The sequence below is a fragment of the Sporanaerobium hydrogeniformans genome, from assembly GCF_002735925.1.
GTDB lineage: Bacteria > Bacillota > Clostridia > Lachnospirales > Cellulosilyticaceae > Sporanaerobium > Sporanaerobium hydrogeniformans.
The window spans coordinates 1-115,343 of sequence record NZ_PEDL01000010.1 but is presented as its reverse complement, the minus strand read 5'-3'; the positions used below and the strand labels follow the sequence as shown (position 1 = coordinate 115,343).

At 36.0% G+C, this 115,343-nt stretch carries 92 protein-coding genes, 4 tRNA genes, 2 rRNA genes and 1 pseudogene (1 of these 99 running past the window's edge); 14 read left to right on the top strand and 85 right to left on the bottom strand.

Features of this window, described 5'->3' with window-relative positions; genetic code table 11:
- Nucleotides 1-61, top strand: the end of a protein-coding gene (locus tag CS063_RS10535; RefSeq protein ID WP_099449661.1) for an ATP-binding protein. Its footprint begins 1,226 nt before the window's first position; 61 of the gene's 1,287 nt are visible here — the last part of the coding sequence; its start codon lies off the left edge, out of view; its stop codon occupies nt 59-61.
- A 48-nt stretch (nt 62-109) separates the two neighbouring features.
- Here CS063_RS10535 and CS063_RS10530 read toward each other — a convergent pair whose 3' ends face one another.
- The gene (locus tag CS063_RS10530) at nt 110-1,384 is read right to left on the bottom strand and encodes an aminotransferase class V-fold PLP-dependent enzyme (RefSeq protein WP_308415485.1); all 1,275 of its coding nucleotides are present in this window, start codon (nt 1,382-1,384) and stop codon (nt 110-112) included.
- A gap of 340 nt (nt 1,385-1,724) precedes the next feature.
- Between CS063_RS10530 and CS063_RS10525 the strand changes: the two genes are divergently transcribed.
- Nucleotides 1,725-3,386, top strand: a complete 1,662-nt coding sequence (locus CS063_RS10525; protein WP_099449659.1) for a phosphoenolpyruvate carboxykinase (ATP) — start codon at nt 1,725-1,727, stop codon at nt 3,384-3,386.
- A 73-nt stretch (nt 3,387-3,459) separates the two neighbouring features.
- Here CS063_RS10525 and gltA read toward each other — a convergent pair whose 3' ends face one another.
- From gltA to CS063_RS10510, 3 genes are all read right to left on the bottom strand, one after another.
- On the bottom strand, nt 3,460-4,854 hold the full coding sequence (gene gltA / locus CS063_RS10520; protein ID WP_099449658.1) for an NADPH-dependent glutamate synthase: 1,395 nt from the start codon (nt 4,852-4,854) through the stop codon (nt 3,460-3,462).
- Nucleotides 4,855-5,691 carry a sulfide/dihydroorotate dehydrogenase-like FAD/NAD-binding protein gene (locus CS063_RS10515; RefSeq protein WP_099449657.1) on the bottom strand — a complete coding sequence of 279 codons (837 nt, stop codon included), beginning with the start codon at nt 5,689-5,691 and terminating at the stop codon, nt 4,855-4,857. It lies immediately after the preceding gene.
- A gap of 355 nt (nt 5,692-6,046) precedes the next feature.
- On the bottom strand, nt 6,047-6,667 hold the full coding sequence (locus tag CS063_RS10510; protein WP_099449656.1) for a DUF1836 domain-containing protein: 621 nt from the start codon (nt 6,665-6,667) through the stop codon (nt 6,047-6,049).
- A 164-nt stretch (nt 6,668-6,831) separates the two neighbouring features.
- On the opposite strand from CS063_RS10510, the gene trhA reads away from it, so the two are divergent.
- The gene (gene trhA, locus CS063_RS10505) at nt 6,832-7,479 is read left to right on the top strand and encodes a PAQR family membrane homeostasis protein TrhA (RefSeq protein ID WP_099449655.1); all 648 of its coding nucleotides are present in this window, start codon (nt 6,832-6,834) and stop codon (nt 7,477-7,479) included.
- Between the two features lie 901 nt (nt 7,480-8,380).
- On the opposite strand, the gene cspD is transcribed toward trhA, so the two are convergent.
- Entirely contained in the window at nt 8,381-8,578 is a 198-nt protein-coding gene (gene cspD, locus CS063_RS10500) for a cold-shock protein CspD (RefSeq protein ID WP_099449654.1), read from the bottom strand.
- 425 nt (nt 8,579-9,003) lie between these two features.
- Between cspD and CS063_RS10495 the strand changes: the two genes are divergently transcribed.
- The gene (locus CS063_RS10495; RefSeq protein ID WP_099449653.1) at nt 9,004-9,966 is read left to right on the top strand and encodes a thymidylate synthase; all 963 of its coding nucleotides are present in this window, start codon (nt 9,004-9,006) and stop codon (nt 9,964-9,966) included.
- A 32-nt stretch (nt 9,967-9,998) separates the two neighbouring features.
- Nucleotides 9,999-10,478 (top strand): dihydrofolate reductase, encoded by a 480-nt coding sequence (locus tag CS063_RS10490; protein ID WP_099449652.1) that lies wholly within the window; start codon nt 9,999-10,001, stop codon nt 10,476-10,478.
- 107 nt (nt 10,479-10,585) lie between these two features.
- On the opposite strand, the gene CS063_RS10485 is transcribed toward CS063_RS10490, so the two are convergent.
- From CS063_RS10485 to CS063_RS10415, 13 genes are all read right to left on the bottom strand, one after another.
- On the bottom strand, nt 10,586-12,610 hold the full coding sequence (locus CS063_RS10485; protein WP_099449651.1) for a methyl-accepting chemotaxis protein: 2,025 nt from the start codon (nt 12,608-12,610) through the stop codon (nt 10,586-10,588).
- Nucleotides 12,611-13,105: 495 nt separating this feature from the next.
- Nucleotides 13,106-19,678 carry an S-layer homology domain-containing protein gene (locus tag CS063_RS10475; protein WP_099449649.1) on the bottom strand — a complete coding sequence of 2,191 codons (6,573 nt, stop codon included), beginning with the start codon at nt 19,676-19,678 and terminating at the stop codon, nt 13,106-13,108.
- Nucleotides 19,679-19,691: 13 nt separating this feature from the next.
- Nucleotides 19,692-19,913 (bottom strand): hypothetical protein, encoded by a 222-nt coding sequence (locus CS063_RS10470; protein ID WP_308415484.1) that lies wholly within the window; start codon nt 19,911-19,913, stop codon nt 19,692-19,694.
- Between the two features lie 155 nt (nt 19,914-20,068).
- Complete coding sequence (locus CS063_RS10465) at nt 20,069-21,358, bottom strand: GHKL domain-containing protein (RefSeq protein WP_099449648.1); 1,290 nt, start codon at nt 21,356-21,358, stop codon at nt 20,069-20,071.
- A complete protein-coding gene (locus CS063_RS10460) occupies nt 21,355-22,092 on the bottom strand; it encodes a LytR/AlgR family response regulator transcription factor (protein WP_099449647.1) in 738 nt (245 codons plus the stop codon). The genes CS063_RS10465 and CS063_RS10460 overlap by 4 nt, the downstream gene beginning before the upstream one ends.
- A 375-nt stretch (nt 22,093-22,467) precedes the next feature.
- A complete protein-coding gene (locus CS063_RS10450) occupies nt 22,468-24,153 on the bottom strand; it encodes a DEAD/DEAH box helicase (RefSeq protein ID WP_308415483.1) in 1,686 nt (561 codons plus the stop codon).
- A 114-nt stretch (nt 24,154-24,267) separates the two neighbouring features.
- On the bottom strand, nt 24,268-26,280 hold the full coding sequence (locus CS063_RS10445; RefSeq protein WP_099449645.1) for an LTA synthase family protein: 2,013 nt from the start codon (nt 26,278-26,280) through the stop codon (nt 24,268-24,270).
- 25 nt (nt 26,281-26,305) lie between these two features.
- Nucleotides 26,306-28,324 (bottom strand): LTA synthase family protein, encoded by a 2,019-nt coding sequence (locus tag CS063_RS10440; RefSeq protein WP_099449644.1) that lies wholly within the window; start codon nt 28,322-28,324, stop codon nt 26,306-26,308.
- A gap of 187 nt (nt 28,325-28,511) precedes the next feature.
- Nucleotides 28,512-29,207 carry a response regulator gene (locus tag CS063_RS10435; RefSeq protein ID WP_099449643.1) on the bottom strand — a complete coding sequence of 232 codons (696 nt, stop codon included), beginning with the start codon at nt 29,205-29,207 and terminating at the stop codon, nt 28,512-28,514.
- Nucleotides 29,208-29,210: 3 nt separating this feature from the next.
- A complete protein-coding gene (locus tag CS063_RS10430) occupies nt 29,211-30,635 on the bottom strand; it encodes a sensor histidine kinase (RefSeq protein WP_099449642.1) in 1,425 nt (474 codons plus the stop codon).
- Nucleotides 30,636-30,680: 45 nt separating this feature from the next.
- Nucleotides 30,681-31,337, bottom strand: a complete 657-nt coding sequence (locus tag CS063_RS10425; protein WP_099449641.1) for a potassium channel family protein — start codon at nt 31,335-31,337, stop codon at nt 30,681-30,683.
- A gap of 31 nt (nt 31,338-31,368) precedes the next feature.
- Entirely contained in the window at nt 31,369-32,712 is a 1,344-nt protein-coding gene (locus CS063_RS10420; protein ID WP_099449640.1) for a TrkH family potassium uptake protein, read from the bottom strand.
- Complete coding sequence (locus CS063_RS10415; protein WP_099449639.1) at nt 32,699-33,160, bottom strand: hypothetical protein; 462 nt, start codon at nt 33,158-33,160, stop codon at nt 32,699-32,701. The genes CS063_RS10420 and CS063_RS10415 overlap by 14 nt, the downstream gene beginning before the upstream one ends.
- A gap of 192 nt (nt 33,161-33,352) precedes the next feature.
- Here CS063_RS10415 and CS063_RS10410 point away from each other — a divergent pair, with 192 nt between their 5' ends.
- On the top strand, nt 33,353-34,717 hold the full coding sequence (locus CS063_RS10410) for an MATE family efflux transporter (protein WP_099449638.1): 1,365 nt from the start codon (nt 33,353-33,355) through the stop codon (nt 34,715-34,717).
- Here CS063_RS10410 and CS063_RS10405 read toward each other — a convergent pair.
- Nucleotides 34,714-36,378, bottom strand: a complete 1,665-nt coding sequence (locus CS063_RS10405; RefSeq protein WP_099449637.1) for a glycoside hydrolase family 13 protein — start codon at nt 36,376-36,378, stop codon at nt 34,714-34,716. The genes CS063_RS10410 and CS063_RS10405 overlap by 4 nt on opposite strands.
- Nucleotides 36,379-36,543: 165 nt before the next feature.
- On the opposite strand from CS063_RS10405, the gene CS063_RS10400 reads away from it, so the two are divergent.
- From CS063_RS10400 to CS063_RS18210, 6 genes and pseudogenes are all read left to right on the top strand, one after another.
- Nucleotides 36,544-37,440, top strand: coding sequence for an AraC family transcriptional regulator (locus tag CS063_RS10400; protein WP_099449636.1), 897 nt, complete (start codon nt 36,544-36,546; stop codon nt 37,438-37,440).
- A gap of 115 nt (nt 37,441-37,555) precedes the next feature.
- Nucleotides 37,556-38,161, top strand: a complete 606-nt coding sequence (locus CS063_RS10395; protein WP_099449635.1) for a hypothetical protein — start codon at nt 37,556-37,558, stop codon at nt 38,159-38,161.
- Nucleotides 38,161-39,378 (top strand): NAD(P)/FAD-dependent oxidoreductase, encoded by a 1,218-nt coding sequence (locus tag CS063_RS10390; protein WP_099449634.1) that lies wholly within the window; start codon nt 38,161-38,163, stop codon nt 39,376-39,378. The genes CS063_RS10395 and CS063_RS10390 overlap by 1 nt, the downstream gene beginning before the upstream one ends.
- Nucleotides 39,379-39,422: 44 nt before the next feature.
- Nucleotides 39,423-40,445, top strand: coding sequence for a spore photoproduct lyase (splB, locus tag CS063_RS10385; RefSeq protein ID WP_099449633.1), 1,023 nt, complete (start codon nt 39,423-39,425; stop codon nt 40,443-40,445).
- Between the two features lie 58 nt (nt 40,446-40,503).
- Nucleotides 40,504-41,043: a fasciclin domain-containing protein gene (locus tag CS063_RS10380; protein WP_099449632.1), complete on the top strand. Its 540-nt coding sequence runs from the start codon at nt 40,504-40,506 to the stop codon at nt 41,041-41,043.
- Nucleotides 41,044-41,128: 85 nt separating this feature from the next.
- Nucleotides 41,129-41,320: pseudogene (locus tag CS063_RS18210) on the top strand (hypothetical protein); the annotation flags it as partial.
- A gap of 43 nt (nt 41,321-41,363) precedes the next feature.
- Here CS063_RS18210 and CS063_RS10375 read toward each other — a convergent pair.
- From CS063_RS10375 to CS063_RS10225, 32 genes are all read right to left on the bottom strand, one after another.
- Nucleotides 41,364-42,383, bottom strand: coding sequence for a class I mannose-6-phosphate isomerase (locus CS063_RS10375; RefSeq protein ID WP_099449631.1), 1,020 nt, complete (start codon nt 42,381-42,383; stop codon nt 41,364-41,366).
- Nucleotides 42,373-43,662: a sedoheptulokinase gene (locus tag CS063_RS10370; protein ID WP_099449630.1), complete on the bottom strand. Its 1,290-nt coding sequence runs from the start codon at nt 43,660-43,662 to the stop codon at nt 42,373-42,375. The genes CS063_RS10375 and CS063_RS10370 overlap by 11 nt, the downstream gene beginning before the upstream one ends.
- Before the next feature lie 14 nt (nt 43,663-43,676).
- Nucleotides 43,677-45,995 carry a pyruvate formate lyase family protein gene (locus CS063_RS10365; RefSeq protein ID WP_099449629.1) on the bottom strand — a complete coding sequence of 773 codons (2,319 nt, stop codon included), beginning with the start codon at nt 45,993-45,995 and terminating at the stop codon, nt 43,677-43,679.
- 13 nt (nt 45,996-46,008) lie between these two features.
- Nucleotides 46,009-46,713 (bottom strand): radical SAM protein, encoded by a 705-nt coding sequence (locus tag CS063_RS10360; RefSeq protein WP_099449628.1) that lies wholly within the window; start codon nt 46,711-46,713, stop codon nt 46,009-46,011.
- A 52-nt stretch (nt 46,714-46,765) separates the two neighbouring features.
- On the bottom strand, nt 46,766-47,866 hold the full coding sequence (locus tag CS063_RS10355; protein ID WP_099449627.1) for an ROK family transcriptional regulator: 1,101 nt from the start codon (nt 47,864-47,866) through the stop codon (nt 46,766-46,768).
- A gap of 535 nt (nt 47,867-48,401) precedes the next feature.
- Complete coding sequence (locus CS063_RS17885; protein WP_308415482.1) at nt 48,402-48,533, bottom strand: hypothetical protein; 132 nt, start codon at nt 48,531-48,533, stop codon at nt 48,402-48,404.
- An 80-nt stretch (nt 48,534-48,613) separates the two neighbouring features.
- Nucleotides 48,614-50,170, bottom strand: coding sequence for a ClC family H(+)/Cl(-) exchange transporter (locus tag CS063_RS10350; RefSeq protein WP_099449626.1), 1,557 nt, complete (start codon nt 50,168-50,170; stop codon nt 48,614-48,616).
- Between the two features lie 119 nt (nt 50,171-50,289).
- Nucleotides 50,290-51,003, bottom strand: coding sequence for an ATP-binding cassette domain-containing protein (locus CS063_RS10345; RefSeq protein ID WP_099449625.1), 714 nt, complete (start codon nt 51,001-51,003; stop codon nt 50,290-50,292).
- Complete coding sequence (locus CS063_RS10340; protein WP_099449624.1) at nt 50,996-52,495, bottom strand: hypothetical protein; 1,500 nt, start codon at nt 52,493-52,495, stop codon at nt 50,996-50,998. The genes CS063_RS10345 and CS063_RS10340 overlap by 8 nt, the downstream gene beginning before the upstream one ends.
- Before the next feature lie 15 nt (nt 52,496-52,510).
- Nucleotides 52,511-53,311, bottom strand: coding sequence for a hypothetical protein (locus tag CS063_RS10335; protein ID WP_099449623.1), 801 nt, complete (start codon nt 53,309-53,311; stop codon nt 52,511-52,513).
- A gap of 41 nt (nt 53,312-53,352) precedes the next feature.
- The gene (locus CS063_RS10330; RefSeq protein ID WP_099449622.1) at nt 53,353-53,733 is read right to left on the bottom strand and encodes a GntR family transcriptional regulator; all 381 of its coding nucleotides are present in this window, start codon (nt 53,731-53,733) and stop codon (nt 53,353-53,355) included.
- Between the two features lie 185 nt (nt 53,734-53,918).
- A complete protein-coding gene (locus CS063_RS10325; RefSeq protein ID WP_099449621.1) occupies nt 53,919-54,719 on the bottom strand; it encodes a hypothetical protein in 801 nt (266 codons plus the stop codon).
- On the bottom strand, nt 54,697-55,290 hold the full coding sequence (locus tag CS063_RS10320) for an RNA polymerase sigma factor (protein WP_099449620.1): 594 nt from the start codon (nt 55,288-55,290) through the stop codon (nt 54,697-54,699). Before CS063_RS10320 ends, CS063_RS10325 begins: the two co-directional genes overlap by 23 nt.
- A 131-nt stretch (nt 55,291-55,421) precedes the next feature.
- Nucleotides 55,422-55,493: transfer RNA gene (locus tag CS063_RS10315), tRNA-Gln, on the bottom strand.
- A gap of 91 nt (nt 55,494-55,584) precedes the next feature.
- Nucleotides 55,585-56,643, bottom strand: a complete 1,059-nt coding sequence (locus tag CS063_RS10310; protein WP_099449619.1) for a type IV pilus twitching motility protein PilT — start codon at nt 56,641-56,643, stop codon at nt 55,585-55,587.
- 11 nt (nt 56,644-56,654) lie between these two features.
- Nucleotides 56,655-57,086 carry a hypothetical protein gene (locus CS063_RS10305; RefSeq protein WP_099449618.1) on the bottom strand — a complete coding sequence of 144 codons (432 nt, stop codon included), beginning with the start codon at nt 57,084-57,086 and terminating at the stop codon, nt 56,655-56,657.
- Complete coding sequence (locus CS063_RS10300) at nt 57,083-57,544, bottom strand: hypothetical protein (RefSeq protein WP_099449617.1); 462 nt, start codon at nt 57,542-57,544, stop codon at nt 57,083-57,085. The genes CS063_RS10305 and CS063_RS10300 overlap by 4 nt, the downstream gene beginning before the upstream one ends.
- Nucleotides 57,545-57,557: 13 nt before the next feature.
- Nucleotides 57,558-58,052, bottom strand: coding sequence for a DUF4860 domain-containing protein (locus tag CS063_RS10295; protein WP_099449616.1), 495 nt, complete (start codon nt 58,050-58,052; stop codon nt 57,558-57,560).
- Nucleotides 58,049-58,369: a hypothetical protein gene (locus CS063_RS10290; protein WP_099449615.1), complete on the bottom strand. Its 321-nt coding sequence runs from the start codon at nt 58,367-58,369 to the stop codon at nt 58,049-58,051. Before CS063_RS10290 ends, CS063_RS10295 begins: the two co-directional genes overlap by 4 nt.
- Before the next feature lie 11 nt (nt 58,370-58,380).
- On the bottom strand, nt 58,381-59,397 hold the full coding sequence (locus CS063_RS10285) for a type II secretion system F family protein (RefSeq protein ID WP_180270751.1): 1,017 nt from the start codon (nt 59,395-59,397) through the stop codon (nt 58,381-58,383).
- Between the two features lie 14 nt (nt 59,398-59,411).
- Complete coding sequence (locus CS063_RS10280; protein WP_099449613.1) at nt 59,412-60,095, bottom strand: class D sortase; 684 nt, start codon at nt 60,093-60,095, stop codon at nt 59,412-59,414.
- Between the two features lie 24 nt (nt 60,096-60,119).
- Nucleotides 60,120-60,929 carry a transglutaminase-like domain-containing protein gene (locus tag CS063_RS10275; protein ID WP_099449612.1) on the bottom strand — a complete coding sequence of 270 codons (810 nt, stop codon included), beginning with the start codon at nt 60,927-60,929 and terminating at the stop codon, nt 60,120-60,122.
- A gap of 25 nt (nt 60,930-60,954) precedes the next feature.
- Nucleotides 60,955-62,055 (bottom strand): DUF5305 family protein, encoded by a 1,101-nt coding sequence (locus tag CS063_RS10270; RefSeq protein WP_099449611.1) that lies wholly within the window; start codon nt 62,053-62,055, stop codon nt 60,955-60,957.
- Nucleotides 62,056-62,127: 72 nt separating this feature from the next.
- Entirely contained in the window at nt 62,128-63,027 is a 900-nt protein-coding gene (locus CS063_RS10265; protein WP_099449610.1) for an LPXTG cell wall anchor domain-containing protein, read from the bottom strand.
- Between the two features lie 28 nt (nt 63,028-63,055).
- A complete protein-coding gene (locus CS063_RS10260) occupies nt 63,056-64,264 on the bottom strand; it encodes a signal peptidase I (RefSeq protein ID WP_099449609.1) in 1,209 nt (402 codons plus the stop codon).
- A 12-nt stretch (nt 64,265-64,276) separates the two neighbouring features.
- Nucleotides 64,277-64,960 (bottom strand): hypothetical protein, encoded by a 684-nt coding sequence (locus tag CS063_RS10255; RefSeq protein WP_099449608.1) that lies wholly within the window; start codon nt 64,958-64,960, stop codon nt 64,277-64,279.
- A 36-nt stretch (nt 64,961-64,996) separates the two neighbouring features.
- Nucleotides 64,997-65,635: a SipW-dependent-type signal peptide-containing protein gene (locus tag CS063_RS10250; RefSeq protein WP_099449607.1), complete on the bottom strand. Its 639-nt coding sequence runs from the start codon at nt 65,633-65,635 to the stop codon at nt 64,997-64,999.
- Between the two features lie 184 nt (nt 65,636-65,819).
- Nucleotides 65,820-66,632, bottom strand: a complete 813-nt coding sequence (locus tag CS063_RS10245) for a hypothetical protein (protein WP_099449606.1) — start codon at nt 66,630-66,632, stop codon at nt 65,820-65,822.
- Between the two features lie 108 nt (nt 66,633-66,740).
- A complete protein-coding gene (locus tag CS063_RS10240; protein WP_099449605.1) occupies nt 66,741-67,379 on the bottom strand; it encodes a LuxR C-terminal-related transcriptional regulator in 639 nt (212 codons plus the stop codon).
- A 20-nt stretch (nt 67,380-67,399) separates the two neighbouring features.
- A complete protein-coding gene (locus CS063_RS10235) occupies nt 67,400-68,872 on the bottom strand; it encodes a sensor histidine kinase (protein ID WP_180270750.1) in 1,473 nt (490 codons plus the stop codon).
- Nucleotides 68,873-69,414: 542 nt separating this feature from the next.
- Nucleotides 69,415-69,500 (bottom strand) — tRNA-Ser (locus CS063_RS10230).
- 13 nt (nt 69,501-69,513) lie between these two features.
- A tRNA-Leu gene (locus CS063_RS10225) sits at nt 69,514-69,598 on the bottom strand.
- 149 nt (nt 69,599-69,747) lie between these two features.
- Here CS063_RS10225 and CS063_RS10220 point away from each other — a divergent pair.
- Nucleotides 69,748-70,371 (top strand): hypothetical protein, encoded by a 624-nt coding sequence (locus CS063_RS10220; RefSeq protein WP_099449603.1) that lies wholly within the window; start codon nt 69,748-69,750, stop codon nt 70,369-70,371.
- Nucleotides 70,372-70,409: 38 nt separating this feature from the next.
- Here CS063_RS10220 and CS063_RS10215 read toward each other — a convergent pair whose 3' ends face one another.
- Together CS063_RS10215 and CS063_RS10210 are read right to left on the bottom strand one after the other, a co-directional pair.
- Nucleotides 70,410-70,967 carry a hypothetical protein gene (locus tag CS063_RS10215; protein ID WP_308415481.1) on the bottom strand — a complete coding sequence of 186 codons (558 nt, stop codon included), beginning with the start codon at nt 70,965-70,967 and terminating at the stop codon, nt 70,410-70,412.
- A gap of 214 nt (nt 70,968-71,181) precedes the next feature.
- Nucleotides 71,182-72,450 carry a uroporphyrinogen decarboxylase/cobalamine-independent methonine synthase family protein gene (locus CS063_RS10210; RefSeq protein ID WP_099449602.1) on the bottom strand — a complete coding sequence of 423 codons (1,269 nt, stop codon included), beginning with the start codon at nt 72,448-72,450 and terminating at the stop codon, nt 71,182-71,184.
- A gap of 109 nt (nt 72,451-72,559) precedes the next feature.
- On the opposite strand from CS063_RS10210, the gene CS063_RS10205 reads away from it, so the two are divergent.
- Complete coding sequence (locus CS063_RS10205; protein WP_099449601.1) at nt 72,560-73,399, top strand: AraC family transcriptional regulator; 840 nt, start codon at nt 72,560-72,562, stop codon at nt 73,397-73,399.
- Nucleotides 73,400-73,483: 84 nt separating this feature from the next.
- On the opposite strand, the gene CS063_RS10200 is transcribed toward CS063_RS10205, so the two are convergent.
- The 32 genes from CS063_RS10200 to CS063_RS10050 all read right to left on the bottom strand — a co-directional run.
- Nucleotides 73,484-73,554, bottom strand: a tRNA-Gly gene (locus CS063_RS10200).
- A 4-nt stretch (nt 73,555-73,558) separates the two neighbouring features.
- Nucleotides 73,559-73,676: ribosomal RNA gene (gene rrf / locus CS063_RS10195) — 5S ribosomal RNA — on the bottom strand.
- A 50-nt stretch (nt 73,677-73,726) separates the two neighbouring features.
- Nucleotides 73,727-75,139 carry a methyl-accepting chemotaxis protein gene (locus CS063_RS10190; RefSeq protein ID WP_099449600.1) on the bottom strand — a complete coding sequence of 471 codons (1,413 nt, stop codon included), beginning with the start codon at nt 75,137-75,139 and terminating at the stop codon, nt 73,727-73,729.
- Between the two features lie 230 nt (nt 75,140-75,369).
- A complete protein-coding gene (locus CS063_RS10185) occupies nt 75,370-76,293 on the bottom strand; it encodes a nucleoside hydrolase (RefSeq protein WP_099449599.1) in 924 nt (307 codons plus the stop codon).
- A 63-nt stretch (nt 76,294-76,356) separates the two neighbouring features.
- Entirely contained in the window at nt 76,357-77,628 is a 1,272-nt protein-coding gene (locus tag CS063_RS10180) for an MGH1-like glycoside hydrolase domain-containing protein (RefSeq protein WP_099449598.1), read from the bottom strand.
- Nucleotides 77,629-77,651: 23 nt separating this feature from the next.
- Nucleotides 77,652-80,702, bottom strand: a complete 3,051-nt coding sequence (locus tag CS063_RS10175; protein ID WP_099449597.1) for a glycosyl hydrolase — start codon at nt 80,700-80,702, stop codon at nt 77,652-77,654.
- 29 nt (nt 80,703-80,731) lie between these two features.
- Nucleotides 80,732-82,486 (bottom strand): beta-L-arabinofuranosidase domain-containing protein, encoded by a 1,755-nt coding sequence (locus CS063_RS10170; RefSeq protein WP_099449596.1) that lies wholly within the window; start codon nt 82,484-82,486, stop codon nt 80,732-80,734.
- A 4-nt stretch (nt 82,487-82,490) separates the two neighbouring features.
- The gene (locus CS063_RS10165) at nt 82,491-84,083 is read right to left on the bottom strand and encodes a glycoside hydrolase family 43 protein (protein ID WP_099449595.1); all 1,593 of its coding nucleotides are present in this window, start codon (nt 84,081-84,083) and stop codon (nt 82,491-82,493) included.
- A 17-nt stretch (nt 84,084-84,100) separates the two neighbouring features.
- A complete protein-coding gene (locus tag CS063_RS10160; protein WP_099449594.1) occupies nt 84,101-84,982 on the bottom strand; it encodes a carbohydrate ABC transporter permease in 882 nt (293 codons plus the stop codon).
- A gap of 2 nt (nt 84,983-84,984) precedes the next feature.
- Complete coding sequence (locus CS063_RS10155; RefSeq protein WP_099449593.1) at nt 84,985-85,875, bottom strand: carbohydrate ABC transporter permease; 891 nt, start codon at nt 85,873-85,875, stop codon at nt 84,985-84,987.
- A gap of 123 nt (nt 85,876-85,998) precedes the next feature.
- Nucleotides 85,999-87,354, bottom strand: coding sequence for an ABC transporter substrate-binding protein (locus CS063_RS10150; protein WP_099449592.1), 1,356 nt, complete (start codon nt 87,352-87,354; stop codon nt 85,999-86,001).
- A gap of 143 nt (nt 87,355-87,497) precedes the next feature.
- Nucleotides 87,498-89,036: a response regulator gene (locus tag CS063_RS10145; protein WP_099449591.1), complete on the bottom strand. Its 1,539-nt coding sequence runs from the start codon at nt 89,034-89,036 to the stop codon at nt 87,498-87,500.
- Entirely contained in the window at nt 89,033-90,787 is a 1,755-nt protein-coding gene (locus tag CS063_RS10140) for a cache domain-containing sensor histidine kinase (protein WP_099449590.1), read from the bottom strand. Before CS063_RS10140 ends, CS063_RS10145 begins: the two co-directional genes overlap by 4 nt.
- A 282-nt stretch (nt 90,788-91,069) precedes the next feature.
- On the bottom strand, nt 91,070-91,471 hold the full coding sequence (rbsD, locus tag CS063_RS10135) for a D-ribose pyranase (protein WP_099449589.1): 402 nt from the start codon (nt 91,469-91,471) through the stop codon (nt 91,070-91,072).
- Between the two features lie 14 nt (nt 91,472-91,485).
- Nucleotides 91,486-92,532 carry an ABC transporter permease gene (locus CS063_RS10130; protein ID WP_308415480.1) on the bottom strand — a complete coding sequence of 349 codons (1,047 nt, stop codon included), beginning with the start codon at nt 92,530-92,532 and terminating at the stop codon, nt 91,486-91,488.
- A gap of 21 nt (nt 92,533-92,553) precedes the next feature.
- A complete protein-coding gene (locus CS063_RS10125) occupies nt 92,554-94,089 on the bottom strand; it encodes a sugar ABC transporter ATP-binding protein (protein WP_099449588.1) in 1,536 nt (511 codons plus the stop codon).
- A 19-nt stretch (nt 94,090-94,108) separates the two neighbouring features.
- The gene (locus CS063_RS10120; RefSeq protein ID WP_099449587.1) at nt 94,109-94,750 is read right to left on the bottom strand and encodes a DUF2291 domain-containing protein; all 642 of its coding nucleotides are present in this window, start codon (nt 94,748-94,750) and stop codon (nt 94,109-94,111) included.
- 122 nt (nt 94,751-94,872) lie between these two features.
- A complete protein-coding gene (locus tag CS063_RS10115; protein ID WP_308415486.1) occupies nt 94,873-95,718 on the bottom strand; it encodes a D-ribose ABC transporter substrate-binding protein in 846 nt (281 codons plus the stop codon).
- Between the two features lie 52 nt (nt 95,719-95,770).
- Nucleotides 95,771-95,911, bottom strand: a complete 141-nt coding sequence (locus tag CS063_RS17645; protein WP_180270749.1) for a hypothetical protein — start codon at nt 95,909-95,911, stop codon at nt 95,771-95,773.
- Between the two features lie 154 nt (nt 95,912-96,065).
- The gene (locus CS063_RS10110; protein WP_099449665.1) at nt 96,066-97,559 is read right to left on the bottom strand and encodes an FGGY-family carbohydrate kinase; all 1,494 of its coding nucleotides are present in this window, start codon (nt 97,557-97,559) and stop codon (nt 96,066-96,068) included.
- Complete coding sequence (locus CS063_RS10105; RefSeq protein ID WP_099449586.1) at nt 97,549-98,490, bottom strand: transketolase family protein; 942 nt, start codon at nt 98,488-98,490, stop codon at nt 97,549-97,551. Before CS063_RS10105 ends, CS063_RS10110 begins: the two co-directional genes overlap by 11 nt.
- Nucleotides 98,483-99,307 carry a transketolase gene (locus CS063_RS10100; protein WP_099449585.1) on the bottom strand — a complete coding sequence of 275 codons (825 nt, stop codon included), beginning with the start codon at nt 99,305-99,307 and terminating at the stop codon, nt 98,483-98,485. Before CS063_RS10100 ends, CS063_RS10105 begins: the two co-directional genes overlap by 8 nt.
- Nucleotides 99,308-99,320: 13 nt before the next feature.
- Complete coding sequence (locus tag CS063_RS10095; RefSeq protein ID WP_099449584.1) at nt 99,321-100,748, bottom strand: L-fucose/L-arabinose isomerase family protein; 1,428 nt, start codon at nt 100,746-100,748, stop codon at nt 99,321-99,323.
- Nucleotides 100,749-100,750: 2 nt separating this feature from the next.
- Nucleotides 100,751-101,767, bottom strand: a complete 1,017-nt coding sequence (locus CS063_RS10090) for a LacI family DNA-binding transcriptional regulator (protein WP_099449583.1) — start codon at nt 101,765-101,767, stop codon at nt 100,751-100,753.
- Between the two features lie 399 nt (nt 101,768-102,166).
- Nucleotides 102,167-103,210, bottom strand: coding sequence for an NAD-dependent epimerase/dehydratase family protein (locus tag CS063_RS10085; RefSeq protein ID WP_099449582.1), 1,044 nt, complete (start codon nt 103,208-103,210; stop codon nt 102,167-102,169).
- A gap of 231 nt (nt 103,211-103,441) precedes the next feature.
- Entirely contained in the window at nt 103,442-103,969 is a 528-nt protein-coding gene (locus tag CS063_RS10080; RefSeq protein ID WP_099449581.1) for a 4'-phosphopantetheinyl transferase family protein, read from the bottom strand.
- 1 nt (nt 103,970) lies between these two features.
- On the bottom strand, nt 103,971-104,717 hold the full coding sequence (locus CS063_RS10075) for a polysaccharide deacetylase family protein (protein ID WP_099449580.1): 747 nt from the start codon (nt 104,715-104,717) through the stop codon (nt 103,971-103,973).
- A 27-nt stretch (nt 104,718-104,744) separates the two neighbouring features.
- The gene (locus CS063_RS10070) at nt 104,745-110,219 is read right to left on the bottom strand and encodes a non-ribosomal peptide synthetase/MFS transporter (RefSeq protein WP_099449579.1); all 5,475 of its coding nucleotides are present in this window, start codon (nt 110,217-110,219) and stop codon (nt 104,745-104,747) included.
- A 1-nt stretch (nt 110,220) separates the two neighbouring features.
- Nucleotides 110,221-111,570, bottom strand: a complete 1,350-nt coding sequence (locus tag CS063_RS10065; protein WP_180270748.1) for a glycosyltransferase — start codon at nt 111,568-111,570, stop codon at nt 110,221-110,223.
- Between the two features lie 8 nt (nt 111,571-111,578).
- Nucleotides 111,579-112,886, bottom strand: coding sequence for a glycosyltransferase (locus CS063_RS10060; RefSeq protein WP_099449577.1), 1,308 nt, complete (start codon nt 112,884-112,886; stop codon nt 111,579-111,581).
- Nucleotides 112,879-114,735, bottom strand: coding sequence for a non-ribosomal peptide synthetase (locus CS063_RS10055; protein ID WP_099449576.1), 1,857 nt, complete (start codon nt 114,733-114,735; stop codon nt 112,879-112,881). The genes CS063_RS10060 and CS063_RS10055 overlap by 8 nt, the downstream gene beginning before the upstream one ends.
- Nucleotides 114,736-115,151: 416 nt before the next feature.
- Nucleotides 115,152-115,343 (bottom strand): 23S ribosomal RNA (locus CS063_RS10050); the annotation flags it as partial.

The window sequence follows — 115,343 nt, the reverse complement described above, 5'->3', positions numbered from 1 at the left end:
TGAAACAGAAGGTGGGGTGTTTATCCTACAACTTTTGTTGCCACTAGGCAATTTAATCTAAAGTACGAAAAAATGAAATCACTCCTTTCCTATACCGAAAGGAGTGGTTTCATTTTTTTCCCCCTATAAGTTTTCCGATACTTTCTATAAGTGTGTCAACTTCCTCTTCCGTATTGTATAAACCTAAGCTAGCACGAACCATCCCTGGCATGGTAGCATTAAAATCTTGCATCTTTTGGTAGCGCTCATCATCACTTATATTTAAGAGCCTTGCCACATAAGGCTGAGCACAAAAACAACCTGTTCTTACAGCAATACCACATTTCTTTTCTAAGAATTCTCCCACCTTATCATATGTTATTCCCCTTATATTAAAAGGAACTACTCCAACTCTTTCTCCCCTTTGATCCCCATAAAGGATTACCTCTTTATACTGGCTTAGCCCTGATATAAGCCTTATTGTGAGTGCTTTTTCATGTTTTTCTATAGCTTCAAAACCTATTTTTTGTAATACAGTAGTTGCTGCTACAATGGCCATAGCACCTAAAAAATTAGGTGTACCCGCTTCTTCCTTTTCTGGTGCTCTTTTATAATAGACATCATTATCAAATACAGCTGTTACAATGCCACCTCCTATCATATAAGGAGGTGCAAGATCAAAAATTTCTTTAGGCCCAATTACTACCCCACATCCAAAAGGAGCATACATCTTATGTCCAGAAAACACAATAAAATCAATATGATCTCCTTTACCCGTTCCTTTTACTTGAATAGCCCTATGTGCTACTAGTTGTGCTACATCCACTACAAGTTTAGCTCCGTACCTATGAACAATTTGAGCAATTTCATAAATCGGTGTGATATAACCTGTTACATTAGATGCACCCGTAAGACTCACTAGGCTAATAGTTCCTATACTCCGTCTTAACTTATTCTCTAATTCATCTAAATTAATTTTCCCTTCACTATCTACTTCTATATAAAAGGTTTGAGCTGCTCTTCGCCAAGGCAGATCATTGGCATGATGCTCCATACGTGTAACTAATACTTTAGTGGTTTTGTCTCTACAAAGAATATTGGAAAGTAAATTAATTCCCTCTGTAGTATTCTTAACATAGATCGTAGTATAACCATCCTCCTTGGATATTCCAAAGAAACTTAGAATTTCTTCTCTCGAAATCTCATAGGCCTGTGTACAATAATGTGATTTTTGACCTCCCCTTCCTACTGAACCATACATCAAAATATTGGTATAAATAAATTCATCTACCTTTTTTAGAGGAGGTGTTGTAGCTGCATTATCCAAATTAATAGCTACTCTATAGGAACCATCTTCCAACTGTATCTTTTCTTCAATTCCACTAAATAATTCCCTATAATTCATGATTCTTTTCTCCCTCATATATGTTTAAAAAAATATATTCTTACAAGTTATAGATTATGTACTAATATATTCTATGCCTTTATAAATAAATGTATATTTTATCCATTTTATTTGTAAATTAATTAATTCATTTTAAAAGATTATTAAATTTTAATATTAACTTTTATATTCATTAATTTTATTAAATTGTTTGTTAAAAACCTTGACATTAACAGTTAAAAAATAGATAATTATACTTGGGAGAAATTTTGATATTTCTCTCAATTAGCCACTTTTGTTAGGCTTATTTTGTCACATTGTGGCATGTAATAAATTATTTTAACCTAAGGAGGATTTTCAAATGGCAACAAAAGCAAGATTTCCTAGAACGGAAATAGGTGCTAGCAACCCTATTTTCAACTCAATCCGCACAACAATTGAAACAGGTTTCTATGGCAATAACGTAACTCTTGTAACCTCTTTAAAAGAAGCTTACAAATATGCTGTAAAGGCTCCTGGTACTGTAGTTACAGACATCCCTGTGTACCAACCAGAAATTTTAGGTCTTGATGAAGATGCTAAAATTCTTCTTTTCAATGACGGCGCAGTAAGTGGACGTGCTGCTGCTGCTCGTAAAATCATGGGAGAAGAAGGAATCAATGCTGGAGAATATGCTCTTAAAATTAGCGAAGCTATCTTCCAAGCTCGTAAAAAAGAAATGTGTCATGCGCAAGCTATCGTAGGTCTTGATAAGGACTTTGCTGTAAAAGCTCATCTTTGTATTCCTGCTACATATGCGAACAATATGTATTCTTGGTTACTTAACTTCCAAGCACTTAATGAAGAAGTTTCTAAGATGTACAATGAATCTCGATTATTTGATACAGATGGAGATATCTATATCTTCTCTGACCCAGACTGGTCTCACCCAGATCATCCAATGGGACTTACATTCTTTGATCCAGAGCATAACTGTGCAGCTCTTCTTGGTATGAGATACTTTGGAGAACACAAAAAAGGAACACTTACACTTGCATGGGCTATGGCTAACCGTCACGGATACGCTTCTTGCCACGGTGGACAAAAACGTTACAACCTTCCAAATGGTAAAAGCTTCGTAGCTGGTGTATTTGGTCTTTCTGGTTCTGGTAAATCAACTATCACACATGCACGTCATGGTGGTAAATATGATATTACCGTACTTCACGATGACGCTTTCGTTATTTCAACAGAAGATGGTTCTTCAATTGCTTTAGAGCCAGCTTACTTTGACAAAACACAAGACTACCCACTTACATGTGAAGATAACAAATACCTTGTTACTATGCAAAACTGTGGTGCTACAGTTGATGAAGATGGTAAAGTTGTTCCTGTTACAGAAGATATTCGTAACGGTAACGGCCGTGCTGTTAAATCAATCCTTTGGTCACCAAACCGTGTAAACAAATTCGACGAACCAGTTAATGCAATCTTCTGGATCATGAAAGACCCAACTATTCCACCAGTAGTAAAACTTAGTGGTGCTGAGCTTGCTTCAGTTATGGGGGCTACACTTGCTACAAAACGTTCAAGCGCAGAAAGACTTGCTCCTGGCGTAGATCCAAATGCATTAGTTGTTGAACCATATGCTAACCCATTTAGAACTTACCCACTTGTAAATGACTATGAAAAATTCAAAGCATTAGTTGCTGAAAGAAACGTAGATTGCTACATCATCAATACAGGTGATTTCATGGGTAAAAAAGTAACTCCAAAAGATACACTTGGTATCCTTGAAGCAATTGTTGAAGGTACAGCTACTTTCAAACCATGGGGACCATTCTCAGATATCGAAATTATGGAGTGGGAAGGCTTCGTACCAGACTTCTCTAATAAAGAATATGTTGAACAATTACAAAAACGTATGCAAGATCGCGTAGACTTCGTTGCATCTCGTGAAACAGCAAAAGGTGGATTTGATAAACTTCCAGCTGAAGCTCTTGAAGCATTAAAGAAAGTTGTTGCAGAAGCTCATAACGCTTAATAATTAAAAAATAAAGACTTGATAGGCTATTAAAGTGCCTTATCAAGTCTTTTATTTTTTTAATTCTATATTTTTATCTGCTTTTACCTTGCAAATGCTCATCCATAGCTGCTGCAGCTTTCTTACCAGCACCCATAGCTAGGATAACAGTGGCTGCACCTGTTACAGCATCACCACCTGCATAAACACCTTCTCTTGTTGTAAGACCCGTTTCTTCTTCTGCAATAATACAACCCCATTTATTCGTTTCTAAGCCTTCTGTTGTGCTACGAATAAGTGGATTAGGACTTGTTCCGATTGCCATAATCGCACAGTCAATATCTAATACAAAATTAGAACCTTCTACTACAATAGGTCTTCTCCTACCCGATGCATCTGGCTCACCTAGTGCCATAGATACACATTCAACACCTATCACACCTTCTTGTGGTGTTCCTAATATTTGAACTGGATTTGTAAGGTTTTTAAAGATAATACCTTCTTCCTTAGCATGTTCAATTTCTTCTCTACGTGCTGGCATTTCTGCATCGGAACGTCTGTAAACGATATACACATTTTCAGCTCCCAAACGTTTTGCACATCTCGCTGCATCCATTGCTACATTACCACCACCAAAAACAGCTACATTTTTACATGCTTTAACTGGTGTATCACTCTCTTTTTCATAAGCTTTCATAAGATTTACGCGAGTTAAAAACTCATTAGCAGAGTAAACGCCCTTTAAGTTCTCACCTGGGATATGCATGAAGCTAGGAAGCCCTGCTCCTGAACCAATAAATACACCTTCATAACCTTGTTCAAAAAGTTCATCAATAGAAAGCACTTTACCAATTACCATGTTTGTACAGATTTCTACTCCCATAGCTTTTAATGTATCGATTTCCTTTTGCACAATAGCTTTAGGTAAACGGAATTCTGGGATACCATAAACAAGTACTCCGCCCGCTACATGAAGTGCTTCAAAAACAGTTACTTTGTAACCCTTTTTAGCAAGGTCTCCTGCGCAGGTAAGCCCGGCAGGACCTGCACCAATGATAGCTACCTTACGCCCATTATTTTCAATAGGTTTTACTTGTTCTGTACTATTTGCCATATGATAGTCAGCCACAAAACGCTCAAGACGCCCAATAGCTACTGCCTCACCCTTAATTCCTCTTACACATTTAGCTTCACATTGTGTTTCTTGAGGACAGACACGTCCACAAACTGCTGGAAGAGCACTTGTTTCTTTAATTATTTCATAAGCTTTTTCAAATTCACCTTTTTTCACTTCTTCTATAAAAGCTGGAATTTCTACACAAACAGGACAACCACTTACACAAGGTTTATGCTTACAATTAAGACATCTTTCTGCTTCTTCCATAGCCATTTCTGGTGTGTAACCTAAAGCTACTTCTTCAAAGTTACTATTTCTTATTTCTGGTTCTTGTACAGGCATATCTAGTTTTTTAAGTGACATGTTTGCCATTTATTCCACCCCCATCAAATTGCAGTAATGATTTAAAGCATGTTCCTCAAATTCTTTATATGTAGAAGAGCGTGCAATTGCCTCGTCAAAATCTACTAAATGACCATCAAAGTCTGGCCCATCTACACAGGCAAACTTAGTTTCACCACCAACAGTTAGGCGACAACCACCACACATACCTGTTCCATCAATCATAATAGGGTTCATACTTACTGTTGTTTTGATATTATAACGCTTTGTTACTTCACATACAAACTTCATCATAATAAGTGGTCCAATAGTAATAACTTCATCGTATTCATTACCTAATTTGATTTGGTTTTCAAGAGCTTGAGTTACAAGACCTTTTTCACCATGACTTCCATCATCTGTCATAACAAATAAGTTATCACTTACTGCCTTAAATTCATCTTCTAAAATAACAAGATCCTTGTTTCTAAATCCAATAATAACATCTACCTTAGCACCTAATTGGTGTAATTTTTTTGCAATCGGATATGCAATCGCAGATCCTACACCACCACCTACAACAGCTACTCTTTTAAGGCCTTCCACATGAGAAGCTACTCCAAGTGGTCCTACAAAATCACATATTGCATCATTTTCATTAAGGAGACTGAGTGCTTTAGTTGTTTTTCCAACAACCTGGAAAATAATAGTTACTGTTCCCTTCTCTCTATCAAAATCTGCAATAGTAAGTGGAATTCTTTCTCCTTCACTATCCACTCTCAATATAATGAATTGTCCTGGCTCTGCTTTTTTAGCAATAAGAGGGGCCTCAATATCCATTAACACAACCGTAGGATTAAGAATTCTCTTGGTAACAATCTTATACATTTCTACACCTTCTTCTTTTTATTATTTAAATAATTATTAATTTAATTCTCTTCTAATTAACTTAATAATTTACTCTACTATTTGGATTATATAATTTTTCAAAACAAATAGCTATGAAAATTTTCTCATCTTGTGATAAAACATGTAAAAGCTTGTCTTTTTTATGGACTTAAGAGTAAGTTTATTTTGTTAATTAATTAACTATTTATACATTCATTTTAGCATTGTTAAAAGTGGTTTTCAATAGACCTATTAAATTTTCCAAACTTATCCTTGTATTATATAATCCATTAAAAAAAGTGCTCATTCTACTTCAAAACAGAAGTTTTATTCACACTTTTTTCTTTCATATATTCTATCTGTTATTTTCTTTTTCCTTAATAATATTCTGATCGATAATCTTTTCAGCTAGGCGCTTATAATAATTAGCTTTTTCTGTAAACATTGTGACAAGAAGCATATTTTTTATACCTTCCTCACTATATTCTTCTCTCTCTATTTCTTCCCCTTCTAATTTTTCATCCTTCAGTTGCTTTTCTACCTCTTGTTCTACAGACCGTACTTCTTCTGAAAACTGACGAACTATTTCCTTTTTAAGGGCAAGGTAGACTGTATAAACATTTTCTAATTTAGCCGCATCTACTTTCTCCTCACGAATAAGTATTCCAAAGAGAGTCTTTATATCTGAAATAGTTAAAATCTGCTTTAATCCATACAGAAGAATCATCAAGATAATGTGTTCTCTTGTATATTTCTTCTTAACAGCAGGCATTAAAAGTTTATCCTTTGTATAGTTATTAATCATGGTCTTTGTTAAAAGTTTATCTTCTTGGTATCTTTTTGTATGCTTTAACTTATCTTCAAAAAGAGTAATCACTTGATCCATATACAAGTCCAAGTTTGGAATACTTTTAAGAGAAATACTTTCTTGTAAATTCAGTTCCTCTATAATTATTTGTATATCTTTATCTTCCATGTGCTTCCTCCTATCTCTTAGTCTTATCATACACAGAGTCGTTTTAAAAATCAATGCAAAATATTCCAATAACCTTATTGACTTATATATGTATATTATGATATATTTTACTTATAATAATAAGTAGTATTGATAACTACTTATTGTATTGAGGAGATGATTTAATGAAAAACAATTTCAGAGAACCTATTAATGCTTTTACTCACTTGATTGGTGCAGGACTTTCACTGATAGGGACGGTCTTTATGTTACTTCTAGTTGATACCAATTCACCCTTTATGACAACTAGTATTATTTCTATTTGTATATTTGGATTAAGCCTTGTTTTACTCTATACTACAAGTGGTATTTATCACCTAGTGCAAACTACTGATGCTATTCTTGTAAAACTAAAAAAACTAGATCATTCTATGATTTTTATTTTAATTGCTGGTTCTTATACACCTTTTGCAATGCTTTCCTTAACAGGCGCTTGGAAATGGGGTATTATCATTACCGTATGGAGCTTAGCACTTATAGGTATTACTTTAAAAATACTTTGGATTGATATGCCAAGATGGCTCTCTACTCTATTTTATATTGGTATGGGTTGGATTGCTCTTTTTGCACTTAAACCACTTTATGCCTCTCTTTCTTTAGGTGGCTTTTTATTCTTAGTAGGTGGAGGGATCATGTATACTATAGGTGGGATAATTTATGCTATTAAAAAGCCTAATATATCTCCTAGCTTCGGCTTCCATGAACTTTTCCATATCTTTGTTATGTTGGGTAGTGCTTGTCATTACTGGGCAATCTTTCGCTATGTGCTCTAATTTCCCAAGCTAGAACCTAAAATCCCTCAAGCATCTTAACTTAAATGCTTGAGGGATTTCTTCACTTATTATAATTTTCAGTTTATGGAGTTGTTTTATACATAATAATACTAAAAGGAAAGGATAGGGGTGTTCTTAGGGACCGCAAGTAAGGGAGCTCTTCTCCAGCTTCTCGGTCCTCGGATGGGTAAAATCTAAGTTCAGTCCAATAGGCTAACGGTCCTACCTATCACAAGAAAGGCACTTGTGATAACGTCCCTAAAAGCAGCCTATAGGACTTCTCTAAGATTTTACATCCATCCTGTGGAGGAAGCTTGCGAAGAGCTCCCTTACTTGCTAGCCAATGTTTTTATCCTGTTCCTATTTTTTCTTAATTTCCTACTACAGTGATAATACTATACAGTACGGCATCCCATACACCCCATACTTTGGGACTCTTAATAAAAATTCGTGACTATTGATTTGCTACTCATGTCTTTAAGAAGGAATATGAAAAATTTAAACTTTCGTGATACAGTGCAGAGCAAGAAAGAAGGCTTTTCGCAGGTTTCCTCCACAGACTTTCGCAAAGTCTTGGTGAAGGCCTGTAGGCTGCCTTTAGGGACGTTATCGCAAGCGTTCTTCTTGCGATAGGTAGGACCGTTAGTCTACAGGACTGAACCTAGAGTTTGCCAAGGCGAGGACCCAGAAACCGGAGAAAAGCCTTTTTTCTTGCGGCTGCGCCGACACCCCTTTTTTTGACTTTTGAAACGACAAGAGCACTTCAACAAACTGAAATTTATATTAACTTTAAAAAAGTAACGCTTAATAGACAAACCTAGTTTACTAGAACTACTACAGATGCATAAAAATAAGCCACTCATTGCTGAGTGGCTATTATATACTATTGTATTAATCTTAATTAAGCACGAACTACGTTAGCAGCTTGTGGTCCTCTGTTGCCTTCAACGATATCGAAGTTAACTTCTTGACCTTCTTCTAATGTTTTGAAGCCGTCACCTTGAATAGCTGTGAAGTGTACGAATACGTCATCTCCGCCATCTCTTTCAATGAATCCAAAACCTTTTTCTGCATTAAACCATTTAACTTTACCTGTCATTTTAACGAGGCCTCCTTAAAAAAATCTTTTATTGCTAAAACACTGTTACGCAAAACGTATTCGGTCTTGCATGCTTTTTTGTTACAAGAGGCCTACCTATCGTTTTTGTTTCAATATTTTAACTTACATGATAAGATTATCATAATTAGCCGAAAAAATCAAGGCAATTTAAATATATTTTCTTTAAAATCATTCATTCTTTTTAATATTTATTTATAATTTTCAGACAATTTTGTAAGCATTATATCCTATCTTTTTGGTGAATTTACCAAGATTCTTTCTATTTTTATGGTATATATCCCATCTTTTCAAATTCCTTCCAAGTGGCTTCTTGACCATTAATATGCTAAAATATGTTCTATCTAACAAGCTCTTTTTCCTATAAAAAAGCTTTCTATTTTTTATTTATTTAGGAGGAATAATTCATGAATAATGCCGATAAGGTTTATTTAGAGATGTGTCAAACCATTTTAGATAAAGGTATTTTTAAAGAAGATCGTACAGGTGTAGGAACCTATAGCTTATTTGGTTATCAACTTCGCTTTAATCTTGCCGAAGGCTTTCCCTTGCTTACTACCAAAAGAGTTCCTTTCAAATTAATTGCAAGTGAACTCCTTTGGTTCCTAAAAGGGGATACCAATCTACGTTATTTATTAGCACATAATAATCATATCTGGGACGAATGGGGTTTCCAAAAATGGGTAACCTCCAAAGATTATAAAGGACCCGATATGACTGACTTTGGTATTCGCATTACTCAAGATGAGGCTTTTAATAAAATCTATGAAGAACAAATGAAATTTTATCAAGAACAAGTCTTAACAAATGATACTTTTGCAAAGACTTATGGTGATTTAGGAAATGTCTACGGCAAACAATGGCGTCACTGGGAAGGTAGCAATGGAAAGGTCTACGACCAAATCAAATGGGTCATTAATGAAATCAAGCACAATCCTAATTCTAGGCGGTTATTAGTAAATGCCTGGGATGTAGCTTCTGTTTATGAAGGCCTTATGCAGCTTCCTCCTTGTCATTTCTGTTTTCAATTTTATGTAGTAGACGGAAAACTCAGTTGTCTTTTTAATATGCGCTCTAATGATGTTTTCTTAGGACTTCCTTTTAACATTGCTTCTTATGCTCTTCTTACCCACCTCATTGCCCATGAATGTGGACTTGAAGTAGGTGACTTAGTCTATACAGGAGCAGATGTTCATCTCTACGCTAATCACTTAGAGCAGATTAAAGAGCAATTAAGTCGTACTCCACGAAAGCTTCCTACACTAAAGCTTAATCCTGCCATTCAGTCTGTATTTGATTTTAACCTAGAAGATATGGAAATTATAGGCTATGATCCTCATCCTGTCATTAAAGCACCTGTTGCAGTATAGTTTTATTAAACTAACTAGAAAGGAAAATACAAATGATTTATCTTATAGTTGCTACTAGTAAAAATAATCAAATTGGCATTGCTGGTCAAATGCCTTGGCACATTCCAGAGGATTTAGCTTACTTTAGGCGTATGACAAAAGGACATACTGTACTAATGGGGCGTAAAACCTTTGAAAGTATTGGGCGTCCTCTCCCTCATCGCCAAAATATTGTACTTACTCATGATAAGAATTTTCACGCCGAAGGGGTTACTACTCTCCATAGTATGAAAGAAGCTCTTGCCTTCTGCAAAACACAAGAAATTGTTTTTATCATAGGCGGGGGAGAAATCTATAAAGCTTTCTTACCTTATGCTAGTAGACTTTATATTACTTTGGTAGATAAAGATGTAGAGGGAGATACTACTTTTTGTGATTATAAAGATTCTTTTAGGTGTGTCTCTTCCGTCCCCAGCGAAACACCTGCCTCTGATGGCTCTCCTTTCTATTTTACTATTTGGGAACCTAAGTAACCTTATCTTCAAAACAAAAACATATTATAAAAATACGCTCTAGATAGTAAAAGGTCTATGAAGTTAAGCTTACATTTTTAACTTCATAGACCTTTAATATTTTACTTTTACTTATTCTTTTTATCAAACTGAAACTGATTTACTAAGTATTTTAGACTTTCAGAATGAGCATAAAGCTCTTGACTAATGGTAGAAGTTTCTTCTGCAGCTGCTGAATTATTCTGAACAATGTTAGATATCTGCCCCACTGCTCGACTCATCTCCTGCATAGTTTCCGCCTGTGAATCAGATATACTACTAATAAACTGAGATGTTTCAGCTAGAGTATTAATACCATTAATTATTTTTTCTAAAGTCTCTGAAGTATGTACTGTCACTTGATTTCCCTCTTCTATTTCTTGTAGAGACTTACTAATCAATTCCCGTGTATTGATAGCTGAAGCAGAGCTACTTGCTGCTAACTTACCAATTTCTGCTGCCACAACTGCAAAGCCTCTTCCTGCTTCTCCTGCCCGTGCTGCTTCAATAGAGGCATTTAAAGCTAATAGGTTCGTTTGTGAAGCAATCCGTTCTATTTCTCCAATAATACTTTCTATTTGTTTAGAAGTTGCGTTTATCCTCTTCATCGCTTGTATGAGTGCTTGTATTTCTTCATTGCCTTGCTCTGCCTGATTTTTGTAGCTTTTAGCTTGAATAAATGCCTCTTTAGCCTTTTTGGCGCTATCAGCTACTGTATAAGATACACTTTCAACAGTTGCCGTAAGCTCTTCTATAGAACTGGCTTGCTCAGTGGCTCCTTCTGCTAAAGCTTGTGCACTCTCAGAAAGTTGTAACGAACCTCTATCCACTTGTATAGAACCTTCATCAATCTGCCTTAACATATCACTGAGTCTACTGTTTAAAGCTATGATAGATCTTAGAATCTGTGAAAAATCACCCTGATAACTTTTTTCTGATTTTGTCTTTATATTAAAGTTACCTTGAGCCATCTCTTCTAGTAAGTAACCTACATCCTTAATCATACTACCCAAAGTAGTAATCATTGCTTTTGTAGTCTCTGCCATTACACCTATTTCATCTTGAGTATCTATTTCTGGAAAAGGTGTATGTAAATCTCCTCTACCTAATAAAACAATGCGTTCAGAACACAATTTTAACGGCCTTACCATGTTATCTACAATACGTACTACTATTATAGTAATCAACATAATACTCATTAGTGCAAGAACAATAATGAGTGCCATAACAAGATAAACACTACCTAAAAATTCTAACTTATTTCCTGATACACCTATCGACCAACCATTAACCCCTACTGGTGCATAACCCACAATTTTAGAGGAACCATTATATCTGTAACTACTAAAACCACTCTTTTCTTCAAGCATCTTCTCCTGTACTGTAGCAAACGCTTTCATACTTTTATCTGTTTTGGCAGCTTCAATAATATTTGTTCTTTCTAACACCTTATTACGATCCTCACTAGCTATTGTTGTGCCTATTCGGTCAAGCATGTAAGTGGTACCTGTTTTACCTATTTTAATGTTGCTTGTTAATTCTGATAAAAAGTTAGCATTGGCTTGAGCAATAATAATCCCTTCAAAAATACCTTCTTTAAGAATAGGTGCAGCCAAAACAATAGCCGTTTTTCCATCTGTTGGAGATACGATTAAATCTGAAATAACTGGTTTTCCTGTTTCTTTACAGCGCACAAAATATTCTCTATCACTAATATCTGTTCCTGAAGTTGTCATCCCTTCCTTACTAGCATAACTCGTGGTTGTATAATCATAGCGCTTCGTAAAAGCATCACAGGCTTGTATAGTTTCAAAATCTGTCCTAGAGTCAAGCACAAAAAACTCTCTTGATGCAAACTCCTCTACTGTTTTTAAATTTGCCTCTACTGTAGACTTTACATTGTTAGCAGCTAAAACGGCTGCTTCTGTTATAAAGGTCTTTACTGCCTGCATAGTCTGATTATAAAACAGTGTAAGAGCAATACTAGAAATAAAAAATACTACTAAAATAACGGAAGTAATTAAGATAATTAATATTTTGTTTTTAACCTTTGTTTGCTTACGGATATAAAACTTCTCTAAAATTTGTTGAATATTTTTCTGCCGCACACTCATTACCTTCCTTCTTTATGTAATAGGTTAAATGGGAATACCGAATATACAGAATATTTATTTCAACATTTTACTACAAAATATTCTATGTTAAAATGTAATTTTTTACTTTATATAGTTAAATTTTAACTTACATTATCATGTAAAAAAGGTGTTATAAGTTATTAACCACCGGGTTTTCTCCCTTTGTGAGAGTATACTTGATATAATTTTGTGTAATTTAATTCCTCCAGTATGTGGCTAAGGAACTTAGTAGAATCATCTGGTGAAACCGCAGTTTCAAAATCTATAGGGAGAGGGAGTTGATAAGCTCCTCTAAGTTCAGTATACTGTTTGTGTTGTTTTATGATGTTCTTCATAAACTTAGTATAACAACAGAGGCAGGGGATTATCCCCTGCCTTATTATTTTGTATAAAAGTAGGGCTGCCGTCCAACTAATCTAATTGATTAATTGCGCGGCAGCCCCTTCGAATGTATCTTTACTTTATGTGGTTGTATTATTGGGTAAATATTCCATTAAATCGGGTGAGAATAGCTGCTACCTCCGCACGGGTAGCTCCTGCTTTCGGGTCTAGAATGCTGTTTCCTTTGCCGGAAATTAGTCTGTTGGCAACTGCCCAACTCATAGCTTCTTTGGCATAATCAGAAGTAGCATCCCCATCGATGAAACTGTCAAGACTTGTGGTCTTGCTCACATCGTAACCCTTGAACTGTGCATAGCGATATAAGATAGCTGCCATTTGTTCACGGGTGATGTTATCCTGTGGACCAAATTTTCCGTTGCCGTATCCGCTTACGATACTGTTTTCCTGTGCCCAGTTCACTGCCTCTACATAGTATGCATCATTTGCCACATCCTCAAAGATAGAAGTGGTACTTGCGGCAGGTTCTTTTTCCATTCTCCAAAGTACGGTTGCAATCATTCCACGCGTAGTGGATAGATAAGGGCTAAAGGTAGTTTCGCTGGTGCCACTGAACCAATTGTTGTTCACAGCTGTATACACTGCATCTACAAACCAGTCGTTCTCCTTCACATCTTTAAAGACAACACCAGTCTGGGGATGGATAGGCGTAGTGATTGCCTTGAATATAACCTTTAGACTATGGTCTTTCAGTACATTTTCAAAGGTGTATTGTGATACGGCACCAACGCTCTTGTCGTCTATAAGAACATCACTTATCACATATCCCTTATCGGGGGTAAAGGTGAATGTTTTGTCAGAATGCTCACGAACAGATAAGGTGCTGCCTAAATCACTGTCAGAAGAGATGGTGCCATTGCCTTCCTTGGTGATTTTGATGTTATAGTAATGGTAGGAAGAGCCTCCTGTAGAACCACTACCAGAAGAACTGCCTGTGGAACCACCGCCACTATTTGTTGCAGTATAACCTAGGGCATAGAGTGAAAAGTTTTGAGTGTAAATCGTGAGATATTTACCACTTATTTTATAACCTTCATTGCCTGTAGCTGGATTTCCACGTAATGTTTCTGGTGTGCCTTTGTGTACACGATAAACGGTTAAACTGTCTTTGCCTTGCAATTCTGTTGGTATAGGTATCGTAATCGAAACAACATTTGGTAGTGAAGCAAGTGCTTCTTTATTGGTTATGATGTTACCGCTTGTATCTTTTACAGTTTTTAATATGCTTAAATCAATAAAGTAACCTAAAGATTTTCCAGTAGCAATTGACTGTATCAGAGCTTTGTCAGAAGAAACCTGGCTTGCCTCTTTTTTTATAGCTTGTAGTATGATGAGAGATTCGCCGCCGTTATTAATGGCAGTAATTTCTTTATTTGTAAGATTTGCATCGTAGCTATCATTAATACCACCTATGGCAATAGAAGGTGTGTCACTACCAAGTTCAACATTTGTGTTTCTTTGTCCTTTTAAAAAGTGCATATTCTTAATGGTATAAGTCTGAGATATAGTCACATTGTCAACAAGATAACTAGATTTATTCGCTGAGCTATATTGTATATAAAAGTAATAGGTTCCATAAGGAATATCGGATATTGTGTAGTTTCCGTTTGCATCCGTTGTTGCAGATTTAAATGTACCTACCTTTTCAAAAAGTACTACCCTTGCATTCTCAAGAGGGGCTCCTTCACTATTAGTAATGACACCGTATAAATTACCTGTATTTGCTTGAGGTATAGCAGTAACTGTAATATCAAAATCCTTTGTATAATCACTATTTGGACTGAGACCATTTGTGATGGTTGCCGTCACAGTTACAGTGCCAGCCCCTGTGGTTTTCAGCTTGCCATTTACAATGGTAGCCCCTGTCGTTGTCGCTTTTTTAACACGCCATACAATGATTTGGCTACTTGCATCAGCAGGAGAGACTGTACCTGTTAAGGTTAAATCGGTACCTACTGTGGTTGTGGTTGGCACATCTGTGATATTTGTTACAGGAACGTAAATTGGGACATCTTTCAACATAAGCTGCCCATCGTCTGCTACTGCCACAACGAAACGGCTGTTGTCGGAGATGAAGTTACTTGCATAGTCGCTGTTAGTCAAAGTGGTTCCACTGGTAAACACGCCACTTTGTGCTGTAAATAGGGGATGATTATCTGCGCCTATTGTCGCCTCAAAAATTGATACACCAATAGGTGTTGTATTGGTAAGTGGACTTAAAATTTTAATGGTGGGAGCGACTGGTGAGAGCCTTCTTGAACCGATGTCTCCTTTTGTATAAGTAAGCCCAATATTATTGTTAGCATTTCCTACCTTGTTTCCAGAAATAGTTACATCCCCGGAGAGCATTATATTGGTTGTACTTAAGATACCTCCACCTGCTAAGGACGCCCTATTATCGGTGATGATGCCCCCATACATAGTGAAATCTCCATTGTTCATTACGCCACCAAAGCAGCCTGTATTATTTGTGATACTACCCCCATACATAGTGAACGTTCCTTCATTAGAAACACCAGCAGTTTCTTCTGCAGTGTTCCCAGTAATGGAGCCCCCATACATAGTAAAGGTTCCAGTATTACTTACCGTATCGTTTGTGGTAGTATTTTGGGTAATACTGCCACTATACATTGAAAATACGCCACTGTTAGTAATTATAATTGGTGAATAGGAGTTATTAAGCCCTGTGATTTTACCACCACTATTTGTACCCTCTTTACAGTCGCACAGATTTAGGGTGCCATAAACATGAATCGCGGGAGCAATTTGTGACGCACTATTTAAGCCACTTGCATCCAACTTATAACCATTTAAGCAAAGATTAAGGGTTTTATTCTCCTCTATATAAATTTTTGCTGGCATTGTCACATTGTGGGTAAGGTAGTAGTTGCCCTCTAAGGAGGTACTGCTATCCCAGTCATCAGGGAATGGCTTATACGTTATATCATTACAACTTGTGTGGTCGCCTAAATGGACATCCCTATCGCAGACACAGTGCTTGTGAAGTGCCGTCCAAGCAGAGTCAAACACAGGATAGCTGTCGTTTGTAGAACTTGTTGTACTACCTATTTTCCATGTGTAGTAATCGGTGCTTTCTTGGGTATTTACCCATGCGTTCAGCTTTGTTATCAAGGCATCATCACCGCTTGCCGCTTTCATTTGAGTATCGGTTAAGGTGGTGCCAAGATAAGCATTTGTTCCAATAATTGCTAGGGTATCTAAGTAATAGCAATCCTTGATGGTATCGCCATATTTATTGCCTGCAATGCCGCCAGCATTACTTTCGTTGCCACCGCTGGCACTGACAGTTGCAAGACTGTAGCAATTATTTACAGAACTTGATGCAGAGCCAACAATTCCGCCGGCATTGACGCTTCCATACGTACTCACTCCACTAACTGTGCCGAGAGTGTAGCAGTTGGAGAGGCTACCTCCTGCCAAATATCCTACAATGCCTCCGATATAAACGTTGGCAGGGGTGGTGGTAGAGTTGCCTGTAGCTGAAATAGAGGTATCAACTACGCCTACATTTCGAACATGACCTCCTGAGCAACCTATCATACCAACATAGGTATCTGTATCTGTTACAGTGACATCTATAGTTAAGTTTGTAAGAATATGCCCCTTTCCGTCAAAATTTCCAATAAATTTATTGATAAAATTACCAACAGGGGACCATAGGAAATCCGACACGTTGATGTCGTTTTCTAACGTAATAGCATAGTCAAGATAGCTGTTGCCCTTTGCACTCCACCACGCCGCACCTTTGGAGGTTTTAATAGCAAGGGTTTTGTTGGTGGTATTTAGTATATAATCGGTGTCTGGCGTTGCCGGATTTTGTTCCAAATACTCGGTAACTGTGGGGATCTTTTTAGTAAATACTGCTGAGTAATCGTTTTTTACTGTGCATGTATAGGTTACACCATCATAGGTTGCCTCTGCCACACCTACAGGCAAATAGACATACCATTTTCCATCAATAGCCTTTGATTGATTTAAATCATAGGTGTATTCTGCACCAGCCGCTTTTGTTATCGTAAAGACTTTATCCTTGTTATCCGTGGGCTCTGTAAAGCTTGCAAGGTAGATTATATCACCTGCTGCATTTTTTAGCGTGCCTGAGTTTAATCCACCTGCACCTTTACCAATATTTTCAGCATTTTCACTTCCTACTGCCCTGATATTTCCACCGGTGATAACCACGGTACCGCCATTACTACCTACGGCTCCGCCGATGCCTGCGCCGCCACCATTGGTTGAAGTACTAGCGGTAACCGTACCACCCTTGATGGTTATAGCACCACAATGATCACTGCCTATACCAGAGCCATAAGAGTTAGAACTTGCGTAAAGGGTACCTTTTCCATCAATGATGACAGAAGCGTTCTGGGGCACCCCTAAGCCAGAATTATTGCTGCCCCCAACTAGAGTATTGGTAGTATTCTCTTCTAAGATAAGATTGACCACTGCAGTGTTTTGTAGTTTAAAGGGTGTATTATTTGTTGAAATATTTACCCCAGCAAGGGTAATGTTGACAGGAGCTGCACTTGTCCCTGCATTTACTACGATTTCGTTTGCCGTTGTAGTCTCTGTATTTGTTTGGGTAATTGTGAGCATATCGGCAGAGTCAATATTGTCTGCGGTTTTGACTATGCCCATTTCATCTGTATAGTCAACCTTTATTTTTCCTGCTATAGAGCTTTTTTCCACCGTAATATTGCCCTTTGCAATGTCAAAGGAGCGGATAGATGATGGTGGTATAATCTTGACATATTGGAAAGTAGTGCTGCTTTCCGTTAAAGGTCCCAAATAGTCTTCACTTGGTCCACACAAAACAGCAAATCCATCCGCCACAGTGATGATTCCACCTAAAAAAGTACCGTCATTAATGCCCATACCTGCCATGCCACTGCCACTTTTGGCAATCAATGTAATCCCACCAGAAACATCTACATTACCAGTGATACCATGGCCTGCTGCTTGGTCGTTCCCGCCACTTCCTCCTGTGGTAGTGAGGGTTGCCGTGCCAGTTAGGATAATGTTACCCTTAATGCCCCCACCACCTTTGCTGCCTCCAAAACCGGCATATCCGCCAGTAAGGGAAGAGTCTGCTATGACATTAAGAAGGGTTCCATTAGTAACGGTGAGGGCAGTAGGACCGTCACTATTTTCAGCCCCTTGTGGTGCACTGATAGTAATGCCATCAAGGTTTAGTGTAACATCCTCTGCAGTCACCTCAATACGATTAGAAGTTGTTTCTAAACCGCTTTTCATGGCAACGGTGTACTCTCCACTAGCGCCAAAGGTCAAGATACCGTTGTCGAAAGTTGGGAGCGTATTGCCTGCATCTGTGGTTATAATAAAGTCACCGTAGTCTGGAGGGGCGATTTTTACATATTTGTAGGTGTTTAGCCCTGTGGTGTTATCCCAAATGGCTACATTGTCTTTATTATCCCCAACACGAATAACTTTTGGAGCGGTATAGTCTGTTAAAACAGGTACAGAACTAAATGCCCCTGCCCTTTGTGCAGTACTGCTACTTGCTACTACTGTACCACCGCTGATTGTTATTAAGCCTGCTTTCATGCCGAAGCTTTCGCCCATATTATTTGACCCCACACCAGTATTGGCTATCACTGTACCGCCGCTTATTGTTATGGAGTCAGCTTCCATGCCGTAACTTGAGCTTGCCCAGCTACCTACATCAGCGGTATTACAGATAATAGTACCACTAGTGATGGTTATATTACCGGCTAAAATACTTGTACCTTGCTGATTGTTTCCTCCCCACATTGCTGTGGTAGTCACATTAAGTAAGCCCTCACCACTGATGTTTAGTGCAATATAATTTGCGTAAATGCCCACACTGAAATTACTACCACCGGTATGCTCTATGCTGTTTGTACCACTAAGAACAATATTCAGTGTGTCATACTCTTCAGTATTCTCGAATGGGTCGTAATTTCCCATACTATAAATAACACCATTTAAAGAGGAGCTCGTTATAGTTGCGTCACTTAAGGTTAGCGTTTTGGAGTCAGGGTCATAGGTCACTGTGCCTGTAATTCCTTCGCCTGTAATATTGTCCTTATTGTCACTTGTTACCTGTATTCCAGCTACCCAAACATTGTAGCTAGTGGTGCTTTCAGAGGAATTTAAGAGAGTGAGTTTTTCTCCATCTTCCATTTTTTGTGCACATTCCTCACACACATAACCACACGCTACACCCTCACTGGCAGGGGCATAGCCACAAGTCTCATTATGCTGATGATTGCATGGTGCACCCGTAACAGCAGGGATTTCTGGTATAGCAGGAGTATAGGCACAGTCTGCTACATGGTCAATCACACCATCACCATCTGTGTCTACGCAGCCCTTATCACAAGGAATCTCCTCTGTAGCGGGAATGGTTTCAACTGCTAGAATAAATCCGCAATGTTCATCATGTACGTGATTGCACGGTACTTCCACTGTGGCAGGGACATATCCACAAGCTTCATTATGTACGGTGTGATGTTCACACAGTGTTGCATCTTGTATACTGCTTGTTCCAATAAGGGTATTACCCGCTGTGGCAAAGGCACCCATTGGGATCATGGTAAACACCATGCAGAACACAAGCAGTAGGCTTAAAAGTCTTTTTTTCATTGTTTTTATCCTTTCAATCCAATATTTTTTTTGGCCAATAACATACACCCACTTCAAGACAGCGAGGCTTGTCCAGATGAAAGTCAGCGTAAACACAGTACCAACAGGTGTTTTCCGACGCACCGCCACGTGGGGTAAAGGCAGGACAGCGTTGTCTTGGCCAGACATTGCCTTCAGCATTGGGGGCAGCTAATTCCATGGTGCTGATTCGCTTGTTTTCCTGCTCTTGCATCATCAAATCACCTCCTTATTCCTAGTTTTATATACCCATTAACAATAGTATAAAAAATAAAAAAAAAGACCCATATTACAAAATAGGGTCGTTTTATTACAAATTGTTCTCACTTTTATCGAAAAAGCAGACTTGACAAATGGTCTTATTTGTGATTCTTAGCAGAAAATGCGCACGTTAAAAACGCCGTTATTGGTTTGATAAATCACATCGCCACAGTAATGCTCAGCAAAGATACGGATTGCTTTTGTGCCAATACCATGCCCTGTTTTTGTAGAGGTGGGAATACTATTTTCCTCTAAGAGAATTTCACCTTGGTATGGGTTTTCTATTTCTATGATGAGCTGTTTCTCGCAAATCACCGTCAGGTTGAGATAGCGTTTTTCTCCCTGTGGTAGCATAGTGCAAGCATTTATCGCATTTTCCATCAGATTTGAAAGCACCATGGAAAGCTCCAGCGAATCTACAAAGGGCTCCTTTGGTATCTGGGTGTGGATATTGCAGGAAATTCCCTTGCTCTCGGCAAGAACTACATAGTGACTGATTGCAGCGTTGGTGGCAGGATTTTCACAGTACATTTTTTGAGGGCTAACTGCGGACAGATTTTGTTGTCGGCGTAGCAAAATGCCGATTTCCTCCACATCACCCTTTGACAGTAGTTCAAGTAAGGTGTTGTTAAAGTGGCGACGATCGTGATTGAGTATACTCATTTTCTGCTGGGACTCAGCCATCAGTGCAATACGTTGCTCCATAGAGTGTGCGGCTTGGCGCAGGAGCTGGTGGCTATTTTGCATTCTTTGGTTTTCTTCCCGAGTAGCATACTCCCTTGTGAGGGTTTTGAGAGAATGAATAATGCCAATATAAATGGACAGCCCAAGCAAAACAAGCAGGATAAGCGGCAAAAAGTTATCGTATAGTCTTTCTTCAATATCACCGCCAAAAAAGTAGCCCAGAAAGCAGAGGAGAAGAGAAACCACAGGCAAAAAGTAGATGTGCCAATAATCAAGCACCTTGCGGTAAAGTTTAGATACCCATTTATGAAATACAAAAGCAATAACGCTAAAGAAAATAAACCGCAAAAAGGTAATGGCATAATAGGGGTTAGGGAAGAAGTCACAAAGAATATAGCTTAAAAATACCACGGCGGCATAAATGTTAAGCATGGTCAGATAGCTAAAGCACCACTGCATCATTTTATCCTTAAACAAGGGTTTTAGTACAATCCCGATGACTAGTAGCATCATTAAGTCAATATAAAATACAGCGGTGTAATTTTGTGCAAGATAGAAGTAGTAATTTGCCCCAATGTTAATTATCAGAAGCACTACTGTTACAAGCACATACACCCATTTGCTTTTGTATTTTGGTGTTGCCATGGTGCAAAGGAGCAAAATCAACATAACATCAGTGACAATGGCTCGCAGTAAATCGGGGAAAATATTTGTCATCGCTTTTGTCCCTCCCTTGCAAGCCGAAAGTCAAGGTATCTGTCACGGACAGTGGTATATTGCTTTTTGGAAACGGGCACAGAAATGCCGCCACATAAGCGTATCTCCTCGCGGGTAAGCTGTTCTACATGGCGCAAATTCACTGCAAATGAAATATGTGGCTGTAAAAAATCCGATCTAATTAAAAGAGGCGCTATCTGCTCGGCAAAGCTCTGGGTGGAAGAAAGACTATGTAGCTTTTCTCCACTTGCAAGCTGATAGGTAACGCCTCTTCCTATGTACTCGCAGCAGAGTATAATGCGTACCGAGACCACAAAAATACCTTCCTTAGTTTTCACCGCAAGCGTTTCGTCTTCTGCCTCTACCTTTGACAGGGCTAGGGTTAAAGTGGAAAAAAGCGCCTGCTGACTTACAGGTTTTACTAAAAAGTTGATAGGGTTTGCTGCAAATGCTTGCAGTGCAAACTGAGGTTCTGTAGTAGCGTAGATGATTTGAGCTTCTCTATCAAGGCGGCGAAGCGCTTTACCAAGAGAAATCCCATCCACCATAGGCATTACAATATCTAGTATATACAAATGAAACCGACAGCTTTCGCAGGAAGAGAGTAGCGCATCGGGGTGTGAGAACTCAAAAAGCTCTGCGGATATTTTATTTATAGTCAGATACTCACGAATCAAAGTAGTTAAAATGGACAATTCTTTTTGGTCATCATCGCAAATTGCTATTTGGAGCATAGAGATTCACCTTCTTGTCTATTTATTTTTTTAGGGCCGGTGGGCTTTTGTGTGTTGGCAAGGATACACCATGAACGCCCAAAGCGAAGCAAACCCGGTATTCGTCCCTCTTGGCAATATTGATTCACTCTCCGCTCCAATATGCCCCATTTATAGGAGGCTTCACGCTACTATAATTTTACAAAATACATTATATACCAATATCAGAATGTTCTCAAGTTGTATTTCCCGCTGAGAGTTGCATATTAAAAATGGACATTTGTCCGCTTGTGAACAAATGCCCATTTCTTATTGTATTCAGTTTGCGTTTCTTAGTTTTCCCCTACGACACAGTCACTTTTACTCATAACACCCTTTTATCGCTATATCTATTATCTAACGTCTATCTCTCTTACCACCACGGTCTTTACCTGAATTACCTTGTTTTTTATTTGCTACCTCAAGGTTTACTCTTCTGCCTTTTAATTCTTGATCTACAAGATTAGCCATGGCTTCCCCAAGAGTTACCTTTGGAATCTCAAAGAAAGAGAATTTATCTAACAAGTCAATACGACCAATTTGTTTACCTTTAATAGTTGTATGAGCAGCTATAAACTTTATAAGTTCACTTGCTGTTAAGTGGTCTTTCTTTCCTACATTAATGAAAAGTCTTACCATATTACTATCTTCATAAGAGTCTAAGTTGCTCGTACGATTCCTAGATAGCTCATCAATATTTACATCTTTAGAAGAGCCCATTACGGCATTTTTCATAGATAGTTTAAGGAAAGCTGCTGCTACTTCTACAGAAGTTGGATAGGTGTCCGTCTCTACATCATCTAACTCTTCTAGCATCTGCTCAATGTATTTCATATACTTATTTAATTTACCATCTTGAAGAACTTCCTTCACTTCTCCTAAAATACCGGATAGAATGTTTTCTTCGATATCTTCAATAGTAGGTGGTTTCATAAGTTTAATCTTAGACTTTGTATAACGTTGAATATCTCTTAGCTTATTCATCTCACGTCCTGCTGCAAAGCTAAAGGATGCACCCTCACGTTTGGCACGACCTGTTCTACCAATACGGTGAACATAATATTCTTCGTCACTTGGAAGATCGTAATTAAATACAGCATCTACATCATCTACATCAATTCCACGTGCTGCTACGTCTGTGGCAATAAGGATATCTACGAAGCCATTTCTAAAACGGTTCATTACACTATCTCTTTGAAGCTGCTTCATATCTCCGTGAAGCGCCTCTGCACTATACCCTCTTGCTTGAAGATCTTTACATAAATCATCTACACGCTTTTTAGTATTACAAAATACAACGGAAAGTTTAAAGTTATTCGCATCAATAAGACGTGATAATACTTCTACCTTATTACTTTCTCTCACTTCTAGATAAAATTGCTCCACTGTAGGAACAGTCAGTTCCTTATGCACTACATTAATTTTCACAGTATTGGTTTGATATTTATCAGCAATATCTAAAATGGCTTTTGGAAGAGTCGCGGAAAAAAGTACAAATTGTCTATTTCCTGGTACACTTTCTAAAATAATATCAATATCTTCTCTAAAACCCATGTTAAGCATTTCATCTGCTTCATCTAAAATAAGCATTTTAAGATTTTCTAATCGAAGGGTTTTACGACGCAAATGGTCCATCACACGGCCAGGTGTTCCAATGATAATTTGTGGTTTTTTCTTAAGTCCGGTGATTTGTCTATCAATTTGTTGCCCACCATATATAGGAAGTGAACGTACGCCCTCTTTATACTTACTAAGTGCCTTTAACTCCTCTGTGGTTTGTATAACAAGCTCACGTGTTGGACAAAGGATTAGGACTTGTACACGGTCATCATTACTATCAATTCCTTCAATGGCTGGTATACCAAAGGCACATGTTTTTCCCGTTCCAGTAGGTGCCTGTGCAATAACATCATTCCCTTTTAAAATAACAGGAATAGCTTTTGCTTGAATAGGGGTAGCTTCTTCAAACCCCATATCCTGAACTGCTTTTTTTGTTTCTTCTGATACATCAAGTTGGTTAAATAATAAACTTTCTATAATCATTACCTCTACAATCTATTTGAAATTTATAAGTGAAACGTTCTTCTCCGTTTACATCAACACATTACATCATACTACATATTCTCAGAAATCACAAGGAGCAATCTTTATAAAATTTTACTTTTTGTAAACCTCTGAAGTAGCAATGGCCTTATCATACCTTGCAACTTGCTTTACAACCACTTCTTCCGGTGGCTCTTTTACATAGTGGGCGATAAGCTTCGTATCACTTACAAACTCTGTTTCGACCTTTCTTCCATTCATAAAAATACGACTACTTGTTGTAAAATTTTTACCCGTAATGATGGCATCTGTTCCTTCATACTGAACATTATCAATCTGAACTTGTTCTAATCCTATCTGAATAATAGTAGGTGTCAGTATAGCTTCTTTATCTGTAATATACTTTTTCCCAAAAAGCATATCATATTGAACCTTTTGAAGCTTTTCTTGATAGTCTTCTCTTTTTGAATAGTAGCTTTGGAAGTCACTCATAATACCTCCTTGCATACCTACTAAATTGAATACATGCGTATAAAGCTCATAGGCTTCTATATCATTATTTTGGCTAGGTTCGATTTTGTTTTGATTATCTATAATATAGTAGAAGGTTTGATAACGCTCTTCTGCTGGAATAGTCTTTAAAACATCAAGTGTTGGATAATGGTCAGGATACATAACAACAATGGTATCTTCTTCAAGACTATTTACATACTCTACAAGCTGTGCAAACACTTCATCTGCCCTATGAACACGATCTACATAGATTTGCAACTGATTAAGTGCCTCTTCACTATAGTCACCTGTTACCTTAATAACGGTATCATTCTTTTCAGGATCATAATTGTACTGGTGAGCTCCATGAGTACTTGCCGTAATAGCAAAAATAAAGTCTTTTTCTTCCGTTTTTTCTAAAGTGCGTTTAATATATTCAACGAGAACCTCATCCTTTGGCCAGCCATTTTGCCTTTCAATAGGGTACATCGTTTCCATAGTAATGTAACGATCAAAACCTAAATTTTTATAAACCGTATCTCTGCTATAGAAATTCCCTGCATAGTTGTGTATACCCGTTGTAGCATAACCTTTTTCTTTTAAAACATAAGCAATGGTTTCCACAGGACCTAGAGAAGTAAGACCACTTGTATAAGGGATTTCTCCCGGTGCTAGGTAATTCATATTAACCCCTGAAAGTACCTCAAACTCTGTACGCGCTGTACCGCCCCCTATAGTAGGGACTTGAAGCTTACCACTATAATTTTCTGTCAGATACTTACGGATGTTAGGAATGGGATCACCGGAAAATTTTACATTAGGAATAGTAAGTGGGTCTATTACCCCTTCTATCTGTACAAATATCATATTAGGCATTCTCTTATCTTCTGCTTTAGGAAGCTCCTCAAGATTTTTCTTAATTTCATTCATTGCTTTTTGTGAATAGCCCTCAGGTTTCTTTCTAAAAGTAGCTAAAAAGGAATCCGAAAAAGACCAAACAAAACCATTTCGCTTGTAGGCTTCCATTGTATCCCATGGGTTACGTTCCATACCACCACTTTTCATCAAAACCCCTCTACCTAAAAGCCCTATTCCAAGCACAAGCACCATTGCTAGAATACGTTTCATTCTTGTAATAGGGTACTTCTTAAAACTTACCTTATAGCAGGTAAAAAGTACGATAAGACCTACTACTAATAAAATAACTAATTTAATAACCATTCGCTTCGTAATATATTGATCCGCAATAGACATACCATCCCCAAAGCAATAAAGGTCTGCCCAAATAAAAGGGACACTTCTCACCTTAACCAAAATATAACTCGCACAGCTAGCTACTACCCAAGGAATATTTAAAACAAGGGCTACCATATGCGTTCTTTTAAACAATAAAGCAGGTGAAGTTGTAATAAGTAGCACCATATAGTTAAGAAGTGCTGTTTTAGGATAGGTCTTCATATAGGTAATGGAGCCCTCCATCCCCCTTGTTAAAATTTCTATCCCCCAAAATATAAAAAAAGGAACTGTTATACAAATTAATAAATTAATAAAAAGCTTTATATCCTCTCTCTTTAAAAAACGGGTTCTAGGTCTGCCCTCTGACTGTCCCGTCACCTTACTAAGTTGTTCCTCCATTATTTGCCGCCTCTCTAAAAATAGCTTATTCTGCTTTCTTGAAAGCTTCTGAAGCTACTATCGCCTTATCATTTCTACCAAGCTGCTTGATCACTACAGGTTTATTCTCTTCTTTATCAACCTGTCCAATCAACTTGGTTTCACTTACAAATTCAGTTTCTATAAGCTTATCCCCTAAGAAAATATGACTACTATCTGTAAAGCCTTTTCCTGTGATGACTATCTGATTTCCTTCATAGGTGACATCCTCTATCTCTACTTGTTCAAGCCCTAATTGAATAATAGTAGGTTCATAAAGATTCTTTTTATGTGTACTGTATTTCTTACCAAATAACATATCATATTGAAGTTGCTCTAATTTTACTAAATAATCTTCCTCTTCACGATAAGTCGTATGGAAATTATTCATAATTCCACCAGACATATCAATAAGCTCTAGCATTTCTGTTCCTAACTGATAGGCTTCCATATCATGATGTTGCCTCTTAACAATATTATTCATATTACTCATAATGAAATAAGGTGTTTGATACTTGTCCTCACTACCTACATCTTCAAGTACATCTAAAGCTGGGTAATGATCAGAATAAACAACCAATATGGTCTCTTCTGTTAATGAATCAATATAATCTGCTAAGGCACCTACGAAAGCATCTGTCCCATGTAAACGATCTATATAATTTTGTAATTGATCAATAGCCCTTTTCTCATAAGCATTACTTATAACCTTAATAGGACTCTTCGTTTTCAACGGGTCATATTCGTAATTATAAGGACCATGAGTTTCTACAGCTATAGTAAAGATAAAGTCCTTTTCTGAAGTACTTTCTAATGATTTTTTAATATAATCAACTAATACATCATCTTTAGGATAATCTTTACTTCTATCTACATTATTCATCGTTTCCATTGAAATAAATTTATCAAAACCTAAGTTTTTAAAAGCAGTGTGTCTGCTATAAAAGTTTCCTTCAAAGTTATGAATACCTGTTGTAGCATAACCTTTATCTTTAAAAATATAGGCTAAAGTTTCTATAGGACCTTTATTCACCATGCCACTATTATAGGGAATTTCTCCTGGTGATAAATAGTCCATATTAATACCCGCAAGTACTTCAAATTCAGTTCGTGCCGTTCCTCCTCCTAGAGTTGGAACTTGAATACGCCCACTATAGGTAGAATTTAAATACTTCCTAATATTAGGAATAGGATCCCCCGAATAGGTTACACCCTTTAAAGTAGTAGGGTCAAAAACACCTTCTAATTGTACCATAATAATATTAGGCATATCTTCATCATCTACCGGTGCCTCATTCATGCCTGCCATAATCTCTTCAATAGTTTCCTTTGAATACTGCTCTGGCGCCTTTCTAAAGGTCGATAAAAAAGACCCCATAAAAGAATAGGCAAAACCATTACGCTTATAAGACTGCATCGTGTCCCACTCAATGATTTGCACAACTTTTTGGCCTTTAAGATAGCTTATACCACCTACTCCTACTATTATAAGTAGGAAAAAAATAAAAAGTTTTTTTGACCAATGAATGGTATACCTTTTAAATTTCAATTTATAAAATACAACAAGTAGGACACCGCCCAAAACAATTAAAGCGCCTAATCGAAGGATGATAGGTTTTGTCAGATATTGACTAGCAATAGACATTCCATCACCCATTGAGTAAAGGTCAGACCATATAAAAGGAACGCCTCTTACCTTTGAAAGCACATAACTCGCAAAACTGGCTAATGCCCATGGAAGTGCCCATAAAGCGGCTGCCAAGTGCGCCCTTCTAGCAAATATAGCTGGTGAGAGTAGTGCCATCATCAAAAAGCCATTTAACAGAAAGCTCTTAGGATACTCTTTTGTAAAATACATTGCTTCTTTTAGCCCCCTAGCTATAAATTCTAAGCCAAAGGCTACTATAAAAGGAACTATCAAACAAACCAGTACATTTACCCATAACTCCTTACTGTAATTTGTATGTTTATTTATCCTAAAATGAGATTGAGGTTTTATCTTGATTCCTAAATTACCACTTGCCATTTTTCCCTTCCTTCTTTCAATTCATTTTAAAAAGTCAAAGCTTTTTTGTTTTTTTACAAGCTCCAACAGTTATAGACTATTTCTGATTGATTATACCCCTTATGCCTACTATTTACAATGGTATCTGTTTACATTATCTCCTGTAAATTTTAGCATATATATAATAAATGAATAGATTATGTGGGAATTACTCATCTGCAAAACGATACCCTATTCCTACTTCTGTTAAAATAAAACGTGGTTTTGTTGTATCCTTTTCAATTTTTCTTCTCAAATTTGCCATAAAAACACGGATAGATTTTGAGTCTCCTGTCTCACCATATCCCCATACTTCTTTAAGAATAAAATTATGCGTAAGTACTTTACCCTTATTAGCAACCAGAAGCACCAAGAGCTTATACTCAATAGGCGTAAGATGAATTTCCTTACCATCTACCAAAACCTTACGTTTTTCATAGTCAATAGTAAGGTAGTCACAGCTGAAGACTTGTTCATTGTTCACCAACTGTTCTTTTTTGAGTTTACGCTCGATTACGCGTATACGTGCCATGAGTTCCCCCATATGAAAAGGTTTAGTTACATAATCATCTGCCCCTGCGTCAAGAGCTGCTATTTTTTCTGACTCTTGCCCCCTTGCTGATACTACTAGGATGGGTTTGTCAGAAATAAATCGAATGGACTTGATAATATCAATACCATCTTTGTCTGGAAGTCCTAAATCTAGAAGAATTAAATCTGGATTATGGCTATAAAATAGGGTCATTCCATCCATTCCTTTAGTAGCTGTAAGTATTTTATACCCACTTGTTTTAAGAGAAAGGGATATAAAGTTAAGTATGTATTTATCATCTTCTATCACAAGAATACTCATGCTATGTTCCATTATCTACTCCTCCTCTAAGGGTAATTTAAAGATAAAAAGAGCTCCTCCTTCTTTTGACTTGCCTGCTGTAATACTCCCACCATGTGCTTCAATAATACCCTTGCAAATAGCTAAGCCTAAGCCCATACCTCTTTTACCGTCTACAATTTGTCTTGATGATGTTACAAAGCCTTCGAACAAATTTTCCATAATTGCCTTATCAATTCCTGGCCCATTATCAGCCACCTCAAATACTGCCAATTGATCTTCTTTATAAACCCTCAAATAAAGCTTACACCCCTCGTAAGTATGTTTAATAGCATTATCTAATAGATTAATAAGTACTTGCACAATAAGTTTGCCATCCATCGGCAAAGAAATAACCTCCTCTGGCATCGTAACAATCATTTCCCTTTCTGTTACTAACCCCGATACATGGTGAAGTGCTTCATAAATGACATCATCTACCACTTCATCCCTTTTTTCAATTACTAGCTTTCCCTCTCCAATACGTGTCATATTTAAAATATTTTCTACTAAATTATTCAGCCACAAAGCTTCTTCATTAATGTCTTTTATCAATCCTTTTATAGCACTGGGTTCTAGCTCCTCCATATTTTCTATAATAAGTCCGCTTGCCCCCACAATTCCTGTAAGAGGTGTACGCAAATCATGAGAAATACCTCTTAACAAATTACTTCTCAGATGTTCGCGTTCCATGGCAATACGAATATTTTCTCGTTCATTATAAATCAGCTCACGATCTAGAGAAACCCCCATTTGATTCCCTACCATTTTAATAAGAAGCTCATGTTCTAAGGTAAGTTGCTCTTTTGAATAATAAACTTGCATTCTTCCTAATTCCTTATTTACTCCCTTTATAGGGATTTCTAGTTTATCAATATAGTTATTATGGACTAAGACAAGAGGCTCTCCGCCATACACTTCACCTGTTTTTAATAAAATAACTTGACTTCTATACCCCGTATGCTTATAAATGTAAGAAATTCCATGAAGCAAAATATTTTTTTCTCCCGTAATATTTAAAAAACTTTCAGTTACCTCATATAAAAGCCTAGCTGTATGCTCATTTTGCTTAGCTAGTAAAGTTTGCTTTTGAAAACGTGTAGTAAGCGTTCCCGATATAAGTGCGACACAAAAGAAAAAAAGCATAAGAATGATATCATTTGTATTATAAGTCATGAGTGTATGAAAGGGCTCTGTAAAAAGGTAGTTAAATAAAAGCACACTACAAAGAGAGGCTATTGTTCCATACACATAGCCTCTCGTTACTGTAATCACCATCAATACACCAATAAGAAATACCATAATAATACTTTCTTTTTCAATTCCAAAGCGTCGTAAAAACAAGGCTATAATAGTAGCAGTTAACACAATAATAATCAGTTCTATCGTGTAAAGTAGTTGAATTTTCTTTTCTTTAATCATAACATCACCTGCTTCTATTATACCATGATATGATGTGCCATGATTCTAATTTCTTGATCTATTTATAATTTTTAATACATCTTTTTTACGTCCTGCTACAATTAGATGCTCATTTTCTGCAAAAACGTGGTCCGCCTTAGGTAGTGGCATAACTTCTCCCTCTTTTTTTATAGCTAAGATACTAATGAGATACTGCCTTCTTACTGCTACTCCTGCTACTGTTTTTCCAATCCAATTCTCCAAAGGAGGAATTTCAAAAATAGAATATTCCGGTGTAAGCTCAATATAATCAAATATATAATCAGCACTATGACAAATTGCTGTTTTTTCTGCAACTTCTCTTTCAGGATAAACAACTTCATCTGCTCCATTACGAAGCAAAAACTTGGCATGGATATCCCGATTTGCACGAGCTACCACATACTTGGCCCCTAACTCCTTGAGGGTTGAAGTAATCTCTAAAGAAGCTTGAAAATTTTCACCAATGCATACAAAACAGCGGTCAAAGTTACTTACTCCAAAGGAAGCTAATACTTCTTCTCTTGTACAATCTCCAATTTGAGCACTGGTCACTAATGAAATAATATCCAGCATTCTCTCCTCAACTTTATCAACAATCATCACCTCTTTCCCAAGCTCCACAAATTTTCTTGCCAAATGTCTCCCAAAACGTCCCATTCCTATAACTAATACTGATTGCATCTTTTTCTTCCTTTCACTAGTGGTTTTATTTTTACCCAATTGTAATTTTTTCTACTGGTTGTCTCACAGGCACATAAGTTTTCTTAGACACAAAAGCAAGTGCAAAGGATAAGCTTCCTACTCGCCCGCAAAACATGAGTAAAATAATAATTAGCCTTGAAAGACTCGTTAAATCTCTTGTAATACCCTTTGACATTCCTACTGTACCAATAGCAGAAAAAACTTCAAAAAATACATCTGTTAAAGGTAAAGGTTGTAAAAAGCAAATAGTCATTGCTGCCATTACTGCACCCATTAAATAGATAGTAATAACACCATGGGCCCTTTGAGCAATATCATGTTCTAACCTTCTTCCAAAAATATTAAGATCTTCACTATGTCTTAGCGAAGCAATAAAAGAAAGAAGTAGTACAACAAGGGTGGTACTCTTTATCCCCCCTGCTGTAGACCCTGGACTGCCTCCAATCATCATTAGCACAATAGTTAATAAAGAGGTGCTTTCTGTTATGGCAGCCGTATCTATGGTGTTAAAGCCCGCTGTACGTGGTGTAATAACTTGGAAAAGAGTCACTAAAATGGTCTCTAAAGGTGACATTCCTACCAATGTGTTATTTCTTTCCATAATATAAAATAATATAGCTGCCCCCCCGATAAGTGCCCCCGTCGTTACAAGCACTATTTTCGTATGTAACTGATACTTAGAAATCTTAAAATGGTGTTTATAAATATCTTCCCATACGAGGAAGCCTATTCCCCCTATAACAATGAGACTCATAATAACGCCATTTACTAAAAAATCACTACTATATCTAGTAAGTGAACTGTATGGTTCATAACATCCCATTAAATCAAAACCTGCATTACAAAAAGCAGAAACAGCATGAAAAATACCATAATAAAGCCCTCTCCCAAAACCTTGCTCTGGGATAAAACGCAGGGTAAGTAGTAAGGCACCTAACCCTTCTATCATAAGCGTTCCTATAAGTATATGCTTTGTTAATCTTACGACGCCTCCTAGTTGAATAGTACTTACGGATTCTTTTAGAAAACCTCTTTCCTTTAGTCCTATTTTACGTCTTAGCATCAGTGAAAAAAGAGTCGCTATTGTCATAAACCCTAATCCTCCAATCTGAATAAGAAGTAAAATCACAATTTGTCCAAAGGTTGAAAAGTACTGATAGGTATCATAGACTACCAATCCCGTTACACAAGTCGCTGAAGTTGCCGTAAAAAATGCATTAATAAACGGTGTAATTTCACCTTCCCTAGAAGAAATAGGAAGCATGAGTAATAAAGTCCCACATAAAATAATTCCCAAAAAACTCAGTGTACTTATTTGAGTATAAGATAAGTTATATTTTTTACGCACAGGCATTTTTTATAATCTCCTTTAATATAGAAACTTGCAGTTCAAAAGAAAGTGTTTGTCTTTCTAACACTTTGACACCGTATTGTCTAAATATACTTTGATTGGCTGAGTCATTACATAATGCTAAACTTTTTCTAAACTCCCATCTCTTTTTTGCTAAAGAGCAAATCATTAAGTTTTCCACATCATCTTCTGAAAGTGCTAATAGGTATCCACAATTTTTACACTTCTCCACAGCTGTTATCTCTGTTATAAGTTCATATGTCATTTCTTTTTCCTTTAAATAATTCTCGATTTGATAGACAAGCCTTCCTTCTCCAAATAAAAGTATTTGAACAGGGCTTATTTTCTCCTCTACAAAACCACCTCTCATCATAAACCGGTCTAACTTATCCATAATTAAGTATCCTAATAAAATGATTATCAGAACACTACCGAGAATCAAACCTTTCATTTTATCATCTCCTTCATTTGCTAGTTTAGAAGAAAACTTATAAATGTAGTGTTAAGATAGAGAGCAACCGTGTTAATATTGTATTAAGATTACTGTATTTTATATTATTTTAAATCCATATTAACATTTCTAATATTTCATTGTATAATAACCAAATGTGTATAAATGACTAAAAGAAACTAGGTAACTAAAATGACTAAAAAATCGTATGAAATAGATATGTGTAGTGGACCTCTTTTAAGTAAGATTCTCATATTTTCTATCCCTTTAATGCTATCAGGGATTTTACAGCTTCTCTTTAATGCAGCTGATATCATTGTTGTTGGCCATTATTCAGGAAGTGAAGCCTTGGCTGCTGTAGGTGCTACAAGCACCCTTATTAACCTCTTAGTCAATGTCTTTATGGGGCTTTCTGTTGGTTCTAATGTACTTATTGCCCACTTTTATGGTGCACATCAAGATAAAGAGGTAAGTGAAACGCTTCATACTTCTATTTTACTAAGTATACTCTGTGGATTTATCTTACTTATCATCGGGTTTGTATTAGCAAAACCTCTTCTTTTAATGATGGGAACACCTCATGATGTACTAAGTGCTTCTACTCTTTATATGCAAATTTATTTTATTGGTATGCCTGCTATGCTCGTCTATAATTTTGGTAGTGCTATTTTACGTGCAATTGGAGACACAAAAAGACCCCTGTACTTTTTACTCGCAGCAGGGGTTGTAAATGTATTTCTTAATCTTTATTTTGTTATTGGACTTCATATGGGTGTTGCAGGTGTCGCTTTAGCTACCGTTTTATCTCAATGCATTTCGGCAGGACTTATTCTTTTGTGTCTTATGCATCATCCAGGTAGTTGCCACTTTGAGTTCAGTAAATTACGCCTTCATACTAATAAAGTAGGACGTATCTTGCGCATTGGTTTACCTGCCGGTCTTCAAGGTGCTATTTTTTCTATCTCTAATGTACTTATTCAGTCTTCTGTCAATTCCTTTGGTTCTATCGCTATGGCAGGTAATACAGCTACAGCTAATGTTGAAGGCTTTATCTACACCTCCATGAATGCTTTCCACCAAACTACCCTTAGCTTCACTAGTCAAAATCTTGGAGCAAAAAAAGTAGACCGAATTGGCAAAACTCTTATTTTATGTCTTATTTGTGTAGCCCTAGTAGGTACCACCATGGGACTTGGTTGTCTTACATTTGGCAGACAACTTCTAGGCTTTTACTCAAGTGATCCAAAAGTTATTGAATACGGTCTGCTACGTATGAATATTATCCTTACTACCTATGCTGCCTGTGGCGTAATGGATGTATTAGTAGGAAGCATAAGAGGAATGGGGTATTCCATTATGCCTATGCTTGTTTCTCTATTAGGTGCTTGTGGAATACGTATCCTTTGGATTTTTACTATCTTTCCACTAAATAGAACTTTAACAACTTTATATCTTTCTTATCCCATTTCTTGGACTATCACAGCCCTTATCCATCTTATTTGCTTTATCTGGTGCTATAAAAAGCTCAAAAAAGATTGTTCTACTGTATCAGTTTAAATACATTTATAAAGTCTTGCTTCATAAGGTCTAAGCTCTATGCTTTGAAGTGCCTCATGATATTCTACTGGGTAATTACTAAGAAGCATTTGGTTAGACGCTAATAGCCCATCATTCACTTGAAAAGTCCTTATATCCTCTGAGAAATTACAGATAATCATTGCTTTTTCTGTTTCCGTTGTTCGTGTATAGACAAAAAGGTACTGATCCTCCTTTAATAGAAGCTTATAGTTACCTTCCTCAAATACAGGATAAGTCTTTTTAATCTTAATAAGTTTTTTATAGAAATGAAAAATAGAGTAAGGGTCTTCTCGTTGTGCCTCAACATTTATTTCTCTATAGTTAGGATTTATGCTAAACCAAGGTATACCTGTTGTAAAGCCTGCATTACTACTTCTATTCCATTGCATAGGTGTTCTTGAATTCTCTCTGGTCTCATTCCATACTCTTTCTAAAGCCTCTCTCTGTGTTTTCCCCATTGCCAAAGCTTCTTTATACATACTAATGGTTTGAACATCTTTATACTCTTCAACGTGAGATAAATGAATATTTGTCATGCCAATCTCCTGGCCTTGGTAAATAAACGGTGTCCCCTGCATCATAAAATACATCATTGCTAGGGCCTTACTGCTCTCTTTCCAGTATTTTTTATCATTCCCTAACCTTGAAACCACACGAGGTAAATCATGATTTTCTATAAATAAGGCATTCCAACCCTTCTTGCAAAGTGCTTCCTGCCATTTAGATAGAGCCTTTTTCACATGAAGCATATCCACTCTAGAAGGATTATCTGTGTTGTCCCAAAGGGCTAAATGTTCAAATTGAAAAATCATATCAAAAACTCCATTTTCCCCTGCCCACTCTTCCCCTTCCTGTGCTACTACACCATTCGCTTCCCCTACAGTCATGATGTCATACTTTGCAAAAGTTTCCTGTGAGAGTTCATTAAGGAAGGTTAAAATACCTGGTTGATTCATATGACATTGGAAGGAAGGTACATATTCAAGGCCTTTTGGATTAGGAAGATCAGGAAAGCCTTCTGCCTTTTTAATATGACTAATAGCATCAATGCGAAAACCATCTATACCTTTTTCTAACCAAGTATTTATCATGTCATAAAGTGCCCTTCTTACCTCTTGGTTCTCCCAGTTTAAATCAGGCTGCTTTTTATCGAAAAGATGAAGATAGTATTCTCCTGAAGCTTCATCATATTCCCAGGCTGAACCGCCAAAGATACTGGCCCAGTTATTGGGCTCCTTACCTTCCTTTGGCTTTCTCCAAATGTACCAGTCCCTCTTGCTACTACTTTTAGATGCCCTAGATTCAATAAACCAAGGATGCTCATCACTGGTATGGTTAATAACAAGATCCATAATTAGCTTCATACCTCTTTGATGAACCTCCTCTAAGAGATGGTCAAAATCCTCCATGGTACCAAATTCCTGCATAATACTAAGGTAATCACTTATGTCATAACCATTATCTGCGTTAGGTGAAGCATATATAGGCGATAACCAAATGACATCTATCCCTAAATCCTTTAAATAATCTAATTTACTAATCACTCCTTGTAAATCACCTATTCCATCTCCATTGCTATCCATAAAACTCCTAGGATAAATTTGATAAGCTACAACCTTTTTCCACCATTTATCTTTCATATTCCTTTACTCCTTTACTCAGTCCATTCCCATTTTTTCATTTTATTTTGAATTTTAATCCACTCATTTATTGAGTTTTCTCACAATAGTAGTATACTAATAATGTGTAAGCTTTTCTTACAAATAACTGCTATTTTATAACACAAAATTGCTAAAGGAGTTTATATGGAGAATTTTAACCGTAGCTTTTTCAAAGAACAAGGTATTCATGGCGACCTCCTGTTTCCTATGAAAATTTATCCCACTCACCTTGATAAAAATTCCCCTACTATGTGCCTCCACTGGCATGATGAAATGGAGCTTATCCATGTACATTCAGGAAGCGGAAATCTTTCTATCAATTTGAAAAATTATCCTATAAAAACAGGGGATCTCATTATTATCCCCCCTCAGTGCATTCATTCTGGTAAAACTCATATTTCCTCCTGTCTTGACTATGATGCTATTGTTTTTCATTTAGATATGTTAAGAAGTGCAGCGATGGATAGTGTCACTATGGATTTCATCACCCCACTTATAGGAGGTGAATTAACCCTACCTATCGTCTTACATGAAGATTCCCTTCACTATGCCTCCATTCGCCATACGCTCATAAGTATTGTGGAAAGTTATCAAATCAGAAGCCCCGTTTACCAACTTGAAATCAAAGCCTCTTTATTTCAACTTTTTGCACTCCTATATGGTCATGGCTTTATCCAAAAGGTACCTGTTACTGAAAATATACATACTGTACGTATCGAAAAAATTAAGATTGCTATTCAATATATCCTTGAACATTATAATGAAGATTTACCTATTCAAACCCTAGCTAATCTACTCCAATACAGCGAATATCACTTTATTCGCTTTTTTAAGGAACAAACAGGCTTTACCTGCATTCACTATATCAATACCGTGCGCCTCCAAAATGCTTGTGAGCTGTTACTCTCTACTTCACTTTCTGTAACAGAAATTGCACTTGAAGTAGGTTTTCAAAATATTTCTTATTTTATCCGTACCTTTAAAGCTAAATACAACTGCACACCCAATGCTTATCGTAAAAAATACGTCTCTTCTACTTAATTGAAGAGACGTATTTTTTATAACTCCAAAGTTTTCCTTTTTAGACTAAGCATACCTGTATTTTTTTAGTAAATACTAATTAAAAACTGATTACTTACTAAGGGAGATTTCGCACATGTCCAATAAACCTCGCTACTTTGCTATTGTTTCTCATTGCCTTCTTAATCCCTCTACAAGAGTTCATATGTTAGGGAGGCGCTTTGCTGTTGCTCAGAAAATATGTGATTACTTACTTAGCAAAAATATCGCTATTATCCAATTACCTTGTCCAGAATTTACAGCTATGGGTTATTGGCGTAATCCTCAAGGTAGACAACAGTATGATAATGTCTTTTTTCGTAAACATTGTTTAAAAGAACTAAGCCCTTATATGGATATGGTAGAAGAATTAACACGTAATGCCAATACGCCTTTATGTTATATAGGCATTCAAGGAAGCCCTACTTGTAGCATCTACTGGGGTAAACACAAAACTAATCGTTACAAAACAGAATCCATGGAAGTAGATCTCAAGTCTCCTCCCATCCCTCCTGTTTATGGTGTAATGACTGAGGTTTTGAATAAGGCTCTTTTAGAAAAAGAAATTCAACTTCCTTTTTTAGAAGCTCCTGTTAAGGAAAGTTTAGAATCCCCTATCGCCCTTAACTTCTTTAAACAACTCGAAGATTTACTTCATATCCCCAAAGCTTATCACTACCCTCAAGAAAAGGAGACTCACTAATGGGACTGCATTATGTACAAGGCCAAGCTCTATTTACTCATACCCACCCTATACCTCGTCAATATCCTTACCTTACGGAAAATTTAGAAACAGATATCATTATTATCGGTGGCGGGGTAACAGGTAGTATCCTCGGTTACTATTTTTCAAAAGCTAACATCCCTGCTATACTTATTGAAAAACATCGTATCGGTCATGGCAGTACCAGTATCACTACTTCATTATTACAATACGAACTAGATAGTAATGCTAGGGAATTAGAAAAATATATGCCCCTAGAAAAGACATTACATGCCTATCATTTAGGTCTTAAAGCTCTTTCTGAAATAGATGCTTTTATTAAAGAGAAGGGCAATACGTGTCATTTTGAGTGGAAAGATACTCTCTTATACACAGCTAAACAAACTGAAGTCTGTGAGATGGAGGAAGAATATACTATTCGCAAAAAAGGAGGTCTAGAGGTTGACTTTCTAACTACTACTAATAACCCTTTTAGCTTTGATTTAAAAGGTGGCGTTTATGCCCACAAGGGAGGTGCTCAGTTAGACCCCTTTCTTTATACCCATCATTTACTAAAAGTAAGCTGTGAACAAGGTCTAAAAGTTTATGAAAATACTCAAGTTAGGGAGCTTCATTACCTACCTGATGGTGTAGAGGTTATCACAAGCTATGGCTATACTCTAAAAGGTAAAAAGGTTATTTTAGCTACAGGCTACGATACAGACTCTTTTACTACTCGCAACTTGGGTGTTAAAACGGTAACCTATAACATTGCCACTCAACCTGTCTCTAGCTTTGAGGGGTGGCATAATAAGGTACTCATACGTGATAACAATGATCCCTATCATTACTTCCGTACAACCTCTGACCATCGCCTCCTAGCAGGGGGTGAGGATATTCCTTTTCATACAGGTATATTTGATGAAAAAACAGCTCATGAAAAATATACTATTTTACTTGCTCAATTAAAAACTATGTTCCCCCATATTCCTCATATTGAATTAGATTATGCCTATTGTGGTGCCTTTGCCTCTACACCAGATAATTTAGGTTTTATCGGTGAAGACCCTAAACATAAATCACTTTGGTATTGCCTAGGCTATGGTGCTAATGGTATTTTGTTTGCTATATTAGGTGGTATGATGCTCAGTAAACTGTATCAGGGAGAGGTAAGTAAGGACTTAGAACTCTTTAAAGTTAATCGTTTTGATGGCTAAATGAACTATTTGTAAATCCATTTTATTAGAGGAAGAAGATGCTTATGTTTATACCCAAACGTATTATTTTCGAAAAAGATGTGCTTCATTATCCTATGGCACAAGCTATTTTAGAAACCTTCAAAGATAAACCCCATACTCAAATCATTCAACTTAGCTCTAATCGGATTAAGGCTCATATTCCAGGAGATGAACTAGCTACTCAATTTCGGGAAGGAAAAAGAACGCTTGTAGTAGATACCAAAAAAAGCCTTAAATTTCAATCCTGTAAGCCTTCTGCTCACTACCAACTCCCTCTTGTTTCAGGTTGTATGGGACAATGTGAATATTGCTACTTAAATACCAACTTAGGAGATAAACCTTTTGTTAGGGTGCATGCAAATATCGATGAAATCCTATGCCAAGCAAATAAATATATTGAAGATCGATTACCTGAAATCACCCTTTTTGAAGGAGCTGCTACTTCAGACCCTATTCCTGTAGAACCTTATACTCATGCCCTAGCAAAAGCTATTACCTTCTTTGGCAACACTTCCCATGGGCGTTTTCGTTTTGTTACTAAGTTTAATGATGTAGATAGCCTAGTCCATCTTCCTCATCACGGGCACACCGAAGTTCGCTTTAGTATTAATACAGATTATGTAATCAGTGCCTATGAAAAAGGCACCCCTTCCCGTGATAAACGCTTAGAGGCCAGCCTTAAAATGCTACAAGCGGGTTATCCCCTTGGTTTTCTTATTGCTCCAGTCTTTATCTATCCTCATTGGAAAGAAGACTATCATGAACTTCTTGAATTACTTAAGGTACAGCTTCCTCAAAAGCTTAATTTCCCTATTACTTTTGAAATTATTTCACACCGTTATACCCTTATTGCTAAAAATAGAATCTTACAAGTTTTTCCTGAAACTACCCTCCCTATGATCGAAAAAGAGAGACAGTTCAAATACGGACAGTTTGGTTATGGCAAATACATTTATCCCAAAGAAACCATGGACGAGATTAAAGACTTCTTTATCCATGAAATTAATAATCTTTTTACTCATAAAGAAATCAAATATATTATCTAATAATTTTTAGTTTATTGGACATAATAAGGACGTATAAAATAAGTAAAGGAGTTAACTTATGAAAAAGAAATATTCTATCAAAATAGTTCTCACCTTAGTGCTGATGCTAGCACTTGGTCAGAGCAGCTTACTGGCACATCATGTTAGGAGTGTATCTACCACTACTAACCAAAAGCAAATGTCCGATAAAGATATCGTTACTATTGCTTCTAGTGATGGTCGATTTACCACTTTAGTTGCTGCATTAAAAGCAGCTGGACTTGTAGATACACTTAAAGGACCCGGTCCATTTACAGTGTTTGCTCCTACTGATGAAGCCTTTGCTAAACTCCCTGCTGGTACTGTTGAAGAACTTTTAAAACCTGAGAACAGGGGTACACTTGTCAATATTCTTACTTACCACGTCATTCCTGGTAAGATTACCTCTAAAGAAGCTACTAACCTTGTAGGAAAAGAAGTTGAAATGCTTAATAAAGGTAAAGCTAAAATAGAAATGAAAGATGGTTCTCTTTATATTGATGGAGCTAAAATCATCATGACAGATATTATGGGGAAAAATGGTGTGATCCATGTTATTGATACTGTCATGATGCCTTAAGTAAGGGCTACTTAGCAAGTAACCCTCAAAGCGTCGACAAAGTCGACGCTCTTTTATTTTCTAGATTTAAGGATATAATACTAATGATTGTAAAGAGTGTGGTTATCGCATAAAATGTACTAACAGTAAAAAGGCTCAAAAGCTCATTACAAGACATATTTGGGAAGAATACATAGAGGAGTCTAATCATTTAAGACATGTACCAATCATAAAAGGATATTATCTAATATGTACTAGGTATATTTTAAATACCTCGACAAAATCAATAATGCAATAATATTATTAAAGGATTTTTTATTTAGTTCAACTTCGTTTTACAATTAAGCATAGCATTCCATAACAATCAGCTTTTCACCAATTATTTCAAACTGACTCGCAATATGATAAGGCATAAAGAAGTAGTCGCCCTTCTGTACTAGTTTTTCATATTCTTTCCCAATCATTTTGCCTTTTCCTTCTATAATGACATAAATCCCACTGCCTTTAGACAATAGATAGTTCCCCCCATCTATTGTAACTTTATTAACCTTAAAATTTTTAGTCTGTCTCTCATCAACAAGACTTTCATAAATGATGCCATTAAGCTTAGACAAGAGGATAGGTACCTGCCTCACATCATAATGGCTGTCAAAGTCAAAACACTCTAGAGCTTCCTCCTTATCCAATCCAAGATACATTTCATAATCCGAGAGCCTATAGTCACCACACCAGCGCTCTGGCTGAATAGTAAAATCAGTTGGCTCCTGAATTTCTAAAATCAAGCAGCCTGCACCAATGGCATGTGCTACTTTGGGTGGAATAAAGATTACATCTCCCACGGAAACCTCATGCCGAACCAGTACCTTTTCCATGGCCTGCTGGTCATGCTCACCTTTTTGAATGGCTTCTTTAAAGTCTTCTAGCGTTATCCCCTCCTGAAAACCGAAGTAAACACAGGCATTTTCTCTTGTGGCTAGAATGATCCAACACTCTTCTTTTCCATAATTGCTCTGAAAATATTTTTTTGAAAGTATTCTGTCAGGATGTGCCTGAACGGGTAACCTAACGGCGCTGTCAAGTAGCTTTACTAAAACACCTAGTTTCTTCTTTTCTCCAAGCATTTGTTTTGGATATTTTTCTAACACCTCATCAAAATAATACTCAGTCCCTCTAATTTTTGAAACCCCTTCTTTTTTTGATGTGCAATTTTGATTGAGTGCCTGAACTGCTGATGCAATCCACTCTTCTGGATAGTTACCATCTATAGAATCATCACAAAAAAAAGCATCAAACATACTACCACCCTGATAAACACGAAACACTCTGTTTCTCTCAAAAAACATTGGTGTATCATACAACATAATTAATTATCTCCCTCGCCTCACTAAAATTCTTATACATTCCACTAGCAACCATGGAAAATAATGCTGCCCCAAACGCCGCTTCCTCACAATGCTCTGGAATGAGTAATTCTTTTTCAAATACTAAGCAAAAGATTTTCTGAAGTGCGGGGTTTTTTCTAATTCCATTTCCTGAACCAATCATCTTGCCACTTTTAGACGGCATAAGCCTATACATTTCATACAGCTCATTGGCTATACCATATAGGTTGCCAATGATAAAATCTTTAGGGGTAAAATTTGACAATGATAGATTTTCAATTTTGCCACGAACTGTTGGATTTCCCCTAGTTCCACAAAATTTATTATTAAAAACCAAATCTGTTTTATCACACTTTGTAATAACTTGATGCATCTGGGTATATAAACTACCACTTGCTTCACCTGTTGCCATCTCCACAACTTGTTCAAAAAAGTTTTCCAGTAGTGCAAACGACCTTCCACCACATAGAGAACTTCCTACCATAATATAGTTGTTATCATAAAGTGGTCTCACTTCTAGAAGTGTACTATCTATAACTTCAGTTGTCATAAGGGATACCTGACTACCTGTTCCCACATTTACTAAAATACTATCCTCCTCACAACCTGCACCAATAAAGCTTGCCTGATTGTCACCAATTGCTACTGAAACAGGAATGTTACGATAGTAGCCCGCTACCTGTACCTTATTCGTAAAATCCGGAAACAAATCATTATTAATTTTAAACTTATTTTCTTTAACGTCAAAGCAACCAAAGCTTGCTGCATCCGAGTTATGTATGAGTGGCTGCTTTTTTCCTACCAGCTTCATTACCATATAATCTTGAATGGTACATAGCCCGGCTACATCTTTAGGCACTAGATGATTTTGCTGATTATAAAAATCCGTTACACTACCATATCCAGTATAGGAATGCAAGTATTTTGCATAAGTAGAACCCTGATAGGGTAAATCTCCCCGACCATCTTGCCATGTATATAGTGAACTTACTGCATCACCATCTTTATTTACATATAGAATCCCATGCATCTGTCCCGTAACGCCTATGGACTTTACATCCTCTTCTAATAGCTTATTTAAAAGTTCCCATACCTTTTTTTCAATTTTTCTAGGATCCTGTAATTTTTCCCAAGGATTTTTTGTAAGTATAAAAGCGTCATTGTGAGTGGTAATAGATTTTTTGACAAAACCAGTAGTAGCATCCACTAAAATGCCACATATACTTGTTGTTCCAATATCAATACCAATACTTTTCATATCTCTTAACCTCTCTATGCTAAAGTAGTAGATTGTAAGTCCAAACGTTTTATAATATCCTGCTGTATTGCTGGCGCTAAATCTAAGAAGTTAACAAATGTGCCATGAATTCTCATAATATAAACACCACTTGGGGCATATTTTTTGGGATCTTTTAGTACTTTTCTTAGGATTTCAGGTGTAGTGACATTAACATATAAATAAAAAGGTGATACCTTACCCTGCTCTGGATTAAAAAATAAAGGAGTGATAATTTTGTTTTTGAATTCCAAACCTTTTTCCTCAACATCTTTGCTTCTAAAATACTTCGGATCTATCCCCAAATGGGAAGCGTATCCTCCATTCATTTGCTCAAAAGGCAGTTTCATTGTGGAAAGCATTCTAAAGCCCATTCCGTTAATTGCCTCCCCAAAAAGAGGATCTACTCCATAACCAAGCATTTCTCGTTGTTTTCTACCATCTGGTGTAGCTCCAACCCAGTATCCATATAGGAGATGTGTTGATGGGCTGCTAAAGTCAGGTCTGAAAGAATTTCCCAAATAGTTCTTTTGGCTTCTTACAAGCTCTGAAATTTTGTTAGTTAACTCTACAACTTCCTTATCTACATCTTCAATATTATTTCCAAACTTATGACAAGACAGTAAAAAATCTTGCAATTCTCTATCGTTTTCAAAGTTATTACTGAGAGCTACCAAAAGTCTGTCCGCGTCTTGAGGGCGTTCCTTTAACAAGGTATCAATAGCAATAAAACTATCAGCTACTACACTAACGCCGTGGATTAAGCAGCCACTTCCGTTATATTTTGTCCCTTGATTCTCTGTATCTCTCAAATCAATTCCATTTTCCATTCCTCCCATAAAACATGATAAAAAGGGCACTCTTTGATTTGACAAGGCACTAGATACACCATTAGCAGCCTCAGTCATCCTATGTACGAATAGTTCTGTATTACGATAAAAATCTTCTCTCACATTAGAAAGTATACCTTGGGGCAAATCGGCAATCTTTTCTCCTGTAATTGTAGAACGCCCCTTATTAAGTGTCAGTTCTAAAATTTTGGCCAGATTTAACCAGCTATTTGTTGTATTACCATTATCCTTACCCATAATAAGCGGTTCCTGACAGCCTGCAATTGAGATATCTGGTAAATCCTCTTCTGCTACACCATGGGCCCTAAGCACTTCAAACAAAGAATCATCATTAAATAATGAAGGTGTTAACATTCCTGGAGTGAAAAAGAACCTACCAAGTTCTCGGTAAAGCTTTTCTGGCGTGTTTTTATGCAGCTTTACTGATAATATGGGCTGTGGAAGATTCATATCATAGTAAGCATCCAGTAGGGCATAGGAGGTTTCATTTGTCAAATCCTCTCCGCTTATGTCCCTACCGCCAATAAGAATGTTTTGTGAAATAGCCCAACTTCTGTCTGCCACATTAAAAAATACTAGAAAATGCTTTAAGAGCTCTGAGGCTTTTTCCCTATCCATATCCTTACGATAAGGCTCGAAAATCCTATCTGCATTGCCCACAGAAAAAGCAAATGGATTGGGGGCTTGCTCTAGGCACATCACCTGCCATAATAGAAGAAACATCTGAATTGCCTCGTACAAGTTCTCGGCACCATTTTCTGGCACTTTATATAGTGTATCCAGCATAAATTTAATTTGTACCTTTCGTTCTTCACTGGCTCCCCTTAGCTTCTCCTTTAATATCTCCTGATAGCGTTTTGCTAATATAAGCACACTTTCCAAAGAGATTTTCATCGCCTCGTAATTGCTACCTTCTTTCAATTCGAGCGACTCTATCATTGACTTTAGACCATACTTTAGTGCAGCTCTAAAGTCAGGAATCAAGTGTCCTGTTACTTGTTCAACAAAATATGCCACCTCTTTCATATCATCAGCAAACTGGTCATAGACCTTCGTTAGCTGCCTAACATAATCTGTTTCTTTTGTATGATTTCGTACCTTGTCTATTCTATCCTGTGTAAACTCGTCATTAGGCTCGATATCATTAAAAACTACTGTTGGGTCACAATACCCGCTAAATTCTTCTACTTTGAAAGTTGGGTTAATGAGTGCATAACTTCTGGCAAAGCTATCTCTTTGGGTACCCACAAAAATAGCATAATCACTTACGCTTAGTGGGATTGTCCTGACGATTTCTTTTAGGCTTTCCGCTGCCTTTATTTCTCTATCCTTATACTTTCCCTCCATTTGCATCTGTATTTCCTGGGCTAAAAACCAGCCATCTAAACGTTTTATCTGTCTTTCTTCTTCGAAAAGTTTTTTTGCTAATCTTGTCATTTCTCCCTTTTTATAAATACCCTTCATTGTACCTTCCCCCTTAAGTTTCTATAATCTTGAAATGATGTGCATTGAAAGCTCTTTTAAACTGCTCTAAATCTTCCGATGTAATAAAGCCATGTTGTATCTCATATGGCTCTTCCCACTTTTCTTTACCATATTCATGATAAGGCAAAAATTCAAATGTTAAACTACTTGTATCCCATTGATTAAAATAATCTAAAAATCCCTGGGCATCATTGTTAATGCCATTAATTATTGGAATCCTAATCAGTACTTCTCTTTGAAGCCTACACAGTTTTTCTAAGTTGTCTCTTATCTGCCTATTGGATACCCCTGTATACTTCCTATGGACTTCATCATCGTAGTGTTTAACATCCATAATGAGAAAGTCAATATAGGGAAGTACCTCTAAAAGCCTCGGATGTGACCCATTTGTCTCAATTACCGTATGTATTCCAATAGATTTTAACCTTTCAAGCAGTACTATCATTTCCTCATATTGCATGGTAGGTTCCCCACCCGTCAATGTAATACCACCACCGTCAAAAAACATCCTTTTACTTCTCATAATTTCATCCACTAGCTCATCAACTGTACAGTCAATACTCAAGGCGCAGCTCTTTCCTATACTCTCTGGATTTGAACACCATTTACATCGAAAATTACATGACTGCAAATGATAAACTAACCTATTTCCTGGACCATCTTGTGAATAATTAAAACCCTTGCGAAAAATTCTCATTATACACTCCTCTCCCACTTAATCAAATGATTTAACTAAATAAACAAAGTTTTTATTTAAACACTTGATTCAGTGCAATAGATGCTGCAATTACTGTTTTATCAATATTTTTTGAAATACATACTCTCACTTGATTACTCACAATAATTCTTGCATTTACTATATGTGAGATTTCTCTAGCAAATCCCTCTCCACCATAGGCAATATCACCCCCTAAAATAACCTTGCTAAGATCAAATAGATTAATCAGATTTATAATTGCACACGAAAGGTAGTCTGCCTCTTGACCAATAATGCGTTGGTCATCCTCCTCTATTACTTCCTTCCAACTAGTATAGGGTGAACCTTTTAGCAGATTTGGTATTGAAGCATATTTTTCTAGACAACCTCTATTTCCACATTCACACTCTATGCCTTGAAAATTGATAGAGGTATGTCCCAATTCGTTGCCATAGCCACTTTTACCTCTATAAATTTTTCCACCTACTACAATTCCTGAACCAATCCCCTCATCAACTATGATATAGCCGTAGTTCTCTTCATTGGTACACCCTCCAAAATAGGCTTCAGCAAGGGCAGAAGCATTTGAAATATTTTCTAACCAAACAGAAAGTCCACAGAGCTCTGATAAAGTTTTTCCTAGTTGGAAGTTATGCCAGTTTGTAAAATTGGGTGGAGTAAGTATTGTGTTTGTTTTATAATCCACAGGTCCCGGCGTCGTTACACCAATACCAATGATCTTTTCTGGTGGGATTTTTTCTATCAAAGAAGTGATAGTTTCAGTAATCTTTTCAAGCACTAACTGAGGGGGCTCGTTCATATCACCGCCATCCTTAGCCCCTATTAAATTCCCTGCCAAATCCACTACACCAGCTCTCCAACTATAACGTGATATGCTAATTCCAACTGCATACCTAGCGTCAGCACAAAGTTTTAAGTGGATTGGCTTTCTTCCTATCCCACAGTAATTAGTTTCTTCCTCCGAGACCAAACCTTCCTTAATTAATTCCTCAACAATAATCGTAATGGACGCTTTTGTAAGACCCGTTTTCTGAGCAAGCTCTACTCTAGAATAGTGTTTCTGCCTAATTAGATTCAAAATCAACTTCTTATTATTTTCTTTCATTAAAGATGAATTCGTACCACGCTTCATTCTATTCCTCCATAAATTATAGCCCAATATATTAGTTAAATGATTTAACTAAATTTTAATCTGTTTTATTATAATTGTCAATAATTTATAAATAATATTTATATAAATATTATTTAATCATTAATATTGCATATAAGTATTAACAGATTTACCCTAAATGCATCCTCCTTCTTATTTACTTATACCCATAATTTAATAGGTTCCTATTATGATTTAAAACCATAAAAAATCGGAATATCAAAAGATGATATCCCGGTTCAAAATAGCTATACCTTGTAATTTACCTTTACTATCGAAAGAAAAGCTCTTTCATATGATGAATCCATTGATTAGCCCCCAGTAAATCTTCTTTGTTACCTACGCCAATAGCATACATGTCAGCCCTCTTAGCAGTTTCAATCCCTGCTTTTGCATCTTCTAGTACGATACTGTATTCCCAAAAAACTCTTATCCTATGGGTTAATATCTAATGCTACATCATAAGGTAAGTACATGTTCTGACTGGCTTTTTCCCATTCTTCAACTTCTCTTTGTGTTACCCCAACCTTTTAATTATTTCACTCTGTGCTTGCTCTTTTTTAAATAATTCATAGCATTTAGCTGCCCATTTAAGGTTATATTTAGCCATCACATTCGTATAATAAATTAACAAGGTAAGTATATTCATCAGGCCCTGTCACCTCTTCTAGCCGTCTCAAAAAGTACCTCTTCCCCTTTCGTGAGGAGCCTATCTATGATACTGAACTTCTAGCTTAAGGTATTCATTTTTTCTAGTTTTTTTCGCGTTTTCCATTCACTATTGATGTCTGTTAAAACCAGTAAATAATCCCCTGCTTTGATTTGTGTATCCCCTTTGGGTAATATTTCTTTATCTCCCCTCTTAATACTCACAAGCAAACATTTTGAAGGCCATTTTAACTCCTTAACCTGCTTCCCCTCTAGTGCTGCTCCATATTGTACTAATAACTCTATCATAATTTTTTTGCTATGTTCTTCTTCTAATTCTTCATGATTAGATGCTTTTAATAGGTTATCCAGTAAGGATTCATAAATAGGCTGACTCTTCAGTAAATCCGCTACTACATAAGCAGTTAAAGAAACCACCGTTAGCGATAAAAGATGACTAAATGAACCTGTCATCTCTAATATAAGTACAATCCCTGTAATAGGTGCCCTTACAATAGCAGTAAAATAACCTGCCATGGCAACGATGACAAAATTGTAAAATAACGTTTCATTATAACCAAAATAGTGAACGCTAATGCTAGCAAAAATACTTCCTAGGGTTGCTCCTAATATAAGAAGTGGAAAAAAAATACCTCCTGGTGCCCCTGATCCAAAGCTAACCATGGAAAAAAGAAATTTAATAACAAATAAGGCAAATAAAAAGAAAATCCCACTGGATAAATTAAAATATTCTATCATATGATGACCTCCTCCTAACACAGCTGGAAAGGTCAAGCCTAATAGTCCTGCACCTATAAAAGGAATAATCAATTTTACCCGTGAATTTAAAAAGTTTATTTTACGATAAAGTTCTTGAGACTTTAAAAGAATGCTATTGTAGAGTACCCCCATTATGCCTAATAGAATCCCTAACAAAATAAGCATCCAATAATCCTGTAGAGGAATACTCCCTTGTATATCAAACTGAAAAATAGCCTCCATACCAAAAACTTGCTTAGAAATAAAGTCTGCTATAATCGCCGAGGACATAGTAGAAAGTAAAATGATGGGTGAAAAGTATTTAAATACTTCTTCTAGTGCAAATAGTACGCCTGCTAACGGTGCATTAAAAGCTGCTGCTAATCCTGCACTTGCCCCACTTACCATCAATATTTTTCTCTCTAAACGATTCTGTCCAAGCTTTTTCCCTATCCCTTCGGCAACGCAAGCTCCTAGTTGGATAGATGGACCTTCACGACCTAAAGATAAACCACTTATAATCCCTAAGGTTCCTCCCATAAATTTTGCCCATAAAGTATGCAGCCAATCATTTTTAAGATATCCCATTAATTGTCCTTTTAGTTGCGGGATACCACTTCCACTAATCATTTTATTCTTAGAAACTAAATAACCCACTACATAACCTACTATACATAAACCTATAAATAGAAATGGAATAGCTATGATATTTTCTCGAAAAAAATCATATATGCCAAAAGCTAATTGCTCAGCATAGGTTAATGTCATACGATATAAGATAACAACTATGGCTGTACATATGCCCACACATATACTTTTTAGTAACAAGGGAATATTCATCTTATCACTATCTGTAAGCATATTATAATTATTTTGCAATTCTTTTTCCCCTTTCTTCCTTATGTTTGAATAAAAACCGTCCTTTTATTCTAACTCCAAACATACCGATTTGCAATTCTTATATCTTTTCTGACTTTTATTACGTAGCCTTATGTTAGCTATTCTAAGCTACTCATTCGTGAAATATCATAGTTAAAAAGTTCTTTAGCAACTTGAGTAAGATTTCCCCCTCTAGCTTCTAGCTCTTCATTGCTATAATCACCTATTACCCTTCCAAACTTCAGAAATATTGCTCTATCAATAAAGTGTTCAATCTCATTTAAAAGATGTGTCGCAATGACGATGATATCCCCCTCTTCTATAAAGCTCGCCATAACTCCTAAGAAATCACTACGTGTAAAAACATCATTCCCCAAAAAGGGCTCATCCATTAAAATATACTTAGCACCTTTCGAAAAACCTACCGCAATCTCTAGCTTCGCCTTTTGTCCTTTTGAAAAGGCTTTGAGCTTCTTTTTTCGGTCAAGTTGAAAAAAATCAATCAATTTTTCAAAACGTTCTTCGTTAAATCTTTTAAAACAGCTCATAAAAAACCTCTTATGCTCTTCAATGGTAAAATCATTGATAAGACTTCCTTCCTCACTAATAAAAGCTAAATTCTCATAGGTTGCTGGATGAATAGGCTCTCCATCTACAAGTACTTCTCCTCTCTGCAAATCCAAAAGCCCCCCTATACACTTAAGAAGTGTCGTTTTACCCGCTCCATTTTCTCCAAAAACACCGATAATTTGTCCCTTTTGAAGCTTCAAGTTTACCTTCATAATCCCTACAGATTCTCTGTAGTTATAAGTTGCCTCCTTCAGCTCAATCATGTTCTCCACCCGCCTTACTAAAGGTTATCTCACTTAACCTTCTCTCATTTATGATTTCCATATAGCCAGTTGCCATCAAATCTTGATAAATATCCGTTATGAGTTCTCCTTTATAAATACATACATTGTTCTCAAAAACACGTATTTGATTTCTTTCATTTCTACCTATTAAAGAAGTGGGGAATTCTTCTTCTAAGCTTCCCATACGATCTGCTGCGCCCACATTCATATATTCTAGTAGGTAAAGCTTTTCGCCCGTGCTATAAATCTCCATCATTTCATAGCCTTCTTGATCTATCGGGAGCTTTAGCTCACCACTTAGTGTTAAGCTTTCTCCCTTCAGTTCTAGGCTATAAATATCTACCTTCTGCTGTCCTTGAAGGGCTACATGAAGAAGCTTTCCTTGAGGTCTTAGTATGACACGACTACTTTCCTTAGCCTCTACCTTTCCAAGGGCTATTTTATCTGTAAACTGCTGCTTTTCTTTATTATAAAGCCACACTTCAAAAGCTAAGCTTTGCCCTTGTTTTTGAGGACGGTAAACGATTACACCTAGTTTGTCACCTATCTTACTCATCCCGAAGACACATAAGTTCCCTTCTTCAAGAGGAATGTCTACAAGCTTCTCATACCCTTTAGGCTCTATAGGCAGGGGATTTTCCTGATCTCTATTCCAGTAAGCCGTTAATTCACTCGGCCAATTCCCTTCAAAAAATGTATCAATACGATAGATCCCACTATTACCCCTATAGGCCGTTGTCGTAGGTAAGGTGCAGTAATATTTGCCATTTTGTAACACGAGCGCATAGCTTAACGGCTGATAGATCTCCTGTTTTATTTCCCTCTCATGACAACTAGTCTGAGACAAATACATCTTGTCTTCGTCCATATACTTTGTGTACACCTCTTCATATTCAAAGCTTCCCTCCTCGTCGTAAATATAGTAATCAGGAATAATAATATTCTTTTTAACCTTTTTATGATTAAAGTTTTCAAAAGTAATTTCAAACTTAGGAGTTATTTTATCTACACTATAGTGGAAAACAAATTCCTTTATTCCTACGTCTTTCTGTCCTGGCCATGTCCTTTCTTCTTTACTTTTTAAAGTCTTTATTGCATCAGTTCTTACACTGCTTTCAAGAAAAGCTCTGTTATTAATACGGTAAGGCTCTTTTACTTCCTTTAAGTAACTTCCACTATAACTAATGCTTGAAGTCCCTCTCCAAAGGTGCTCTAATTCCTCCTGAGTGAGTACCTCCTTTACATTAATCACCGTTTTGCCATTTTCTATCTCAAAGGCTTGATTGCGATAACTCTCAAATAGGCTCCCTGTTATCTTTACTTCTTTCATAACTTCAGGATTTCCATCTAATGTTTGTAGGGCAATTTTACCTTGCCTCCTTCCATAGCTTCTTAAACAATTAAGTCCTATCATACCTATTAAAAGACAAGCTATAAAAGCCCCTATCATCCCATAATATTTCTTTTGCATCCTCCCACTCCCCTTCTACGCGTTTTCACTATAGAGCTGGTAACCTTTTTTTAACATAAATACACAATAAATAATAAGTAAAAGACTCCAAAGGGCTACCTTTAGTAAATACTCTTTATAAATCACAAAGTTACCACTAGCAGTCATTAAAAAGGTAGGTATGTTACTAGCGGTAAAACTGTTTACTAGCAAAGCTAAAATCATGCCAAATCCCAGTAAAAGAAGTAAGCTTTTCTTATCCTTTAAAAAGGCAATACCGCCATACATAGCTGCTACGGTTATAGCAATAAGGAGTAGTCCATTCCACCCTTCTAATCCATTAAGTGGTAGGGTGTTGTAAAGAAATTTGCTTCGCATCATCCCAATATATAAACCATTTGTCATAGGCTTTACATACCTTTGCAGACTAAAAATACCATAGGCTCCTAATACACTGATCCACTGACTTATATAAATAACTGCAAGGCTCAATACGCCCATTACTAATTTTGCACTATAGCTTATACTCCTTTTTTGAGGGAGTGTCATAAGTGAATAAATACTTTTAGTAGGCCAATAATCCTTTACAAAAAGGCTACCCGCTAAAATAAACCCTAAGCCCAAGCTAACACCAAAGCTTAGACTATAAAAAGGATGGTTTACTACTTGTTCAAAGGGATAATACGTAATTCTGCCTATATATAAATCTCCTAACGTTATATAAACGGTAAAACATTGTAAAATAATAAGTCCTAGACTAATGGCTATTACCTTTTTATACAAATAATGCATTTCAAATGCCATATGAAATCCTAATTGTTTAAGCTGCTCTCTCATCTTTAATCCCCCTATAACCTTTTTCGTTTACTTACTCTCTTCTACTCTTCGTTCCAAACTTGCGTAACGAGTGCTATAAACTCTTTAAAATCCATATTGCATGTCTTAAAGCTAGTTATCAAATCTTTTAGTTCATCTTGAATGAGCTCTTTTTGAAGTATCTGCCTTTTTCCTTCATCCATAGTAACTATTGTTTTTGAATAAGGTGTCGTCTGAATCAGTCCTTCTTCCTCTAACTGCCTATAAATCTTTTGAACCGTTGTAGGATTAATCCCTAAAAGTGCCGCTAAATGTCTTCTGGATGGTACTTCTTCTGCATTTTTAAGCTCTCCTAAAAGCATACTTTTCTTGAAATATTGTACAACTTGTCTATATAAAGGACCCGTAGGTCCCACTTTAAAATGCGAAAAATCAACAGGCATGTAATTTCCTATCCTTTCCTCCAAAACCTCAAAGTGTATGATTCACATCATACACTTATTACTATATTAAATTTTTATGCTTAAATCAATATTTTTTATTACTCTTTAAAAAGGCAGGGTGTTACTCGTCACTTATGACTCGTAACACTCTGCCTTTTTTACTTTGTTACTATTTCTTATCCCTTCTACTCTACCGCATAAACAGCTTCTACCATTTCTAGGAGCTGTTCTTTGTCTAACTCATACCCCATGTCTAGAAGCGTATAGGTTATCCCCTCTTCATACCAAGTTATAGCCTGTGTATTTATAACCTGAATCGTATCTGTACCATAAGAAATATCTATTTTCCCAGCTTCCTGATCTTGTTTATCCTGCTCTGTAAGTTCATAATCCACTGGTACGAATTTCATAGTACGTGCTTCATAGTAGACCTTTAAATCGTCTAAACCTATCTCTTCTGCTTCCCCACTATTCATCCATTCCTCAGCTAATTGTTTGGTGTCTAAGCTCAGGATCCTACCCTTGCTTCCTTCTATAGGTTCGTAGAAAAAGCTTATGCCTTTGGCTTTAACTACTGTATTTTCATCTGCATCTTTCCCTTCTATATTCTCCGTCGATGCCCTTTTAAACACAAAGCCTCCTGGCAACTCATCTATATACTTAGGGGTATAGTCTACCTCCTTTTGTACTTGTGCTAATGTTGGAAAGCTTTCAAAACTAGTTCTTCCATGACTTTCCCATGAATTTAACGCTGGAAGTATAATAGGTGCTGCTATACAGGTGATTGATAATAAGGATGCTGCTCCCACCATAATCATTTTTTTCATTTTTCTATTTTTAAAGAAACCTCCCATCTTATTTTCCTCCTCTTTTTGAATAACTTGTGCTTTAATCTTTTGGAATAATACCTCTGATATTTCTATCTCTTCTGCTTTTCTATTTAAACTTTGCTTAACCTGCTCATCAAATACCTCTGTACGCCTCATACCCTTCACCCTCCCCATTCTCTACTTTACTCTCTTGCCTTGCTATGAGCGCCTTCTTTAACTGGCCCCTTGCTGTATGCAAGCGTGACTTTACTGTTCCTTCTAGACATCCTACTACTTTAGCAATTTCTTTAACAGACAACTCATTGTAATAATACAAAATAAGAATCATTTGGTGTTCACTACCTAATTTTTCAATTTCACCCTGAAGAAGTCTTTGCGTTTCACTCTGCAAATAAATATTCTCCAAAGAAATTTGGTCTGCCTTCTTATTCATAACTTCCATGATATCCTCTGTAGGTACCATTCGCTTCGCCCTCACATCATTTCGCCATGCAAGCCGAGTAAGTATTCTAAAAAACCATGCTCTAAACTGTTCTGGATTCCTTAACTTATGAATACTCAAATAGCACTTCACAAAAGCCTCCTGAACAATGTCCTCACTTCTATATTGATCACCCGTTATCAGATAAACCGTACGGATTGCTTGTACCTTATAGCGTTCAAAAAGGGCTCCAAAGGCTTCCTTATCACCTTCTCTTACCTTTCTTATAAGTTCTATCTCTTCCATCTTTTCCCCTCCTTATTGGTGCACCTATTTATAAGAGACTTCACCTTCCTAATCGGTTCATTTTTATTTAAAATATTTTCGTATAACAAAAAAAGCATATCCTTCTCACTTGAAAAGATATGCTTCCTTAACTGAGCTGGAAGGATTCGAACCTTCGAGTGCTGGAGTCAGAATCCAGGGCCTTACCGCTTGGCGACAGCTCATCATTAAAATATTTAATGTTATTTTATATAATTTGGACAAGATTTTCAATACCTTTCTAATAAATGTTTTTATTTTACTTACTTTTAAACCTCATTCTCCAATTTTCTTGCGCATTGCCTCATGATTTATGCTATAGGCAATGGCATTGTCCCCTGTAATTTTGCCTTCTTGATAAAGTTTAATGATACTGCCATCCATATTACACATTCCTTCTTCTTTAGCCGCAAAAATAACTGAATCTATTTGATGCATCTTAGATTCTCTAATCATATTACGTATAGCACTATTGACAAACACTATCTCAAAAACAGGTAAAACCGCTCCGTCTTTTCCTGGTATAAGTTGCTGTGAAACAATGGCTTGTAAAACCATAGAAAGCTGCGTCCTAATCTGTTGTTGTTGATTCGCCGGGAAAACGTCTATGATACGATCCACTGTATTAGCTGCTCCTAATGTATGTAGTGTGCCTAGTACTAGTTGGCCTGTCTCTGCTGCTGTCATGGCAATATTAATAGTCTCAAAATCTCTCATCTCACCTAGCAAGATAACGTCAGGCGCCTCTCTCAGTGCTGCCCTTAAACCTTGTACATAGCTTGCTGTATCTGTCCCTATTTCTCGTTGACTAACAATGCTTTTATTATGTTTATGGATGAATTCTATAGGATCTTCTAGCGTAATAACATGACTTGTCCTTGTCTTATTAATCTGATCAATGATGCAAGAAAGTGTGGTCGATTTCCCACTCCCTGCAGGTCCTGTTACAAGTACAAGCCCTTTTGTTCTCTTATACAAATCAATTATTTGCTTAGGAATACCTAATGTTTCAATATGGGGTAATTCAAACTGAACGACTCTTATAACTGCAGCTTGTGAACCTCTTTGTTTATAAGTATTTACCCTAAACCTGCCTACCTTTGGAATAGAAAAGGAAAAATCATCATCTCCCTTTTCTGATAAATTCCTTGTATCACGCTCTGCAAGTATATAAATAGCCTCAATAAGCTCCTTTGTCTTTTCAGGCATTAATTTATTATCGTCTCTTAAACCGATGTTTCCTCTAATTTTAAAAGCAAGTGGTGCCCCTGCCACCACAAATATGTCTGTTACGTCATGTTCTACTGCTTCTTTAAAAAGTTTCTTTGCATCCATTTCCTTTCCTCCTAATCTTGTACCCTAATATCACCAAAACCTAAGCCATTCTCTTCGAGCTGCCATTCCTCTATATTTTCAACATGCCAATCTGTTTTTTTATATTCCATTATCCCACTCTTTTTTGTTACTTCTACCTGTACACATAGTTTCTGTTTTTCTCCCATTGGCACCTCATAAGTTACCTCAAAGGAGGTATTTTTCTCTCCCTCTATAAATGTATCATCGGCTATCTCTTCAATACGACATGCTAATTGCTCCTCTGCCTGACTGTCTGCCTCATAAAATAGCTTGATGCTCTCCCCTACCCTTTGTGCTAATCTGTAATCTGCTTGAGCCGTTTCTAATGCCAGTATCCCCAATGTGACAATTGCTAATAGCACAAAAATCATAATCATAGAGGAGGTACCTATACCTATAGCACCCTTCATTTTTCTTTTCATGTCTTATCGCCCCTTACTATGCCAGTATAATATTTCTTTACTTGCAGGTTGTAAATAGACTCCTCTTTGTTCTTAGTAGCAATATTAATGCGTATACATTCCCCACTCTTTAGAGACTCTATCTGCGTTAAGACCTCTACCACATAACAACTTTCTTCTTTCCAAGATTGTAATTGCCATTTTTCATCATAATAAAAATGAATATTCTCTCCTACTTCTATACCACCTAATGCAATAAGACTTTGCTTATAGTCTTCTTTAGAATAACTAGCTTTAGCATACTCCGCCAAAGTTTGTACTTTTGCCACAGCCTCTGTTAAATCAGAAGCCTTCTGCCTTAAATTATGAGCAGCTGCAAAAACCCTACTCATAAGGGCAAGTGCCACCGAAAAAAAGAGCACAACACTCATCAACTCTACCAAAAAAGCTCTTAAATGGGATATCCTACTATTCTTCATAACTCCCTCCTTCTTACTGCTTTGCCTTGCTCTTTAAGCATAATGACAGTTCCAATTCCTTGCTCTCTTTATCTTTTACAACAATATTTAGCATTTGATTTTCTAATTGTTGCATTTTTAAATCATGTATCTCCATAATACGCATCCCATCTGACAATTTAATAGTTGTTCCTTTCTCTATAAAGGCTTCATAAAGGGCTCCTTCATAATTATAAATCCATGTCTCATACCTTGTTCCCTCTAAATCTTCCGTTATGACTAAAACATTTTGTCCTTCTTTTTGCTCAAGCTCTATCTTTCCCACTTGATCATTTTGCCTAATCTTGGTTGCTATATAGAGAAGGGGTGTGCTTCTTTCAAAATGACTTTCCATATCCTGTACAATCTTCTTATAAACATCAGCCCCTACTTTCACTACTATAAAAGAAGTACTTACAAATAGAAGAAGGATTGTTAACATAAGTAACGTTTCAGAAGTGTATTCATTCCATCTATATTTTGCCTTCACTCTTTTTCCCCTCCCCCTCTTGTCAATACAGTAATATCTGGCATAATATTTGAGGCAAATATTTCATAGTGCACAATGTATCTGGAAGTATCAATCATAATGCCATAATTATCCTCTATATACCCTATATTTCTGGGGTACATCCCTTCTATGGCATAGCACTGTACGACTGCCCTTCGAATAGCGTGATTTAATGTGTCTAGCCCCTTATCTTCTACACTTGTTGTAGTAATTTGTATCCCTCTCCAAACAACACCTATCATGATAAGAAAAAATAATAGGGTTCCTATGCCTTGCCCTAAATGATACCGTTTCATACTACCCTCCTTTAACCTATAGATGCCATGATCCCCATTAACGGAAGCATAACAGATAATAAAACACTACCTATCACTACTGCTAAAATTCCCACTAAAATAGGTTCTATGAGAGAAACCACTTTTGCAAGAGCTTCCTGTACCTCCTCATCATACTGGTTCGCTACTTGTACCATTACTTCGTCCAAATTACCAGTACGCAAACCTATACTTAACTTCCTAAGCGTAAGACTCGAAAAAAAGTTACCTTCTCTCAATGCTTCTATAAACCCTTTTCCACTTTCCATAAGTAGAATACTCTCTTCACCTCTTGCTTGTACTTTTTTATTTTCAATAGCCATTAATGCTGTTTTTAATGCCTCCTCTGTATCCATCCCACTTGCTAACATTAAAGAAAGAGCAGAAGCAAAACGTGAAATAGCTATTTTTTCCGTTATCTTTAAGTGATTGATTAGATTTTTGATGAAAGTGGTTCCTTTTTGAGTCTTTAACAAAAGAATGACACTAATGAGAACAACCCCCATTATTCCTACTACCCCATAAATATACCGGCTAAGTAATTCACCAAACCTCATAAAATAGTGTGCAAGTCCAACCAAGCTTCCCCCTAATGTATTAAATACCTTCTCAAAAACAGGGAGTACCTTTATAGAAAGAAAGAGCATGACTACAAACATCATAAAACAAAGTAGCAAGGGATAAAAAACAGCTCCTCTAACACTTTGTCGCAGTTGATCTTCTCTGTCATAATAGTGTCCTAATGCGCCCATAACCTCTTCCATTCTCCCCGATAAACTTCCTATCTTGACCATATGAACCATATAGCTCGGAAAACTTCCCTCTTCTTCTAAAGCATCATGTAGCGTTCTTCCCTCTTCTAAATATTTTTCTATTCGTTTAAAATGGTTTGCTAATGTGTGCTCCTCTATATCTTCTGCAATCATCCCTACCCCCTCTGATAGAGTAATCCCTGCTTTTAAAATCATTTCTATTTGAGTACAAAAAATGGCTAATTCCTTTTCTCTCATTATTCCCACCTCCATTATCTTACTGTATGACCTGTCTCTTCACTCTCTGTTTTTTCTCCTATGACAATTAAACGGTGTGTTGCCTTATAAATAGGATGACAAGTAATCAAGGTAACTTTTCTCTCAGTAAGAGGTTGCTCCAGTGGCGATAAATCCTCTGGTATGACTACTTTTATCTCTGTTACCTTATAGGTATACGCCTTATCTCCTACTTCTAAAATGATTACATCTCCCTCTTTTACTTGACCTAATCTGTTGAATCTTGAACCGAAGGTATAGTTTCTATGACCTGCAATGGTGCAATTCCCTTTCTGCCCCGGCCAAGCTGTCCCTGTCATATGCCCTGCTCCTTTTGAAAGACTTTTTTCTGTTATCCCTTCTAATAGTAAAAGGTCAAGTTTAATAGCAGGTATTTTGATTTTGCCAATCACTTCACCTTCTTCCTTATGAATAAGAAGCAAGCCTTCTTCTTCTTTTTCAACAAGCCTCTCTTCAAAAGTATCTATCTCCCCTACCCCTTCAGCCCCTTCCTTCTGCTCTACTTCTACAGCTTGTTGCTCTTGCCTTTGTAATTGCTGTTCTTGTAAATATGCAATATAGAGGCTCTGCTCTTCATATTGAATCCAAAGAGTGCCTATAGTCGGAATAATCATGATGATGAGCCCTAATGCAATCAATCCTCTACCTATATATTTCATTTCTCCCTATACCCCATAGCATGATTAATATTCATTTACCTTTTGATAATCTTTCTCTGACTTTGTCATTTTTACATCTGGTTTTTTAGCAATCACCTGTAAATCATAAGTGGTATCAATAATCAACCACTTCTTCTTCTCCTGGTCATACACCTCATTCCATGCATGGTACCCCTCTGCATTAGGAGTGTAACCTTTTATGAGTTTAGCTGGAATCCCTTGACTACGTAACATGGCACCATAAAGTGAAGAAAAATCATAACAAATCCCTGTTTTATCTTTAAAAGTCTGGTCAATAACAGGTATATATGTAGATGGAAGCTTCGCTAATTTATAATAATCATACGTGTAACTTTGTACCATATGCTTATAAAGTATATTTGCTTTTTCTTGCAAATTTGTTGTAGTGTTAGTCATTTCTACTGCTTTTTTTATGGCATTAGAGTCTTCTGACCATTTCATATTCTGAATGGTATTTAGGTAAACACTATTTTCATTCTGTAACTTAACCTCTACTGTTTGTGAACTTACTATATAATAGGAAGTTCCTGCTGTATTTTCTAAAACTTTAATCGTATACGTTCCATTTCCCATTTGCAAAGGAAAATCTTCTACTTCTCCTGTGTTTTTTAAATCATATGTATATTTCTTGTTTCCCTTTTCAATGATGACCTTTACCTTTTTTGATGATGCTTCTTTATAGGCAATATGTACAACCCCTTTGTGACTATCTCGACTATCAATAGAGGGTTGACTCGCAGCATAACAGTTACAAGCAATCAGTAACCCCATAAAAAATATTATTTTTTGGTAACTTACTTGCCATAAACTCATTTTTCTCCTCCTATCCTAATGGTTGCTAACTTATTGACTCTTCTATTTGCTCTTTTACGTATTCTCCATCATTAAACGCTTCAAGTTTATAAATATAAGTAACCTTTTCTTGCTCTACATAAAAAGTGTCAAGTTCTAATAGCTTATTATAACGTTGGTAAAAAACTGGTTTTTCTATCTCATCTGCTATTTTTATGAGGTCTTCTAGAGAACTTACATAATATCCCTCACTAGTATCTATAGGTCTTAGAGTGTCTATAGCTACCATACGATTCCCATAATTATTAAGTAATCTCTTAAGTTGCCTAAAACGTAAATCTCTTGCACTCAAAGGTTCTGTAAGTAGGATAACTCCTCCTAAAAGAATTACTCCTAGTATCATCATAAATACCCCTAGTATAATGATTTGAATATTGATTGGAATAGGAACCGTATAAGTCTCCCACAAAGAATCCTTTACTTCTGCTCCTCCCTCTTTCTTAATGCTAAAATAAGCTGTATTAAGTGGAATGGTAATCGTTCCTTGTATCTCTCCCGGCACTATTCCCGCTTGTGTAGTAATGGTTTGCTTTCCTTCTAACTTAATCACTAACTCTACCGGTGTATTCACCTGGGAGGCTTCTATAATATCTCGTGCGAACTGATTATAATAAGCAAAATCTACTTGTATAGTAGGCTTTATATGGTGTTTATCGGTGTGCTCTTTAAAAGATTTAGAAGGAAGTATCTCAAAGGTTTTACTCCAGATAATTTGCTTTTTCTCCTCTTTCGTCGTATAACCCTGCACAGTCCCCGCAATCTGATACTGACCCTGTATATCTGCTACCTCACTTCCTTCAAAAACACTCTCTAGACCTATTTCAATCTTATCAACAAATTCTGCAAGGTAGGTTTCCTCCTCCCCCTGCTTTCCTTCTTCATAAAGTTTATTTGGCAATAAATAGACCTGGTAGTTAAACGCCGACTTCAATCTATAGTCATAAAGTGAACGTTGTTGTTCCTGAATATGCTCAGCCCTAACCTCTTTTACTATAACCCCTATACCTACTAGACTTAATACACCTAGCCCCCCTATAAGTATCATTCTTACCCACTTATGGAGTCTTATTCGTTCAAATCTCTTCATCCTGCTCCCCCTTATTTTTTGTCTTTTTAACGTGCCGAAAAGGGCTACCCGGTTGGAGCCCTTTTCACCTAATCATTCTTGTTTTTTTGACATCCTATAAATACTTATGCCACTACCTAGCATAACTATTCCTATTCCATAGATAAATAGTGTAGGTAAGCCGCCAGTCTGAGGTAATTTTGTTGGACCTACTGGCAGGTCCTCCTCTTCTATCTGAGCAGGGCCACCTGGTACAGCCTCTTCTTCTATAGTAACCGGTTCACCTGGTACAGCTTCCTCTTCTATCTGAGCGGGGCCACCTGGTATAGCCTCTTCTTCTATCTGGGTAGGTTCACTTGGCACCTTTTCAAGCTGTGTCGGATCTGTATTTGGAGAGTTATTGCTAGTTGTGTTACCTGTGCCTCCTTCTTCTATAGTAGGTAGGTATTGTTCATATATGAGGCTAATTTTAAAATTAACTCTTTTTCCTTGCAAACCTATTTCATCTGGTGACATTCCTATTGTTAAAGGTAATAATGCAGCCTCCCCTGACTTAAAGATATTATCTTTATAACGCAGTTCCATAGCTTGGGCGAGGTGACTTTCATAAGTTTCTAGACCTACAAACTCTTTATCCTCTTCATAGATGACAAGGCTATTATAAAGTTCTTTCTCTCCTTCTACATAAGCAATATCTATACCTTTAAATAATACATCCTTTGCACCAGTATTTCGGATGGTATTATTGACTGTAAACTTCCCACCTGGATATAAATTACCTACTGTTATCTTGGCCGTCCCATTTCCTATATCTTCAATAGTAGGTTCTGTAATATAGTCATCTTTTGCACCTGCACTACATTCTAATACCACCTTGTAGTCTGCTGTGCCATTTATTCCCTCTATATTGACTGTAGCTGCATAACCTACTTGTAATAAAATGGCTCCAATAATAAGTGTTAGGCCTACTATTTTCCCTTTCTTTCTTCTCACGATTATCACTCCCCATCCCTAGTAGTGTTCAGAATTCTACCTCTTCTAAGCTACTTAAATCCTGACTCTTTAATAGAATCGTTAAATACCCCACTTTAGGTACTATGCCTTTGAGGATACCTTTCAAATTCTCTGGTACAACAACCTGCCTATCTTCTACGGAATTATTATCCCCTTTCGTTCGAAAGACGAATCCATTTTGCTCTTCTACTACTTCTATAATCCTATGGGTAATCAATATATCCCCTCTTTTAAATTGGATAACATCTCCTACCTTTAAACGCTTCACATCTTCCATATCTTTTATCTTCTCTAAGAGGATGACATCTCCTGGATCTATCAGGGGTTGCATACTTCCTGTCGCTATGGCTGAAGGATAGATAGGGAATACTCCTGCTACAAACCATATAAAACTAATAGTGATTAAAGTAAAAGGTACCCACTCTATTAATTTCTCTTGCTTTTCCTTATACATTTTTATTTTTTTGGTAAGGCTTAGATACTGAGTATGGATATATACTAAACAAAGTAGGGGAATGAGCATCCCTATGACCCCTTTACCTAACCAATTGATATTAGGTAATATAGGTGAAAGCCACATGACAGCTTCAATCATCCCTAAATAAAGGATAGAGGCAAGTGGTCCTGCGTACATCACTAGATAAGTTGCTAATAGGTTATGACATAACTCTGGTATTAATTTTTCTGCCATAAAAATAGTCCATGTCTCTAAATCACTTAGTCCTTTTATTTCAGCTAAACGTATATTCGTAAAGGTCATAATAAGAACAACTACTCCAAAGAAAACCTTAGACTTTAGGCCTTTATGACTATTTATCACATAAGCGCGTATCATTTCTCTTCCTATTAGTACACTACCTACTGTCCAGATGTTGGTTATCATCCCTAGTGGGGTTAGGTTATAAGGACTTTTCCCAAAACCTTGAATAACCCCCCCTAGTATATTAGCTACTATATAAATAACACCACAGTTAAAGGCCCAGGTATACACTGTTGATTGATGAAGCAATTTACCACATGAACGTACTTTAGGTACCTTCCATGCCATTATCATTGCAATGAGGATATAAAAAAGTGGCTTTACTCCGTATACAAACAGTGTCCCTCCTATATACTTTGCTACAAAGGAGTTTTCCAGAGTATAAAAAAGGAGAATAATTAACACCAAACCATTCGCTATTTTTTTATATTGAGTATTAGTAAGTTCCCCTATCACACGCTTCTCCTTTTATTTTTCATCAATCACTTCTTGCGCATTGACTACTCCAGATACTTCCTTTACATTCTCAGCTTCTTCTACTTTAGGTTCTCTAAAAATACCTTGAAGTTTCTTTGTCATACTGTATCCCCAACCTGCTTCATCGTTTACATCATAGCCTTCTTGCTTTAAAAATACTTTTAACCTCACCATACATAGAGAAGTTGAATTTATTCCTTTGGCTTCTAGGGCAGTGGCTAATTGTTCCCTATCTATATTCAATTGTACTTGCAAATTAACTGCTCCTAGTTCATAATCTTGCACCTTACCTCGCGTCATATCTCTATTTTCAATAAGTAAACAATCTGCCTCATGGGCTGCATCTGAAAAATAACCACCTTCACCTATGGTATAAATTTCATACCCTGCATAGGTAAGGGGTATTTCAATACCTTCTTCTTCCTCTGCCTCTATCACCAGCTCCACTGTCTCCTGATCATAATTGCACGTTAATAAACTATCCCATTCCCTACTCCTTACCCTGCAATTGGACTTAAGTGATCCTGTCTCTGCAGGTGTAAACTTTGCTGTTTTAACCTCGGAATGGATGATATTAGCATCTGTCCAGTAAGCATAGCTTATTCCTAAAGTACTACTCACTAGTGTGACCAGCAAGGCGAGTACATATATTTTGCTAAATTTTCTAGCACACATTCTCCTCCCCCTTTCGCATTAATAAACCAGTAAATCCTACTGGTTATGTTGTTTATACATCAACTTAATATCAAAGCTTGCTTCTTTACCTTCACATTTATTTTTTCCATTTTTAGAAGTCAGCTTTGGACTAAGCATCACTTTCCCCTTTAAAAGAATACTTTGCCCTACTTCTATCCTAAAAGCTTCTTCCTCTTGTAATTTCTTATTGATTTGGGTTGTGAGTGTCATGAGTGGCATCTCACCTTCGATCTCCAACTGACGTATAAGTTCTCCCTTTTCATCTTGTAAAACAAATACCATTTCCGAACCATAAAGTGCCTCATAACTTTCTGTATCTGCATCAGTAGATGGTGTAATCATTATTTCTTCTAATACAGCTGGTATTGTCCCTTGATTAATAAATGTTGCCTCAAATTCATAACCACTTCCAGGTATAAGCTTTTTATCTAATCTATAACAAAAGCCACTGTATCCTTCTATGACTTCTGACGTGATACATTTTTCATTTTTATCTCTACTTTCCTTTTGTTTAGAAACCACTGCGACCATCTTTAACTTTCCCGTTTGCACTGTGGTATTAACCGTTAAGCTATCATTCCAGTAGGCATATCCTGTGCCAAAAAAGGCTACGCCTATCATTGCAATTCCTATTAAGAAGTTTTTCTTCTTCATTGCATCTCTCTCCTTGGATTACTATTCCATTCTCATTTTATATTCTTATTCCTTTCTCTCATTGATTATAAAGTATAATCTCTTCTACTACTAAAGTAGTATACAAATAGAAGAGGTGATTCTCACCTTAGAATCTCCCCTTCTATTTTGTTAGCTTTTATTTTAACGTCTATTTAGTCTCTTATTACTCTGCTTTTGCTGCAGTAGTTAAGGCATTGTGCTGAATCCAGTTTGTCTTTACTGTGATGGTTGAACCATTTTTTTCATAATCATCACCAGAAGCTGCATTACCTGCAAATGTAACCTTCATAGTAGTTGTAATAGTCTTACCAGGCTCCAATCTTGCATTACCATAAAACTCACTCATAACGCTTGCTAAGTTCACTAATTTTCCTGTTTTGGCAAGTTTTTGAGTTACACCATCTTTATCTATATAACTTCCTGTTAATTCTACATCTAAAATACCTAAGAAAGCTTTATCTGCATCTGTTAAACCTTCTGCAACTTCTACATAGTCAATAACTGCTGGAATGGTTCCATTGTTTTCAGCTGTAAATGTAGCTGTAGCAAAACTACCTGGATACATATTGGCAACACCAAATGATATTTCTTTTTCACTTGTTTGTGTACCTGTTGGATTGATTATAATATACCCCTCATTTTCTAAAACTTGATCACTTGCTGATGAATAGCATTCTGGGCCATGTTTATGTTCTGTCTTACCACATACAATTCTTCCCCACGCATCATAGCAATCAGTAAAACTAAAAGGAATTCCATAATGTTCATGTTCTTCTTTTCCGCATGTCAGTACACCACCCTTGCCTTGTTGCAATTCCCCTTTAGCAAGTGTAGGTGCTGCTGTATAAATGACATTCAATTTTCCTGTTTCTACTGTGGAATTAAGTGTTAGTTGATCTGTCCAGTACGCATAACCTGTGCCAAGTAATGCAATGGATACAACTAATACGCCTATCATTAATTTTGATTTTCTCATTCCTAAATCTCCCCTTTTTATTTTTAAACCCTTTACGGTTCTTCTTTATAATCTTATTATAGAGGGGATTTAATTTCCATACATTACCAATCACAAGTATTTATACTACTACTTTTTGACCAATTGGTCTTCTACCCTTCGCCACCTCTTTGCAGCAAAAAGTGCTACTTCTGTACGATGCGCTAGCTCTAGTTTACTCATTAAATTGCTAATATGCTTTTTAACCGTATTCTCTGTAATAAAAAGAGTCTCTGCAATCTGACCATTGGTTAAACCTTTGCCTAACTCCACGAGTACCTCATATTCTCTCTCTGTTAGCTTTTCTTTTAAAGGATCCTTATGCTGCTCTACTTGTATTTCAATTTGTGCATCATAGAATTTACGTCCTCTTATCACAGAACGAATACCATAGATAATATCTTCCATATCTGAGTCCTTCAAAATATAACCTTCTACTTCTAATGTCTTAGCTCTTAAAAAGTCCCCTACTCTTGAAGAAGATGTGAGTACAATAAACTGAGTGATTAACTTTTTCTCTTTAGCCTTTTCTATAAGTGTTAAGCCATTCTCCTTATTCCCTAAATTGATATCTACAATAGTCATATCTGGTTTATTTAGGATGAGAGATTTCATCCCTTTTTCTATGCTATCTGCCTCATCTATCTCATCAAATAGCTGTTCTATAGCTAAGCTAGCAATAAGTCCCTTCCTTACAATCTCATGGTCATCTACAATCAATAATTTCATCTTACCTCTCCCCTATTTACCTAGACTTTATTCGGTATACTTACTTTTAGCAAAGTTCCCTTTCCCTCTTCTGAATCAATCTCCATCTTTCCTGCTAAATCTCTCGACAGATGCTGCATATTTCTAAGCCCTAATCCCATTTGATGACTTTGTTCTACCTTTGTTTTATCAAATCCTCTACCATTGTCTTTTATACATAGCTGAATATGGGTTTCCTTTATAGCTAGATCGATCATTATAGAGGTAGCTTCTCCATGCCTTATCCCATTAGATATCCCCTCACAGATAATACGGTACAAAGACGTTTGCTCTTTGGCTGTAAGCCATTGAAGTTCCCCTGTCCATTGAAATTGAATAGGAATGTGATACAGTTTTTGCATTTCTTTTATGTATTCTTCAACACGTGTCTCAAAACTGCTTTTTCCCTCCTTATCCCAGCTTAATCCATAAATTGTCTGACGTAATTCTGTCATGGCTTTATGAAGTATCTCACGATTAGAATTAATTTCCTCTCCAATTAGCTCCTTATCTAGACTATAAGTTTTTTTTGCCAATGCAAAAAGGTTACATGTTACACCAAATAACTTTTGTAATACCTGATCATGGATCTCATTGGCAATACGATTTTGCTCCTCACTAATGAGTAATTCTTCATTGATAGCTTCAACTTCAAATTTTTTAAAGAGCATCCCACTTAGCTGAATAATACTATTCAGCTGCTCTACATCCTGTATCCCTTCTATAAGTAGCAAACCAAATTGCTTATAGGTATACCCTATTGGCACACAGGTAAAGTTTTGATCTTCGACCTCTAAAATCCATTTGTTATTTGGTTCATCTTGCCCTTGCCATACAGCAAAAGCTTTATTTATCAGTAAATCAGTCTTTATCTTGTCAACTTTATTCCCATAAAATTTATAGTGTTTTTCATCTTCTCCTATCTCGATAAAAAATACTTCGTTTACTTTAAACATTTTAGTAGTATAATCCAGGATAAGCTGAATAAGATCCTGCCTATTGTTTTGCGTACTAAAAAGATGAATAATCTCATAAATTTTACACATATAAGTCATCGTCTCTTCAACCTTCTTATTGGCACTACTCAGTTTCTCGTTGAGTATCAATAACTCATCTGTCTTATCCTCTATTTTTCTCACATGCTTCATAATAACTTGAAAAGCAAATGTAGCCATTATTAATCCTACTGTAATGTTCATATCCGCAAAAAAGGTATTTGTCTGCACAGGATGCAACAAACGATCATAAATAGTTGTCATTCCTAAAAGGCTTATATAAATAGCCAGATCTCCCCAACACATATAACTCTCAAGTCCAACTACTGCCATAATCACTGTATTTAACCCATACCAAATATAAGGACTTTGAAAATTACCAGATAGACTTAATAAAAAAATATTGCCTAGTGTTTCTGCAAATAAAGCAACTATAAGCCCTATCTTATTTATTCTTTCATTTAAGTAAATAAAATTCATTATTATCCCTGTAAGCACTAGCCCAACTACAACTAAAATTTTTGTTTGCCACGAGTGCTCATTCACTATAAACATATAAAAATATGAAGTTAAAAAAAGTGAGAGATACCTAAAACTCGTGAGTATTCCATTGATGTTAATGACTCTAAGATACTTTCTTTTTTCCATTTATTTTTACCTTCCGTTGTGAACTCGTTTTATATAGTTATTTTATTTGAGATATTAATAAATATTATTGTTTTAAATGAAATTTTTAATAATATACTTCTTCTTGAAGCAATCAAAAAACTACCAGCCCCCTTTATCTGAAGTCTAGTAGTTTTTATTAGAGTAACATTTTGTCAAGTACCTTTCAAGGTGTTATGAACAAGTGGTTTAAAATTTGCACAAGTGGTCATTATCACCCTCATCTTTATGCTCTTCTATTTAGTGGATTAGTGTAACAATATCGCCAGATCTTAGTTTTACTTTATTTTTATACAACAAAGGGCTATAGTCTAACTAATCTAAATGATTAATTTGACTATAGCCCTTTTCACAAACGGAGAGACTGGGATTCGAACCCAGGGAGGTGTTACCCTCGCCGGTTTTCAAGACCGGTGCCTTAAACCAACTCGACCATCTCTCCTTATTTAATTATATGCCCGAGACCGGAATCGAACCGGTACGAGGGGTTAGCTCGCAGGATTTTAAGTCCTGTGCGTCTGCCAGTTCCGCCACTCGGGCATGTGAACAAGCTTTAATTACTTGTTACCTAATGAATTATAATACCTTCTTTGACGTAAGTCAATACCTTTTTTCAAAAAAATATCTATAGCTACTTCAAGTTTTTGTCGATATAAATAGAAGAGATTATAAAATGTGAGGCTATACCAATGATTGTACCTAACTATCGATTAACTCAACTTATTAATTTTATCGGACAAAGAAAACTAAAGCAGGTAGGTTTATTAGCCTGTACTACTTGTGCGCATCTTTTAGAAAACACATTAGCATCAGTTACTCCTCAAATGACCCTTCCTCAGATTCCTCTTTTAGATAGGAATTATTTTATACCTTTTACTGCTATCAATCCTGATGAGGCCTATGAAAAGGAAGCTGCATATGAACAAGATCCTTCCTATAATCTTGCTGTGCTCTCTACTACTAATCTTTCTTCTTATGCACTTGTTTACCATGCTCTAACTTTACCCTCTGGTGAAGTCCTTGGCTCTAACTTAGAAGAAAATGTTTCTGACCTTCCCATTCCTCTTGGTCCTCAAAACCATTATGCCCTCCAGACTACTGGACCTTTATTCCATTACTCTGACCCACTAGGTATTGGTTTTTCTTATTTCTATCCTCAAGTAAATCGCCAGCCAGAAGCCCTTATCTGTACAGAGTGTGGGCGTATTTATCTCCCTCATCCTGAATCACACACCCTTACACCACTTCCAGCCTTTTTATCCTATGCACAGCAGGAAACTCTTAAGGGATTTGTGGTAGATGTTTACCTTTAAACTAAACGCAGCATCCACCTTTCCCTTGAAAATCTAACCTAACATGCTTTATTACTACGCTTCATCCCTACATTAGAAACCTTTGCAACAACCTTCCAAACTGCTATAGAAAGTGTATAATCTATCATACTATGCACAACTGTTCCTAGCCCTACTAAACCAAAAAGAACATACCATGTATTTGAACTAGCTGTCCCTGACATATAAAATGGAAGAACAATAAGTACTTCACTAACTGCATGAATAACAGCTAATATCATCCCAAAGACTGTCATGTTTACAGGTTTACTCATCGTCTCAGGGCGCTTAGCTAGATAAAGAGCTCCACCTACTGCAAATAATACATGACTTAATGCACGAAGTACAACTTGAGGTGGAAATCCTGCTAAAAAGAATCCTGCTGTAGTTCCTAATGCTACAAATAGAGCTGTCATTGGTGATATAAATAATGCAATAAATATAGCTACATGACTAGCGAGTGTAAAAGAAGCTGGCTCAATAATGACCTTTATCGGTGAAATCATAGGAATCATAATCCCTATTGCACATAACATTGCTGCAACTACCATGGTACGAATATCTACTTTTGTTTTCACTTTTAAATCCCCCTCAAAATATGTGTAAAATTATGTGTAAAGACACTTGTGGTTACAGTATACTCTTTTTTATTAAAAAGTCAATCCTTCTTTTTTAGAAGTAACCCACTACTTTTCCACCTATAAATCTAAAGACAAGCTAACTAGGTTTTTAGCTCTTAAAACAAAAAAGCTAAAATCCTTTATTTGAATCTAAAGGATCCTAGCTTTTGTTTTAAGACTGCCAATGGGTTTCAATAAGCTCACGTATAATCTCTACATATCTTCTTACTTTAGGAATATTGCCCTCTAATGTATAGACATCTCTTTGCGTAATTTCTAGCTTACATCCTCTAGCTAATTGAAGCGTCTTTGTAATATGTTCTCTAACCGCTTCTTCATCTAACTCTTTTCCTACCCCTAAGAAGTTCGGGCTAGGTTTGCGATGATAAATCACCTTACTTCCTCTTAATTGTTCTGCCATAAAGGCTTCATCACACCAAGGAGAGATAGATACCTTACTTAGCCTTGGAAGTTTACTAATACATTGTTCCCAAATAGCATGTACAGGTTCACAACATCCGTAAGAAAGTCTACCATATAAGTTTGCAACTTTTTTATAATAAGGAAAGATAAACTCATTAAACATAGCAGGTGATATGCCCACTGTTTCTTGTGAATCCATAAATCCCCATACATCAAAAGTAGTCACTTTCTTACCTTCTAATGCCTGCGCATTAGGAAGCTGCTTGGTATAGCATAATGAGCCTTGCCCTAATATTTGATTACCCGTTGTTGGAAGAATACATCCTTCCTCCTCTAAATATTTAAAATAGCTTATATAATCATCAGCAATACGATTCATAAACACTTTAAACTCATCTGGATAATCATACATACTAAAGAGCATATTTTCCATCCCCATCATATGTACAACCTCTTGTGTAGGTACGGCATAAAGACAGTCAAAGACTATTTTAACAGGTAAAATATCCCCTATTATTTCTTCTACTTCTGCCTTATAAGCGTAAGTTGCTTCCTTATCTACTCCAAAATCTGTAGCTCCTAAAGTAGGTAATGCATCTCCTAAATCTGAAATATGGTAATTAAAGTGATGACCTATACTTCTTCCTTTTGCATCTTTTGTTTCTACTTTAGTTGTCTCAAACCCGAATAATTTAAACCACGATTTCCACCTTATAGGGTAGTGATCACGCACAATCTGATCATCTCCTACAACTTCATGATTGAGCATATTGTGAAGTAACTGTCTTTCTATTACTCTTGCTTTTTCACTTTCACACTGAAGCCTATCTTTTATAATTTCTTCTTCAAAAGTGTCTACTTCTATATGAATCATAGGTTTTTGACCTTGTAAATCATTATGTAGCTGCCACTCTACCTCTCTTTGTTTCATCAGAGGAAGCTGTGAATATTCATACTGCTTTTTAGCTAGTTCCCTAAGTATTGCTCTATCCCTTTGACTCATTGCATAATTGCTCATATAACCCCTCCATATTGATAATAATAGTATTGTAGCATTATAAAATATATTGTAAAATAAGTATAGTTGCCTAGTATCTACACAATATTGCCCTTTGGAGGAACTTCCTATGTCACGTGATTTATCTTATATTATCCCTGATAAAATATGTCTCTCTTTTGAGAAACATCCTATTTTACATCATCTTTTTATCACCTGTTGTGGCTATTATAATCATTCTGAGGGGCACTTTATCAAACGTGAAGGTATTGCCGAGTACATCCTTATTTACTGCACAGATGGGCAAGGCTATCTTCGTTTAGAAAATAAACATTTCTCTATAAAAAAAGGAGATGTCCTCCTCATACCTAGTTATACAGCCCATGAGTATGGTGCTCTAGAAGAAAACCCTTGGTCCATCTACTGGCTCCATTTTAAAGGTACACATGCCCCTTTATTATTTCAAGAAAGTCTCCTATGTGTAGGTGAACAACCTAGGCTTATTCACTATTTTAATCAGCTCTACCCTTTATTTAAAATAGACTATCTTGAAACAAATATGCTTAAGGCTTCTTCCTATTTACAACTGTTACTATGTGAACTTAAAGAATTAAGCTTAAACTATACCAAATCAAAAAAAGGCTTTCAAGACATTGAAAGCACTATTGAATGGATGCGAAATCATCTTGATGTTCGCTGTCCTGTTAACACCCTTGCATCCTCTATTAATCTTTCTAAATATTACTTTATAAGAAAATTTAAATCCTATACTTCTTATACACCTATTGAATATTTTAACCGTCTTAAAATACAACGAGCTTGTGATTTACTTATTGAAACCAACCAGCTTATAAGTGACATTAGTGATCAGCTTGGTTTTAGCAATCCCTTTTATTTCTCCGAACGCTTCAAAGAAGTGACTGGTTATTCTCCTAATCAATTTAAAAAGATTATGCGTACTAAACGTTAATTCATTGTTAATAAAAATAGGGTTGTTCCAGAGCTAATCACTTAATTAACTCTGGACAACCCTATTTTATCCCCATTTATTACAAGCGGGTGATGGGAATCGAACCCACGTGGCCAGCTTGGAAGGCTGGAGTTCTACCATTGAACTACACCCGCAAAAATTTGGCAACCACCTACTCTCCCAGTTCGTCTCCAAACAAGTACCATCGGCCGCTTAAGTCTTAACCATCGTGTTCGGTATGGAAACGGGTGTTTCCCCTAAGCGCATCATCACCAAAAAATGTAATCTCATTATATCCAATATCATTCTTTATGTCAAGCATAAATATTAAATACTGGTAAACATTTGGAAACCTTCTACCATTTTGTCTGCAATACTCTGTGTTTCTTGCACTTCTATTTTAATACGATCCATAGCACCTACTAAATCAGTAGAGTTTTTAGCCACATTCCCTACGGCACTGGTGCTTTCATCAATGGTTACTGCAATGGACTCTATAGATTGGGTAATCCCTTCAAGTGTTTGCTGAATATGAACGGCATCGTTTACAAGTGCCGTCAAAAAATTACTATGCATAGCGGTCTCTTGATTGTAATCCCCTGCAATAGATGCCAACTTTTCATAATCACCTAATACTTGGGAATTAATAAATCCTAATAATTTTTCTGAGTTACCCGCTAAGGCCTCTACTGCCTCCACTACCAACATACTGATTTTTTGAATTTGGTTAGCTGCTGTCTTTGTTGTATCTGCCAATGTTCTAATCTCATCTGCTACTACAGCAAAACCTCTACCCGCCTCGCCTGCTCTAGCTGCTTCAATAGACGCATTTAAGGCTAAAAGATTGGTTTGAGATGAAATAGTAAGAATATTGGTTGTAAGCTCATTGATCGTTTGTACTTGTTTACTCTCTAAAATTGCCTTTTTAAGTATCTCACTTATACTTATAACAATCCCATGAGCTACTTCTTTACTTTCTAGTACCTCTAACTTAACTTTTTCTACCTCTTCTTTCTTCTCTCTTGCTACTTTAGCTCCTTCCTGAGCCCTATCAACTGTTGCTACCATCACATTATAAATCTCTTGAGATGAGCTACTAATTTGCTCAGATGTGGCAGATACTTCTTCCATGCTAGCCGCTAATTGCTCCATTGCAGCTGATGTGTCATGTATCGTTTCATTAACAGCATAGACATTACCAACAACTCTATGTACATTTTCTTCAATATGTGTTGAGGTTTGCTTCATGCCTCCAACAGTTTGCTGAAGAAAATCTATAAATGTATTGATTCCTTTTACTAAGTCAGCTATTTCATCATTGGTTTCACATGCTATGCGCCCTGTTAAATCTCCTTTACCCTTATGTATATCTTGCATTATTTGATCAAGATGTTTACTTGCACGAGTTAAAGGCCTAACAATCGTCTTTAAGCTTATTACAATACAAGTAATAATCGCTAAAATGGCAATTAAATAGATAATTACATTTATAACTATAGATTTTTGGTAGATGCTTGTTTGTTGTGCCACTACCTGCTCCATTTGCTGTAAATCTTTAGCTGCTAACTCTTGATCTATTGTGCTTAGCTCTCGTATTACCTTTTCATACTCCTCAGTTATAGTCTTGACGGCTTTTTGAGTGTTTCGTATATTTTCTCCATTAATAGTCATTCCTATCAACCCGATACTTCCTAAAATGATAATCATAGTAAAAAGTTTAATTTTAATACTTTTCCTCATATAATTCCCCTCTTTATGTTTGCTAAATAATAGTCTTATTTAGATATCATTATACTCCTATTGTCTTTAATTACAACATTTTTTCACTCCCTTTTACCTTCTATTATTCTAAGATATCCTGAGTACTAAATAAATAGTTTTCCTCATACAAAAAGCTGCAGATAATCATTTTATCCGCAGCTTAGAAAGCATTCTTTTGCTCTTTATTTTAAAAATCTCTATTTTCTCTATTAGTTGGCATTATTTCTTCTAGCAAATAATGCAAGCTTACAATAGAAGTCTTCCAAAATCAAACGTGAATCAATCTTTCTATAAACGCGAATGGGTCGATTAAGGCCTGTATGTATATATGTCATATCTTGAGTAATTTGAGGTGCTGGAATGTAATCAAATTCAAAGCGGTGTTCATAAAGGATAAGACCTACTGCTGGTGAATCACCTAACACCCAGCTCTCTCCTGTTCTAAATGGACTCTTTCTAGGAATATCTGCGTGTGAATGTTCTATTAATTGATTAAAAACATATTTCCCAATCCCCCCGCAAGGTTCCACACGGCATTCTAGCTCTGCTAAAGATACAGGCATCATTTCGTAAACATTTTTGGGCACTTGCCATACTGGTATGGCTGAACCAAATACAATGTTTGCGGCATGAATGTCATTTGATAAGTTAAACTCTACCCCACCTACTGGATATTGCCCTCCACCAATCCAAATAGCAGTTAAACGACTAGCAATACGTGGCTCTATAAGGTAGGCACTTGCAAGATCTGTAAGTGGGCCCATAAAGGTTACGAAAAGAGGTCTAGTATCATCTGACATTGCTTCTTTTATGATAAGCCTCGCTCCTTCTGAATCCACTGGTGTCACCCTATCTTTTAAAGGTTTATCTGCTCCTTTAAAAATCATCCCTTCTTTTTCAAGGTTCATGGCATCAAAAATCCTATTTATTTCTTCATAGCTCTTTTCCATACTATCTGAATCTCTCTCTATTCCGTAGTGTGCAGCTATCATACCTACATTATCTAATTTGGGACTTAAAAGAGTCTGCACAATAGCAAATTGATCATCAGCCTCATTGTAAGCATCCGTATTAGTAATAACTCGTACCTGTTTTTCTTTTGGTACTACAAATTTATACTTATCATAAATCATACTTCTAACATCCTTTCTCTAGCCTATAAATGAGCTTTTACTCTACCATTTCCTTATTTCTCTTTAAAAAATAAGTTCATACATAGATGACTTCTGCTCTAATTCATCCATCATATTAATAACGAGCATATTCCAGTTCATAAAACCGGCATTCATAATAGGCTCTCCCGTCATAGGATGATAAAACTCATGTAAGGTTCCAGTTTTTTGTATATCTTGGCTTAGTAGCTGTATAATTCTTTCGCAAAGAGCCTTGGCTTCGGCTGTATAGCCATAGTTCATCAAACCTCTAAAAACTAAATATTGTGTCACCATCCAAATAGGTCCTAACCAGTTAGAAGGATTATTGGTTGCTTCTAAGTTATACATCTTTTCATCCATCGCTAAAGAAGTAATCCCCCATGGACTGCCAAAGGTAGTGGGATCTAGTAGATGATTTTTGATAGCCTCTGCTTGCTTTTTACTCGGAAAGCCTACATAAAGTGGTACTAAGGAAGAACAAGACCTAATCTTTATAGGTAACGTATTCCAAAATACACCTAAACCTTTATGAAACCAATCAAATTCTCGTGTACAAATGTCTACATCCACAGAGTAATAAAAGGCATCTCGCTTATCCCAGCACTCTTTATTGATGTTTTCTATAAGCTCATTTAATTCTCCTTGCAAGCTTTGAACACTTTCCTCCTCCTGCCAGGCTCTAAAAAGTTTAATGGCAGCTTTTAATTCACTGACCATAAAGCTATTAAGATAAATATTGGCTGTAGAAAATTTAGGTCTTCCGAAGCTCGAAGGATCATTATCTATCCCTATCATGATATCATCTGCCCACACATAGAGTCCTACTTTGGGGTTATAATAGTATTTCTTGTAGCAATCAAAATACTTTTTAATCTTTTCTTTATAGGGTAATACCCATGTATAATCTTCAATAAATCCACTAATAAGACCAATCTGTTGGCATAAAAAAGGCTTACACATATTCATTATAACCCCTTCTTTATGCTTTATATTTAAATAAGGTTCTTTAAGCTCTGTCTTTTCAATCATCATAGGAATATAGCCATCTTCTAATTGATTATCAAAAAAGTTATAAATGTTACCCTTTGCATGCAAAATAACTTTTTCTTTTAATTCCACAGCTATTTCCTTTGTCATATTTAGTAGGGCATAGGTTGCCCAAAAAGAATCCCAATCCCACAAGTTCCCATCATAAACAGAGCCAGGATCTATAAAAGGATATTTTAAATAGTCATTGGCTTCTTTCAGTGTCCTTTTTAAATTCTTCAAAATATAATCTTTAATCTGCTGCTTTTCCATTTCCAGATATGCCATTATTCATTTCTCCCCTCTCTTCATTAAATACCAAATTTCACAAAGCAATAATCATCTCGCCAATAAGACCTACTTCTATCTACTTCTTGGATTTCTACACCTTCTGTAGGACGTTCACACCAACTCCATTCCCCACTAAAACTAAGAGGTCCTACATTATAGATTTCTCCGTTTATATGGTGATGAGGACCTAATAGATTTCTATTGCTAGAGTAAAGCTCTATTCCTACCTGATTTATTCCCTTTTTTACATAAGCTGTAATATCTACTTTAAAAGGTGCCCATAACTTTTTATCTACATATTCTCCATTAATAAACAACTTAAATAAAGGTGCTTTAATACGTCCAAAATCTAAATAAATAGCCCCTCCCTCTTCTTTATTTATTTTAAGATTACATTCTAAATGTAGTTTCCCCGAGAAGAAGCATAAACCTTGGCTTGTAAAGTCCCCTCCTTTTAACATTTTAGGCTCTTCTACTATTTTAAAAGGTCCTGCCGTACGCAATCCATCTCTCTCTAATATTTCATAAGCACCTTCACTGATTACTCCAAAATCACCTAATAAATAAATACTTTCTAATTCTACATCATAAGTAAGTTGATTGAATTCTGTTTCATAGACACCTTCATCAAATAGCACATGATATACATGGGGTGATTGATAAAAGAATCTTTTCATATAAATATGGTTTTTTCCCTTTTTTAAAAAGGGACGTATCGTTACTTTTTTAAAAGCCGTATCTTTCCACCAGCCTTCTTCTTTATAAGCTATAACGTGATCATTGATAGTTATTTGAAATGCTTCTGCTTCCTCTGCTATTAGATAAAAACTTTCTATCTTTTCCAAAGAAGCATGGATTTCAAAGCTAAAGTCCATCTCTACCTGACAAGGTCTTTTAAGGGCTAGTAAGTGTTTCATGAGATGAATAACAGGAACTTCTTCTTGCCACTCTCCTTTATCTATTCTGTAACGACATTTATCTAAAGTAAGAGCATTCAAATCCATATTTTTAACAGACCAATCAGTCTGTTGCATATCCATACAATATACAGATTCCGTCTCTTGCTCTAACTGCATGACCTCCTCTACCTCTTTAGCAATTAAAAGATAAGATTGCATAGGAGCAAAGCTTAACTCTACTTCTGTATTTTCTAGAGCATAAGTTATCTTGCAAGGCCTTGTTTCCATCTTTTCTAAATCTAAATAATCCACTTTATAGCACCCTTTTAAAGTAACTTGGGTAGAATAATTTTTTTCTTTACTCAAATTAGCTAGGAAAAGGACTCTGCCCTCTTCTGTATTTCTTTCTGTATAGCGAATAGCACCTATCTCCTGCTGATTGGCCCTTATATAAACAGCCTGAGTATCTGCCCTTTTTATCCTTGCACTCAAGCCTTCCTTATGACTTAATGTCTGTATCACCTTACTCAGTTTTTTTAGACGCCAATCTGGTTCTCCTTCACAAAGCATCGGAAACTCTCCTGCTGAAATAACTACTCCGCCTCTTTCTATAAACTCTTCAATTAGAGTCACTGTGTGATTTTTCAATGTATAGCTACTAGGAATAATCACATTGTGGTAGCAACCATTGCCAACTCTAAAAGTATTCCCTTCTACCTTTGCATACTTTTCTAAGAGTGTTTCATCTCCAAAATGATAGTCTATGTGCTCCTCTATCAAATAATCAGTAAGGGTTATTAAATCTTTATCTAGCTTCTTAACTTCTTCATTGTTGGTACCATCATAGCTAATCCAACCACTTTGCATCGGATGAAGAACGAGCGTATCCACCCTTTTTGTCCCTTCGGTTAATAGAGCACCTAAACGGGCTAAATAATCATTAAAAGTCTTATACTCCTCCCACCATGTTTGTTGAACAAACAACGAAGGGGGGTAATCCCTTTTACGTAGTCCTCTTAGCGTATATCCCTCTAAGTGCTGGCACATGAGGTTCACTCCATTTACAAATTGCCATTCAGCAATCCATTTGAGTTCTTCTAGCGTAACATTCCAACCACAAAGGGCATAGCTTTCCGTTAATACTTTCGTCTTACCTAATTGCTCTGCTACCGATGCTACCTGTTTAGCTATAATAGAGTTTCCAATGGTTCTTCTTAGCCAATCAATGCCCGGTATATGCATGTATTCATAAAAAGGCATACTTCCTGCTGTACCTGTCATTTGACTATAAATACTCTCTTCCATCATCACATGCCCTGTTAACTGACAGTTATGATCTTCACACCAATCGTAAATTTGTTTCATGAAGGCTTTGACAAATAAGTCACTTATCATCCTCCAAAAATCATACCTCACCTTGGCATAGCCCTTGCATCTAATAAATAAAGCAGGTAGCTGTTCTACTAAATTATAGCCATAGCGTCTTTCAAACTCTTCTGGCAAAAGATGTGACCAAGGCACACTGCCTTCCGAAATACGTGGTTCATCTGTAAAAAAACCCTCTAAGCCTTTACCAAAGTTTTCTTTAAATCGTTTATAATACTCCTCATGTGTACACTCTATAAAATAACGTACAACTTCTTTGTTTAAAATATCAATGTAATCCGGACATACGGTATAGCGCATAGCAAATAGTTTAGTATGCGCTTTTTGATAGTTGCCTTTTTTCTGCTCCTCATTTATTTTTTGCAGCTGTCCGTTCTCTTCCATTAAGACATAGAAACCTAAAAAGTATTTATCTTTTTGGTAACTTGCTAAATCCTCTATTTCATCTAGCACTAATCCCTTAGCATGATACAGCTCTCCTTTAGCCGTCACCTTACCGCTGGCAAAACCACTTGGCCAGCCACACTCATCATATACCCAAGGATGTACATCTGCTTTTATCCCTTCTTGAATACCAAGCTCTATTTTTTCAAACCACTCTTCTCCTAGATAATCAGTTTGGATACCTCCCCGGGCATGCATGAAATAACCTCCACAGCCAACCTTTGCCATTTCCTTAATTTGCCATGTCATTACTTCTTTTTCAAGCTTATCATTCCATGACCAAAAAGGAATAGGGCGATACGTCTCTAATTTAGTTTGTATTTTTTCAAATAATTTTTGCATCCTGCTCCTCCTCTATGTAAGCTGTTCTTTTATTCTAAGGATTGAACTCCTTCTTTATAAGTTACTTCACGCATAGGTACTTCCTCATAAATTTTACGTTTACTATAAAGAGGATAATAGGTTCCTTCTGGTGAAACACCTATTACATCATCCCCACGCCATTTAACGACAAATTCATTATCTACTGCTTTTTCAATGGTCGTCCGTTCTTTCATAGGGAATATTAAAGTGATTCTTTCGCCTGCCTCTGCTTGTTTTAAGTTTATAAAGTAAGTTTTTACCCAGCTCAAGGTACGTCCTGTTTCCTCTTTTTGGGTCCCATCTGCTTTTTGCCTTATAACCCTTACTGCTCCATAAGGTACCCATTCTGGTATTCGAACAACAAGTTCCTTCAATCCTTCTTTGATTTCAAGTTCTACTTTTCCTTGGTGTGGTAAGTAGCTATTAATATTCATCTCTTTAGCTGTTCGATTCAACAAAAGATTGACACTAAGGCGCTCTCTTTCCCACGTCAAAATATTATTCCAACCTTGGTATAATCCTCTTACACCAGAAGCCACGCAACAAGTTTGAACATCCATCATATGCCCTCTTCCTGCAAGACCATCATAAACAAAGTCATTAGGAGCTGCATAACCTGCAAAAGTTCCCCTTAACCTTTGTGCCACTTTATAAAAAGTCTTATACTCAGGAATATCTTTATCCTTTTTATCATATTCCTCAATCCAGCTCACATCCATTATCTGTGCTTCTGTTAGGTGATTGCGAATAAATTTTTCAGCTACACCCCAGTATTCGGAGTAACCACTTTTAGCGAGCCAAATACTCGTATTGATAGCATCTACTAAAGTACAAGTTTCATGCTCATAGGCTTGGTCATGCATATCTCCTGGTGTCCAACCAAAGGTAGTACACTTTGTTCTCGCCCAATCAAAAGATTTTTTAACCCAAGCAATCAGACTTGCATCTCGTGTGACATAACCAAAACGTGCAATAGAAGCTAGTGTCCCCATACGCGTATGAAAATGTCCATTTCGGTACTCTAGAGCGCCATTAAAACTTCCATCTTGATGAAAGGCGCCACTTCGATAAATAATATTATGAACAAATTTTTCTGCTAGTTCAAAGGCATCTGGATTACCTGTTACTTCATAGTAACGAATAATGGGCATCACCTGCCTCCCCCACATAGCACAGGGATCTACTGCCAGTCGTGTATGTACTGCATCAAAAGAAGGCCATCCATGAGTAGTGTATTCAGAAGCAGGATAGTACCAAGAATCTCTTTCTTTTCTAGCAATTTCTTTAAGCGCTGCACAGTGGCGGTCAGCATAACCTTTTACACGTTCATCCCCCGTTGCTAAATACCAAGTCGTTAACCCTAATAAAACTGCACGTTGGTCAATCATACTAGCACTTTCCTCAAAAGTACAATGATAATCTTTTAAATCTTGATGCTTAAACGTATCCCTACGGTAACTAAGACCATCTTCTCTAAAGAAGGAGAGGAGATTCTCCCTATAACGCATCTCTACCTGCTTCCCTAAATCACTACCTGTCATTTCTCGTGCTAACACAATGGAATCGACTAAACGGCCATGACTTGAGCCGTAGTCCCAATTGCCGTGCATCATATAAGCAGGCTTTGCCTTAAAATTTGCCATAAAAAAAGGAATATATTCATAATCTTCATCCGCTACATTAATCATAGCATTTAAAGCTACTTCTGCACGCTCCTCTAACATAAGGGTATCTGGTACCCAACGTGATTTCTGCTCACTCATCTTATTACTCCTTCCCAGTATAAGTAAATCTTTTAAAAGTTGCCCAACATTTTTGTTCTTTTAAATCCTGTACACACAGCCCTACAAAAGCCCCTGTAAAGCACATAGGGATGGCATGCTCATCTGACAAGATAGTAGTATCTAGATTATCTGCTACCAACTGATAGCTTTCCTGATCTTTTTCTTTGTAATAAAAATGCGTTTTCTCTTTCTCTACTTTTACTTTTAAAGTGACTTCATCTGCTTGTATAGCTTTTGTCGCAAGAAGTGTATAGGTTCCTTGATTCACACAAATTAAACAAAGCACTCTACTTTTTAAATGTTCATCATGGCTCATATATAAATAATAGAGATTCTCTTCATTATATCGATAGATAAGACCTGCCATCTGCATAAAATGGGAGGGCTCAAACTGCATCACTACTTCAGCCTCAAAAGTTAAATCCTCTTGCCTCCTAGCTAATAAGCTTTGATAATGCCTTGAGTAGATACTTTCTCTCCCTCTTAGTGAGAGGTATCCCTTCTCTCTATCTATGTGTATGTCTTCTTTATTTAAAGGTACCCTAAGACTTTGAAAATCCTCCCAAAAGCTTTCTTCATTAAACAAATAGTGTTTAGTACCCTGCTCTCTAGTAGCAAGTTGTAGTGACTCATTTCTTTTTACCTCAACTTCAACAGTAGTACGAGGGCTATTGCCCCCGCCTTTTAGAAAAGGCCAATCTTCCTTATCCCATTCCAGCTCTTGCAAACAAGTTTCCCTTCCTAATGGGCATTTCCCTTGTATCGGTCTAGCACCTAAATAAGCTATATACCATTTCCCCTCCGGCGTTTCTACTAAACTGGCATGCCCAGCCTTTTGAATAAGAGTTTCTTTACCATAGGCTGTCAATATAGGATTTCTAGGATGCACAGTATAAGGTCCTAGAAGCGTCCTACTTCTTGCAACGGTTACAGCATGCTCATAGGATGTTCCTCCCTCTGCTGTTACCAGATAATAATATCCGTTTCTTTTATATAAGTGAGGCGCTTCCGTTAACCCTAGTGAAGTTCCTGCAAAAATTTTATAGCTTTCTCCTACTAACTTTTTTTGTTCTGCATCATACTCTTGAAGTAAAATACCTGTAAATTTCTTTATACCTTGCTTCCTATAATCCCACTCCATATTTACTAACCATTTACGCCCATCCTCATCATGAAAAAGCGAAGGATCAAATCCACTACTATTTAAGTAGCTCGGTTTACTCCACTCCCCTCCTACTTGTGTGGCTGTTGTTACATAGTTATAAACATCTTTAAAAGGCTCTACAGCATAGGCTTTAACATCACTAAAAATAAGATAAAATAAACCGTTATCGTAACTTAGACAAGGGGCCCATACTCCAGCTGATGGCAGATTGCCTATCATATTCAAGTGTTCTATTGTACAAAGAGGTCTTGCTACTAATTCCCAACTGACCAAATCTTTAGAATGATGAATTTGCACACCTGGAAACCACTCAAAGGTAGAGGTTGCAATATAATAATCTTCTCCTACTCGCAAAATACTCGGATCAGGATTAAATCCTCTTAATATAGGATTTTGTATACCTACCTTCATCTTCTTACCTCCATTTCCTAGCCCTTAACAGCTCCTGATGTCATCCCTTCTATAACCATTTTATTGAGACAACCATATAAAAGGAGGGTAGGCATCACACTAATTCCGATAGAAGCAAAAATAGCCCCCCAATTCCTATTGCCATACATATCTGAAAAATATAAAAGCCCTGTTTGGATCGTTTTAAGTTCCGTTTTGCTTACAAAAGTCATGGAAAACATTAAGTCATTCCACTTAAAGAAAAACTGAATAACTAGGACTGTTACAATACCTGTCTTAAGAAGAGGAAGGATAATTTCCAGAAAAACCTGATAAATATTAGCTCCATCTATAACAGCTGCCTCAATTAAATCATCTGGAATATATTTAAGATACGTACTCAGTAAATAAATAGAGAGAGACAACCCAAAGGCAACATATGAAATAATAAGGGCTGTACGTGTATTTAATAACCCTACATTTTTATAAACCGTAAATAAAGGAATAAGTACAATAACTGTAGGAATCATAATGCCACTTAAGAAAATTTTTAACACTAAATCCCTCCCTTTCCACTTCATTTTTGTCAAAGCAAAAGAAGCCATTGTACTAAATGCTAGGATAAATATTAAAGAAACTAAAGTATTAATAGCACTATTCGTAAAGAATATATTCATCTTTCCTGCTTTCCAAGCTGTCACATAATTCTCCAAATGAATAGCTGTTGGAAGGCTATAAGAAGGTGTCATATTAAACTCCTGAGTCGATTTAAAAGAGGAAAGTATAATCCAAATAATAGGATAGATTTCAATAAGGAGTATAAGTGCAATTCCTAATTTACCTATAAACGGCAAGGTTTTAGACTGTATCTTTCTTTTATGCGCTATTTTTATTTTCTGTTGTCTCACTATCTCTTCCATTTCTATACATCCCCTTTCAGCTTCTTAGAAATAAGTCCAACTAAACATGTAGCTACTAAACACTCTATTAATATAAATACAGCAACCGTACTGCCATAACCATATTCACTATAGGTAAAGGATGTATTGTACATAAACATAGAAAGTGAACGTGTTGCTACACCTGGACCTCCCTTTGTTAAAGCCGTTGCACTTTCGAACATCTTGAGTGTCCCCGATAAACTAAAAATAAAGCAAGTGGTCAAAATAGGTTTTAACAAAGGAATAAGTATGCGCCTAAACAGCTGAAAACTATTAGCCCCATCTATTTGAGCTGCTTCAATGACTTCTCCCGGTATATCTACTAATGCACCATAGATAATAACAGCATAAAAACCAATTGCAGTCCAGATATCCATGATACAAAGTACACCAAAAGCTGTTCCTCCTTGACCTAACCAAGGCTGTATAAGTTCAGTTAAACCCATAACTTCTAATAAAGCATTTATAAGTCCATAGCTTGGTGTAATCTCAAACATCTTTGAAAAGAGCTGAGCTACAGCTACACTAGGAAGTACAACAGGAAAAAATACAATCGTACGTACAAATACTTTATATTTTTTTATAGCAAATTGAAAAATCATTGCCATCAGTAGCCCAAATAATATTTGTCCCGATGTTACAATACCAACATAGCGCATATTCATCCAAAAGGCTTGCCAAAAGGTTTTATCTTGCATCATTTTTGTATAATTAGATAAACCCACAAAATCAAACTTAACCCCTGGCATCCCTGAATAAAGAGAATACACAATAGACCATATAATAGGTATAAAGACAACACCTATAAAAAGTAGTAAAGGTGGTACTATAAATAGCGCAATTGCCTTTTTATCCCCTAATACTTTCTCCATCTTATTCACCCCTCTTCATATTATTTAACGTTTATATTCTAATTTTTGATACAAAAAGAGGAGCAAGCCTCTTTTCATTGTTGCTTTGCTCCTCTGGCTTTTAATCACTAGTAGTTGTTCTTCTTATTTTCCATCAAGTGAGTCTTGAATAGCTGTCATATATTCTTCTGGTGTTATTTCACCATTAAATAGTGTTTGAACATAATCTTGTGCAATTTTACTTGTCTTCGCATCAAAACGTCCTTCAAACCACAAAGAAGAACCTTTTGCTGCCTTCAAGTTATCCGCTACAATATTGGTATAATACGTTAAGCTAGAAGGCATATTGTTGATTTTAAAGCCTTTAAATGCGCCATAATCAGTAATCGCTTTGTCACCCATTCTAGTAAATACATATTTTACCCAATCGGCTGTTGCTGCATCATATTTTTTAGAAGAGAATGTTAGGATATTTCCACAGTTCATAGAGTATTCATCTAATTTGCCTGGACCACCTGCTACTGTTGGTATATTAAAGTATCCAATTCCTTCTGGACCTGCTGCATTATCTGCACTGTTCAAGTTTTCTGTTACCCAGCTACCATTGTAGTGCATAGCTGCTTGCCCATTAAGTACCATAGAAACTGCTGTACCTTGATCAACTGTTGTTACACCTTGCCCAAAATAACCTTTTTTCACCATGTTTTGAATAACTTCAGCAGCTTTTACAAATTCAGGATCTGTCATCTTCCTTTTACCTTGTTTTACTTCTAACATAGCATCTACCCCTATGCTTCTCATAATATAAGCATTGAGAAGACGAGTGAGTGGCCATTTATCCTTTCCTCCTCCAGCAATAGGCTGAATACCAGCTGCCATCAATTTATCACATGCAGCTTCTAATTCATCCCATGTCTTGGGCGCTTCGGCAATACCTGCCTTTTCAAATAAGGCTTTGTTATACCACATACCTTCAATGTTGAGCCCAAGTGGCAAATCATAAAGGCCCCTGCCATCTACTAAAGTTTTTAAAAGACTCTTTGCCCCTTCATCTACGCAATCAGCAATACCAAGATCTTGAAGTGCTGCCTCCATATCTACTACTGCGCCTGCATCAATAAGCTCAGCAAGTGGTTCCCCAGACTCATAAGCAAATACATCAGGTAAATCATCACTGGCAAGAAGCACCTTAATCTTTGAAACCAGGTCATCGGGCGCTATGTACTCAAACTCCATATCAAAATTAGGATTTTCTTTCTTATATTCTTCCGTTAGTTCCAAAATAAGTTTGGAGTTATCTTTATCTTCTGGCCAAATAGATAGGAATTTAATTGTCTTTTTTTCACCTGCTGGTTTTTCTGCCTCTTTAGCTGTCTCTTTAGGTGCTTCTGCAGCTTTTTGCGTTGGTTCACTTGCTGTACCTTTTCCACTTCCACACCCTCCTAATAAAGATGTGCAGAGTGCTAAACTTAATGCCCCCATCAATAATTTAGATTTCATTTTTTCAACCCTCTCTTAATGATTTGATAATTATATATTATCACTATTTTTTGTATATTATTAGCGTCATATTTTTTATAAAATGTCATGTTTTTTTATATAATCAAAAATATTTATATGCATTTTATCCAATTATCAATAGCTTATCTCTTGTTTTCTCTATACTGACTAGGTGTAATTCCTTCATATTTCTTGAAGGTATCACAAAAATATCTGTAGTTGAAATACCCTACCTTTTCACCCACTTCTGCTACCTTATAACCTTGATCCAATAATTTTTTAGCATACGTTAAGCGCATTTCAGTAATATACCTCACATAGGAGATGCCCATCTTTTCTTTGAAAAGCTGACTTAAATAAGCTGGATTAATTCCTACCTTTTCTGCTACCTCATTTAGACAAATTTCTGTGTTGTAATATTGATCTATATAATCCTTAGCCCTGTCTAACACATGATGAACTTGCCTTGTACTTAGTTTCTCAAATTCTTCTAAAATCGTTTCAAAACTTATTCTCATCCATTCCTTCATCTGCTTATAGCTACTACCTATAGCAAATGCTTCATGAGGTAACATATTCCCATTTATTAAAATTTTAAAGTTCTTATTACGTTCCTCTACCATTTCACTTCCTAAATAAATAAGTCTTAAACACTCCTGTTTAAAAATCCTTATATCTGTATTACTTGTTTTAAGCTGCTCTAAATACTTTTCTATATTTTTTAATACTTCTTCCTTTTTCCCACGTCTAATAGCTTGGATAAAGTAGGTTTCATCAAATTTTTCGAGCTCAACGCCTCTCATATCCCTTATAATATCTTCATAAAAAACCACTTCTTTTACTTCTTTAAAAGAGCTATAGTTTAAAGCACTTTTACTTGTCCTATAGGAATTTCCTAAGTTTTCTAATTCTACCTTCATTTCACCTACTCCCATATAAAGCTCACCATACATCCCTTTTAACTGCTTATAAAGCATTTCAAAAGCATAGTGCCACTTAGCCTTAGGAATATCTTCCACTCCTATGAGTATCCCAATAAAACTAGGTTTGGATTGGATAATAAGGGGTTGTAGTACATTATCCTTCAGTTTATTTTTTATCACATTTTCTAACTCTTCATTTTTTACAGTAAAATCACCTTTTATCTTTCCTTTAAAAACAGCAAATACCTCTTCTGCTTGAAAAGGAATCCACTCCTTGATGTGAATATCTACCATGTCACTATATAGATATTCAAGTAAATTCTTTCGAAGCGTTACTTTTTCTAATGACCGGCTTTTTTGCTTATCTATTCTTTGCTCATTTTTTTGATTGTATAAGATTTTTATACGTTCTAATAAATGATTCATATTAGGTATTGTAATAGGTTTTTCTAGGTAGTCTACTACACCTAATGTTAAAGCTTTTTTCGCATATTCAAAATCCGAATGTCCACTAATGATTACAAAAAGTATATCTTCAAATTCTCTCTTCAAGGTATCAATAAGGCTTAACCCATCTAATCCTGGCATCCGTATATCTGTTATGACTAGATCTGGCTTTAACTTTCTTACCTTTTTTAATCCGTCCTCTCCATCTACTGCACACCCCACAAGCTCAAACCCTAACTCTTCCCATTTAATTAATTTCTTTACTCCTTCTAGCACAATCATTTCATCATCTATTAATACAAGCCTAATCATCCTTCCCCCCCTCTCAACTTTTCTAGTAGGATTCGCACACAGGTTCCCTTATTCCATTCACTTGTCACCTCTATATTGCCATTTTGACCATAGTAGAGTGCAATACGCTCCTTTACATTTTTAAAACCATACCCTTCTTCTAGTTGCTCTATATCTTTTATCCCTACCCCGTTATCACTAATACTAAAAATGAGCTTTTCACCTTCTCTATACCCCCTAATAACTACCTGTCCCCCTCCTATTTTAGGTTCTATCCCATGCTGAATAGCATTTTCTACTATAGGTTGGAGTAATAACTTAATGATCTTACAAGATAATATACTCTCCTCTATATCTATAACAATATCTAAACGCTTTCCATAACGCATTTTTTGTATCTTTGTATAATAGGTAATATGTTCTATTTCTTTTTTCACTTCTGTGATAAGCTCTCCTTTATTAAGAGTGAGCTTAAAGATATTGGAAAGAAGAATTGTTAAATCCGCAATTTCTCTTTGTTCATTTATTTCCGCTTTCCAATATAATAAATCCAATGTATTGTACAAAAAATGAGGATTAATTTGTTCTTGAAGAGCCATAAGCTCAGCTTCTTTTTGTTTAATCGTTGTATGCATTAAGTCATCCTTTAGCCGAATATTATTATTAACTACCTCTAAAAATTGATGACCTATCTCACCTATCTCTGAATCATCAAAATCCTCTTCAACAGAATAATTCCCCTTCCTACATTGAGCAATCACACGTTCTAGCTTTTCTAAAGGTCTACTAATAGCTCTACTAATAAGGATAAAGGCCATTGTAATTAATATAAATTCAACGATAGCAAGTCCAATAGATTTTAATGTAATCGCATTACTTTGACTTTCTAACCATTGACGTTCTACTATGTTATAAAGCTCCCAACCTGTTGTCGCATTGCGCGCACTACTTATAACATAAGTTGGATTTTTATAAGTTTTATGTTCTTTATAAGCTTTAATAGCTTCTATTTTTTTATCAATGGTAGCTACTTGCCCTTCTGCGTTCTCAATTAAAAAAGCATTACTTGATAAATCGTAGATACAATGAGCACTAGGTTCCTCCCTACTTGTACCTGCAAAAACACCATTTAATATTTCCTTGCGTAAATTAATAACTAATACCCCCCTGATACTATAAGGTGCTTCCAAGTCTTTTACTAATTTTACACAGCTTACATATTTATTAATATTGTTAGCGTCACCAATGATATTCGCAATAATATTTTGGCAAATAAAAATTTCTTTACCATTTGCATCTATAGCTCTCTTATACCACTCTAGATTCTTCATATCTTTTATATTGATATTTTGGAGCTTACCACTAATATCTGTCGCCTTATGCCTATAAACTAATTGATTATGCTTCGTAAAAAAATACACAGAATCAATATAATTATTTTGTGCCATAATACTCACCCATTCTTTTTCTATATAGGCCATATCTTTGGCACTTAGCTTTTGAATTCCTCGTTCTCTTAAAATATTTTGTAACTGTGCATTTCCGATAATAGTTCTACCACTATTAATAATGGGCTCAAGCAAAAGATCTAAGTTTTGGCTAGACACATTTAAACTTACATTATAGGTACTAATATAATTTTCCTCTATAATTCGCCTAGAAGTTGTAACAGATATATTTGTTTGAATAACAATGGGAACTAAAGTTAGTATTAACATCGCAAGCAAAAATTTATCTCTAAGCTTTTTTATAGGAATTTTGATATATTTCAAACCGATTCTCCTTTATTCTTGCTATTTTTAACACACTTTTATTATGTATTTCCCCTAATAATTATCGAGATTTATCTATGCCAATACACCCCTCAGCCAAATTGTATTAGTTCCATAAGACCTATTTTTACATTGAACTGTAGTTACAACAGATATTTTGTAAATAATTAAAAAAGTGGAGTATCACAAACTAGTTATCTAGTCCTGTGACACTCCCCCGTTGCTAAACTATTTGCCCTAAAATCAATTGCCACGCAAGATAAAATATATAAAACAATTTACTTAAGCTTCAAAGGCAACCCCTGCTCGCAAAATCACATTTGCATAAGGCGTAAACTCACCTGTCCGAATAGCAAACTTCACTTCTTTACTCAGCCTTTTAAGCTCTATATGTGGTATCCTTTCTCCTTTTATGCCCTCTAGAACATCATAAATATACTTTTCAATTAGAGGATTCTTATCTTGGATTTCTTCTGCTAAATAATAATATTCAAGCTCTGCTTCTTCTAATACAGCATCTAATACCTGCTTAAAACTAGGTACGCCTCCACATAAAGCTAAGTCTACAATAGGAACTCCCTGTGGGATAGGCATCCCCGCATCTCCAATCATAAATAAATCTTTATGTCCCAAAGCCGCAATACAGCTAGCTAGTTGTGTATGTAATATGCCTCTCTTTTTCATCTCATCACCTCTTGTTATTTGTTTTCATTTCGTGCTTGTAGCGCCATTTTAGCTTGAAGGTTTCGCTGAAATTGATCAATGATTACTGCAAGGATAATAACTACCCCTTTAATGACCATTTGCCAGAATTCAGATACGCCGCACATAACCATTCCATCATTAATGACACCTATAACAAATGCTCCTACAATTGTTCCTCCAATGGTACCAATCCCACCTGCCATAGAGGTCCCTCCCAATACAGCGGCTGCAATCGCATTCATTTCCCACGATTCCCCTGTTTTTGGGGTAGCAGCTGCCAGCTGTGAAGAGGCAATAATTCCAACCACAGCAGCACAAATACCAGATATAATATAAACTAAAATCTTTACCTTATTAACTTTTACACCTGATAACCTAGCTGCTTTTTCATTTCCTCCAATGGAAAAGACATGCCATCCAAAAGAGGTTTTCTTTAAAATAACAGAAAAGACTATTGCCATGATAACAAGAATAACTAGGCCTACAGGGATACCTACTAGGTTAGAGCCAAAGAATTTCCAGCCTTCATTCCCTAATCCTTCATAACCTTTTAAATCCGAATAGGTTGCGCCGTTTGAGTGAATATTTCCAAGGCCTCTAGCCATATACATCATACCTAGAGTAGCAATAAATGGTGCCACATTAAATCTTGTAATTACAAAGCCATTAATGGCTCCAATCAGTGCTCCTAGTAAAATCGTAATACATACAATAGCAGGTATACTAAAATACAAGGTAACTCCTAACATTTTTAACTGTAACCCATTCTGAATCAATCCTCCCGCTACCATTCCTGCTAGCCCTACAATAGCTCCCACCGAAAGGTCAATTCCCCCTGTAATAATGACATAGGTCATACCGATTGCCAAAATCCCATAGAGTGCAACATGTTTACCAATAAGTAGGGCAGTATTCATACTAAAAAAATTATCTGCAGTTAAACTAAAAAACACTAATAGAATAATGAGTACAATAAATGTCCTTCCTTTTAAAAGAGTCATTCCTAATTTATTGTAAGTACCCTTTTTATTTGTATTCATTTTTTAAATCTCCTTTTTTGACTATTGACCATGATGGCCTTTATAAGATTCTAGGACAAGCGTCTCTTCTTTAATCTCATCTCCCACTAATTCTCCCGTTTTAATCCCATTGGAAAGAACAATAACACGATCAGCTATAGAAATAATTTCTTTTAACTCAGAAGAAATAACAATAATCGAGAGCCCTTGTTCTGCATATTGGTTAATAATGTCAAATACTTCTGTTTTTGCACCAATATCAATGCCTCGACTAGGTTCGTCCATTAACAAAATTTTAGGCCTGGTTAAAATTCCTTTTCCAATGACTACTTTTTGTTGATTACCGCCACTTAAGGATAAAATAGGTAGCCTCTTATCCACTACTTTAATATGTATATCCTTGATTTGTGATTCTACATGCTTATCTTCTTTTGCAAAATCCACAAAACAGAATTTTTTATAATTCTTTAGTGCCGATAAGGAACAGTTTCTACCAATATCTAGCGTTTGAACAAGTCCCTCTCTCTGACGGTCTTCTGGAACCAAAGCAAATCCTCTATCAATTTGTTCAGCTATAGATTTAACCTCTATTTTTTTACCATCTAAGAAAAATTCACCGGTATGCTCAGGTCTTAATCCCATGATGCACTCAAATAATTCTGTACGTCCCGCACCCATTAATCCATATATCCCTAATATTTCTCCTTTTTTTAGGTCAAAGCTTATATCTTTTAGCAAATAACCTCCACCTTGCTTTGGCAAAGTTAATTTTTTAACTTCTAAAACACTTTCTTGCTTGCACCACTCAATGTTACGGTTTTTCTTAGGATAAGCCCTCTCTTCACCTGTCATTTGCTTTACAATCCAAGGTACATCAATGTCACTTACATCTGCATCAGCCACATATTTCCCATCACGCAGGATGGTTACATGATCTCCGATTTTCATAATTTCTTCTAGTCTATGTGATATATAAACGATGGAGATGCCTTGAGCGGTTAACTCACGCATAATTTTAAACAAAACTTGCACCTCTTGCTCTGACAAGGAAGACGTCGGCTCATCCATAATTAAAATTTTCAAATCGTCTTCTAGTAAATTACGTGCTATCTCTATCATTTGTTGTTGCCCTACTCGCAGCTCACTTACCAAAGTCTCTACAGGAATGGGATGTTCTAAGCGTTCCAATATCTTCTCTGCTTGTTCTTTATGATAGACGTTATCCACCCCTAAACCTTTCTTTTTTTCTCGTGCCATAAATAGATTTTGATAAACTGGAAGATTGGGAAATAGATTTAACTCTTGATGAATAATACCAATCCCATGTTTTCTAGCTTCAGAAGTATCTCTAAAGTGTACTTCTTCTTCACCCATATAAATTTTACCTTCACTTGGCTGCTCAATACCTGCAATAATTTTCATAAGTGTAGATTTTCCAGCCCCATTTTCACCAATTAATACATTTACTTTCCCTGTAAGAAGATCAAAGTCTACCTGATCAAGTGCTTTGGTACCTGGATATATTTTACTAACACCTTCTGCACGAAGGCATACCCCTTCTTTACATATCTTTTTCATTTCCGGTTAACCTCCGCATTTATTTTACTGTTAATTTTATAGGTGTAATTAACAATTCATCATTTCCACTTTCTGTAAAGCTTCCAATAAAATCAATAGTTTTTCCAATTAAATTTTCTGGCTTATTTGCTGTTATGACATTCGTATGAATCATTGTATGCAGTTCCTTAGAAATAGCTGCCCATTCTTCTTGATTGGTATAATCACCAAAGTTAATAATATCTAGTACATCTCTCGTAGAAGAGCCTTTATAAATACTCCCTATTTGAAGCTTAATGACTTCTTTCCCCTCATAACCAACTAGCTTAACTACCATATAGCCTGCTTTCTTTTCTTGATTAACTTCTTCTACAATACCTGTACCTTTCACAGCATAACTAATACTCCCACTTGTGCCCATAGAATATTTGCCATACTTGTCTGCTAAGGATTTTAAATCCCCATTGGCCTCTTTTAAAAATGAATTAAGATCCACAGCCTTTTCTTCAATATTAGCTTGTGCGCTTTCCCAAAGCTCTGTTACACTCTCACCTGCATCAAACTTTACCTTACCCGTTAATTTACCTTCTTCACCTATCTTTACAACTTTTACACATCCTGTTAGAGTAGTTGCCATTAGCACTAATGCTACAGCTACAGATAAATACATCCTTCTCTTCATTCTGTTCTCCTACCTATCATTTATTTTTTAAACACCTTGACTTTTATTTATTATTAATTTCTCTATGGACTAAGAAATTTCAGACAACAAAAAGCCCTCGCTCTCTGTTGTCTGAAAAATTGTTATTCCTTATACACAAAAGCTTTTAAATTATCTACATTATCAGCTGTAATAGCAAGACAATCTACTAATTGCTTTTCTGGTAAACCTGTGCTACCTTCTTTTAGATATTTATCCGCTTGCTCTACTGCCATCTCTGCAATGAGTGCACATTGTTGTAAGGCAGTACCTGTCATTTTTCCTTCTTTAATCAAAGCTGCTGCTTCATCAGAGCCATCTACACCAATAATTTTAATATCGCTTCTTCCAGCTGCTGCACAAGCTTCAGCTGCACCTACAGCCATTGTATCATTACCACAAATAATACCTGTAATATCTGGATTAGATTGAAGAATAGTTTCTGTTTTTTCATAACCTTGAGTTTGTTCCCAATTAGCTGTTTGAACTGCAACCATCTCAAAGGTATCATATTGATCAATCACTTCATGGAATGCTGCTGAACGCACACCTGCATTTGTATCAGTCTCCTTGCCTAATAACTCTGCATACTTCCCTTTTTCACCCATTGCTTCTACCCAAGCTTCTGCAATTGCTTTTGCTCCTTGATAGTTATTGGCTACAATTTGTGAGATAGCTACCCCTTCTTTATTGATTTCACGGTCAATAAGAAATGTAGGAATACCTGCATCTTTAGCCTTTTGAACAGCTTCTACTGTAACATCTGCCCCTGCATTGTCACAAATAATAGCAGCAGCTTTATCTGCGATTGCACTATCAAATAATTCAGCTTGTTTGGTTGGGTCGTCATCATGTGAAGCTGTCTTTACTTCATACCCTAATTCTTTTGCTTTAGCACTGGCTGCATCTGCCTCTGTTTTAAAGAATGGGTTGGAGTGTGAAGGTGTTATAATATAAATAAGATTAGATTTACTCGCTTCTGGAGTTTGAGGTGCCTTCTCTTCAACCTTTTTTTTCTGCTACTGTTTCTTTTGCTACTTCTCCCCCAGTTGTTTTTTCCTGCGCGGTAGAACCTCCACATCCTACTAATAACATGGAAATCATAACCGTACTCATTAATGTCCCTAGAACTTTTCTTAACATCTTTTATTCCTCCTCAATTAATATATAGTTTCTATAGGATTGCTTCTTAATTAGGAAACAATCCGGATTACGGGAAAACCCCGAAATACCCTTTTTTATACCCTTGGAGAAAGTCTTTATAGTCTAGTATCTTGTCTATATACAGCACATTAAGTTAGTTGTTTTTTGCCCTTATTAATACTGATTGCACTGCTTGTTGCCAACCTAAATATTTTTCTTTTCTTTCAGCAGTATTAAAGTAAGATGTAAATTGTGTTCTTTCAATATTATTAAAAATGGCATTTTTGTCATAAAGACCCAGCTCAGTGCCTGCCATGTAAGCTACACCTATAGCAGATAACTCTTCCCATTTAGGTACTTGTATCTTTAGGTCTAGGATATTACTTTGAAATTGCATCAGATATTGGTTCCGTGTAGGTCCTCCATCTACTCGCAGTTCTTGAATATCTATCTGAGCTTCTTCTTTCATCAGATAAATAATATCTGCTATTTGATAAGCAATACTCTCTAATGCTGCCTTCACTACTTCATTTTTTCCTGTTATACGTGTCATACCACTTATCTGGGCAGTTGCCTCACTGTTCCAATAAGGAGCTCCTAAACCTGTAAAGGCAGGAACAAGATAGGTTTTATCTGCTTCATTGGCTGCAAAAGCACAAGTCTCGGACTCCTTTGGTGAAGAAATAAGCTTAAGGTCTTCTGTCACCCATTTTAAAACTGCTCCTGTATAATTAATATTGCCTTCCAAAACGTATTCTGGCTTATCGCCTATTTTCCAAGCTAAAGAAGTAACTATTCCTTTTTTACTAAAAATAGGTTTTTCTCCAATGTTCATCATAATAGAGGAACCCGTTCCATAAGTTGCCTTTACCATACCTTTTTCCAAGCAACCTTGACCAAATAAAGCTCCATGAGAATCCCCTAGTACAGCATGAATAGGTATAGGTCTATCAAGATACCCCTCAAGGTCTGTTTCTCCGTAACTTGCATTCGAATTACAAACTTCTGGTAAAATAGCTGGATTTATCTTAAATAAACTTGCTATTTCTTCATCCCATTTAAGATCTAAAATATTAAATAGTTGAGTACGTGAAGCATTGGAGTAGTCTGTCTTAAAAACTTTACCTTTTGTAAGCCTATAGATCAAATAGCTGTCCATAGTCCCTGCACAAAGCTCCTCTATACTTTCTTCATTTGTTTCTAAGTATCTTAGTACCCAACTTATCTTAGCTGCTGAAAAATAGGGAGAAAGAGGAAGCCCTGTACGAGACTGAATACTTTCAGCTTGCCCTTGGTCAGCTATTTCTTTGCAAATAGCTTCACCCCGATTACACTGCCATACAATGGCATTATAACGTGACCTCCCAGAAAACTTATCCCATACTACAGCAGTTTCTCTTTGGTTGCTGAGTCCTATACCAACGATACTCTCTTTATTAACCTCTGCTTCATGTACCACTTGCTTCACACATTCAATTAAATTGTCATAAATTTCTTCCGGATTATGTTCAACCCATCCTCTATTATTGGTGATTTGTTTATGAGGTTTATCATATCTATGAGCAATATTACCCCCCTCATCAAATAATAGAGCCTTGGTCCCTGATGTACTTTGATCTATTGCTAATAGGTACTTTTTATTTTCCATCATTTATCAACTCCATAGCTGTTTCGATCAAGCCTTTTGCATTTAACCTATAATAGTCAAATACTTCTTGAGATTTTCCTGCCACAACCGCTTCATCTGGTAGTGCAAGATTCTTCACCTTAACAGGATAATGTTCTGCAACAACTTGGCTCACCATAGTGCCTAATCCCCCTATTGGAGAATGTTCCTCTATAGTAATAATTCTCTTAGTCTCTTTTGCTGCTTTGATAATCACTTCTTTATCCAGCGGTTTAAGGCAGTACATGTCAATAACCCTTACGTTAATTCCTTGCTTTTTTAACTCAAGTGCTGCATCCTGAGATGGCTTTACCATTTCACCACAAGCAATGATAGTTAAGTCATCTCCATCTGTTACTATAGAAGCTTTATCTAATTCAAAAGGAATACTACTTTCATCATAGACATCCTCTACCGGATTGCGTCCTACTCTTATGTAAGCTGGCTTCTCATCTTGACCAATTTGCTCAATTAGTTTCCTGGTCTGATGCCTGTCACTCGGTAAGTAAACCCTCATATTGGGGATAGCTGCAAGTGTGGCAATATCCTGCGCAGAGTGATGTGTCATACCAAGTGCCCCATAACTTATTCCACCACTGATACCAATGAGCTTTACATTGGTGTTGGAATAGGCTACATCTACCTTGCATTGCTCCATACTACGTGTTGATAAAAAACAGGCTGGAGAAGCCGCAAAAACCTTTTTTCCACATCTAGCAAGTCCTGCACTAATAGATACTAAACTCTGCTCTGCTATCCCCACTTCTACAAATTGTGAAGGATAGGTATTTGCAAACTTTTCTAGTGAAGCAGACCCTCTTGAATCGCTGCAAAGCACTATAACATCTTTATCTATTGCAGCTTTTTCTAGGAGCACTTCACAAATCACTTGACGATTAGGAATGTTATTCATTGGCAGCTCTTCTCCTTTCTTCTAGCTCTTCCAAGCCTTTTAGATATTCTTCTGCATTCGGTACCTTATGATGCCATTCTCTTTTTCCCTCTACAAAAGAGATGCCGTAACCTTTCGTTGTTTCAGCTATAATCATAGTGGGTTTACCTTTTACTTTTTTAGCTTCTTTAAAAGCATGATCCAAGGCATCATAGTTATTTCCATCAGTAGTAAGCACATGCCAGCCAAAGCTCCTCCAGCGTTCCTCTTGGCTGTCTTGCGTCATTACTTCTTCTGTTGTACCAGATATTTGCAGTCTATTTCTATCAATAACAGCAATCAGATTATCTAATTTATAATGACCTGCAGCCATAGCTCCTTCCCAAACAGAGCCTTCAGCCAGCTCACCATCTCCCATCACTACATAAACATTGTAAGGTAGGTGATCCATTTTACCAGCTATAGCCATACCTACACCCACTGATAAGCCGTGACCTAATGAACCTGAATTCATCTCAACTCCATTTACTTTATTATTGGGATGACCAATATATTTGGATTTAAACTGTGAAAAGGTTTCTAAGTCTTCCTTAGGAAAAAACCCTCTATCTGCAAGTACACTGTAATAGGCTTCTACGGAGTGTCCTTTACTCAAGATAAATCGGTCTCTTAGAGGACTATCTATTTCATCAGGCTCAATATTCATATGTTTATAGTAAAGGCTTACTAGAATATCACATACACTAAAATCTCCACCTACATGACCTGCTTTAGCCTTATAGATCATGTTCCAAATAGACTTTCTAATTTCAAATGATTTTGCCCTTAAATTCTGCATAATTCCCTCCTACTTAGATACTCCCTCTTAACCACGCTTTTATCTCGGGTTCTTTTGGATCAACGGGGTCTGGTCTAAGTCCTTTAATGTATTTACAAGCTTCATATAAAGCAGGTACTACATCCTCATGAATCCCGCTACAGTGATGGATATAAGGTCCTGTTACTAATTTATCTTCCCACTCAAGCCAATCATTTACTTCAACCCATACATACGTTCCTCTTGTAAATTTACCTTCAATTCCTCTTGCTTTTCCTAAAAATAATTGATACTCACCATGATCACCATCAAATCTGACAATCGTCATTTCACCACCTATAATTTCACCTTCGTGGGTACCTGGTGCATGGTCATCAAACAAGAAATGCTTATTAAAGCTTGTTTTACACTCACATTTTGTGAGACTTACTGGGAAATTGCCACAGTGGAACAAGAGCTCTCCATTCTCATTACTGGTATGTCTTACTGTAATATCTGCAAAAAAAGGAGACTTTTGATTCATGGTTGCCGCATAAGCCATAACAGATGAAATCGCACCGTGAATATCTGTTTCACAAGCAACTGGTATGCCTTCATCCGTTAAAAGTGCATTGGCAAGACAGGGCATGATCCCTAGACTTTCTTGAAGTGCTGACCAACACTGAATGGCTGCGCAGGTACAAAGTTCTTTATCAATGTAATAACGCATTGCCAGTTTAAGGGCTGCTACTCTCTTCACACTACTTTCATCAGCTGCCGAACAATCCACTAAGCCTTTAATTTTTTCTATCTCTTTTGCTAATGCTTCACTATTCGATGCTTCAATTTCTAATGTTTTTAGTTCAATTTCCTTTAAGCTAATAGGGTAGATTTGAATATTAAACTTTTCTAAAAGTTCCCCTTCATTACAAATAACTGACCAGAAATCAGCAGGACGTGTCGATATCTGTAGTATCCTAATGCTATTAAATGCTTTTACAACATTTGCTGCCTTTAAGAAGTTTTCGAAGCCCCGTTTAAAAATAGAATCTTCTATAGTTGTACTAGGAATGTATGTAAAAGAAACATTAAATCTTCTTAAAACTGAACCTGTCGCAAGCACACCGCATTGACTATCTCTCAATCTTGTACCATCCTCTAAAGGATCTTCATCTCTTGGAGCCCATAACAAAACAGGCTTTCCGACTTCTTTACACATTTTAGCTACTGTATCTTCTGTTCCAAAGTTACAATGTGGGACAAATACTGCATCTACTTTTTCTCTTATAAATTTATCTGCTATCTTATAAGCCATTTCAGTATCATTATATAAAAGTCCTTCTTCGTTCATGTCTTCAATATCTATGACTTCAATATCATACGTATCTATGTACTTTCTTATCATGTTTTTATATTTATGTGCATCTTCTTTACTAAAGGTAAATCTCCTAGTAGGTGCAAAACCTAATCTTAACTTATTCATACTCATCCTCCATTACTTTTTTTTAATTCACACACACTATCTCTTTCTATAAATTCTGTTCCTATTTCTGTTTTCGTGTTGATCCCTACACCATTTTGAATACGGTCAATTAATTTTCTAACAGCCAATCTCCCCATGTCCTGTTTAAATACCCTAACTGTCGTTAGACTAGGTGAAGATATATTACAAAAAGGTAAGTCATCAAAACCAATAACAGAAATATCTTGAGGGACCTTATATCCATGCTGCTTTAATGCTTTGATAGCAGCTAAAGCTATAATGTCATTATCCGCTACAAAAGCTGTTGGAAGCTTGGGTGATGTGCGTAAATAAGAATCCATATCCCTATAGGCACCTTCTGTAGTAGGTGTCAATTTCACTTGAAATTCCTCATTAATTGGTATTCTTCTTTGCAAAAGGGCACGCCTATAACCTTGAGCTCTATAGGTAAAATTTTTAATCCTTAATTGACTTTTTAAATAGCCAATCTCTCTATGTCCTTTCCCTATAAGGTACTCTACTGCAGCTGTTACAGAGTCTGTATTATTAATTAATACAGCATCAAATTTGCTCTTGGTATACCAGCTATCTACAATAACCAATGGACTCACTGCACGTTCAAAATCCTTGATGTCCTCCTCACTAAGCTCAGTAGCTAGTAGTAAAATACCTGATGCCCCATCATTTAAAATTCCTTCCAGTATGCTTTCATATTCCACACTAGATTGATCGAGCTTTTGGATAACTGTGCGATACCCACATTTCCTACTTTCCATTTCTACACCCTCTATTAGTGCTGAAAAGAAAGGCGTATCGGATATAATATCACCACTTTTCTTACAAATCACAAAGTTAATATTTGTGATTTTCCTTTCACTAAGGTAACCATGCGCCTTAGCAACCTTCAAAATTTTTTCTGCAGTTTCTTTGTTAACACCCTTCTTACCGTTTAGTGCATTTGAAACGGTTGCTATAGAAAATCCTGTAATTTGACTAATTTGTCTTATGCTTGTTTTCAAAATTTTATATCTCCTTTGTAATTAAATTATATTCTATTCTTTAAATTATAAACAACTGTTAACATATAATATTTAAATTATATTATACTTTTTGTTTATTTTGTATATTTTTATATTTAAAGTTCAAATTAATAAAACTTTTTACCTCTATTTATTGGTTATTTTTTATATTCCACTTTATATAAACGTTTATATAAAATTTTATATATATTTTTACATGTTTTTAGGAATTACACATATAAAAAAAGTGCTATAAAATTAGCTTCCTAACCTTATAACACTCTTTTATCTATTTATATTTTATTATTTTTACCTGCTATATATTTTTTTAATCTCTATTTCTTATGAAGCTCTTATTTCCAAATAACCTTATTCCTTATTTTAAAAAAGAGATTGGTACTACATTAGCTGGGTACATTGCTTTTTATTTGCCAAAGTATTTTTTGCTTCTTCTAATACCTCTATAACATAATTACACCATGCATCAAATGCCTGATCTTCTTTTTGACACTCTTCATGAGTAAGTACATAGTCAATGGTTTCTTTAATACCTTCTTCAAAATGTTTAGTTGCCACAAAATCAGGTACTAATCGCTTTAATTTACTATTATCAAATACAACGGAGTTGGCTTTATCCCCTATTAATCCACCTATAAAATCATACTTACTTACTGCTGCTAAAAATTCAGAAGCTACATGATAAGCATGTAGTTCCACTCCTAAAGCATTTGCAATGCACTGATAAATTTGATTCCATGTCAAGGTTTCATCGGATGTAATGTGTATAGTTTCTCCAATTGCACGGAAATTTCCCATAAGTCCTATAAAGCCTTTAGCAAAATCACACGCATGTGTCATCGTCCAAAGTGAGGTCCCATCTCCATGAATAATAACTGGCTTTCCTTCAAGTATCCTTTTAATAACTTGCCAGCTTCCTTTTTCTCCTCGCACCCCAACTGGTACCGAACGTTCATCATAAGTATGGCTTGGACGGATAATCGTTACTGGAAATCCTTCATTACGGTATAATTTTATCAAATAGTCTTCACAAGCTATCTTGTTTCTAGAGTATTCCCAATAAGGATTAGAAACAGGTGTTGCTTCTGTAATCCTATAATCATTTAATGGTTTTTGATAAGCAGATGCAGAACTTATGTACATAAATTGCTTGGTTTTACCCTTAAATAAACGATAATCTCTTTCTATATGTTCTGGCAAATAACCAATAAAATCAGCTACTACATCAAATTGTAAGCCTTCTATTTTTTTTGCTATCTCAGCCTCCTTATTAATATCTCCTTTTATAAAAGTAACTTTATCTGCAAATTCCTCACTACGTGAACCACGATTAATCAAATAAAGCTCAATCTTTGGATTCTTAATTAATTCCCTAGTAATCCCTGCACTAATAGTACCCGTACCCCCAATAAAAAGTATTTTCATCCTACTTACCGCCTCCACACTTTCTATTTTATTTTCCTATACTACTAGCATACCATTTTCTCTTTGAGCATACAATTATATACAAAAAGACCTTAATAAAAAAGCTCTACTTGCTTTATTTTTATTTTTTGTATAGGTTTCTTAGTGCATACTGCCAGTTCATATCCTTCTATCTGTTTGCTTTTCTTATAATACCTTTTTGTAGATTTCTGATTATTAAATAAGGCTACTTCATTTTTTTTTCTCATTAATGTTTATCTGAGAAAAAGGTATTGATAATCCCCTTCCTAAGCCTTTCGTATAACTTTCTTTAATAGTCCACATTTCATAGAGTTTTGCTTGATAATTACTTATCCTTTTTGAGTAAAATATCTTATATTCCTCTTGATTACAGATTATCTTAATCATATCAAGATCTATCTCTTCAACCTTCTCAATATCTATACCCATTTCACTTTTATCTATAGCACATACCACCCATTCATGGGAATGACTAATATTAAAATAGCAGTATTTATATCCTGATATATATGGTTTACCATAAGTATTATAGACTATCTCAAGTTGTTTAGGTTCTAAGCCAAATTCTTGATATAGCCCATATTGCATTAATAAATCACCTGCTAATAGCCTTAATTGATCCTCTTTCTTTCTCAGCCTTACAAGTCGCTTTCTTTTTGCTGGCATAAGTTGCTCTTTATATTTTTCTATTATTTCATCAGCCTTATGGAAAGATAAATAAATCCCATAAATCTCCATATTAGTGCCTCATATCCTTAGTATATTTTTTAAAATTAATACCCTTATCTAAGAATGCTTTAATAATAGGTTCAAAAAATTCCAGAGTCTGATCATGATCATGGACTACAATAATTTCATTTGATTTTTTATTATTAAGCCCCATCCAACGTTCAGGTAAATCTATTTCCATAAGCTCCAATATATCTTCTAATGTTTTTATGCCATAAGGTGGTCTTTCTTGAAAAATACACCATTCCATTGCATCATAAGTCCAGTACCAATCAATGTGCTTCTTTTCTTTTAGCCTTTGAAAATACCCATAATGAATATCTTTAAACTCCAAGGTTTGATACCCTAATTCTTTTAAAAAACCTTGAATAGCTTCAACTCTCTTCTTTTCTTCAAAACTATAATCTAAATCATAAAATGCTTTTTCAACTCCCTTATCACCATAAGGAAATCTAAATGCTTTAATAGGTCGTTCCACCCCAGCTTCTTTATAAAGCGCTTCAATAATTTCATCTGTTCGTTTTATTTGCTGATAACATTCTTCCAACACTACAGCAGAAAAATGAGGATGGTTATAGGAATGATTACCTATAACCCCTCCATTTTTTATGGTATAGATAGCTTCTTCTTCCCTCTTTAAAAGATACTCTCCCGAACTAAACCAAATAGCTTGAATGTCATATTTTTTCAAAATATCTACTCGCTCTTTTCTAAATGCTGAAGGCCCATCATCTATGGTAAGATATGCCTTTTTCATAGCATTTCCCCCTTTATCTTTTTACTCTTAGCTCACTGCACGATCAATACTTGCCTGAATCTTATCTTTATCTTTATAAATAACAGGTCCTGGAATAGCATCTGGTAAATAATCTTCCATATTGCGTAGCGGCTTATAATTAAATCCTAAAATGCTCCAAATAAATAATACTAAGCCTACACTAACAAATAAAAGCCCCATCCCTCTAGTATCTCCCGTTCCTATTATCAGTTTAATGCTCTCTACAATAGGCGATTTACTCATCATCATAGGCTCAAATATTTTTTCACATAAAGGTGCTGCTAATAAAAATGCCATAGGTCTAAAGACAGATACTAACATTTGATTAATGGAAAAGACCCTTCCTTGTAATTCTAATCCTACTTTGGTTTGAATCATAATCTGCCAATGTGTATCTACAAAAGCTATAGATATCCCAAATAAAAATAGTCCTATTCCAAGTAATAAAGCAGATGGCCTAATTCCCATTATTATAATAGAAACTCCACTAAGTATTAAAAATCCAACCATACCATTAGCTCTTCTTTTAGTTCCCCCCCATAAACTCATAATAATAGATCCTAACACAACTCCAGCAGCATTAGCTCCTAATACAAAGCCTAGCCCTTTTACTGTAGATAGTGCAATAGCTAATGGGGTAAAAAGCACCGTAACTAAACTCATTAGAAAGTTAGCAACTACAAAGAATGCTACCATTACTACTAAACTATATCTTTTCATAATATAGTACCAGCCACCAATAAGCTCTTTGATAAATGGTTCTTCTCGCTTCTTGAAACTCCTATTAGGGAACTTTATACAAAGAAGTGTGCCTACTGTAGCAAAACAAGTAATGAAATCCATAAACAATACGCCTTTCATACCTAATAAATAAAGTGCTCCTGCTCCCAAAATAGGTCCTAGCATTTGTCCTCCAGATGTAACAAACTGCAAAATTCCATTTGCCTGACCTAAGTAACGCTTGGGCACAAGAATAGGAATGGCTGATAAAAAAGCTGGGCTTTGAAATGCACCACCTGTAGATGAAACAACAACTGCCAAACAAATATGCCATACTTCCAATCTGCCTAAGCTATACATGACCAATACAAGCAGGGTTCCTAAAACAGAACATAAATCACCTAATATCATAATTTTTCTCTTATCATAGTAGTCTGCTACAACACCTGCTAAAGGAGCAAAAATAATACTTGGAACCAATGCACATACAGAGATAGCACTAAAGTTGCCTATTGAACCTGTCTGATTATAAATCCAAATACCAGTAGCAAAGCTAGACAGATTTGATCCTAAGATAGAGATAACTTGTCCCAAAATAATAATGAAGAAAAGTTTCATACTTCCTTCGTCTTTTATGCTTTTCTTTCCTCCCTCTATTAGTTCAAAGGAAGTTTTTTCTTCTTTCTTATTTTTAACAACTAGAAGTCTTTCATCTTCCATGTATTGCATTATTTTTTCAGTCATAATACCACATAGTTGTTTAGGTTGGTGTTTCTGAAAAAAGTGTCCTGCTTCTTTAATTACATTCAAACTCACCTGATCGCTGTATCGCTCCCATTCATGGTATCTTTCCTGATAGTACTCTGTACTACGATCCTGTTCTCCTATAATACAACAGATAGGTACATCTACTTTTTCAAACGTTGAATCATAGTAAGTTTTAGAGAAAAAATCTTCTCCTAATCTTACTTCATGTCTAATGCCTGCAATAAGAAAATTCTCCTCCTCTACATTTCCCATATCATCTTCATTACCAAGACTTCTTAGAGTTTCTCTATAGACGCGATTAGACATCCATCTATCTGCTGGGAAAAGTTTTGACCACCATTCACTTATTTTTCCTGGAAGCCTTGGCGAGGGAAAATTAGCCGCTTCAAATAGTGTTACTACTTTTATGCCCTGCTTCCTCAATTCATAGGCAAGAAGCAGTCCCCAAGCTCCTGCTATACATTGTGCATAAATACTGATGGGTCCTTGTACTTTCTCCTGAATTTCGGTAACACATTCATGTACAATGCTCTCTATAGTACCTCCTATATCCTCTGGTTTTGAAAAGTCTCGCCCCGGCATGCGAACACCGTATAAAGCACAATTTTCAGGTAGCTCATTAGCTAGTGGCTGAAAGGAAATAGCACTTCCTGCAGCAAAAGGAAAACAAATATAATTCATTAAGATGTTCTTTTGAGTATTAGGTGTCAATTTTATCAAACGCCCTTCTTCTTCTTGAACTTCTCCCAAAAGACGATGACTTAGCTCTCTTATAGTAGGAAACTTAAAGAGGTCAATAACACTAACATTCTTTCCTATTTTTCTAGTTATCTTAATAGCTTTAAATGATTCCCCTCCTAAGTCAAAAAAATTATCATCTATTCCAACCTTTTTGATTCCTAAGACTTCACACCATATAGTTGCTAACTTTTCCTCCCACTCATTTCTAGGTGCCACATAAGCTTCACTTTCTTCTTGGCTTCTATCTGGTATAGGAAGTGCTTTGTAGTCAATTTTACCGTTAGCATTAATAGGTATACTTTTTAGAACTACAAAAGAATTTGGTACCATATAATCTGGCAACTTATTTTTTAAGTACTTTCTTAAAACTGTTGTATTAAAGGTTAATAACTCTTTATGTAAGGTTATATAGACAATTAGTCTACTGCTTCCATCCTTTTCTGTAGCCACCTGTGCTATAGCTTCTTGTACTGCTTCATGCTCCTGAGTGACTCTTTCAATAGCACCTAACTCTACTCGATAACCTCTTATTTTAATCTGCCTATCTGCCCTTCCAACAAATTCAATACTACCATCCTCTAGACATCTTACCAAGTCACCACTTTTATATAACTTTCTTTTTCCTTCACTATCAAAAGGATCATATAGAAATCTCTCTCTTGTCAAGTCCTCCCTCTCCAAATATCCTTCAGATACCCCTTCTCCCCCAATATAAAGTTCTCCAATCACCCCAAATGGTACGAGCTGTTTATTTTCATCTAGTACATAAACATAACTATTTTCTAAAGGAGTTCCTAGTGGGATGGGGTATCCTTCTCTTACCTTATCTTTCTTTACCTCATAAGCCAAAACAGATACTGTTGTTTCTGTTGGTCCATAGTTATTAAATACTCTACAATTAGGATTATATTCCCATACCTTTTTAGGTATCTCTTGCCTTAAAGTTTCTCCTGCAAAGATAATCATCTTTCTAGGCACTATACTTTTGGCATCTTTTCCTACTTGGAGTGCTTCATAATGACTAGGAACCATCTTAATGACATCTATAGGATGAACCTTAAAATAAGCAGCTAGCCAATCAGGGTCAGTAGCTCGTTCATAAGCAATAACATGAACACATCCTCCAGTTAGAAGGGGAGCAAAGATATTAAAACTACCTAAATCTGCAGCAAAGGTAGTAACAATTGCAAAGCTAAGAGGTTCATTCATTTCTAACCTTTTAGTAATTGCTTTTATATAGCTCACATAATTTCTATGCTTAATCATTACACCTTTAGGTTCACCTGTTGAACCAGATGTAAAAAGTATATACATCAGTGCTTCACCAGATAACTCTAAGTCAGGATTTTTCATCCCATTATTTCCTTCTAATAAAGTATCTATGCCTACTAATTGTATTTTATCCATTTCAGGAAAACTAGCTAGTAAATGTCTTTGAGTAAGTATATGCCTAGTTCTAGCTCTCTCTATAATACTGCTAATACGGTTTGCAGGATAAGTAGGGTCTAATGGTACATAAGCTCCACCTGCTTTTAATACTCCTAGCATAGCTATAATCATTTCTATAGAACGATCCATAAAGAGACCTATTTTAGTACCTGGTGTTATACCTAAATCTAACAAATAATGGGCTACTTTATTAGCATTCTGATTTAATTCTTCATAACTTACTTCTTTCCCCTCAAAATAAACCGCTGTATGTTTGGGCGCTTTGTTTACCTGCTCTTCAAATAGGCGGTGTATAACTATACTGGAATCTACTGATATCATTTGCCTTTTCCCCCTACTTAACAGGCATTCTCTTTCGATGCTTGTTAATAAAGGCATTTTATCAATTGTTCTTGTACTATCTTCCACTATACTATTAAGTAGGGTAATATAATGTTGCCCTAAACGTTGTATAGTAGACTCTCTAAATAAATCTGTACAATATTCAAAGTTAAAGTGAATACTATCTTCTTCTTCCCATGCAAATAGATTTAAATCAGTAGTTGCTTTACTTCCTCCTAGTCCATACATCTGACTATTTAATTCTTTCATCTCAGAGTGATCTCCTGCTGCACTTAAATAATTAAACATAACTTGGTAAATAGCTGTACGGCTTAAGTCTCGTTTTAAATGTAATGCTTCTACCACCTTTTCAAAGGGTACCTCTTGATTCTTATACATAGCAAGCGTTTCATCTTTTACACGTAACAAATAGTCTTTAAAGGATGGTTTATCACCAATATAGGTGTTAAAGGTTAAATTATTAATAAAGAAGCCTATTATTTCCTCAGTCTCTGGGGTTGGTCTAGAGCTAGCAGTCGTTCCTACTACTATTCGTTCTTGATGAGTATAATGATAAAGGAGAATTTGAAAAGCAGAAAGTAGTACCATAAATGTTGTACAATCATTTTCACTTGCCAACTTTTTTATTTGTTTTGCTAATTGGGGAGAACTATTAAAGCTATGGGCTGCCCCCCTAGCTGTTCGTATAGGTGGTCTGTTAAAATCTGTTGGTAACTTTATATCCTCGATATAATCTTTTAACTTACTGACCCAATAGTCAAGTTGTTTTGACAACTTTTTGCTGGTCATGTTTTTCTGTTGCCACAAAGCAAAATCACCATATTGCACTTTAAGAGGAGCTAAAGGAATTACGTCTTTTGATTGACATTTACTTTGATAGATAACTTGAAATTCTCTCCTTAAAATACTTAGGGACCATGAATCAATTACACTATGATGTGCTACTATAACTAAAATATGTATATTTTCTTGTTTTTTTATCAATAAAAATTGTATAAGAGGACCTTTTTCCAAATCAAATATACAATTAGTAGCTTTCTTTACCTCTTGATCAATAATTAAATCTTTTTCTTTACCTTCTTCCATTGGAGAAAAATCTAGGTATTCAAAAGCTGATTTTTTATGAGGATGAACAACTTGCATAGGTTCACCTTCAATTTCTCTAAAAGTAGTCCTAAGTACCTCATGTCTTGAAACAATTTCATCAAATGCTTCACGGCAGTGAACTAAACTAAATTTTCCTTTTATAATATAAGCTTCTGGCACATTATACTCAATACTATTAGGTTTTAGTTGGTACATGAACCATATCCTTCGTTGAGAAAAAGAGGCAGGAAAGATATTTTCTCCTGGTTTTCGGCAAACACAAGAAATATCCTGTAAAGCTTGTTTTTTCTTATTCTTTTCAATAAGCATACGCCTTTGCTGTAAAGATAAAACTCTTTTTTCTTGCTCTTCCACGTCAGCATCCCCCCCTATTTCTTATATGGAATAAAAGTTTCATTTTTTGCTCTTTTGTTAGATCTTTAAAAATTTTATTTTTTTTACTCCTTTCTTCTTCCTCTTTTTCTCCTAATTCATAATCATAGCCATTATAATCATGGTTAAATCTATAGATATATTGGGGTTCTTTCATTAGGCTTTCCACCTTATCAGCTGCAATAGATACCCCATTATTTTGCTTCATTTTTCCTGCATATATAAGGCATCTTTCTTTTATCTCTGGTACCATCAACTCCTTTACAGCCTTAGCAATAGTTTCTGGCTTCCACTTAGGTCTATAAAGATAATTGCCTACTCCGAGTTCTTTTATTAAAGCAGCATTATAAGGCCTATCCACAAAACAAGGTAGGATTAATTGGGGAACCCCTCCTCTAAGAGCTCCTGATAATGTCCCCATCCCCCCATGATGAATCAAACCTCCTAAATAAGGCATAATTTCATCTAAGGGCAAATAGGAATACCACCTCACATTAGCTGGTAATTCTTCTGGAAGTAATTCTTTATATCTGCTTAAGACAATGGTTGGTTTATTTAAAAGCTCAGCTGCCGCTATACTCATTGGATAAAAAAGTGGATCAATAAGCTTTGTAGTACCTCCTGAAATAAGTAAAGGCTTCTCATGTTCCTTAAGCCATATCTTGAAATCTTCAGGTATCTCTCTTTTTATAGCTTCCTTTCCTTCTTCAATAGGAAAACCTATCGTTTCTATAGGACGAGGCCAATTTTGTTCTGGCTTAGCATACCAGCTTGGCCAAAAAGCAAGAGTCATACTAGGGCTGCTCTCCCATTGTAGCCAACTTTTAATAGGAGGTAATCCTATCTCTTCTCTTAATTTATTACAAAGAGGTATATCTTTTTTTCCATAAAGTCTATCAAAAGAAATCATACTTACTACTTCTGTTGGGTTCATCATTACAGAGGCTAATGGTAATTCATACTTCTCAGCAACCATATGAGCTGCTATACTTGACCTATTCTTACATAAAATAACTGTATTTTCTTCTTTACAGTATTTCAAGATCTTGTCATATTCTTTCATCCTAACTTCAAAGCTTTCATGCTTTTTTTTAAAATCCTCATTGTTTATCCCTAATACAATCCCACCATTCATTTCTTCTACTAACTGTTTGTACTCTTCTGGTGTATCCCATGGTTCAAAGTCTAAGCCTGCCTCTTTAGCCATTTTCTCAAAATGACAATGTGTAAGGAGTGTTACCTTATGTCCTCTATCTCTAAGCACTTTTCCAATTCTTACAAATGGAATAACATCTCCATCTAACCAATGTGTAACGATCACAACATTTCCCATAGTTCTCATCACTCCTTTCTTTTTCTTTTAATAATGGCAAGTAACTGCTCACGTCTGTTGTCTTCTTGTAAAACTTCTTTCTTTTTAACTAGCTGTACTTTTTCTAATGGTTCCTGTATTATTCCTTCATAGGGCTTTATCTCATTAATCAACTTCACCCAACGTCTTTGCTTATATATTTCTTCATTCTGTTCTTGATAATATCTGCATTTTTCTATAACCTCTGGTTGTAAAGAAGTTACAATAGCTTCAGCTATTAAGTCACTATCCCATCTTGCTTTAGCAAAGGATTTTGCTATACCTAATTTAACAAGTCTTTCGGCATTATCTGGTCCATCTGTCAAATGCGGCATAATAATTTGTGGAATTCCTGCACTAATGGCCTCATTTAGTGTTCCCATTCCTCCATGATGAATAATGATATTTACTCTCCTCATAAGACTTACTAAATGTATTTGTTTTACCCATAGAATAGGACTTGGTAAATCCTTTGGTACAAGCCTTTCATATTTCGTAACTAATATGCCCCTAAAACCTGCCTGCTCACATGCCTTAACCGCCACTTCATAAAACCTAGGACTTACCATCTCACTGCTTCCCCCAGAAATTAAAACAATAGGTTCAGTAGTTTCTAATAGCCTTTCAATTGTTGGATCAAATAATTCATTTTCATCTATCTCTTGCTCAAAGAATCCTATAGTTGATACACCTTGAGGCCAATCTTCAGTTTTACTAGCAAACCATTCCGGCCAAATCCCCCACATGGATTTAGGACTATATAGCCAGTTTTTCCAACTTTTTATCTGTGGTAAGTCTAACTGCATTCTAACTTTATTAATTTCTTTTATTAACTCTTGTCCAAATATTTTGTCATGTAGATCCATATGTGAAAAGTAATTAGGTGCAAGTACTACAGATGCATAAGGTAATTTTAACTTTTCTGCTACCAATAAACCTGATACACTTGAACGGTGCCTAGCTAGGATAATGGTTTCAGGCTTATTACAATAGGGTACTATCTTTTCATATTCAGCTAATAACCTTTCTTTGCCATGATATTTAAGCTGAAATTCTATACATTCTTCTCTCTTATTGATAGGATCTGCTAATTGGTATAACTCTTCATTCATTTGCTTATAAAGTTCTGGGTTATCAAGAGCCACAAAGTCTAATTTTTTTTCTTTAGCCTGCAACTCATATTCACAGTGAGTAAATAAGGTGACCTCATGTCCTTCATTCTTGAGATGATAACCTAGCTTAATAAACGGAATGACGTCTCCCCCTGTCCAATGGGTGACTAAGATAATATTAGCCATTCTCCTCCTCCTCTGCTACTTCACTTAATAATTCTTCCAATTCTTCTTCAGAAAGATTACTTAGTAAATTATCTTCCACTATTCTTGCCATATCTTCTATAGTGAGCTTAGAAGACAAGATATCTAGTAATGTTAGAGTTGTTCCAAAGGACTTATTCATACGAATAATAAGGCGATTAGCCATTAATGAGTGACCACCCAGCTCTAAAAAGTTTTCTTTAATCCCTATTCCCTCTATATCCAACAATTCTTCCCACAAATTAGCTATTTCTTGCTCAAATTCTGTTCTAGGCGCAACATAATCATTTGTTTCTATACTCTGTACCTCCTGATTCATAAGTGCTTTGCGATCAATCTTACCGTTACTCGTTTGGGGGAATTCTTCTAATGCTATAATGAAGTTAGGAATCATATAAGGTGGCAATAACTTTTCTAAGTTATGCCTTACCTCAAGAGTATTTAATGAATTATTTATTAATCCCTTAACATAAGCACACAATCTAGTATCTTTGTCCTTTGTAACTGCTACTACAACAGCTTGACTTACTCCAGGTTGCATCAGTATGGCTTTTTCAATTTCACCAAGTTCAATACGAAAACCTCTTATTTTAACCTGAAAATCCTTTCTACCAATATAAGCCAGTGTTTCTTTATCTACACGCTTAATAATATCTCCTGTTTTATATATGCGTTCTTGCTCTTCTCCAAAAGGATTTTGTATAAAACTTTCTCTTGTTAGTTCTTCATTATTTAAATAACCTTTAGCCACACCAACTCCACCAATATAAAGTTCCCCCTCTTCACCTACTTCTATAGGATTCATTTTTTCATCTAATACATACAATGTTGTTTGGTCAATTGGCTGACCTAGTGGTATAAAGGTATTCTCACTAGTTATTTTTGCTATAGTAGAATAAATGGTAGTTTCAGTAGGACCATAAACATTCCATAGTGATTTAATTTCGTCTTCCATTAATTTCTTAGCTAACTGAATATTCCAAGCTTCTCCACCTACTACTATGCTTAGTCTCTGATTACCTTTCCAGCCTGCATCTAAAAGCATATATAATGTAGACGGTGTAGGCTGCATAAGCGTAATACCTTCTTCATCTATTAAAGCCTTAAGCTTCATGCCATCTTTTACTTCTTCACTCCCAACAAATATTAAAGTTGCTCCACTTATTAAAGGCAGAAATATTTCAGAAACTGAAACATCAAATGTAATAGTTATTGTTGCAAGTGCTCTTTCATCACCTGACAAGTCAAGTGTCTCTCTCATACATAATAAGTAATTCGCTACACCCTCATGCCTTATAGCAACTCCTTTAGGTTTTCCTGTAGAACCAGAAGTAAAAATAACATACGCTAAATCACTCTCTTTATAATTTATATCTAAATTTTCACAACACCCTTTTTCAATAACTTCCCATTTTTGATCTATACATATCTTTTGCAGGCCTTCATGAGTAACATCACCTTCTAATTCAGTATGTGTCATAAGCCACTTCATAGCTGATTTTTTGATAATATAGTTATTTCTTTCTTGTGGGTGGGTAGGATCAAGAGGTACATAAACAGCTCCAGCCTTTAATATTCCTAGTAATACAACAATCATTTGTTCTGATCTTTCAAGATATATTCCTACTAGCTCTCCATTCTTAACCCCTATACTTCTCAAATAATGTGCCACTTGATTACCCTTCTGATTAAGTTCTTTATATGTGAAGGTTTTATCCCTAAACTTTAGTGCCATTTTATTTTGATTTTCTATAGCTTGCTTCTCAAAAAGTCTTACAACTGTAAGATTCTTAGTGTCTCTTTTTTTTCCATTTAATACATGATTTATCATCGTAATATCCCCCTTTTATTTACAAAAATGAATTTATTTTCTATTATATAAATAACTCAATAAATTGTATATAATTTTTATACTATTCAGCAAATAATTCTACCATTTATTGCATAATTTTTCACTTTTTTCTTTTTTTGACATTATCAACAACAAAAAAGTAACCAAATCATACGTAACCGACAGCTTTTATTAGTTGATAAATAGTAAAAATAGACAAAAAGATAAATTATAATAAATCAAATGAATACCTTTATATCAATCATAGGTAGATATCTGAAAATAAAAAACACAAAAAGCCTTATTCAAAAAGCAGTTTTTCTGCTTTTAATAAGGCTTTTTTCACTTATACTCTCAAAAACAAATACTACGACATACTTTGTTTTAACCGTTGTGATGGTCATACCATCCTATTTTAGGTCAAACCCTCGAACCGTTAGTACTTAGTACCTACATGCATTACTGCACTTACAGCCTAAGCCTATCTACCTCATAGTCTCTAAGGGGTCTTACTTCCTTTCGGAATGGGAAGTCTTATCTTGAGGGGGGCTTCACGCTTAGATGCCTTCAGCGTTTATCCCTTCCAGACTTGGCTTCTCTGCTATGCC

Coding starts and splice junctions, on each gene's coding strand:
- CS063_RS10165 (WP_099449595.1), bottom strand. CDS start 84,083: ATGAAGGTAGGTATACAAAATCCTATATTAAGAGGATTTAATCCTGAT.
- CS063_RS10330 (WP_099449622.1), bottom strand. CDS start 53,733: ATGCCTGTTGATTTTTCGCATTTTAAAGTGGGACCTACGGGTCCTTTA.
- CS063_RS10415 (WP_099449639.1), bottom strand. CDS start 33,160: ATGAAAGGTTTGATTCTCGGTAGTGTTCTGATAATCATTTTATTAGGA.
- CS063_RS10210 (WP_099449602.1), bottom strand. CDS start 72,450: ATGAGCAATTATGCAATGAGTCAAAGGGATAGAGCAATACTTAGGGAA.
- CS063_RS10380 (WP_099449632.1), top strand. CDS start 40,504: ATGAAAAAGAAATATTCTATCAAAATAGTTCTCACCTTAGTGCTGATG.
- CS063_RS10080 (WP_099449581.1), bottom strand. CDS start 103,969: ATGGAGATTTATGGGATTTATTTATCTTTCCATAAGGCTGATGAAATA.
- CS063_RS10250 (WP_099449607.1), bottom strand. CDS start 65,635: ATGAAGAAGAAAAACTTCTTAATAGGAATTGCAATGATAGGCGTAGCC.
- CS063_RS10150 (WP_099449592.1), bottom strand. CDS start 87,354: ATGAAATCTAAATTATTGATGGGGGCATTAAGTTTAGCACTCTGCACA.
- CS063_RS10120 (WP_099449587.1), bottom strand. CDS start 94,750: ATGAAGAGAAGGATGTATTTATCTGTAGCTGTAGCATTAGTGCTAATG.
- CS063_RS10335 (WP_099449623.1), bottom strand. CDS start 53,311: ATGAGAGAGCAGCTTAAACAATTAGGATTTCATATGGCATTTGAAATG.
- CS063_RS10320 (WP_099449620.1), bottom strand. CDS start 55,290: ATGGAAGAGATAGAACTTATAAGAAAGGTAAGAGAAGGTGATAAGGAA.
- CS063_RS10355 (WP_099449627.1), bottom strand. CDS start 47,866: ATGAAGCGTGGTACGAATTCATCTTTAATGAAAGAAAATAATAAGAAG.
- CS063_RS10365 (WP_099449629.1), bottom strand. CDS start 45,995: ATGAAGGGTATTTATAAAAAGGGAGAAATGACAAGATTAGCAAAAAAA.
- gltA (WP_099449658.1), bottom strand. CDS start 4,854: ATGGCAAACATGTCACTTAAAAAACTAGATATGCCTGTACAAGAACCA.
- CS063_RS10300 (WP_099449617.1), bottom strand. CDS start 57,544: ATGAAGAATAGTAGGATATCCCATTTAAGAGCTTTTTTGGTAGAGTTG.
- CS063_RS10530 (WP_308415485.1), bottom strand. CDS start 1,384: ATGAATTATAGGGAATTATTTAGTGGAATTGAAGAAAAGATACAGTTG.
- CS063_RS10155 (WP_099449593.1), bottom strand. CDS start 85,875: ATGGAGAAAGTATTAGGGGATAAAAAGGCAATTGCGCTATTTATAGTA.
- CS063_RS10495 (WP_099449653.1), top strand. CDS start 9,004: ATGAATAATGCCGATAAGGTTTATTTAGAGATGTGTCAAACCATTTTA.
- CS063_RS10310 (WP_099449619.1), bottom strand. CDS start 56,643: ATGGATGCAAAGAAACTTTTTAAAGAAGCAGTAGAACATGACGTAACA.
- CS063_RS10360 (WP_099449628.1), bottom strand. CDS start 46,713: ATGAGAATTTTTCGCAAGGGTTTTAATTATTCACAAGATGGTCCAGGA.
- CS063_RS10430 (WP_099449642.1), bottom strand. CDS start 30,635: ATGATTAAAGAAAAGAAAATTCAACTACTTTACACGATAGAACTGATT.
- CS063_RS10270 (WP_099449611.1), bottom strand. CDS start 62,055: ATGAAGAGATTTGAACGAATAAGACTCCATAAGTGGGTAAGAATGATA.
- CS063_RS17885 (WP_308415482.1), bottom strand. CDS start 48,533: ATGAATATACTTACCTTGTTAATTTATTATACGAATGTGATGGCTAAA.
- CS063_RS10055 (WP_099449576.1), bottom strand. CDS start 114,735: ATGATAAATCATGTATTAAATGGAAAAAAAAGAGACACTAAGAATCTT.
- CS063_RS17645 (WP_180270749.1), bottom strand. CDS start 95,911: ATGTTAAGAAAAGTTCTAGGGACATTAATGAGTACGGTTATGATTTCC.
- CS063_RS10275 (WP_099449612.1), bottom strand. CDS start 60,929: ATGAGTTTATGGCAAGTAAGTTACCAAAAAATAATATTTTTTATGGGG.
- CS063_RS10370 (WP_099449630.1), bottom strand. CDS start 43,662: ATGAAAAGTATTGGTATTGATATTGGAACAACAAGTATATGTGGCATT.
- CS063_RS10395 (WP_099449635.1), top strand. CDS start 37,556: ATGTCCAATAAACCTCGCTACTTTGCTATTGTTTCTCATTGCCTTCTT.
- CS063_RS10425 (WP_099449641.1), bottom strand. CDS start 31,337: ATGCAATCAGTATTAGTTATAGGAATGGGACGTTTTGGGAGACATTTG.
- CS063_RS10170 (WP_099449596.1), bottom strand. CDS start 82,486: ATGAGTGAGCAGAAATCACGTTGGGTACCAGATACCCTTATGTTAGAG.
- CS063_RS10110 (WP_099449665.1), bottom strand. CDS start 97,559: ATGGAAAATAAAAAGTACCTATTAGCAATAGATCAAAGTACATCAGGG.
- CS063_RS10130 (WP_308415480.1), bottom strand. CDS start 92,532: ATGAATACAAATAAAAAGGGTACTTACAATAAATTAGGAATGACTCTT.
- CS063_RS10190 (WP_099449600.1), bottom strand. CDS start 75,139: ATGAGGAAAAGTATTAAAATTAAACTTTTTACTATGATTATCATTTTA.
- CS063_RS10285 (WP_180270751.1), bottom strand. CDS start 59,397: ATGAGAGAAAAGGAATTAGCCATTTTTTGTACTCAAATAGAAATGATT.
- CS063_RS10305 (WP_099449618.1), bottom strand. CDS start 57,086: ATGAAAAGAAAAATGAAGGGTGCTATAGGTATAGGTACCTCCTCTATG.
- CS063_RS10460 (WP_099449647.1), bottom strand. CDS start 22,092: ATGCTCCAAATAGCAATTTGCGATGATGACCAAAAAGAATTGTCCATT.
- CS063_RS10450 (WP_308415483.1), bottom strand. CDS start 24,153: ATGATTATAGAAAGTTTATTATTTAACCAACTTGATGTATCAGAAGAA.
- CS063_RS10175 (WP_099449597.1), bottom strand. CDS start 80,702: ATGCAAAAATTATTTGAAAAAATACAAACTAAATTAGAGACGTATCGC.
- CS063_RS10400 (WP_099449636.1), top strand. CDS start 36,544: ATGGAGAATTTTAACCGTAGCTTTTTCAAAGAACAAGGTATTCATGGC.
- CS063_RS10205 (WP_099449601.1), top strand. CDS start 72,560: ATGTCACGTGATTTATCTTATATTATCCCTGATAAAATATGTCTCTCT.
- trhA (WP_099449655.1), top strand. CDS start 6,832: ATGAAAAACAATTTCAGAGAACCTATTAATGCTTTTACTCACTTGATT.
- CS063_RS10180 (WP_099449598.1), bottom strand. CDS start 77,628: ATGGCATATCTGGAAATGGAAAAGCAGCAGATTAAAGATTATATTTTG.
- CS063_RS10325 (WP_099449621.1), bottom strand. CDS start 54,719: ATGAGGCGTACAGAGGTATTTGATGAGCAGGTTAAGCAAAGTTTAAAT.
- CS063_RS10375 (WP_099449631.1), bottom strand. CDS start 42,383: ATGTTGTATGATACACCAATGTTTTTTGAGAGAAACAGAGTGTTTCGT.
- CS063_RS10160 (WP_099449594.1), bottom strand. CDS start 84,982: ATGGAAGAGATAGTGAGACAACAGAAAATAAAAATAGCGCATAAAAGA.
- CS063_RS10085 (WP_099449582.1), bottom strand. CDS start 103,210: ATGAAAATACTTTTTATTGGGGGTACGGGTACTATTAGTGCAGGGATT.
- CS063_RS10410 (WP_099449638.1), top strand. CDS start 33,353: ATGACTAAAAAATCGTATGAAATAGATATGTGTAGTGGACCTCTTTTA.
- CS063_RS10185 (WP_099449599.1), bottom strand. CDS start 76,293: ATGATTTATGATAAGTATAAATTTGTAGTACCAAAAGAAAAACAGGTA.
- CS063_RS10060 (WP_099449577.1), bottom strand. CDS start 112,886: ATGGCTAATATTATCTTAGTCACCCATTGGACAGGGGGAGACGTCATT.
- CS063_RS10220 (WP_099449603.1), top strand. CDS start 69,748: ATGATTGTACCTAACTATCGATTAACTCAACTTATTAATTTTATCGGA.
- CS063_RS10510 (WP_099449656.1), bottom strand. CDS start 6,667: ATGGAAGATAAAGATATACAAATAATTATAGAGGAACTGAATTTACAA.
- CS063_RS10240 (WP_099449605.1), bottom strand. CDS start 67,379: ATGAAATTATTGATTGTAGATGACCATGAGATTGTAAGGAAGGGACTT.
- CS063_RS10345 (WP_099449625.1), bottom strand. CDS start 51,003: ATGATTGAGCTGAAGGAGGCAACTTATAACTACAGAGAATCTGTAGGG.
- CS063_RS10440 (WP_099449644.1), bottom strand. CDS start 28,324: ATGGCAAGTGGTAATTTAGGAATCAAGATAAAACCTCAATCTCATTTT.
- CS063_RS10105 (WP_099449586.1), bottom strand. CDS start 98,490: ATGAATAACATTCCTAATCGTCAAGTGATTTGTGAAGTGCTCCTAGAA.
- CS063_RS10095 (WP_099449584.1), bottom strand. CDS start 100,748: ATGAATAAGTTAAGATTAGGTTTTGCACCTACTAGGAGATTTACCTTT.
- CS063_RS10280 (WP_099449613.1), bottom strand. CDS start 60,095: ATGAAATATATAGGTAGAGGATTGATTGCATTAGGGCTCATCATCATG.
- CS063_RS10235 (WP_180270750.1), bottom strand. CDS start 68,872: ATGAATTTTATTTACTTAAATGAAAGAATAAATAAGATAGGGCTTATA.
- CS063_RS10445 (WP_099449645.1), bottom strand. CDS start 26,280: ATGGAGGAACAACTTAGTAAGGTGACGGGACAGTCAGAGGGCAGACCT.
- CS063_RS10435 (WP_099449643.1), bottom strand. CDS start 29,207: ATGGAACATAGCATGAGTATTCTTGTGATAGAAGATGATAAATACATA.
- splB (WP_099449633.1), top strand. CDS start 39,423: ATGTTTATACCCAAACGTATTATTTTCGAAAAAGATGTGCTTCATTAT.
- CS063_RS10465 (WP_099449648.1), bottom strand. CDS start 21,358: ATGACAAATATTTTCCCCGATTTACTGCGAGCCATTGTCACTGATGTT.
- CS063_RS10245 (WP_099449606.1), bottom strand. CDS start 66,632: ATGAGAAAATCAAAATTAATGATAGGCGTATTAGTTGTATCCATTGCA.
- CS063_RS10475 (WP_099449649.1), bottom strand. CDS start 19,678: ATGAAAAAAAGACTTTTAAGCCTACTGCTTGTGTTCTGCATGGTGTTT.
- CS063_RS10485 (WP_099449651.1), bottom strand. CDS start 12,610: ATGAGTGTGCGGCAGAAAAATATTCAACAAATTTTAGAGAAGTTTTAT.
- rbsD (WP_099449589.1), bottom strand. CDS start 91,471: ATGAAAAAGAGAGGCATATTACATACACAACTAGCTAGCTGTATTGCG.
- CS063_RS10100 (WP_099449585.1), bottom strand. CDS start 99,307: ATGCAGAATTTAAGGGCAAAATCATTTGAAATTAGAAAGTCTATTTGG.
- CS063_RS10290 (WP_099449615.1), bottom strand. CDS start 58,369: ATGAAACGGTATCATTTAGGGCAAGGCATAGGAACCCTATTATTTTTT.
- CS063_RS10470 (WP_308415484.1), bottom strand. CDS start 19,913: ATGATGCAAGAGCAGGAAAACAAGCGAATCAGCACCATGGAATTAGCT.
- CS063_RS10525 (WP_099449659.1), top strand. CDS start 1,725: ATGGCAACAAAAGCAAGATTTCCTAGAACGGAAATAGGTGCTAGCAAC.
- CS063_RS10340 (WP_099449624.1), bottom strand. CDS start 52,495: ATGCAAAAGAAATATTATGGGATGATAGGGGCTTTTATAGCTTGTCTT.
- CS063_RS10390 (WP_099449634.1), top strand. CDS start 38,161: ATGGGACTGCATTATGTACAAGGCCAAGCTCTATTTACTCATACCCAC.
- CS063_RS10255 (WP_099449608.1), bottom strand. CDS start 64,960: ATGTGTGCTAGAAAATTTAGCAAAATATATGTACTCGCCTTGCTGGTC.
- CS063_RS10145 (WP_099449591.1), bottom strand. CDS start 89,036: ATGATTAGGCTTGTATTAATAGATGATGAAATGATTGTGCTAGAAGGA.
- cspD (WP_099449654.1), bottom strand. CDS start 8,578: ATGACAGGTAAAGTTAAATGGTTTAATGCAGAAAAAGGTTTTGGATTC.
- CS063_RS10405 (WP_099449637.1), bottom strand. CDS start 36,378: ATGAAAGATAAATGGTGGAAAAAGGTTGTAGCTTATCAAATTTATCCT.
- CS063_RS10075 (WP_099449580.1), bottom strand. CDS start 104,717: ATGAAAAAGGCATATCTTACCATAGATGATGGGCCTTCAGCATTTAGA.
- CS063_RS10125 (WP_099449588.1), bottom strand. CDS start 94,089: ATGAAAAAGATATGTAAAGAAGGGGTATGCCTTCGTGCAGAAGGTGTT.
- CS063_RS10420 (WP_099449640.1), bottom strand. CDS start 32,712: ATGCCTGTGCGTAAAAAATATAACTTATCTTATACTCAAATAAGTACA.
- CS063_RS10515 (WP_099449657.1), bottom strand. CDS start 5,691: ATGTATAAGATTGTTACCAAGAGAATTCTTAATCCTACGGTTGTGTTA.
- CS063_RS10490 (WP_099449652.1), top strand. CDS start 9,999: ATGATTTATCTTATAGTTGCTACTAGTAAAAATAATCAAATTGGCATT.
- CS063_RS10065 (WP_180270748.1), bottom strand. CDS start 111,570: ATGGGAAATGTTGTGATCGTTACACATTGGTTAGATGGAGATGTTATT.